This window comes from Haloplanus vescus, assembly GCF_900107665.1.
GTDB classification, from domain to species: Archaea; Halobacteriota; Halobacteria; order Halobacteriales; family Haloferacaceae; genus Haloplanus; species Haloplanus vescus.
The window spans coordinates 932,387-1,042,410 of the sequence record NZ_FNQT01000001.1 but is presented as its reverse complement, the minus strand read 5'-3'; the positions used below and the strand labels follow the sequence as shown (position 1 = coordinate 1,042,410).

Sequence of the window (110,024 nt, the reverse complement as noted above, 5' to 3'; positions counted from 1 at the left end):
TCACTTCGCGGACCGTCGACTGCAGCTTCGAGAGCAGCCATCGGTCGACGGGTTCGAGGTCCGGCACCTCGTCGTCGAACGTCGACGCCGGTTCGTCGGGGACGAGTTCGGTCGCGCGGTTCCAGAAGCGGTCGAGTTGGTCGCGAACGCTCTCGACCTGTCCGGCGCGCCAGTCGTAGTCCTGCCACGGCTCGGCGGAGTTGAGCAGGAAGAAGCGCACGGTGTCGGCACCGTAGCGCTCGATGGCCTTGCCCGGCAGGACGACGTGGCCCTTCGAGGAGGACATCTTCTCGCCCTCCAGCAGGCCCATGCCCATGATGACGATGCCCTCGGGCCACTGGGCTTCGTCGAACAGCTCCGCGTGGTGGAACAGGTAGAACGTCAGGTGGTTCGAGATGAGGTCGTTCGCGGAGAAGCGGTAGTCGACGGGGTACCAGTAGAGCCACTCCTCGCGCAGGTCGAGGGCGCGCGGGTCGGGGTCCTCCACGGCGTCAGCGCCGTAGAAGAGGGCGTCGAAGAACTCGCGGTCGAGGTCCTCGACCGGAATCTCGCGCAGGCGCGGCGCGAGCGTGTAGTACGCCATGTAGATGGTCGAGTCAGAGAGGGGTTCGATGACGAAGTCGTCGTCCCACGGCAGGTGCGTCCCCAGCCCGTAGTTGCGGATGCAGGGCCACTCGTTGAGCCACCCGATGGTGTGGTCGTACTCGTCACGCGTGTTTGCGGGGATGCACTCCATATTCTCGACGAGCTGCCGAGTCATCTCCTTCCAGTCCTCGTCGTTGTATCGGAGGAACCACGTGTCCTGTTTGGACACCTCGACGTCGCCGCCGCACCGACAGACCACCTCCTCCGAGAACTCGTACATCGTCCCGAAGCGGCCGGCGTCGACGCCCTCGTCGCGGTAGCGCTCACGGACCTCCTCGATGACCTCGCCCGCGAACTCACCGTACTCGTCGTGGAGACGGCCGGCGTGGAACTCGCGGTTGTACAACTCTTGGGTGACCTCTTCGAGTTCGGGGTCGTCCGAGGACTCGACACCCGAGGATTCGACGGCGTCGCGCGCCGGAATCTCGCCGTAGCCCTCCACGTCGAGGATGGGAATTGGCTCGATTCCCTCGACCGTCTCGGGGTCGACGCCGTAGCGTTCCATGCGCTCGTCGTCGGCTTTCGCCTCCTGCAGGGCGAGGTAGTCGTCCGGCGAGTGCGCCGGGACGGACATGACGACGCCCGTCGCGTTGTCGGGGTCGACAAACGTCGCCGGCAGAATCGGCACCTCGTCGCCCGTCACGGGGTTGGTGACGTGTTCGCCCACCAGGTCGGCACCCGAGAACGTCTCCTCAACGGTCACGTCGTGCGCTTGTAGGCGGAGTTTTTCGGTCGCCTGCTCGGAGACCAGCCACGTTTCGCCGTCGACGGTGGCGCGGGCGTAGGTGCCCTCCGGGTTGACGTAGGCGTTGGTCACGCCGCGGACCGTCTCGGGGCGGAGCGTCGCCATCGGCACCACCGCGTCGTCGAGGCCGAAGCGAACCAGCGTGTACTCCTGATACTCCGCGTCTTCGCCCTCCAGCAGGTCGTGGGTCGTGACCGGCTGTGCCTCGTTCGTGCAGTATTTGACCGGGTGGAGGCCCTTCTCCAGTCGGTCACGGTCGCGGAGCGTCTCGTACTGCCACGTGATGAACTTGGAGTAGCGGTCGTCGTTGGTGGTGAACTCGCGGCGCCAGTCGATAGAGAGCCCCAGCGACTTCATCCCCTTCTTGTAATGTTCCTCGATGAAGTGGTGGGCGTAGCCCATCGGCGTTTCGAGGTCCTGCAGGGTGTCTTCGGGTACGTCGTAGGTGTCGCGGAGGACGGAGAGCTGCTCTTCTTCGCCTTTCTTCAGGCGCTCGACGGCGCCGATGATGGGCGTCCCGGTGACGTGCCACGCGATGGGAAAGAGCACGTTGTCGCCCTGCTGGCGGCGATAGCGGGCGTAGACGTCCGGCACCGTGTAGGTCCGGGCGTGGCCGATGTGCATCCCACCGCTCGGGTAGGGATAGGGGACGGTGATGAAGGTCACGTCCTCGTCGTCGGCTCCGTCCGGGTCGGCTTCGTACCGGCCCGTCTCGGCCCAGCGCTCCCGCCAGCGCTCCTCGAGTTCCTGCGGGTCGTAGTCCATATCCCGGCTCAAGGCCCCACGGCCTAAAATAACTCCTATCCGGCCGGCGCGCCGACGCCTCTCGATTATCCGGCGTCTTCGCCGGCGAGAGCGTTCCCGCCGGACGCTCACTCGATGTCGATTACACTACCGCTCTCAGACGACGTGTCGCGTATCGTACGACCCGAGACGCCGGACCCATCCCTCGTCGACGATGCCCTCGACCTCGTCGACCGCTTCGCGGGCGTGACGCTCGTAGAGGCCCGCCTCGAAGTCGATGTGGAAGAGGTAGTCGCCAAGGCGGTCACCCGTGGGTCGGGACTCCACTCGCGAGAGGTTGATGTCGCGGTCCGCGAACGCCTCCAGCAGTTCGAGGAGGAGGCCGGGATAGTTCGCGTTCGGGTTGACGATAATCGTCGACTTCCCGCCGGCGTCGGTTCCCTCGCCGGCGGGCGCGACGACGAAAAACCGGGTGGCGTTGGAGTCGCGGTCCTGGATGTCCTCTGCAAGCACCTGCAGGTCGTCGCCGGCGTTGTCGGGGTGGGCGATGGCGGCGACGGAGGCGTCCTCGCGGGCGTGTTCGACGCCGCGGGCCGTGCTGGCGACGGCCTCCAGCGTCACGTCGGGGTACTCGGCTTCGAGGAAGGACCGACACTGTGCGAGCGCCTGTGAGTGGCTGGCGACAACGTCGAACGTCTCCGACTGCGCGAGGAGGGCGTGGCGGATGGGAGTGACGACTTCCTCGACGACGCCCACGTCGTAGTTCGAGAGCGCATCCAGCGTCTCGGTGACGCTGCCCTCGATGCTGTTCTCGATGGGGACGACGCCGCGGTGGTACTCGCCTTTCGCGACAGCCTCGACGATGGCGGTCACGGACTCGCTGAAGGTCACGTCGTCGGCGACGGCCCGCGCCGCGCGGTGCGAGTACGTCCCCGCGGGGCCGAGCGTGATGGCTTCCATGCGCCCCGATTGTGCGGAGTCGGGGAAAAGCGCGTCGGGTTACGCGAGGTGGAGACGGACGTTGAAAACGCTCCCTCGCGGGTCGTTGTCGTCTATCCAGACCGAGCCACCGTAGTGGTCGACGAGCGTGTACACCAGATAGAGTCCGAGTCCCGTCCCCTCGCTGTCGACGCCCTTCTCGCCTTTGCCGAAGATTACGTCGCGGCGCTCGGGGTCAATTCCCGGACCGTCGTCTGCCACCTTCACCAGCACCCAATCGTCCTCGAGTTCGGCGGACACTTCGACGGTCGGTTCGTCGCCGTCGTGGTGTCGGACGGCGTTGCTGAGCAGATTTCGGAACACGGAGCGCAGCATGTCGTTCGCCAGCACCTCGACCAATGGGACGTTCCCGCGGGTGCGTATCGTCGCCTCGGGGTAGCTCGACCGGGCCGCCCGTATCTCCCGTTCGAGGACGAACGACAGGTTCGTCGGCTCGCGTTCGCTCCCCGATTCGGTGACGAGGGCGTCCATCAGCTCCCCCATCAGGTCGGTGAGTTCGATGACGTGCTCGGTCCGCGAGCGAATCGTCTCCAAATGTGGTGTGTCGCCCTTCTCGACGTCGTCGAGCAGGTCGGACATCCCCTGGACGAGTTGCATGTCGTTCCGGATGTCGTGGCGAACGATTCGGTTCAACAGTTGGAGGCGTTCGTTTTGCTCTTCGAGGCCCTGCCGATGCTCTCGGAATTCGGTCACGTCTTTGACCGCGCCGTCGACGTACGTCTCGCCCTCGGCATCGGTGAATCGACAGGCGGTGACCTGCCCCCAGAACGGCTCGTCGTTCAGCGTCCGCAGTTCGACTCGCTCGCTCACCACTCGCTCTTCGGCCACCTGCTCGAAGAACTCCTGACAGTCGTCGCCGTCGGCGAAGATGTCGCCCACTGGCGTCGAAAGGAGGTCGGTCCGGGAAGTTACGTCGAATAGTTCGACTATCGTCGGATTACCTTCGAGGAACGGTTCGTCGGGGTCGGGTCGCGCCCGGAAGATGCCCGTCGGAACGTGTTCCACCAACTCCTCGAACCATCCCTTCTCTCGGTGTCGCCGCTCACTCGCGTCACGAACCGTCGTCACCACGCAGCGCTGACCGCCAACGTCACCGACCGACGCCGACAGTTCCGCCCAGAACGTCTCTCCGTCACGTCGTTGGAGACACCATTCGACGTCTTCGTCGGCATCCAACAGGGCTCGAACTGGGTCTCGGTCCGGTTCGCCGACGAGTACGTCGACGAGTCGTCGCCCCACGAGCGTCTCACACGCGAATCCACTCATGGACGTGAAACACTCGTTCACGTCTCTGATTCGGCCACTGTCTGGCGCGACCAGTAACAGCCCGTCGGAGACGTGTTCGAACAGGGCTTGGTACCCGGATTCGATGCCGGTGCTCGTCGCTTCGTCCACAGCGACCGTGAGATACACCTCGATAAAAGGATGTCCGCCCGATTATCAGGCCGAATAACAGACGTCGACGAAGTTGCGCAGAATCGTCAGCCCCGTCTCGCCGCTCTTCTCGGGGTGGAACTGCGTCCCGAACACCGTTCCGTCCTCGTTGGCGACGACAGCGGGGAAGGACCGCCCGTGGTCCGCCGTCGCGACGACTGCCTCGTCGTCGTCCGGGACGGCGTAGTAGGAGTGGACGAAGTAGGCGTATTCGCCGTCGACGGAGCCACCGCCCGGCCCGTCACGCGCCGGCGCGTCGGCGGGGTCGACGCCCGAGACGATGGGGTGGTCGCGCTCCACCGACAGCTGATTCCAGCCCATGTGGGGAACCGTCTGTCCCTCGTCGAACCGGACGTTGCGCCCGGGGACGAAATCGAGGCCGACGACATCGCCCTCGCCCGCGTGGTCTGCCTCCTCGCTCGACGTGAGGAGCATCTGCATCCCGAGACAGATGCCGAAGACGGGTTGGCCGCGGTCGACGGCGTCCGCGAGGGCGTCGCGGTACGGCCCGGCGTTCTCCATCCCTTCGCGGAAGGCGCCGACGCCCGGGAGGACGATGCCGTCCGCATCGGCGAAGTCCGCGGGGTCGTCGGTAATCGTCACGGCGGCGCCCGCACGCTCTAGCCCACGCGTGGCCGACCGGAGGTTGCCGAGGCCGTAGTCGACGATGACCACGTCCGCGAGTGCCTCCGCCGGCGGTTCGGACAGGCTCATGTCTCTCCGTCGGGCGGCGGGGTGCAAGTCACTTTCCGTTAGGCGTCGGCTGTGGCCGGGCACACCTTCAGTAGTCGCCGAGGCGGGCTTGGTCACTCTCGCTCGCGCCGACGAGCGCCGACGCCTTCCCGATGGCGTCCGCGAACGACTCGCGTTGACTCCGGTCGTACAGTGTCGCCGCGGGATGGAGACAGAGCAGGACGCGCCGGCTCTCGCCGCCGAGGCGAGCGTCGACTACCGACCCGGCCTCCTTCGTGATGGCAACGTCGCGGTCCAGCACTCGCTGGGCCGGCACCTTGCCCAGCGTGACGATTAGGTCGGGGTCGACGTGTTCGATTTCGCGGTCCAGGAAGTCGGCGCAACTGTCCAGCTCCTCGGCTCGCGGGTCGCGGTTCTCCGGGGGGCGACAGCGCACGCAGTTGGTGATGCGAACGTCGGCGCGCGCGAGGCCCGCGTCGCGGAGGGCGTCGTCGAGCACCGACCCCGACCGGCCCACGAAGGGTTCGCCCTCCTCGTCCTCGTTGGCGCCGGGCGCCTCGCCGACGAAACAGAGCGCGGCGTCCGCGGGGCCGACGCCGTTGACGATGCGACTCCGCGACTCCACGAGGGCCGGGCAGCGCTCGCAGGCGCAGACGTCCGGCCCGTCGGTTTCGACCATGCCGGAAGGCCGACGGCCGACGGCTTAAACGTCCGCGTCCGTGCCCGCCCGGAACTCGCGGGCGGCCCGCGCGGCCAACCGAGCCACCCGGACCGGCTCTGGACGCCCGCCCTCGGCGGTGTGTGCCCTGACGACGGCGTCGGCTCGGTCGTCGTCGATACCGACCGCGCGGACGTACACCTCGTCGCCGTTCACCGAACAGCGGTGACGCGGTGGCTGAGCGCGGTAGGTTCGGAGCCGACGGTCGAGTTCGTCGCCACTGAACTGCTCGCGAAGCGCCGGTTCGAGTCCCGGACTCGATTCGAAGGAGACGGAGACGACGGGGCGGTCGACGGCCGCCGACAGCGCACGGATGTCGACGACGTTGAACCACGCCGGCGCGATGCCGGCGAGGAGGAGGTGCTGGATGTCGTCGCGACCCAGGTCGAAAAACAGCGACTCGATGGCGTCGGTGGCGTCGGTGCCACCGACCGTACACGAGTCGAAGACGAACCCGTCTGCGGTCCGGTCGGCCCGGACGACAGCGCCGCAGAGGACGCTTCGCTCGTCGGCGTCGGCGACGGATTCGGCGACGCCGAGCGCTCGCGCACCCGATTTCATCGCGGTCCAGAGGGTTCGAGCGTCCCTCTTACTCTTCTTTGATGTCCTCGAGGCGGTCGAGGAGTTCGTCGTTCGACGCGCCGATCTCGAATTCGACCGACCCCCGGTGATCGGTTTCGGACGTCTCGATGCCCTCGTTGTCGTCGAGGTCGGCGTCTAACTCCTGGTTCTCCTGTTCGGATTCGTCATAGCTCCCAAAGCCCATACAGGATAATATTGCAGGTGCACACCAAAAAAGATTTGCCGGGGGACCACCGCTTATACCTCTTGGACAGCCGACGTATTGTACATGGACGTACACCACGTCACTGCGACTGCGGAGGAGTTCACGTGCAACGCCTATCTGGTCACGGGCGAGTCGCCGACGCTGGTCGACGCGGGGGCAATGCCGGGCGTCGAAACGGTCGTCGCGGAGTACGTCGACGACGTGGACCGCGTGGTGCTCACCCACCAGCACAGCGACCACGTCGCCGAACTCGATGCCGTTCTCGACGCGTTCGACGCCGACGTCTACGCCTACGGCGAGCATCCGCGCCGAACGCACGAACTCGCCGACGGCGACACGGTCCAGATGGGGGACGAGACGTTCGAGGCGGTGTACACGCCCGGACACGCCGACGACCACGTCTCACTCGTGAGCGAAACGACGCTCTTCAGCGGTGACGTGGTGGTCTACAACGACGGCGCGTTCGACGACGGCAGCTTCGGACGGACGGACATGCCCGGACAGTCGCGCAACCGACTCATCGAGAGTCTGGAGACGGTACTGGAGCGACTGCCGGCATCGGTCGACGCGCTGTACGCGGGCCACGGCGACCCCTTCTACGCGGACGAGGAGAGCGTCCGGGACGTAATCGAACGCGCGCTCTCGCGAGCGAAACGTCGAGAACCGAAGTATTAGGCGCTGCGGGGCTCTTTGGCCTTGGGTCGGAGCTTCTTGTAGCCGCACTTGCGGCAGCTCTCGGCCCGTGGGGAGTTGCGCGCGTTACATCGCATGCAAATCTGTTTCTCGAGCATCCGGTCTTCCGCTGCCTCGAACTTAGCCATACGACCCGATTTCCGGTCGACGGTCATAACGCTTGCGAGTGTCCGTGGCCACATCGCGCACAACACAAGCGTTTAGACGGGTCGCGGAGTAGGCGAAGACATGGCGGACTGTCCACTCGCCGACGACTGCCCCAGTTTCTCGGAGCGAATCCAGGGCATGGGGTGTCAGCACTACGGCGACCGCGGGGGCGCCGAGTGGTGTCAGCACTACGACATGCCCATCTCCGACCTGAAACAGCAACCGGTGAAACCCGGCGAGGAAGTCGTCGTCGACATCACCGACATCCACGAGAGCGGCGCGGGCGTCGGCCGCACCGACGACGGCTTCATCGTCCTCGTCGACGGCACGCTCCCGCCGTCCCGGGCACGCGTCCGCATCGACCGCGTGAAGGCGAATCACGCGACGGCCGCGGAAGTCGAGCGTCTCCCCATGGAGGACGAGGAAAGCGAGGGTGAGGACGAAGACGCGGACGCGACGGCAGACGAGTCGGACTCCAGCGACGACTCGGGCCGTCCCGAGCAGCTGGGCAGTCGCGACAACTTCTGGGGCGGATAGCCCCTACGAACGTGGACAGTTCGACGCGAACGAAGTGGAGTTTTTAGGTAGCGGGAGCGTAGTCCGATGTATGGAAGACGACCCGGACGCGCAGGCACTGCTCGAACGCGCCGGTTTCGACCCCGAGAAGAGCGTCCTGACGCGTCGGCAGGCCGAAGTGCTCGCCCTGCGCGAGCGAGACGTTCGCCAGTCGACCATCGCCGACATTCTCGGCACGTCGCGCGCGAACGTTTCGAGCATCGAATCGAGCGCCCGAGACAACGTGGCGAAAGCCCGCGAAACCGTCGCCTTCGCCGAAGCGCTGACGGCGCCGGTTCGGGTCGAAGTCGACCAGGACACCGACCTCTACAACGTCCCGAAACTCGTCTACGACGCCTGTGACTCCGCTGGCGTCAAGGTGAACCACACCGCCCCCGACCTGATGAAACTCGTCAGCGACGAGGCCGGTGACGCGGTGCAGGGGCGCGAGATTCAGGCGCCGCTTCTCGTCGGCGTGACCACCGACGGCACCGTCCGCGTCCGCCAGTCCCAAGAGAATCGGGCCGGCGCCGACTAAGCCTCGCCGCGACGCTCCAGTTCCGTCACCAGCTCTTTCACTCGCTGTGCGTCCTCGGTCGGGACCACCAGCACCCGGTCGTCCCACGCGACGACTGCGAGTCCGTCGACGCCAACCAGCGACACGTGGACGCCGTCCCCCGCCACCACGTTGTCGTGTGCGTCGAGACTCGTCACCTCGGCGTCGCCCGCGACGACCGTGCCGTCCTCGTCAGCCGGGAGGAGGCGTCGGAGGGCGTCCCACGTCCCGATGTCGTCCCACTCGACGCCCAGCGGCACGGTCACCACGTCGTCGGCGCGTTCGAACACCGCGTGGTCGACGCTCACGGGGTCGACGGCGTCGAAGGCGGCGTCTGGGTCCCCGGCGTCGAGCGTCTGGAGCATAGGCCCGAGCGGCGTGTCCCGCGCCGCGCGCCGGAATGCCGTCGGCGTCCACGCGAAGATGCCAGCGTTCCAGTAGTGGCCCGCCTCGACGTACCGTTTCGCCGTCTCGGCGTCCGGCTTCTCGTGAAAGGTCGTTACCTCGGCGTAGTCGCCGTGGTTCGCTCCGGGTTCGATGTATCCGTACCCCGTGTCGGGGCGCGTGGGTTCGACGCCGAAGGTGACGAGGGCGTCGGTGTCGCTCGCGACGCGGGCGCCGCGGCGCGCGGCCGCTTCGAACTCGCCGACGACGTGGTGGTCGCTCGGCAGGGCGAGAACCACGGGGTCGTCGACGGTGTCGGCCGCGTAGTGGGTGGCGTACGCCAGCGCCGGACCGGTGTCCTTGCCCGCGGGTTCGACGAGGACAGTCGCCTCGGGCACGGCGTCCCGGACGGCGTCGGCGAAGTCGGGACGGGTCGAGACGACCACCTCGTCGGCGAAGTCGACCCGGTCCACGGTGCGTTCGAGTAAGGTCTCGGTCCCGCCGAGTGAGAGCAACTGCTTCGGGCGGTGGCGGCGACTCGCGGGGTAGAGACGTGAGCCGACGCCGCCCGCGAGTACGACTGCGACGAGCGGTCGGTCCATGCGCCGAGTGGGCGACGCCCGGGCAAAAACGCCCCGGCTACCACGTCTCGACGACGCCCTCGCGGACGTCTTCGAGACAGCCCTCGCAGTCGGGATGGCCGCCCTCAAAACACTCCGGGCGCCCGGCGTCGTCGAGAGCGACAGCGCGACGCTCGGCCTCGCGGCGACAGACGATGCGGACCTTCCCCTCGTCGTCCCGTGGCAAGTCGGCGCTCGCCTCGCCGGTTCGATACGCGCGCCGCGCCTCGGCGTAGCGCCGGCCGGCCGTCCGGAACGTCGTCCGCACGAACTGTTCCAGTCGGTCGTCCATACCTCCCCTCCGCTCGGCAGGGCCAAAGGTTCGTCGGCCCGCGGCCTCGGGGCCCGTTCCCGCCGCAAGCCCGCGATTTCACTTCCACCCCGGTCGCGGAAGTTTTTATATCGTTGCGCACCAACCGTCGTGTGCCTCCCCACGAGAACAACACGGAGGCGATTGAGACCATGACAGATTTAGATACCCACGCAGAGGATATCGTCGAGCAGTTTTCCGACCATCTGGACCTGACGGTCGACGAGGTTGAAGAGCGCCTCGACAACCTCGTCAACGAGTACCGGGTTCCGGTGGACGAGGCGCGCCGTAGCGTCGTGAACAGTTACCTCGACGAGGCTGGCTTGGAGCGCGAAGCGCTCGGCGGCGGCGGCAACGCCTCCGTCGGCCTCGCCGAAATCGAACAGGACGAGCAGTGGCTCGACGTGACCGCGAAAGTCGTCGAGCTCTGGGAGGCCCGCAGCGACTCCGTCGCGCAGGTGGGTCTCCTCGGCGACGAGTCGGGCACGACCAAGTTCGTCGCGTTCGAGAGTTCGGACCTCCCCGAACTGGAGGAGGGGACGGTGTACCGCCTCGAAAACCTCGTTACCGACGAGTATCAGGGCAACTTCTCGGTGAAGCTCAACCGGACGACGACCATTACCGAAGTCGACGAGGAGATAGAGGTCGGCGACGACGCCGAAACCGTCGAAGGCGCGCTGGTGGACATCCAGAGCGGGAGCGGCCTCATCAAGCGCTGCCCCGAAGACGACTGCACGCGCGTCCTCCAGAACGGTCGGTGTTCCGAACACGGGAGCGTCGAGGGCGAGTTCGACCTCCGAATCAAGGCCGTCCTCGACGACGGCGAGTCGGTGCACGAGGTCATCTTCGACCGCGAGCAGACCGAAGCCCTCACCGGCATGTCGCTGGAGGAGGCGAAGGACATGGCGATGGACGCGCTCGATACGACCGTCGTCGCCGACGAGATGCAGTCGGGGACGCTCGGTCGATACTACCGAGTGAGCGGCCCGCAGTTCGGCCGGTACGTGCTGGTCGACGAGTTCGAACAGCTCTCCGACCCAGTCGACGCCGAAGCGGCCCTCATCGAAGCGAGGTCGATCTAACATGAGCCAGGCACCCACCCGCGAAGTCGCGCGTCGCGTCTTCGCCCGCGAGTTCAACGACGCCAGTCACACGTTCAAAGAGTCCGACGACGAACGCGCACCCGTCTACCTCCTCCTCCCCACGGGGGAGCGAGCAAACCGCGTGTTCCTCGTCGGCACCCTCACCGAGAAAGAGGACGTGGGCGAGGGCGACGAGTACTGGCGCGGCCGCATCGTCGACCCGACGGGGACGTTTTTCGTCTACGCCGGGCAGTACCAACCAGACGCCGCGTCGGCGCTCCGGGACCTCGAACCCCCGGCCTACGTCGCCGTCGTCGGCAAACCCCGAACCTACGAAACTGATGACGGCTCGGTCAACGTCTCGGTCCGCCCCGAGTCCATCACGGCCGTCGACGCCGCTACCCGCGACCGCTGGGTGGTCGAGACGGCCCAGCGAACCCTCGAACGCGTCACCGCCTTCGAGGACGAGGGCAACGAGTACGCCCGCATGGCCCGCGAGGAGTACGACCTGTCGGTCGACGACTACCGACAGACGGCACTCTCGGCGCTCGAAGGCCTCGACGAAACGGACGAGTTAGACGCCGACACGACGCTCGACGCCCCCGCCGAGTAGTCGTGGCCGGTCGTCTGACGAACCGTTAAGTGAATCGAGGTTCCATTTCCCCATCACCCATGGGCAACAAGAACAAGACCGTCTCCTTCCGCGTCAACGAGGACGCGTTCGAGACGCTGCGCGAAATCGCCGAGGAGCGTGACATCTCGCTCTCGGCGGTGTTCCGTGACTACGTCGATATGCTCGTTGCCCACGACGGCCAAGTCGAAGTCGTCCCCGAACACGAACTCCCCGCGGAGTCGGACGACGAGCCCAGTTTCCCGCCCACAGTCGAAGTACCGAAGAGTTTCGTCCGCGAGCACGAACGCCTCGAACTCGAAGCCGAACACCTGCGGGAACAGCTCGACGAGCACAAACGCTACGTCGACCAGCTCCGCGAGCAGCTCGAACAGGACGAGGAGGTCATCCACCTCGAGGACTTGGACGGCGAACGCGACGAACCGTATCACCTAGGCTGACAGCGCGCGCCGCGCTTCGGCCGCCCGCTGTTCCATTTCTGTGTCACCCTCCACAGCTGCCAGCGATTCGACCGCTTCCAGCCGTCGCACCGCCTGGTCGAGGAAGGAGAGCACGTCGCCGGGGTAGGCGTACAGCATGTAGTCGTCGGTCATCACGTCGACGATGGCGTCCGGGCCGAGGCCCTCCGCCCGCAGTTCCAAGAGATAGCGGATGAACTGCCGTTCGGGGTAGCCGGTGTAGAGGTCGTCGGGGTCCTCACAGTCGAGGAAGTCGGTCGCGAAATCCAGCAGTCGGTCGCGGGTGGCGTCGTCGAGTTTGGAGAGGCCGTCGCCGCTGTAGAGCACCTCCATCGTCGCTCCCTTGAACGCGCCCTTGGGGATGGACGTGTCTAACTGAGAGACGATCTGCCGGTGGTTCTTCAGATAGACTTTGTCGGTGATAGCCACTGGTGGTGTGTAGACTGCGGCCGAACTAAAGCGCCTCGGCTTCGCCGTGGGGCGGCGACACACGCCGACTCTGAGTCGTAACCTACTTGACTTACAGCCAAGTATCGTAGGATGTGTCCGGGTTAGGGTAGTGGTTATCCTTCAGCCTTGTGGAGGCTGAGACGCGGGTTCGATTCTCGCACCCGGACTTTCTGCGGAACGAAGTGACGAAGAACGCCGGAAGGCGAAATCGAACCACGCGAGACGAGCGCTAGCGAGTCTCGCAATCGGGTTCGATTCTCGCACCTGGACCCTCCTTTCGTAACACCTCCTCACCGTCGCACGCTTGGCGTTTCCACACCCGGTTTTTTCACCCTGCCGCGAGCACACTCGCCCGCAATGGACGAACGCCGTGCGGTCGTCGCCCTCTTCGGATTGGTCGTCGCCTTGGTCACTGGCTATATCGCGTATCGGTTCATCGCCGCCCTCACCGTCGCTATCTTCCTCTACTACTCGACGCGTCGGTTCTACAAGGCGCTCGGACGCCTCAAGCTCCCGGCTCGCGTCCGGGCGGTGACGGTGTTATCACTCCTCGCCATCCCCTTGCTCCTCTTGCTCAGTTACACGCTCGTGTTGGTGGTGACGGAGACACAGACCTTCCTCGAGACGTATCCCGTCCTCGAGACGGCGGCGACGAACGTGCCGTGGCTTCAGGGGGTCGACGAACTCCCGGAGCTCTCCTTCGAGGGCATCGTTGAGGCGTATCGCGCCGGGCGGTTCGACGCCATCCTCGATTTCCTCGTCGAGAACGCGGCGGTGTTGACCAGCGCCATCACGGGCTTCTTCCTCAACCTCTTCATCGTCGTCGTCGTCACCTACTACCTCCTCATCGACGGCTGGCGGTTCCACGACTGGCTCCTCCGCTTCGACGATGACGCCGTCGTCCGCGAGTATCTGGAGGCCGCGGACGACGAACTCGAAGCCATCCTCTTCGGCAACCTCCTGAACGTCATCGCCATCGCACTCATCGGCGTCGGCGCGTTCAAAGGATACAACGCCCTCGTGCCCGCGGCCGTCGAAGTCCCGTACCCCGCCCTCGCGGGCGTCCTGACCGGCGTCGCGAGCCTCGTCCCCGTCGTCGGGATGAAAATCGTCTACCTCCCAATTACCGCGGCGATGGCTGCTCCCCTCGCCATCAGCGGCGACTACTCGCTGCTCGGCTATCTCGTCGCCTTCCTGTTCGTCGCCGTCGTCGTCGTCGACACGATTCCGGACATCGTCCTCCGGCCCTATCTCAGCGGCGAGCGAACCCACGTCGGCCTCCTGATGCTGGCGTACATCTTCGGTCCGGTCGTGTTCGGCTTCTACGGCCTGTTTTTCGCGCCAATCGTCCTCGCGCTCGGCATCACGTTCGCCCACACGGCGCTGCCGCGACTCCTCGGCGGCGAGAGCGTGGACACCGACGCGGGCATCGCTCCGGACCAGCGACGCCTCGACGACTTCTGACCGGAATTACTGGGCGTCGACGCCCGTGATTTCGAACCGGGCGCCGCCCGCCTCGCTGGCGGTACACGCAATCTGCCAGCCGTGGGCTTCGACGATGTCTCGGACGATGCGAAGACCGAAGCCGGTCCCCGCGTCGTCCGTCGAGTAGCCGGCTTCGAACACCCGGTCGCGGATGTTGGCCGGAATCCCGACTCCGTCGTCTTCGACGTAGAATCCGCGGGGGTCGCCGTCTCCGTCTCGGATGGCGCCGACGGTGATGGTGAGGTGGTCGCCATCGGCGGGCTGACCGTCGGTGGAGCCGTGTTCCACGGCGTTCCGAAAGAGGTTCTCGAACACCTGTGAGAGTCGACTCTGGTCGGCGACGACCGTCACGTCGTCGGCGAGGCGGTACTCGGCGTCGCCGGTGCCGACGTTCTCCCAGCTCTGTGAGGCGACCGTCGAGAGAGCGACCGACTCCGCGGTGTCGACAGACTCGCCTTCGCGAGCGAGCGTCAGCACGTCGTCTATCAACGTCCCCATACGGTCTATCGCTCGTCGTGCGGTCTCGATGTGGGACGTGTCGCACTCCTCGCTCGCGAGTTCGAGGTGGCCGTCGGCGACGCTCAGCGGGTTTCTGAGGTCGTGGCTGACGAGGCTGGCGAACTCGTCGAGGCGTTCGTTCTCCCGCTGGAGTTCGGATTCACGCTGGCGGAGCATCGCCTCGCGCTCGACGCGTTCGATGGCGGCGGTGACGTTCTCGCAGAGCAGCTGGGCCAGTTGGCGGTCGTTCGCGTCGAACGCGCTCGCGTCCGTCGACGCGACGAGGACGACCCCGTGGTCGCCCAGCGGGACGATGAGTTCGCTCCGGAAGACCGTCGATTCGTTGTGCAGCGTCTCGGCTCGCTGGAGGTCGTCGTACTGCTCGAACTCGCCGCGCTCGTACGCCTTCCACGCGAGGCTATCGGTCCCGAGCGTCGGCGGTGTGCCGAGCACGTCCTCGATGTTGCTGGTCCACGCGATGGGTTCGAGCGCCGATTCCCCCTCGATTCGTTGGTGGACGGCGGCCTGCGTGAGCGTCAGGATGTCCGAGAGTGCGTCGACGGTAATCGCCGCGATTTCGTCCGTCGAGTCCGCGCGCATCAGGTCCTGTGTCGTCTGATGGAGGTCGTTCAGCGCCAGCTCGCGGTCCTTGCGCTCCGACACGTCGCGTCCGATGCCGACGACGTGCCGTGACTCGTCGTCGGCGCCGTCGAGGGTCCAAGTCCGGAACTCGTGGGTGCAGTACTCGTCACCGTCTTGGAACCGGAGTTCGCGCGTGTCGTGGCCCGTATCGAGTGCGTGCTGGATGCCGGCCTCGATCTGTTCCCGGTCGTCGGGATGGAACAGCGACGCCGGGTCCAGCGAATCGAGGTTCGCCCGCGTGAGCTCCCCGCCCCGCGGCTCGTTCACGTAGACGAGCGCTCCGTCCTCATCGAGGACGTAGAACACGTCTTCGAGGGAGTCGAGGGCGTCTTCGAGGACGTGACTCTCCGTGGGCGTAGCCGTATCGAGGACGCCGCCCCGGACGAGTTCGACGAAGCCCCGGCCGTCCCCGACAGCCGAGACGACGGTGTGAGCCCGGAACTGCTCGCCGTCCTCGCCGACGCGGTAGCTGTCGTCCGCCGCCGTCCCCCGTTCACGCGCCGTCGCGCGCAACGCCGCCGACCGCTCCTCGTCGGTGTAGAGCTCGGCGACGTCGGTGCCGAGTATCTCTCGTTCGGTGTAGCCGAAGAGCCGTTCGGCGCCGTCGTTCCAGCCCGTGACGTGCCCCTCTTCGCCGACGGTCACGACGGCGTACGCGTCTATGTCGTCGACGGCCGTCCAGAACGGCTGCTGGCCGAGTCCACCCGAGTGTCTCGCATCTTCGGCCGTGGCCTGCCTGACCAGGCAGATGAGCGTCCCGTCGTCGGCGTACGCGAGCGCGTGGTCCGTCACCAACTGCTCGCCGTCTTTGCGCTCGTACACCGTCCGCCCGGTCCACCTGCCGTCTCGGGGAACGGCGGGCAGAATCTCCTCGTAAACGTGTCCCACATGCCCCTCGGGGTAGAGCAGCTCCCAGTGTTTGCCGACCAGTTCGTCCCGGTCGTAGCCGGTGATTGCCGTGTACGCCTGGTTGACGTACTGAAACTCGCCGTCCTCGTCGAGGAGGGCGATACCCTCGCGGGCGGTGTCCATCGCCTGGTACGCGCGGGTGACCATGCGCTCGGCGTCGTGTTTCCGGACGGCGTTCGCAACGCGATTGGCGAGGACCGCGTACTGGTCCGTGCCCGGTCCTTTCTGGAGGTAGTCGGTAACGCCCGCGGAGATGGCTTCGCTCGCTATCTCTTCGCTCCCCTTGCCGGTGAAGAGGACGAAGGGCAGGTCGCCGTACCGGTCGCGGACGAGTCGGAGGAATTCGAGCCCGTTCCGGTCGGGCATGTCGTAGTCGCTGACGACACAATCCACGTCGCCGCCTTCCAGTCGGTCGAGCGCCGCCTCGATGGTCGTCGCCGTCTCGACGGTGAGCGAGTCGTTCACGCGTTCGAGAAACGTCGACGAGAGGTCGAGGAAATCCGGATTGTCGTCGACGTGTAGGACGGTGACCGGCTCCCGGCTCCGAGAGACGTCTGGCACTTCAGCCGGGTCGTCGATACGCATACGCCATCTGAGTCGCGGCTGGTAGAAGAACCCTTGGACAGGGCCGGTTCCGGGGCGCTCGCGGCCGCTTACCGCCGAACGAGGTCTGGGTCGGCTGAGAGCCGGTCGAGTCCGGTGTCCACGCTCGCTTCGGGGCCCCGCGTCTGGATGATGTTGAACGCCGTCACCAAGTCGGAGCGCGAGATGAGGCCGACGAGGGCCCCCGACTCGTCGACGACCGGGAGGCGGCCGACGCTCTCCTTTTGCATCAGGGAAATGGCGTCCATCGCGTCCGCGTCCGGCGAAATCGTCACCAGCTCCGTCTCCATCACGTCCTCGACGCGGTAGGCGTCGCGCTCGACTTCGCGCACCTCTCGGGTGTCGTCGAGGGTCACCATCCCGGCGAGATTCCCCTGTCGAAGGACGGGGTAGCCGGTGTGGCGTTCGCGGAACATCCGGTCGGTCAGTTCCGCGAGCGACGTGTCGGCGGTGACCGTCTTCAGGTCCGCGGCGGGCGTCATGACGTCGCCGACGGTGACGTCCTGGAACGCCGCTTTCAGCACCGTCTGCTGGGCCTCGCCCGAGGCACCGATGTAGATGAAGAAGGCGAGCGCAACTAGGAACAGGTTGGCGAAGAGGCCGACGATGGCGAGGAGGACGGCGAACACCTTCCCCACCTCGGCGGCAATCTGTGTCGCGCGGGCGTGCGGTCGCCGACGCGCCAGCAACGCTCGGAGGACGCGCCCCCCGTCCATCGGGAAGCCCGGGAGCATGTTGAACACCGCGAGGACGACGTTCGTCATCGCGAGGTAGGCGAGGACGAACTGCACCGTCGGGACGCTCCCGCCGCCGAGAGCGAGAAAGCCGACGTAGGAGAGGATGCCGAGGCCGACGCTGACGAGGGGGCCGGCGACGGCGATGGTGAATTCCTGTTTCCAGTCCTCGGGCATCTCGGCGAACTGCGCGACACCGCCGAACAGCCAGAGGGTGATGGAGTCGATTTCGTAGCCGTACTGCATCGCGACCAGCGAGTGGCCGAACTCGTGGATGAGGACGCAGACGAACAGCCCGATTGCCGCCGCGGCACCCAGAATCCACGGCGTCGACCCGGCCGTGAGCGTATCGACCGGCATCGACACGCTGAACGTCCGGTTGAGAACGGTGACGAGATTTGCAACGTCCGACCCGATGAGCCACGCGAATAGCGGGAGGACGAGCAAGAACGTGAGGTCGAGTTTGATCGGAATGCCGAACGCACTTCCGATGCGGATGCCGCGCATACCGAACCTAGTGTCGGCGCCGACTTAACTTTGTGAGCCTAATGTCGGGCGACGGCACAGTACGACTCTTGTTCACACACGAACGCTGTGACGGTTACATTTCAATCATATAAACGTTCAATCGGCCAGCGTCACCCGATTCGCTCGATGTTCGACGATATGGACGAACTGCCACCGTCGGCGTCGCGTCGGTCGTTCCTGCTCGGAGCCGGTTCGGTTGCCGGTCTCGCGGTTTCCGGGCAGGTGTCCGCGGCGGACTCCGACGCGCAGCGTACAGCACAAATCGACGCGACGAACGGAGACCCCATGAACTACATCACTGATCTCGACCAGAGCGACGACTTCCCCGAGCGAATCACCGCGGTTTCGGTCGCACAGATGAACAGCCGCGAGAAGTACGAATACCGGGCGGACCCGCATCGCATCATCCTCGACCGCATGCTCCACAGCGAGGTCCGCTACCCCGGTGACTACGGGTTCATCCCCCAGACGGCCATGGGCGACGGCGACCCCCTCGACGTACTCGTCATGCTCGAATCGTCGCTGTTCCCCGGGTGTGTCCTCGACGTGCGGCCGGTCGCCGTGGTCCGCATGACCGACGCGGGCGAGAACGACGACAAGATCATCGGCGTCCCCGCCGACGACCCGCGCTGGGACCACGTCTCCGAGGTCGACGACCTCCCCCAGCACACCCGTGACGAGATTGCGGAGTTCTTCCGGACCTACAAGAACCTCGAACCCGACGGCAACATCGTCGTCGACGGCTTCGACGACAGCCAAGCCGCCCAGAGCATCATCTCCGAGGCCAACACTCGGTACCACACCGACGGCTGAGCGCGGTCGTCCCCGACTGTTTCCCGCGACGCCAAACGCTTAGTCGGCGGCCCGCCTACCGGGTCGCATGAGCGAGCAGTCACCGACGCCGGTCGTCAAATCCGCCGACCAAATCGAGTACGCACCCGTCGACGCCGCCGACGGGTTGTCGAAGGGCGTGTTGCTCGACGAATCCGACGGCGCGCCGACGTTCGCGATGCGGCGGTTCACCCTCGACCCCGGCGCCGAGGTGCCGAAACACACCAACGCGGTCGAACACCAGCAGTACGTACTGGAAGGGGAGTACGTCGTCGGCGTCGACGACGAGGAACACGTCGTCTCCGCGGGCGACTCCCTACTCATCCCCGCGGGCGTCGTCCACTGGTATCGAAACGAGAGCGACCAGCAAGGGGCGTTCATCTGTGCCGTCCCCAACGGCGACGACACCATCGAACTCGCCGACTGATACTGTTGGCTGTAAGTCAATACGGCCGACAGTATGACCCGGAGTCGAACGGCTGAAATACTCGGTTCCCGTACTCGGAATCGTGTCACGGCAGGTCGGACGCGTCGAGACGCTCTTCCTCCACGAACGCGACGACGACGACTTCCTCGCAACCGTCGTTCGCGACGGCGAGCGAGTGTTCACGGCCGTCCTCGAACTGAAGGAGACGGACGCCGGCCCGCGCCCCGCCCGCTTTCGGGTCCAGCGCGGGTCCAGCGAGGAGCCACGCGACCCGAGTCAGTTCGTCGAACTCGCGCGTCGCGCCGAGCGCATCCGCATCTCCCAGCAGACCTCTCCCGACGGCCGCGAGCGCCTGCAATCGATGCTCGACGGCTACCAACTCGACGCCCTCACCGTCCGCACCTGTCGCTACTGTGCCTCCGAGGGACGCTACTCACCCATCACGGAGGACACCGCCATCAAGTCCGATCGCGACTACATCTGCCCCGATTGTGCGAAGCGCGAACTCGACACGGAACTCGCGTACGCCGGCGGGTTGACCGGCGCCGCCGAGGACCGTCTCGAAGACCTCCTGTTGGAGGTGCAGGACCTCGACCGCATCACCAACCTCCTGCAGGGGGAACTCGACCCCGACCTGACGAAGTTCGACGAAATCGGGGCGACCGTCGAGGACGTGGACCCGGTGCCGACCGACAGCCTCGACCTGCATCCGAAGCTGAAACGACAGCTCACCGACCGCTTCGACTCGCTCCTTCCCGTCCAGAGCCTCTCAGTCCGGAACGGACTGCTCGATGGCGACGACCAACTCGTCGTGAGTGCGACGGCGACGGGGAAGACGCTCGTGGGCGAACTCGCCGGTATCGACCGCGCGCTGAAGGGGAAGGGCAAACTCCTCTTTCTCGTTCCGCTGGTCGCGCTGGCCAACCAGAAACAGGAGAACTTCGAGGAGCGGTACGGTGACCTCGTCGACGTGACCATCCGCGTCGGCGGGAGTCGCGTCAGCGACAGCGGGGCCCGCTTCGACCCCTCCGCCGATGTCGTCGTCGGCACTTACGAGGGCATCGACCACGCGCTCCGGACGGGCAAGGACCTCGGCGACGTGGGGACCGTCGTCATCGACGAGGTGCACACCCTCAAGGAGGGCGAACGCGGCCACCGCCTCGACGGGATGATATCCCGGCTCAAACACTACTGCGAGCGCCGGGCGGGGCAGTCCAGCGGCTACGACGGCGCTCAGTGGGTCTACCTCTCCGCGACGGTTGGCAATCCCGAGTGGTTAGCCAAGCGCCTGCGCGCGACCCTCATCGAGTTCGAGGAGCGCCCCATCCCCATCGAGCGCCACCTCACGTTCGCGGACGCCCAGAAGAAGACCCGCATCGAGAACCGCCTCGTCCGCCGGGAGTTCGACAGCAAGTCCTCGAAGGGGTACCGGGGCCAGACCATCATCTTCACCAACTCCCGGCGGCGCTGTCACGAAATCTCGCGGAAACTGGAGTACGACTCCGCGCCCTACCACGCCGGATTGGACTACGGCCGGCGCAAGCGCGTCGAGCGCCAGTTCGGGGATCAGGACCTCGCGGCCGTCGTCACCACCGCCGCCCTCGCGGCCGGCGTCGACTTCCCCGCCTCGCAGGTCATCTTCGACACGCTCGCGATGGGCATCGAGTGGCTCTCGGTCCAAGAGTTCGAACAGATGCTCGGCCGCGCGGGTCGCCCCGACTACCACGACCAAGGGACCGTCTACCTGCTGGTCGAACCCGACACCGCCTACCACAACAGCATGGAGATGACCGAGGACGAGGTGGCGTTCAAGCTGCTGAAAGGCGAGATGGAAGACGTCCGCACCATCTACGACCTCTCGGCGGCGGCGGAGGAGACACTCGCTAACATCACCGTCGCGGGCAAGTCAGCCAAGCGCCTCAACGACCGGATGCTCGGGGACGTGCCGACGACACAGGCCATCGGCAAACTCCTCGAGTGGGACTTCATCGACGGCCTCGAACCGACGCCGCTCGGCCGCGCGGTGACGCGGCACTTCCTCTCGCCCGACGACGCCTTCGCGATGCTCGACCGCATCCGGCAGGGCATGGACCCCTACGACCTCGTGGCGGAGCTCGAACTCCGCGACGAAGAGGAGTAGTTCTCTTACTGTGAGCCGTTACTGACCAGTCGCCGAGACGCCGACGAATCTCCGGAAACAGGTACAGTAATCCGTCTCACTCGTCGCGCCGCGCTTCCATCTTCTCGACCCACGTCTCCGGGAGCGGTCGGGACGCCCCCTCGTCGGGGTCGACGTACACTTGCGTCGTCTCCGCCGTCGCGGCCACGTGGTCGCCCGCCCGAACCTCGTAGTCGACGGTGACGCTCGATTCGCCAATCGAGGTAACGCCCATCGCCACCGTCACCGTCTCGTCGTCGAGCGTAATCTCGTGTCGGTAGTCGATTTGGAGGTTCACGAGGACGGTGTCGATGTCGTCCAGCCCCACACCGAGTACGTCGGCGTAGTAGTCGACCCGCGCCTGTTCGAGGTAGGTGGCGTAGGTGGCGTTGTTGACGTGGCCCATCGCGTCGATGTCGGCGAAGCGGACCTGCAGCTCCGTCTCGTACTCGAAGTCGTCGCTCATACCCGTCCGTGCGCCGCCGGAGTGTTGTGCCTACCGGAGGTGGCAATGCCCACGCGGCCGTCGCGGCGTTTAAGCACCCGACCGACGACGCTGTGGCCGATGACGACCGAGACACCGACCGCCGTCGCCGTCGTCGGCGCCGGGACGATGGGGCACGGACTCGCCCTCCAGTTCGCGCGCCACGGCGCGGGCGTGACGCTCGTCGACCACCGCGAGTCGAACCTCGCCGACGCCCGCGCCGGCGTCGACGACGCCCTCGACTTCCTCGACGCGAACGGCTGGCTGGACACCGACCCCGACGCCATTCGCGCTCGCATCGACGACACGCTCGATACCGCGGCCGCAGTCGCGGGCGCCGAGTTCGTCGTCGAATCCGTCTCCGAGTCGTTGGACGTGAAGGCCGACGTGTTCCAGACGCTCGTCGATGCCGCGCCCGAGAATGCCGTCCTCGCGAGCAACACGTCCGGGATTCCGATTACGGACATCGCGGCGACGGTGCCAGACGCCGCGGACCGCGTCATCGGCTGTCACTGGTGGAATCCGCCCTACCTCATGCCGACGGTCGAGGTGGTTCGGGGCGCGGAGACGAGCGACGAGACGGTGGCGCGGACGGCGGCGTTCGTCGAGGCGGTCGACCGCGACCCGATTCGGGTCGAGCGAGACGTGCCCGGCTTCGTCTGGAATCGCATCCAGTTCGCCGTCCTCCGAGAGTGTACGCATCTCGTGCAGGAGGGCGTGGCCTCGCTCGAAGACGTGGAGCGAGCGGTCAGGGACGGCTACGCGCTCCGCACCGCGGCCATCGGCCCCTTCGAGACGGCGGACCTCGCGGGGCTGGACCTGTTCGAGACCATCGCGGCGGACCTCTACCCGCACCTGAGCGACGCGGACGCGCCCGGGTCGCTGTTCGCGGACCGCCTCGACGCCGGGCGGGGCGGCGTCGCCGACGGTGCCGGATTTCACGAGTACGACGTCGCTCCCGAGGACGTGATTCGGACGCGGAACGAACGAGTGGCGGCGGTTCGGCGGGCGCTCGAAGATTAGCGCATCTCGTCGAGGTGGCGGAAGGCGTCGGCGTCGGCGGTCAACCAATGGGTGAGTCGCTCGGTTTCGCCCGCGTCGGACGGGTAGAGCGTCTGTCGGTCCGGCGTTCCCTCGTACGTGACGACGACGGAGTGGAGGCAGCGGGGGTCGCCTCCATCGTCGATGTCGACGTTCACGTCGGAACTGGCCGGGGCGTCGTCGGGCGTGGAGGTGTTCGACATGACCCATCGACGACTCGGGCGTGAAGACGTTTAGTGCCTGCTATGTGGGGTACGTGACCGACCGAACTGCCGGTGGTGGTCCCCGCGAGAACGGTCCTCTATATAGACGTCCCGATGGCTTCGACTGGAGATCCGTCGCTCGCGGCGTGTCCCGTCAGGACAACGTTCGCCACGCGAGGGAGACGAGGGCGATGCCCGCGCCGAGCGCAGCGGTGGCGAAGACGGCGTGGACGCCGAACGCGCCCGCAACGGGGCCGAACGCCACGGGCGCGAGGAACTGGCCGACGTAGCCGACGATGGCGACGTACGAACTGAACTGCCCCTGTCGGTCCGCGGGCACCAGTTCCTCGACCCAGAGGAGGACGGTCGGAAAGACGAGTCCCTGCCCGAGTCCGAACAGGACGACGGGGGCGACGGCGACGGTTCGCGTCGGTGCCGTCGCCGCGACGGCGAAGCCGACGGTCCACAGCGCACACGCCGCGAGGACGAGCTGTCGGTAGTCGACCCGGCGTCGGATTCGGTCGTAGTAGTACGCGCTGACGCCGCCAGCGGCGCCCATCGCAGCCAGATAGAGGCTGATAGAGAGCGACGAGTCGACTCCCACCGTCGCCAGCGCCCGGGGATAGTAGACGACGATGGCGTAGAGTAACAGGTTCGTCGCGAAGTAGAGCGCGTAGACGAGTGCAAGGAGTGGGTGCGTTCGGAGCGTGCGGCGCAGGGCGGCGATGTCGCCCTCGTTGCTCTCCCGCGGCGAACGCGCCGGATCCGGCACCGTCACCGCGGCGACGATGCCCAACGGGAGCGCGAGGAGGTAAACGCCGAACGGGCCGTGCCACGAGAGTGTACCCAGGGCCCCGCCGACCAGCGGCCACAGCGCGGCACCGAAGCTGTTGGCGCTCCCCCGAAGCCCCATCACGCGGTCCTTGCGCTCGGACTCGTAGAGCGAGTAGATGAGGACCGTAATCGACGTGTAGACGAACGCGACGGCGACGCCGAGGAGCGCGCGCGTGACGAGGAGTGCCGGAAACGACTCGACGACCAAGCCCGCGCCGCCGGCGACGCCGTAGAGGGCGAGGCCGAGGACGTACGGCCGACGGGGGCCGTAGCGGTCGATGAGTCGCCCGGCGACGGGGCTGGTGAGGACGATGAAGAGGCCGTGTGTCGTGATGACGAGGCCGGCGAGCGACTGCGAGACGCCCAGACTCGTCCCGATTTGGTTGACGACGGGGCCGAGAATCGCCCCGGCCATCACGGTCAGCGTGCCGGACGCGACGAGCACCCAGAGGGCGTTCTCCGGCGTCTGCCACCACCCGGACGACGCTCGCGCACCCATGGAGTCGTCGGGCGTTCGGCGTGCGCCCGGAAGAGGATTCGCGTTACGGCACTGACCGCCGTCAGCTCTCCACCTCGACCGTGCCCGTGTCGTCGACTTCGCCGTTGACGGTGACGGTGGCGCTGTGGTTGCCGGCGCTCGGATTCGTCACCGCCGTGTATTTGACTCTGAGGGCGTCGCCGGCCGCCAGATTGTAGTTCCCCGTCAGCTCGATGCGGAGGGTGTTCCCGCCGTCGGCGACGATGACGCCGTCGCCGGGCGGACAGCACTCCACGTCGCTCGTCGCGTCGTCCTCGACGCTTCCGTCGCGGTCGCCGTCGATACCGACCAACGTAACGTCGGAGCGTTCGTCCACGTCGCTCACGTCCACGGACCCGTCCGCGTATTCTATCGTGACCGAGTTCAGGGAGTTGCCCGCGGTGTCCGAGTCCGAGGCGATGGTGTAGTTGACGACGTGTGTGGTGGTCGCCCCCGACCCGTCGTCGACCGGCCAGATGAGTTCGCCCGCGTGCGACTCGGTGCCGCCCGCGTCGGCGCCCTCATTTTTGTCGGTCAGGTCTGCCACCGCCTCTCGCTCCGTCCCGAAGTCGGCGAGATTGAGAGCGCTGACGGCGAACATCGACGCCAGTAGGAGCGTGATGACCACCATGAGGGCGACGCCGACGATGGGAGAGATGGCCCGCTCGTCCATAGCCCCGCTTCGGCCGGGACCGATAATAGCGCTCGGCCTAATCCCGTGCCCGCCGCTTTTGACGCTGGCGGCTGTCGTCTCGGGCATGGCCGACGATTCCGGGGACGGAGGAGCTAGCCCCAGTGACCAGTTGCGGACCCGCGCCGCGGGCAGTCGGGCGAAACTCTGGCTCCTCCTCGAAGCCGATAGGCGACTCGTCGTCGCGGGACTGGTCGTGGTCGTCGGCCTCGCACTCCTCGGGATTGGAATGGCCCTCCCCGCGGCGGCCGCGACGCTCCAGCAGAGTGACTCGGTCGATACGCTGTTTCAGGGGCTGCTCACCGCTACCATCACCGGCGTGACGCTGGTCTTGACTCTCAATCAGCTCGTCCTCTCGCAGGAACTCGGTGCCGTCGGCGACCAGCGCGAGCGGATGACCGGTGCGCTGTCGTTCCGGGCAGACGTCGCCGACCGTCTGGGAACCCCCGTCAGTCCCGCACGCCCCTCGCAGTTCCTTCGAGCGCTCGTGCAGGTGTCTGGCGAGCGAGCGCGGCAACTCCAGGATGCCGTCGACGAGACTGAGGACGGCTACGCGGCTGTCCGCGACCTCACCGAGAGCCTGAGCGAGAACGCCGACCGCGTCGCCACTGACCTCGACGGCGCACAGTTCGGCAAGTTCACGGTAGTGTCGGCGGCGCTCGATTTCAACTACTCGTGGAAGATATTCGCGGCGCGGCGTATCCGTGAGCGGTACGCCCTCTCGTCGGACGCGAACGAGGTGCTCGACGACCTGCTCGACACGCTCGAACTGTTCGGGCCCGCGCGAGAACACGTCAAGACGCTCTACTTCCAGTGGGAACTCATCGACCTCTCGCGGGCCATCCTCGCCGCCGCGCTCCCGGCGCTTCTCGTCGCCGTCTGCATGGTCGCGTTCTTCGACCCGACTCGTTACGCCGCCGTCGTGCCCATCGTCGCCGTCGCGGCCACGGTGTCGCTGCTCCCGTTTCTGGTCTTGATAGCCTACGTCCTACGAATCGCGACGGTGACGAAACACACGCTCTCTATCGGGCCGTTCATCCTCCGTGAGACCGACCAAGTGGAGCAGGTGTCGTGGCAGGCGGACGGGGACGAGTCCCGTTAGCCTTTAGCCACCGGCGGTGTAAGCCCGCGCAATGACTGCGCAGGCGCTCCAGCAACGAGATTTGGCGGTCGTCATCGGGCTGGAGGTTCACGTCCAGCTCGAGACCGACACGAAGATCTTCTGTGGCTGTTCGATCGAGGCGGCGGACGACGAGGAGCCGAACACCCGGACCTGCCCCGTCTGTCTGGGCTTGCCCGGTGCCCTCCCTGTCCTCAACGAGGCGGCGGTCGAGTCCGCGGTGAAGATTGGGAAGGCTATCGACGCCGACGTGGCCGAGGAGACTCGGTTCCACCGCAAGAACTACTACTACCCCGACCTCCCGAAGAACTTCCAGATTACGCAGTACGACGCGCCGATCTGTTCCGACGGCAGTCTCGAAGTGAGCGTCGAGGGCGAGCGCCGCGAAATCGGCATCGGCCGCGCCCACCTCGAAGAGGACCCGGGAAGCCTCCAACACGAGGGCGGCAACATCGAGACGGCCGACTACTCGCTGGTCAACTACAACCGCGCGGGGACGCCGCTGATGGAAATCGTCACCGAACCGGACTTCCGCGGGCCGGGCGAGGTGCGTGCCTTCCTCGCCAAACTGGAGGAGGTCCTCGAATACCTCGGTGTCTTCGATGCCTCCCGCGACGGCAGTCTCCGCATCGACGCCAATATCTCGCTCGTCCCCGCCGACGAGGTGGGCGAGGACGGCGACGTCGACGAGGACGTCCTCGCCGACGCCAACCGGACCGAGGTGAAGAACATCTCGAGCCACAAGGGCGCGGAGCAGGCACTCGCCTACGAGGTGACGCGGCAGAAAAACGCCGTCAAGCGGGGCCGTGAGGTAGAACAGGAGACGCGCCACTGGGACGAGAGCCGCGGCATCACCGTCTCGATGCGCTCGAAAGAGGAGGAGAAGGACTACCGCTACTTCCGCGAGGCCGATCTCCCGCCGCTTCGAGTTTCCGACTGGAAAGAGCAGATTTCCATCCCCGAACTCCCGGACGCGCGCCGCGAACGCTTCCGCGAGGAGTACGCCCTTGACGCGGAGGCGGCGTCGAAACTCACCTCCACCAAGTCGGTGGCCGATTTCTTCGAGGACGTGGCCGACCGCTTCGACGCCGACCTCGCGGCGACGTGGGTGGCTGACGACCTCCTCGGCGAACTCAACTACCGCGACATGGGGATTGCGGACGTCGAGGACCGACTGGACGAGTTCGCCCGCCTCATCGAGCTCGTCGCCGCCGACGAAATCACGGAAAAGAACGCTCGTGAGGTCGTCTTGCGCACGATGCTCGACGAGGGCCTCGACCCCGACGCGGTGGTCGACCGCGAGGACCTCGGTAAGGCGGGCGACGAGGCGGTCGTCGCCGCCGTTGAGGAAGCCATCGACGAGAATCCCGACGCGGTGGAAGATTACCACGCCGGTGAGGGCGGTGCGCTCAACTTCCTCGTCGGACAGGTGATGAGTAAGACGGGCGGGAGCGCTGACCCCGGAACCGTCAACGGACTGCTTCGCGAGCGACTCGAAGCGTAGTTACTGGCCGAGAACCGGCGCTTTGAGGCCGACGACTTCGGCCATGATCGCCTCGACGTTGTCCTCGGGGACGCCGTTCTCTTCGAGGGCCTGCGTGAGGTATTTCCCCACGAGGTCGAAGTCTTCCTCTGCGATGTCGAGGTGGTCGTGGGCCGCGCGCATGTCGTCGCCCGTGTACTCGACGGGGCCGCCCGTGACGGCGCTGATGAACTGTATCTGGTGGGCGCGGAGTTCGGCCGTGTCCGTGTCTTCGAAGTAGGGAATCAGCTGTTCGTCGTTGAGAACCTTGTCGTAGAAGTCGTCGACGACTGCTTCGACTGCGTCTCGGCCACCGATTTCGTTGTAGATGGTCTGCGACATTGCGTCACCCCTCTGTCGACGCCGCGGTCGGATACACCCTTTCTCTAGCCTGTTCGGGTTTATTTAAGTATATGGGAAATGACAACAAGCGCCTCAGCTGGAGATAAGTTGGTCGAAAAGTTTGGTCTGTGCGACCGACAGGTGTTCGACGAACGTGGAGACGGAGACGCCGAGTTCCTCGGCGACAGTCCGGGAGTTGGCCTCCTTCGGCGAGTCGAAGTAGCCCATCTGGTGGGCCGTCTTCAGCACCTCGTACTGGCGGTCGGTGAACGCGTTGCGGTCGGCGACGAGGAGCGACTGGTCGCCGTCGGTGGCGCCGGAGCGAACCAACCGCTGGACCGTCACGTCCGCACAGCAGGACTGGAGGTCGGTCACGATAGCGCGGAGGGTGTCGAGGTCCGGCGCGACGAAGGTGAGACAGAGGCGGCCGCCATCCGTGCGCACGTCGCGAACCGGACAGCCCTGTTCCGGGACCCGCGAACACGGGCAGTCCTGTTCATGGGCGTAGCGGTACACCGACTGCGACCCGTCTTCGAACACCGCTTCGGCGTCGTCGATGGTGGGTGCGTCGCCGTCGTGGTCGACGGTCACCTCGCCGACGACGTTCGTCGCCTCCGCGCTCCCGTGTCGGTCGACGGTCACCGAGTCGAGCGTGACTTCCTCGCTCAGCGACGCCGCAGGACAGTCGGCCACGCCGCGGAGTTCGAGTTGGACGTGGATGCCTGACGACATACGTGCGTGGAACGGGTCCTGCCGTATAAGCGACGCCGTTTCCGCAGACCGTGCCGGGACCGCATGTCACCCGTTCACAACGGCCACGTCTGGCGATTAGGGCCACGAAAGGTTTAGGCGGCTGGTCGGCGTACGACTGGGCGATGAAACGGGGCCCCGAACTGATTATCACGGAGAAAGACAACGCGGCCCGCCGCATCGCAGACATCCTGAGCGACGGGAGCGCGGACGCCGACCGGGTCAACGGGGTCAACGTCTACAAGTGGGGTGGCAAGCGCTGTATCGGCCTGTCCGGCCACGTCGTGGGCGTCGATTTCCCGCCGGAGTACGACGACTGGCGCGACGTGGAGCCAGTCGAACTCATCAGCGCCGAGGTGGAGAAGCGCCCGACACAGGAGAACATCGTCGCGGCGCTTCGTCGCCTCGCCCGCAACGCCTCGCGAATCGTCATCGCCACCGACTACGACCGCGAGGGCGAACTCATCGGGAAGGAGGCGTACGAACTCGTCCGCGACGTGAACGACGAGGCACCCGTCGACCGGGTGCGCTTCTCCTCGATTACCGACCGCGAAGTGACGGAGGCTTTCGCCGACCCGGACGACTTGGACTTCGACCTCGCGGCGGCGGGCGAGGCGCGCCAAATCGTCGACCTGATGTGGGGCGCGTCACTCACGCGATTTCTCTCCCTCTCCGCCCGACAGCTCGGCGACGACTTCATCTCCGTCGGGCGGGTGCAGGGGCCGACGCTGAAGCTCATCGTCGACCGCGAGCGCGAAATCGACGCCTTCGACCCCGAGGACTACTGGGAGCTGTTCGCCGACCTGACCAAAGCGGACGAGACGTTCGAGGCCCAGTACTTCTACCTCGACGAGGACGACACCGAGGCCGAACGCGTCTGGGACGAGGACCGCGCCGACGCGGTCCACGACGTTCTCGCGGCGGCCGAGGCGGCGACGGTCGACGAGGTGCGCCGTCGCACCCGGACCGACGACCCGCCGGCGCCGTTCAACACCACGCAGTTCATCCGCGCCGCGAGCGGCATCGGCTACTCCGCCCAGCGGGCGATGAGCATCGCGGAGGACCTCTACACGGCGGGCTACATCACGTACCCGCGCACGGACAACACGGTCTATCCCGACGACTTGGAGCCGCGAGACCTGCTCGACGCGCTCTCCTCGGGGCCGCGCTTCGGCGACGACGCCGCCTCCCTCCTCGACGCCGACGACATCGAACCGACCGCTGGCGACGAGGAGACGACCGACCACCCGCCGATTCACCCGACCGACGAACTCCCCTCGCCCTCGGACCTCTCGGAGGACGAGTGGGAGGTGTACGAACTCGTCGTCCGGCGCTTCCTCGCCACCGTCGCCGACGCGGCGACGTGGGAGCACCTGCGCGTGGTGGCGACCGTCGACGATGCGATGGACCCGTCGCTGAAGGCAAACGGCAAGCGCCTGGTCAACCCCGGCTACCACGCGGTCTACCCCTACCGCTCGACGAGCGAGAACTACGTCCCCGACGTGACGGAGGGCGAGACGCTCGCACTAGCCGACGCCCAGATGGCGGCCAAGCAGACCCAGCCACCGCGGCGGTACGGCCAGTCCCGCCTCATCGAGACGATGGAGAAGATGGGTATCGGGACGAAGGCGACCCGGCACGACGTGATTCAGAAGCTGTACGACCGCGGGTACATCGAGGGTGACCCGCCGCGGCCGACGCGTCTCGCCCGCGGCGTCGTCGAGGCGTCCGAGGAGTTCGCCGACCGCATCGTCAGCGAGGAGATGACTGCCCAGTTGGAGGAAGATATGGAGGCCATCGCCCGCGGCGAGGCGACCCTCGACGAGGTCACCGACGAGTCCCGCGAGATGCTTGAACGCGTCTTCGATGGGCTGATGGAGTCACGAGAGGCGCTCGGCGACCACCTTCGCAAGTCGCTGAAAGCCGACAAGACCGTCGGCCCGTGTCCCGAATGCGACGAGGACCTCGTCATCCGACGGAGTCGGAACGGTTCCTACTTCGTCGGCTGTGACGGCTACCCCGACTGCGAGTACACGCTCCCGCTCCCCTCGACGGGCAAGCCCATCCTCCTCGACGAGACGTGCCCCGACCACGGCCTCAGCGACGTGAAGATGCTCGCCGGGCGCAAGACGTTCGTCCACGGCTGTCCGCTCTGTGCGGCGGAGGCGGCCGACGAGGAACCCGACCTCGTCGTCGGTCCGTGTCCCGAGTGCGGCGACGAGGAGGGTGGCGAACTCGCCATCAAGCGCCTCCGTTCGGGTGGCCGACTCGTGGGCTGTACGCGCTACCCCGACTGCGAGTACTCCCTGCCCATGCCCCGTCGGGGCGAGGCCGAACTCACCGACGAGACGTGCGAGGAACACGACCTGCCGGGCATCCGCATCACCTACGAGGACGCGGACCGAGAGCCGTGGGAACTGGGCTGTCCCATCTGTAACTACCGCGAGTATCAGGCCCGGCAAGCGGGCGACGAACTCGAAACCGTCGACGGCATCGGCGAGAAGACGGCCGAGAAACTGAAAGACGCGGGCGTCGACGACGTGGCCAGCCTGAAGGACGCGGAACCCGACACGCTGGCGGACCAAATCGACGGCGTCGGCCCCGATACGGTGCGGAACTGGCAGGCCGACGCCGACTGACGGTCCTCCATCGACGCCGAGTCGGACCCTTTTTAATAGTTCCGTGGAGTAGACTGTCGCTATGAGTACGCCGTGGGACGAGTGGGACCACGTCCTGAAGGTGGACCCCGACAAGGACCTCGTGGAGGGGGAGACCTTCGAGGACGTCTGTGCAACCGGAACCGACGCCATCGAAATCGGCGGGACGACGGGTATGACCACAGAGAAGATGGAGACGGTCGTCGACGCCTGTGGCAAGTACGGCGTCCCCCTGTATCAGGAACCGTCGAACCCGGCGGTCGTCATCGACGACGACGCCCTCGACGGCTATCTGATTCCGACGGTGTTCAACGCCGGCGACAGTTTCTGGGTGACGGGCGCGCACAAGGAGTGGGTCCGCATCGAGAACGGCCTCGACTGGAGTCGAACCCACACCGAGGCTTACATCGTCCTCAATCCCGACTCGTCGGTCGCGGAGTACACCGACGCCGACTGCGACCAGTCTCCGGACGACGTGGCGGCGTACGCCGCCGTCGCCGAGAAACTGTTCGGGCAGGACATCGTCTACATCGAGTATTCGGGGACGCTCGGCGACACCGAGACGGTGCAGGCCGCCGCCGACGCCCTCGACGACGCGACGCTGTTCTACGGCGGCGGCGTCCACGACTACGACACCGCCCACCAGATGGGCGAACACGCCGACGTGGTGGTCGTCGGTGACCTCCTCCACGACGAGGGGTGTGACGCGGTCCGCGAGACGGTCGAGGGCGTCAAGGACGCCCACGAGTGATCAGGTCGACGGCGTTGCCGCGTTCTCTCCGACTTCCATATCGCTCGCGCTCGCCCCGTCGCACTCCCTCGTGGGCCGTGTGACGGTCCAGACAGCGAGTCCGACGACGAGACCGTAGAAGCGGACGGCAGCGGTGGCGATACGCCCGACGCCCGGTATCGGTGTCGCGGCGGTGGCGACGAGGAACGCACCGACACCAGAACCGAGTACGGCCAGCGACGCGAGGAGCCACGCCCGGAGCGTGGCGGCCGAGAACACCCGGCGGCGAATCCGTCCGAGGGCGAACGCGTCGGCAAGGGTGTCGGTGTCGGCGTACGCAGTCACTGCGACGGTCGAGACGTATCCACAGAGCGGGAGTAACGCCGCGCCGAGAAGCCCGACGCCGACGGCGCCAGCGAGTGCGGCGAGACCGGGGAGTCGACCGACTGCACTCGGCCCGAAGCGGACGAGTGTCTCCCACTGGAGGAACACCGACGCGGACGCCGCGCCGCGTGTGCCGATGGCGACGAGTGCCACCGCCGGGAGGTGGTACGCCGCGACGATTCCCGTGGCCCGAACGCCCGTCTCGGCCAGCGCCCGGATATCAGTGAACCGTGGCAGTGGGTCGTCGCCGACGTCCACTCGCAGGACGCGGACGGCATACCCTGCGAGCAGGACGCCGGGAACGACGAACGGGAGCGTCGCAACGAGCAGTGCGCCGACGAGGACGGTCCGTGGCCAATCCTCGGTGTCGAGCGGCCATCGTGCCAACGTGTCGATAGCAGGTGTCACGTCTGCGCTGGGGTGGCCGCGGGATTGGATATAAACCCTCGCCGACATCGGGATTTTCGTCGTCGCCGGCCTGCGAGTGGATAGAGTTCGACCCCACCGACTTCCCGGTGTCCGAGGCGCTGTTCGAGACGCCGCCGACGCTGGACGACGGTCGAATCGCACTTCCCGAGGAGCCTGGCTTGGGAATCAGCCTCGACGACGGCGTACTGGACGAATACCGGGTCTGACCGAGCGGAAACGGTCGCGTTTAAGGCGCGGGGTCCGATACGAGGCGTATGGACAACCGAACTCACGCGGCCGACGTCGACGCCGGCGAGACGGCCACGGTTGCCGGCTGGGTCCACGAGATTCGTGACCTCGGCGGTATCGCCTTCCTCATCCTCCGAGACAAGACTGGCAAGCTACAGGTCAAGTTCGAGAAAGACGAGATGGACGACGACCTCGTCGACACGGGCCTGGGCGTCCACCGCGAGAGCGTCGTCGCGGTCACCGGCGCCGTCGAGGAGGAACCGCGCGCGCCGACGGGCCTCGAACTCGTCCCGGACTCGGTCGAGGTGCTTGCCGAGGCCGACCCCGAACTCCCCCTCGACCCCTCGGGGAAGGTCGACGCCGAACTCCCGACCCGACTCAACAACCGGACGCTCGACCTCCGCAAGCCCGAAGTGAAGGCCATCTTCGAGATTCGGAGCGAGATTCTGCGCTCCGTCCGTGACTACTTCCGCTCGGTCGGGAGCACGGAGATCAACACGCCGAAAATCGTCGCCACGGGGACGGAGGGCGGCACGGAACTGTTCCCGATAACCTACTTCGGGCAGGAGGCGTTCATGAACCAGTCGCCGCAGCTGTTCAAGCAGCTGATGGTCGGCAGCGGACTGGAACGCGTCTTCGAAATCGGCCCCATCTTCCGCGCGGAGGAGCACAACACGCCCCGCCACCTCAACGAGGCGACGATGATCGACTTCGAGTCGGCCTTCGTCGACCACCACGAGGCGATGGACGTGTGTGAGGGGACGCTCAAGGCCGCCTACGAGGGCGTCGCCGAGAACTGTCAGGAGGAGCTCGAACTCCTCGGCTACGACGACTTCTCGGCGCCGGAGGACGACTTCCCCCGTCTCACCTATGAGGAGGCCATCGAGCGCATCAACGCCACGGGCGAACTTGACGAGCAGTTGGTCTGGGGCGACGACCTGCCGACCGAGGCCGAGAAGGCCCTCGGCGACGACGTGGGCGGGCACTACTTCATCACCGACTGGCCCTCCGAAATCAAGCCGTTCTACATCCAGGACTACGACGACGACCCGCAGCTGTCGAAGGGCTTCGACCTGATGCACCCGCGGATGGAGCTCGTCTCGGGCGGCCAGCGCGAACACCGCCACGACGAACTCGTCGCGGGCTTCGAACAGCAGGGTCTTGACCCGTCGCAGTTCGACTACTACACCCGGATGTTCAAGTACGGGATGCCGCCCCACGCGGGATGGGCCTACGGCGTCGAGCGTCTCGTGATGACGATGCTCGACCTAGACAACATCCGCGAAGCGGTGCTGTTCCCACGTGACCGTCAGCGTCTGAGTCCGTAGACGAAGGCGTTCGGGAACGTGGGTGCAGGGAGTGGTCGAACGACCGCGTTCCCACGTGACCGTCAGCGTCTGATACTGTCCGCTGTAAGTCAATACAGAAATTCGGCACCTTCGGGTGCCGAATTTCTTGAATCAGTTACAGCTAACAGTATGAGTCCGTAGACGACGGTCTAGTTCCCCTGAATCGCGTCGATGACCATCGCCGCGGCGACGACGGCGTCTTTGGGGACCGTGCTCGCGTCGTCGATGGTGATTGCGTACTTATCCCGCAGCGACAACTGGCCGCTTATCGACCCGACGTGTGCGCCCTGCGTGTCGGTTATCTCGTACTTGTGCGGGATGAGCTCGCCGATGGGAAGGAGGTTGCGCGCGAGTGTGACGAGCGCGCCCCGTGACGTAATCTTCGCGAGGGCCGCCTCCGTCTGCCCGTCTCGGATGGTCCACATGTCCTGAAAGACCGAGAAGTCGTTGTCGAGGATGGCGACGCGTTCGCCCGTCTGGGCGTCGAAGATGGCGTAGCTGCCCGCCACGTCGAGAATCCCGCCGGCCTTGACGGTGAACACCTCGTTGCCGTCGGCGTCGACGAAGGGAAACTCCTCTTTCAGCTTGAACAGTTTCTGCTTGGCGCGGAGGACGAGGTCCCCGTGTTCGTCGTACGCGGCGTACTTGTTGCGGACGAGCGACTGTTCGACGGTGTACTCCGTCCCCGAGAGGTCGATAGTCGAGAAGCCCGTGGCGGTCGACATACGCCACCTGTCGGCGGCATCGGTTATGAATCATGGGCGGCGCGTTCCGACAGGGCTTAACGACTCCCGACCCCTCGTCGGAACATGCGCGAGGAGTCGCCGGCCGACCCCCCGACGGCGTTCGTCCCCGGTCACGTCACCGGATTCTTCAGTCCGTGCCCCGACGACGACCCCGAACGCGCCGGGTCCCGCGGCGCCGGCGTGACGCTCACCGACGGCGTCCGGGTGACGGTCCGGGCCGCCGAGTCGAGCGCCGACCCGACGCTCACCCTCGACGGCGACTCGCTCTCGATGCCGCCGGTCGAGACAGTGCTGGAGGGGTTGGGCGTGGCCGACCGCGCCCGCGTCGTCGCGGAGAGCGACCTCCCACTCGGGACCGGGTTCGGCGTCTCGGGCGCGATGGCGTTGGGGACGGCACTGGCGGCCAACGCTCGCTTCGACTGCGAGCGCTCGGCCAACGACCTCGTGACCCTCGCCCACCGGGCGGAAGTGGAGGCCGGCACGGGTCTCGGCGACGTGGTGGCGCAGGCTCGGGGCGGCGTCCCGATTCGACTCGCACCCGGCGCGCCCGGTCACGGCCGTCTCGACGGCGTGGCGACCACGCGCCGAATCGAGTACATTTCTTTCGGCGACCTCTCGACGGCGGACGTGCTCGCCGGCGACACCGCACCGCTCGTCGAGGCGGGCGACGCAGCCCTCGACTCGCTCCGCGAGCGGCCGACCCTGTCGGAGCTGGTCGCGGCGTCGCGGCAGTTCTCCCGGCGCGTCGGCCTGCGGACTGACCGCGTTCACGAGACGGTCGAGGCCGTCACCGCCGCGGGCGGCGAGGCGTCGATGGTGATGCTGGGCGAGACGGTGTTCGCGCTGGACCGCGGCCTCAGCGACGCTGGCTACGACGCCAGCGCGTGCCGGACCTGCGCCGCGGGCGCTCACCTCGCCGACTGATTCGAGTCGCTCATCGCGGCGTTTTTACTCCGCCCACGCCTCCGGCGTAGCATGGTCGAGGGCGACGACGTTCCGGCGGATCACCCCCGTCACGACTCGCTGGTGACGCGCCACCGCATCGAGGCCGGCGTCGACGCCGGCATCACCAGCAAGCAGGGCCTCATCGCCGAGGGCCGAGGGGAAGCGTTCGACTACCTGCTCGGCGAGCGGACGCTCCCGTCGGCGGACGACGCGGCCCGCGCCGCCGCCGCCCACCTGTTGCTCGCGCGCCACCCCGTCATCTCCGTCAACGGCAACGCCGCGGCGCTGGTTCCGGACGAACTCGTCGCCCTCGCGGATGCCGTCGGCGCCGACTTGGAGGTGAACCTGTTCAACCGGACCGACGAGCGGATGCAGGCCATCGCCGACCACCTCCGCGAACACGGTGCGAGCGAGGTGAAGGGACTGGCGGCCGACGCGCGCATCCCCGGCCTCTCGCACGACCGCGCGACGGTGGACGCCGACGGCATCGCCGACGCTGACGTGGTGCTCGTCCCCTTGGAGGACGGCGACCGGGCGGCGGCGCTCGCCGATATGGGGAAGGTGGAACTCGTCGTCGACCTGAACCCGCTCTCACGGTCGGCGCAAGTCGCTGACGTGCCCATCGTCGACAACATCCTGCGGGCGATTCCGAACGTCACCGACCACGCTCGCGAGTTGGCGGACGCGGACCGCGAGACGCTCGAACGTATCGTCGCCGACTTCGACGCCGAGGCGGCCCTCGCGGACGCCGAGCGAGCGATTCGCTCGGGCGAGTTGGCGTAGGCGGTATCTACATACGCTCGGGCGCCGACGCCAACGGCATGAATCCGTTCGACCGGCGCCCGACGTACTTCTTCGGCGTCTATCACTGGCGCGAGCGACTGCGACGAATCGGCGCCTCGCTCTCGCTGTTCGGTGCGGCGGTCGTCGTCGGGCGACGCGGCGGGCGACTGCGACGACTGCTCGCCGCGCTCGTCGGCGTCACAGCGCTCGTCCGCGCCGGGACGACGGCTCGGCGACTCCTATCGCCCGTGCCGTGGGCGCTCGACCGCCCGAAATACGACGCGCTCGCGTCGCTTCTCCCACTCGGGGACGTGGACCGCGCGCTCGACGTGGGCTGTGGCTCCGGGCGGTCGCTGGTGGGTCTCGCACCCCACCTGCCGTCGTCGACCCACGTCGTCGGCCTCGACGTGTTCGACGACCGCGTCATCCTCGGTAACGGGCCGCAGTTGGCGCGGCGGAACGGCGCCCGCGCTGGAATCGACGTCTCCCCCGCCGCGGGCGACGCCTCTCGGCTCCCCTTTTCGGACGACGCCTTCGACGTCGTCACCGCCTGCCGGGTCGCCCACGACGTGCCCGAGACGCGCCGGGATGCCCTCTTCGACGAACTCCGGCGGGTGTGTGCCGAGGACGGAACGGTTGGCCTGCTCGAACTCCCGATTACGCCGGAGGGCGTGAGCGATCACGAGGCGTACTGGCGGCGATGTCTGGGCGACGCCGGACTGTCGGTCGAGCGCGTGGCGACCGTCGAGCGCCCCGGGTTCTCCGACGAGCCCTACGTCGCCATCGCGGCGACGCCGACGGCCTGACCCGTCGCCCGTCCGCGCCCTCTCGGTGCGACGGTCCCGCCGGAATCGGCGGGCTTTAGGGTCGCATCCTCCAGTGAGTACGTATGAGCCACGAGGAGTTCCCCACGGACCAGCCGGCGGTGGTGACGTGCGGGTTGCCCTACGCCAACGGCGACCTCCACATCGGCCACCTGCGAACGTACGTCGGCGGCGACGTGTACGCCCGCGCGCTCCGAACGCTCGGTCAGGAGACGGCCTTCGTCTCCGGGTCGGACATGCACGGGACGCCGGTCGCAGTCAACGCCGAACAGGAGGGCGTCTCCCCCGAGGAGTTCGCCCTCGAGTGGCACGAGACCTACAAGTCGACGTTCCCGAAGTTCGGCGTCGAGTTCGACAACTACGGCCACACCCACGACGAGACGAACGTCGAACTGACGACCGACATCGTCCGCACGCTGGAAGAGGAGGGCCACGTCTACGAGAAGGAGATTATGGTGGCCTACGACCCCGAGGAAGAGCAGTCGCTCCCGGACCGCTACGTCGAGGGCACCTGCCCCTACTGCGGCGAACGCGCCCGCGGCGACGAGTGTGACGAGGGGTGTGGTCGCCACCTCGAACCCGGCGAAATCGAGGACCCCGAGAGCACCATCACGGGTAATCCCGCGGAGTACCGCGAGCAGACCCACAAGTTCTTCCGCGTCTCGGAGTTCCAAGAGTATCTCTCCGACTTCCTCGACCGACTGGAGGGGACGCCCAACGCCCGCAACCAACCCCGAGAGTGGATCGAGGGCGAACTCCGCGACTGGTGTATCACGCGCGACATGGACTGGGGTATCGACTATCCCGAGGGCGAGGGCGCGGACGACCTCGTGCTCTACGTCTGGGTGGACGCCCCCATCGAGTACGTCTCCTCGACGAAGCAGTACTCCGAGCGCGTCGGCCCGGACACCTTCGACTGGGCGGACGCGTGGCAGCAGAGCGGCGACATCGTCCACGTCATCGGTCGCGACATCATCCAGCACCACACGGTGTTCTGGCCGGCGATGCTCCACGGCGTCGACTACACCGAACCCCGTGCGGTGATGGCGAGCGGGTTCATCACGCTCAACGGCAAGGGCTTCTCCACGTCGCGAAATCGTGCGGTGTGGGCCGACGAGTATCTCGACGAGGGCTTCCACCCCGACCTCCTGCGGTACTATCTCGCCACCAACGGCGGGTTCCAGCAGGACGTGGACTTCTCGTGGGAACGGTTCCGCGAGCGCGTCAACAACGAACTCGTCGGCACCGTCGGCAACTTCGCGTACCGCGCGCTCCTCTTCGCGCATCGCGAGTTCGGCGGGGCGCCCGACGCCGACCTCTCCGAGGAGGTCCGGGAGCGCATCGAGACGGCGATAGACGACTTCGCCGCCGCCGTCAACGACTACTCGGTGCGCGAGGCAGGCGACGCGGCCGTCGCCCTCGCTGGCTTCGGCAACGAGTACATCCAGCGCAACGAACCGTGGAACCTCGTGGACGACGACCCCGAGCGTGCGGCGCAGGTGATTCGCGACTGCGTCCAGATTGCGAAGGCCGTCGCCGTCCTCTTCGCCCCCGTCGCGCCCGGCACCTGCGAGGACCTGTGGTCGCAGGTCGGCGGCGAGGGCTCGGTCCACGACGCCGAAATCGACGCCGCGCTCGAACCGCCGGCGGCCGACCTGCCGGAGCCGACCGAACTGTACGAGAAGATTCCGGAAGAGCGCGTCGAGGAACTGAACGCGAAGCTGGAAGAGCGAGTGGCAGCAGCGAGCGACGACGACGACGAAGACGACGACACCACCGACATGACCGACTTCGACCCCATCGAATCCGACCGCATCGACTTCGACACGTTCGAGGATCTCGACATCCGCGTCGGCGAGATTCTGGAGGCCGAGGGCATCGAGGGCGCGGACAAACTCGCGCGCCTCGTCGTCGACATCGGCGTCGAGGAGCGCCAAATCGTCGCGGGCATCAAGCAGCTCCACGACCTCTCGGATCTGCCGGGGACGCGCGTCATCGTCCTCGCGAACTTGGAGAAGGCGGAACTGTTCGGCGTCGAGTCGAACGGGATGATCCTCGCGGCGGGCGACGAGGCCGACCTGCTGACGACGGTCGGCGACGCGGTGCCGGGCGAACGAGTGCAGTAGCAACCGCCTTTTTCCTCCGTCCCGGTGAAGGGCGGGTATGCGCCGAGCCAAGATAGTCTGTACCTTGGGCCCCGCCTCCGACGACCGGCAGACCATCCGCGAACTCGCGGACGCCGGGATGGCGGTCGCCCGCCTCAACGCGAGTCACGGCACCCACGAGGACCGCGCGGAACTCATCCAGCGAATCCACGAGGTAGACACCGCCATCGACGACCCCCTCGCGTCGATGCTCGACCTGCAGGGGCCGGAGATTCGAACCGCCGAACTCGACGAGCCGATCGACCTGCCGAGCGACGCGACCGTTCGGTTCGTCGAGGGCGACACTGCGACGCCGGAGAAGGTCGGCCTCTCCTACGCCCTGACGGAGGTTGAACCCGGCGACCGTATCCTCCTCGACGACGGGCGCATCGAGACGGAGGTGGAGTCGGTCGACAGCGACGCCGTCACCGCACACATCGTCTCTGGCGGGGAGTTGGGGAGTCGAAAGGGAGTGAACGTCCCCGGCGTCGACCTCGACCTCGAAGTGGTGACCGAGAGCGACCGCCGCGACATCGAGGTGGCCGTCGAGGAGGACGCGGACTTCGTCGCGGCGAGTTTCGTCCGCGACGCCGACGACGTGTATGCGGTCACCGACGCCATCGAGAGCGCGGGCGGCGACATCCCCGTCATCTCGAAGATAGAGCGAGCGGGCGCCGTCGACCACATCGACGACATCGTAGAGGCGTCCTACGGCGTGATGGTCGCGCGCGGTGACCTCGGCGTGGAGTGTCCGCTGGAACACGTCCCGATGGTGCAAAAGCAGATCATTCACAGCGCCCAGGACGCGGGCGTGCCCGTCATCACGGCGACGGAGATGCTGGACTCGATGGTCCACTCCCGGCGCCCGACGCGCGCGGAGGCGTCGGACGTGGCTAACGCCGTCCTCGACGGGACGGACGCGGTGATGCTCTCGGGTGAGACGGCCATCGGCGACCACCCCGTTCGCGTCGTCGAGACGATGGACCGCATCGTACGCGAAGTGGAGCGAAGCGACGAGTACGTCGAGACGCGCGAGGACCGCGTCCCGCAGGCCGCGGCCGAGTCACAGACGGAGGCGCTGGCGCGGGCGGCCCGGTATCTGGCGCGTGACCTCGGCGCCGCGGCCATCGTCGCCGTCTCGGAGTCGGGCTACACCGCGCGGACGACGGCGAAGTTCCGCCCGGGCGTCCCCATCGTGGCGACGACGCCACAGGACCGCGTGCGCCGTCAACTCGCGCTCTCGTGGGGTATCGACGCCCAGTACGCCGCCTACCGCGAGGACATCGAGGGGATGGTCGACGCCGCCGTCGACGCTGCTATCGAGGCCGGCGTCGCCGAGAGCGGCGACACCGTGGTCGTCCTCTCGGGGATGATGACCGAACTGGAAGGGACGAACACCACCAACACGCTGAAAGTCCACGTCGCCTCGGAGACGGTGGCGACGGGGCGAAGCGTCGCCCGCGGGCGCGCCGCCGGGCCGGTGTTCCGGTGTTCCGACGGTGACCTCTCGGACGCCCCCGCGGGCGCCATCGTCGCGCTCCCGGCGACGTTCGATGGCGAGTTCGAGGGCGACACGGGGCGCATCGGCGGCATCGTCGACGCCCGGCCGGGCATGACGAGTTACGCGGCGCTCGTCGCCCGCGAGCAGGGCATTCCGATGATAAGCGGGGCGCCCCTGCCGGACGAGGTGGCCGACGGCACGACGGTCACGCTCCACGCCGACCGCGGCGTCGTCTACGAGGGCGACGTGACCCCGCGCGAACGGCCGCGATAGCAGCCGCGGTCGGTATCCCTTTCACTTGGCGCCCGATAGCACCTGTATGAGCGCGCTTTCGGATGACGACCGCGACGACGACGAGTCGCCGTGGCGGTTCGCCCTCGACGAGGTCGGTGAGGACGCCGACGACCCCGCGGCAATCGAACCCGAATCGCCGGAACTGGAGAACGTCGTGTTCGTCTTGCTCGGCGTGGCGCTCTCGGTCGGTATCTTCGCCGCCGCACTCGGTGGGCTCTAACGGCCGGTAGTATAAGCGCCCGCAGGCCAAACGGTCGGTATGGTCACACCCACGGTCGCGCTCCAGTCCGGGGTCGAACTCGGGCCGGAGATGCTCCCGCTACTGTTGGTCGTCGCCGGGTTGGGCCTCTCGATAGCGGAGGCGATGGCGCCGGGCGCTCACTTCGCCGTCCTCGGCGTGGCGTTGCTCGGGGCGGGTATCGTCGGCCTCTTGCTCGGCCCGGTGGCCGGTCCGCTCGTCCTCGCGGCGCTCGTGCTCGTGTTCGGCGTGCTGGCGCTGGTCGGCTATCGACGGTTCGACCTCTACGGTGACAGCGGGAGTGGACAGACGACTGACTCGGATTCGCTTCGGGGGCGGACCGGACACGTGACCGAACGCGTCACGTCCCAGCAGGGGTCGGTCAAGCTCGACCGCGGTGGCTTCGACCCGAACTACGCCGCGCGCTCGATGGACGGCGAAATCCCCGTCGGGACCGAAATCCTGGTCGTCGACCCCGGCGGCGGCAACGTCCTCACGGTCACCTCGATGGCCGACATCGAGGACGACATCGACGCCGAACTCGAACGGGGGCGGACGACGGAGGCGGACGACGACCGAGAGGACGAACCGGAGCACGCCTGAACTGTTGGCGCCGCTGGCTCGGCGACCGCACCGTGGCGTTTAAATCGCCACCGCTCCGAACGGAACACAATGGCTTTTGAGGAGCTGCTGAGCGATCCGGTGATCCAGAAGTACCTCCACGAGCTCGTCGGGCCGACGGGGATGCCGGTCGCCGCCGCGCCGCCGGACGGGGAGGTGACGGACGAGGAACTCGCCGAGGAACTCGGACTCGAACTCAACGACGTTCGCCGAGCCCTGTTCATCCTCTACGAGAACGACCTCGCCAGCTACCGCCGCGTCCGCGACGAGGACTCTGGGTGGCTCACGTATCTGTGGACCTTCGAGTACGAGAACATTCCGGAGAACCTCGAAGAGGAGATGTACCGCCTGCTCGACGCGTTGGAGGAGCGACTGGAGTACGAACGGACCCACGAGTTCTACCTCTCGGAACCCGCGGGCATCCGCTTCGAGTTCAGCGAGGCGATGGAGTTCGACTTCCAGTGTCCGGAGACGGGCGCGCCGCTCGAACCCATGGACAACGACGACATGATAGAGGCGACCGAACGCCGCATCGAGGAGCTCCGAAACGAGCTTAACGTGGAAGTCACCCGCTGATGGTCGTTCTCGCAACCAAGTGTTACGTGGACGGCTCGGCACGCAAACGCGCACTCGACGGCATGGAATCACTCGTCGACAACGCCATCGGCGACTTGGACGTGACGTGGACCATCGGCGTCCGCCACGACGACTTCGTGTCGGTGACTGTCGAGGGCGACGACGAAGTGGTGGCCCGGAACGCGCTCCGCGAGGAGTGGGGCGAAATCGGCACCGGCTTCGAGGACGGCGAGACGTACGTCGGAACGCTCGAATCGTGGGACGAGGACGGCATCGTCCTCGATGCGGGCGAGCGAGTCCGCATCCCCAGCGACCAGTTGGGGCTCGGCCGGGGGTCGCCGTCCCAGATTCGGGACCGCTTCGGCCTCGTCCAACATCTCCCGCTCCGGTTCGTGGCGGGCGACCCGCCGCGACTCGCTGACGCGGAGCGTGACCGCCTCTACGACTGGACCCGTGGCGAGAACGGCCGCCTGAACGTCAACAGCGCCACGCGTGGCGAGGTGCGCGCGACGCTGAACCGCGCGGGACACGCCCGCGACGTGGTCACCGTCGAGCGACTCGGTCTGCTCGAACAGAGCGTCGTCTGTACGCCCGGCACCGACCCGCCGGGACTGCTCGCCAGCGTCGGCGAGTACCTGCCGGCGGAGCTCAAATGTGTCATCCCCTGATCGATGAACCGTCGGTATCTGATTCCGCTGGCGCTCGCGGCGTTGGCGCTCACCGCCGGGTGTGCGGGCCTGCTCGGTTCCCAACCCATCTCTGACGAGCAACTGGACGAGGACCCGCCGTCGCCCTACGTGTGGGACAACGCCGTGAACGCCCACATCACCATCACGGAGAACGCCCGCTTCCAGGCCGTCTACCGTGTCGAGGGCGAGTCGATGGAGCTGTTCCGGCGTGACGGCTTCGGCGGGCGCAACGCCATCCCCGTCTCGGCGGTCCGGTACCGGTACCCCAACGGGACGGTTATCACGGGGACGGAACTCCGCGAGCGCGGCGGCGACATCGACCGCTCGCGGTCACGCGTAGCGGTGTCGATGCCGAACGGGACCGACGGCGGCCAACTCGCCTTCACCTCGTCGAGCACGCCCAAGCGCTTCTCGCTCCCGACGTTCGTCAACGGGTCGTACGAAGTCGTCTTGCCGCCGAACCGCCGGGTCGAGGTGTTCCCGTTCGGCACGGTCGACCCGAGTGGCTACGAGGTGACCGCCGACGGGTCGCAGCGGGTCATCGAGTGGGAGAACGTCGAGGCCGACGCCGTCTCGGTGCAGTTCTACCTGCAGCGAGACCTGACGCTCTTCGGTGGCGCCGCGGCGGTGCTCGTGGTGGTCGGCCTCGCCGGCGCCTTCTACTACAAGCGTCGCATCGAGGCGCTTCGCCGGCAACGCGAGGCACTCGGCCTCGACGTCGACACCGAGGACGACGAGTTCGGCGACGACCCGCCGCCCGGAATGGGCTGACACGGCGGGTCGCCGTGACGGCGGCCGACGACGCTCGGTCGTCGGCCGCGGTCGTTTTCAATCCCGACCGCCTACCGCTGCGTATGCGAGTCGCGGTCGTCACCGTCGGCGACGAACTGCTCTCTGGCGATACGGTCAACACGAACGCCTCGTGGCTGTGTGACCGCCTCGACGAGCGCGGCGTCTCGGTCGAGCGCGTCACGACCGTTCCGGATCGAATCGCCGATATCGCCCGCGTAGTCAACGAGTACCGCGCGGAGTACGACGCGGTCATCGTCACCGGCGGTGTCGGGCCGACACACGACGACGTGACGATGGACGGCGTCGCGGCGGCGTTCGGGCGCGACGTGGTCCCGAACGCGGACGCGGCGGCGTGGCTCGACGACCACACTGACTACGCCGCCGCGGACCGGACGGAGGGGACGACGCATCTCCCGGACGGGGCACAACACATTCCGAACCCGGAGGGCGTCGCGCCGGGCGCCGTAATCGACGGCGTCTACGTGCTTCCGGGCGTCCCGAGCGAGATGAAGGCGATGTTCGAGTCGGTGGCGTCGGAGTTCGAAGGCGAGCGCCGCCACGTCGAAACGGTGCGGACGAGCGAACCGGAGAGCGCCCTCCTCGACCGTCTCGACGCTGTCCGCGAGGAGTTCGACGTGACCGTCGGCAGCTACCCCGGGGACGACGTGCGGTTGAAGGTGACGGCGGCGGACGCGGAGACGGCGGCCGCGGCGGCGGCGTGGCTTCGCGAGCGCGTCGACTAGCGCGTCAGATATCGGAGCCAGAGCCCGGTGACAAGGAGGCTGACGAGCAACACGGCCGCGGCCGTCACGCCGATGGGGAGCGGTTCCCCAGCCTGAAGGAGGAACATAGCGGCCCTTCCGCCGGCAGTCGCTTAATAGTGAGTGTTGTGAGCCGCGGCCCTTTTGCCCTCGCTCCCATAGACCCGACAATGCGACTCGGGTTCGTGGTCAATCCCATTGCCGGCATGGGCGGGCGCGTCGGCCTGAAAGGGACAGACGACAAGGTCGAGGAGGCGCGCGCCCGCGGCGCGGAGCCGCGGTCACCGGACCGAGCACGCCGCGCACTCGACGCCATCAGCGAGCGCCTGCCGGACGTGACGCTGGTGACGTGGGGGGCGCCGATGGGCGCCGACCTGGCCCGCGACGCGGGCTTCGACCCCGAGGTTCCCGGCGGGCCGTCGGGGTCCGAGACGACAGCGGCGGACACCCGCGAGGCCGTCGCGGCGCTTCTGGAGGCTGGGGTCGACCTGCTCTGTTTCGTCGGCGGCGACGGCACCGCCGCGGACGTGGCCGAAGCGCTGTCCGATTCCGACGTGCCGATGCTCGGGATTCCCGGCGGCGTGAAGGTGTACTCCTCCGTGTTCGCCGTCTCGCCGGAGGACGCGGCCGACGTACTCGCCACCTTCGAGCGGACCGAACGCCGGGAGGTCCTCGACATCGACGAGGACGCCTATCGCGAGGGATCGGTCGACCCCGAACTCCGCGCCGTTGCACGCGTCCCCGTCGGAGAGAACGTGCAGTCGTCGAAGCAGACGGGGAGCGGGAACGTCGAAGCGATGGCCGCGGGGTTCGTCGCGGAGGCAGAAGCGGGCGTCACCTACGTCCTCGGCCCGGGGAGTACGGTCGGTGAGATAAAGGACGCACTCGGATTCGAGGGGTCACCCCTCGGCGTCGACGTGTGGCGCGACGGCGAGGTGCTGGTTCGGGACGCGACCGAATCCGAGATTCTCGACGCCCTCGGTGAGCGAAACGTCGTCGTCGTCTCGCCCATCGGCGGACAGGGGTTCGTCTTCGGGCGGGGGAACCCCCAGCTCTCACCCGACGTGATTCGACGCTGTGACGTGGCAGTGGTCGCCTCGCGGGCGAAACTCGACGATATCGGGACGCTTCGCGTCGACACCGACGACCCGGAACTCGACGCGGAGCTCCGTGGCTGGACCCGCGTTCGAGTCGGTCGCTTCGAGTCGCGACTGATGGAGGTGCGCTAATCGCATCACTTCAACATCATTCATGAGGTATAATGGTGCATAGTGAAGATTAAGGTCTCTGGAGTAGATACATATGGTATGGAAACACGGAAGGTTCAGCGGTTAGGACCCTCGACGCTCGCCATGACACTTCCGGCGGAGTGGGCCAAAGAGAACAACGTCGAGAAGGGGGACGAGGTGTCGCTGCGGATGGGCGGCAAGGGGACGATTACGGTGCTGCCGGAGTCGGCGAGTACCGAGGGGTCGACGGCGACCATTCACGCCGACAACCTCGACGCACGAGCGCTCGAACGCGCCATCGTCGCCCAGTACGTCCTCGGGCGACGCGTCATCCACATCCAGAAGTCGGAGGGCGCACTCGACAGCGAACACATCAACGCCGTCTACCGCGCCGAGACGCAGCTGATGGGCCTCGGTGTCATCGAGGAGACGCCTGAGCGAATCGCCATCCGGTGTTCGGTCGACCCGGAGGACTTCACGCTCGACAACCTCCTCGAACGCCTCGAGAACACGGGGAGTACGATGCGCGGCGAGTCCATCAAGGCCATCGCGCACGGCAACGCCGACCTGGCCGAACGGGCGCTGAACCGGGAGCGACAGGCGAACAAGATTTTCGTCCTCCTGCTTCGCCTCATCTTCATGGCGTACCAGAACCCGAACCTCGCGCGAGCGGTCGGCCTCGAATCCGGCTTCCCGCTCATCGGCTACCGCTCGGTGGCGAAGAACCTCGAACTGACCGCGGACAACGCCGAGGACATCGGCAACATCGCTCTCGACGCCACGGACAACACGCTTGACGTCGACGGGTCGACGATGCGTCGCATCCGCGAGTTCACCGACCAAGTGGACGAAATCACCGCCACCGCCGTCGAGGCTGTCGTCGAACGCGACTACGACAAGGCCATCGCCGTCGGACGGATGTACGAGGACATCACCGACCGCGAGATGGAGCTCATCCGGAGTCTGCCTGACATGCCGAAAGTCGAACTCCTCCGCACTCGCGAGGTGCTGGTCAGCCTCCAGCAGACCGCACAGTACGCCATGCGAAACGCCGAAATCGCGGCCAACCTCGCGCTCAACGAAGAGTCCGAACACGTCACCATCGAGTGACGCGCTGAGAAGACTTCTCGACTATCCGCTTTTGCTTGCCTACGCCACCGAGAGTCGCTGCTGACTGCCGAGACACGGAGCGACCGGCCGCGCGCCGACCGAGAGGAGGCCGTCGTCGGTGGGCGTGGGCGTCGGGGTCGCCGTCTCCGTCTGTTCGTCGTCGGTGGGTGTCGGCGTCGCGGTACCGTCGTCGAGGAGGCCGTCGTCGGTGGGTGTGGGCGTCGGGGTCGCCGTCTCCGTCTGTTCGTCGTCGGTGGGCGTCGGCGTCGCGGTGCCGTCGTCGAGGAGGCCGTCGTCGGTCGGCGTCGACTCGCCCGACGACCCGTCGTCACCACTCGGCGTCGGCGTCGCGGTGCTGTTCGTCGCCGACTCGTTCGCGGCGTCGTCGGCCTTGTTCCCGAAGATGTCCGTCTCGATGGTTCGGGTGTAGGTGATGGGGTCGAGCGGAATCTCGACGGTTCCGGTCGGCAGTTCGACGCGGGCCGCGAAGTCGATGCGGAGGTCGGTCGTCTGCTCGTTCTGGAGGTGGCTCACCCACCACTCGTCGATTCGGCCGTTGTTGAGCGTGGTCGTCGCTTCGATGGTCCGGGTTTCGCCCGGCGGAATCACGCCCTTGTCCTCGGTGGCGCCGTTCCCCATCTCGATGCCGTTCATCTCCGCCCGGTAACTGAGTTCGGAGATGGGGACGGGGTAGGAGTTGGGGTTGTGGACGACAAAGCGCATGTCGATGCGGGTGGCCTCGGTGTCGACGGTCCCCCACTGGGCGCTGGTCTCCCGAATCACGAGGATGGGGCCACCGCTCGGCGATTCGCCGACTGGGCGATTCTCCGTCGAGTTGAACGCAGAGATGATGTCCGTGTTTATCTCACGCGTCACCTTCGGGGCGCCGAAGGAGGCGCCGAGCGTCGAGGAGTGCACGTCGGCGTTGACCGCGAGTGTCGTCCGTTCGTCGTTGCGGATGTGGCTCACCCACCACGGCGGGATGCGCTCGTTCGACAGCTGGGTCGTCATGGGGACGGTCGACTCCCCTTTCGGAATCGAGACGCCGTCTTTCGTCCCGTTCGCCATCCGAATGCCGTTCATGTCGATGGCGTAGTCGACGGTGATGCCGCCGAGTTGGGCGCCGACGGGATTGGGGTTCTGCACGGTAAGCTCGCTCTCGATGGCGGTCGTCTCGTCGGTGACGTTGCCGAACTGGTTGTTGACGGCGGTGACCGAGGGCTGACTGAAGACGAAGAAGGCGAGGCCGCCGAGTACGAGTACCGCGACGACGGCCACCACGACGAGTCGCCGCGTCGTCGACAGGGTCCGTCGGAGCCAGGCAAACATACCGAGTCGACGCACCGCCGAGGACATACCACTTGCGGCTCTCGGACGAGTGTGCCGCCGAAACCGCCCACGAGCCTTTTTATCCCCGCGGTCGTAACGCGCAATCGCTCCGAATGTCTCGACACGCAGCCAGACCTCCCGGTGACCAAGCCGACCTCGAGTGGTGTCACGAGGCGGTGCAGGGCGTCTCTCGAACGTTCGCGTTGACCGTCGACGTGCTCGACGAACCGATGGCGTCGTACATCTGTATCGGCTACCTCCTCTGTCGCGTGCCAGACACCGTCGAGGACGCAGACCACATCCCGCCGGCCGAACAGGCGCGCCTCCTGCGCGAGTACGACCGCGTGCTGGACCCCGACGACGACACCGACGCCGAGACGTTCCGCGCGTCCGTCGACGAGTGGCTCCCCGCCCCCGAGGACCGAACCGACGACTGGGAGGTCGTCGCGAGTACCCCGCGGATCGTCGGCACCTTCCGCGGACTCCCCGACGACGTGTGCGAGGCCGTGACACCGCCGGCGCGCGAACTCGTACAGGGGATGGCGATGTTCGTCGAGCGCTACGCCGACGAGGGTGGACTCCGCATCCAGTCCCGCGAGGAACTGGAGGAGTACTGCTACTACGCCGCCGGCACCGTCGGGAACCTGGTCACCAACCTGCTGGCGCGTGGCGACCTGAACAGCGACCGCCGCGCCCGCCTCTACGACACCGCCGAGGAGTTCGGACTCCTCTTGCAACTGGTCAACGTCGCCAAGGACGTCTACGACGACTACACCGAGGAGGACAACGTCTACCTCCCCGCCGAGTGGCTGGCTGCCGAGGGCGTCCCCCAAGACGAGGTACTCGCCCCCGAACACACCGCTGGCGCGGCCGCGGTGGTCCGCCGGACCGCCACCCACGCCCGCTCGTTTCTCGACGACGCCCAGACGTACCTCGAAGCGGTGCCCACCACGGACGGCAACACCGTCGCCGCGTGGGCGATTCCCTTCCTGCTCGCCGTCGGGACGCTTCGCGAACTCCTCGAACGTCCGGAAGACGCCCTCTCGTCGACCGGCGTGAAGATTTCGCGCCAAGAGGTGTTCGCCGTCGTCACGGAGATGACGGGCGCCCCGTCGGACTCGCTGGCCAGCCTCCGGGAGGACATCGCCGGCCAGCCCTATCACCGCACGAGCGGGCAGGCGGATTAGGTCACGACTGCGTACGTCATCAGGAAGGCGAAGTAGAGACCGACGACCCCCGCGAGCGCCAAGAGTCGGAACCGACGCAGGTCGGCCACTTCTTCTTCGCGTGCCGATTCGAACGCTTCGCGCTCGGCGGCCGACAGCGTTTCTCGATGCGTCAGTCCCCGATGGAGCGCGAGGTATGACTCGCGAGTGAAGGGACGACCGCACCGGTCGCAGACGTGCGCCGTCGCGTCGGACGGAACCTCGGTGTCGTGGTCGGGGTCTATCATGTTGCGATGAAGGGAGGTGCGACGTACGGTTCGGCGACTATCCAGAGGCTGAGCATGGTGTAGACGACCATGACGGCGGTGACGCCGTACTGACTCCGCACCGCCTGCAAGCGCGAGGGGAAGACGTCGTACGCGGTGGCGTGCGCGACCCAGACGGCCACGAGGTGGCCGACGAGGACGCAGGCGAGTTCGAGGCCGCCGAACCACGCTGGCAACCCGGCGAGTTGCGGCGGCGACGCCGGCGGCGACAGGGGCGCGGTGGCGACGGCGGCGAGCGTCGGCCCCAACGTCAGCACCGTGCCGAGGTTGTGCGCGAGGTGGTAGCCGGCGGCGATAGGGAGGAGCGCGGGCGCGAACCGCCGCGCGAGATACGTCGTCGTGAGGTACGTGTCGGCGCGGTGGCGACCGAGACGGGCCGACGCGCGATAGGCCAGATAGAACAGCGCGGCGCCGACGAGATAGGCGCCCAGATAGAGCGCAGTCGAGGGGACGCCCGCGCCGACGACGGTGCGCGCGACTCCGGCCCACGGGCCGGTAGCGACGAAGCCGTCGTAGGTCGTGACAAAGAGAATCGTCACGACGAACGCCACGTCGTCGCGGCCGTCGAGGACCGTATCGGGCAGGTCGGCTCCCGGCAGTCGGAGGCGGAGTCGGCCGTCAGCGACGTGGAGAGGCGCGAGGCGGCCGTAGAGTCTGAGCGCACGCGAAATCGGGTCGACGCGGTCGAACCACTGGTCCGGGCCGAAGACGACGGCGCCGCCGACCGTGACGAGCGTGTATGCCACGAGCACCGTCGCGAGCAGTCGCGGGTCGTCCGCGAGCGGCGTCGTCACCTCGACCCAGACGAGGAGGAGGAGGCCGGCGACGCTCGGCCACGCGCCGAGTCGGTCGGGGTAGGCACGCTCCAGCGACGGCAGTGGGTCGACGAGCATCCGAACGGGATTGAGCGTCGACCACGTGTTCCCGAGGAGGTACGTCGAGGCAACGTAGCCGCCCCACCAGCCCACCCAGACGACGAGGACGGTGAGGCTACGGACGCCGGTCGACGGGCCGAGATAGCCCGTGACGAGGACGGCGACGAAGAGGGCGAGGGCGCCGACGCGGGCGACGAGGCGGACGAGTCGGCCGGGTGTAGGGAGCGGTCGCCCCCAGTCGTGAATGGCGTCGACGAGGTTGCGGTCGGTGACGAAACTGGCGAGGAGGAAGGAGACGCCGACGACGCCGCCCCCGGTGAGCAGGAAGAGCCACGTCGGAACGGCGATGGGGTCTCGTGCCGACCCGCCGAGGCCGCCGCTGTGAGCGGTGGCAACGCCGGTTCCGGTCACCAACCAGAGGAGGGTGGCGAGCACGACCCGACGCCGTCGACGCCAGCGCGTCGTGACCATCGTCGCAGACGTTGGACCGACCCGGTGGAGTAGTTTCCGGAAGCGATTCGTCGCGACGGTTGGGAGGATTTTTGGTAGTTGAATCGCAACGGGGGGGTATGAGTACAGATCACGGTGACGAGCACGAGCATCACCTCCCGGCGGTCGAGGACTGGCCGCGGGGGTTCGGCGAGGCAAGTTGGTGGCCGTTCATCACGGCGCTGGGTGCCGGTGGCATCTACATCGCCGCCGCGCTGTACATCGTCGCGGGCGGCGAGGAATCGACTATCAATCCGCTGTTCGCGCCCCTCCTCGGGGCGGCGAGCGTCGGGTCGTTCCTCTTCGGCCTCTACGGATGGCTCTACCACGCGTTCGTCGTCGAATTCTGGTCGCGCGGTAGCAACGAGACGAGCGCGAAGGCGCTCCGCTGGGGGATGATCTCCTTCCTCGGGTCCGAACTCGCGACGTTCGGCGCCGTGTTCGCCTACTACTTCTTCATCCGGGCCGGCACGTGGCCGCCGGGCGAACTCCCACACCTGCTGGGCTCGCTCGTCCTCATCAACACCGCGCTCTTGGTGGCGTCCAGTCTGACGCTGCACTGGGCACACGTCGCCATCCGGAACAACGACAACCGGAAGTTCGTCATCGGACTGCTCGCGACGCTCCTCCTCGGTGTGGTGTTCATCGGGGGGCAGATTTACGAGTACTACGAGTTCATCGTCCACTCGAACTTCACCTTCGAGACTGGCTTCTTCGGGTCGGCCTTCTTCGGGCTGACCGGCCTCCACGGGCTCCACGTCTCGCTCGGGGGTGCGCTCCTCGCTATCGTCACCGTCCGGGCCCTCGCGGGTCAGTACTCCGCCGACCGTCACGTCTCGGTCAGCACCGTCTCGATGTACTGGCACTTCGTCGACGTGGTCTGGATTTTCCTCGTCGTCGTCCTCTACGCGGGCGCCGAACTCGGCGCCTGACGACGGAACGTCCCGTCTCACGGCGACTCTCGCCGTGGATTTATATGGGCTCACCCGACAGAGAGTGGTATGGACGACCTCGAACAACTCGTGTCGTCGCTGACGCCCCGCGAAGAGAACGACGAGATCAAGCTCTACCAGAACACCGTCTCCGTCGCGTGTCCGGTCTGTGAAGAGCCGTTCGACGACCTCGTGGTGTGCAAGAATCAGGCGACGAGTCTGGAACAGATAGAACCGCTCGACATCTGCGTCACCGTCCACGACGACAGCCCCCTCCTCTTCACCCACAAGCACTGATAGCGTTCATCGTGACTGTTCACCGGCCCGTTACCGACTCGGGCGGCACCGGGCCGGTACTGACTCACGATATTCACGCTGACCCAGCACGTAAGAGGCTCCGCGCCGACGCCGTGGTATGGCACGCGAAGTCACGCACACGGAAACCGGGCCGAAGATAATCACGCCCGACGACATCGACGACGAGAAGGGCGATATTGCCATCTGTCTCTGCGGACTGAGTGAATCGTACCCGTTCTGTGACGGGTCCCACGAGCGCGCCGAGGGCGAAGACCCCGACGAGCGCTACAAGTACGTCGACGGCGAGCGCCGACGGGTGTCGCTGACGTTCGAGGAGTCGGACTCCGACTGACCGCTGTCGCACACCCGAACCGGAAGGCGGCCATCCCGTCGCCGCCGGAAAGTATATGGCTCGCTTTCGTACATATCGCACCAATGGACGCCGAGATTCTCGATGTCGTGACGGAGTGGGAGACCCGTTCCGTCGGGGACGGTGTCGGCGGGCTGTACGAGCTGGCTGACGGCGAGTTCTCCGGCGCCGTCACCGACGACGCGACGTGGGCGTTCGTCCTCAACGGTCGCTTCGTCGGCGTGTTCGACGGCGACGTGCACGACTTCGAGGACGCGTCGCTGACGGCCTACGTCGCCCCCGACGTGTCGCTCCCGCTACTCTACGCCATGCAGGCCGGCGACACCGAGGTCCGGGGGCAGTACTACTCCAACGACACGCCCCTCACGGACATCCACGACACGCTCTCTGCGGGCAGTTTCGTCGGCTACGTCGAACTCTCTGAGAACGTCCTCTCCGGCGATTACTACGTCGTCTACTACGGCGAGCGCTCGCTCCCCGTCGCGTACGTCGGCAACAGCCGTCGGCTGGTCACGGGCGACGAGGCGTTCGACCTCGCCGCGGACGAAGTCGGCATCTACAGCGTCGTCGACGCCTCCATCGAGGTGGTCGACCTCCCCGAGCGACCGGACGACGCCACCGAACCCGTGGGTGGCGCCGTCGCCGCCTCGGCGGACGACTCCGACGACCCGAGCGACGACGAGGACGTGACGGTCGCGTCGTCGGCCGTGTCCGAGACGGCCGAAGACGAGACGCCCGAATCGTCGAGCGAGGACCAGCCCGCAGAGTCGTCAAGCGAGGACGCGCCGTCCACTGCCGACGCCCAGAGCGATACGGCGTCCGAATTCGAGGCGCTCGGTGCGATGAGCGGCGTCGAAGCCGAGTCGGCGCCGACCGAGGACGAGTCGGCCGAAGACGAGGCGGTCGATGCCGACGCGTCCGTCGACGACATGACGGACGACGCGAGCGTGGAATCGGTTGAGACTGACGAGGGCGAAGCCGAAACGGTCGATACCGAGCCGACACCAGATGTCGCCTTCGGCGCGAGCGAGACGAGTGACGAGTCGGCGACCGACGAGGCTGACGCCGCGGACGCCGAAACAGAGGCGGAAACCACCGAGACCGAGGAGACAGTCACCGAGACGGCCGACGACGCAGAGCTCCAACGCCTCCGCGACGAACTTGACGCCGCCCGCGACGCGAAGGCGGACCTCGAAGCGGAGCGCGACCGTCTCGCGGGGGAGCGCGACGAGTTGCGCGCGGAGGTCGACCGCCTGCAGGCCCGAGTCACCGAACTGGAGGCGGAAATCGAGCGCCTGGAAACCGACGAGGAACCGGCCCGGACGCTCGACTCAGCGGAGGCGCTCGCCGGCACCAATCTCTTCGTCCGCTACGAGGACCGGGCCGACGGGACGCTCGAAGACGCCGTCTCGGGGTCGCTCGCACCGGACGACCTCCGACAGAACCTCCGCCTCGACTACCACACGGAGTTCGAGACGGAGAGCGCCCACGTCGACGACCAGCCCTTCGAGACGTTCCTCCGAGCGACGCCGGAGCACCGCTTTACGCAGTGGCTCTTGCTGTCGCTGGCGTCCGAGATTCGGCGCGCCGACGCCCGCACCGAACTGACGAAACTCTACGACGCCATCGAGGACGTGGACCGAATCGACTTCCACGGCACCGTCGACGTGACGCCCGACGACGCGGAAGAATCCGAGGCGGCGCCGACCGAGACGTTCGATGTCGTGTTCCGGGACAAGATGGGAAATTCGGTGTTCGTCGCCGCCTTCGACGACTCACGCGACCCCACGCGGGCGTCACCGATACAGTCGCTGGTCGAGAACGCGAAGCCAGTGAGTGATGCTTTGCCGTCGTTCGCGGCGGCCTTCGCGGTGACGACGAGTTTCTTCGAGGCCGACGCGATGGAGGCCGCCGTCGACGCCACGCGTGGTGGACTGTTCAGTCGAAGTTCGCGCAGAAGCTACGTCAAACGGTCGCGGAAAACCGGCTTCCACCTCTGTCTCGTCGAGGCACGAGACGGGGACTTCTTCCTGACAGTTCCGGAACTCTAACTCTCGATTTTGGACGTCTCTTCGATCTTCATCGAATCGAGTTTCTCGACGATGGAGTCGATTTTCTCGTCGAGTTCGTCGACGAAGTCTGCCGTGTCTTCCGTGGTGATTGCGCCCTGACTCGACGGTTCGATGAGGTTCTCCTCTTCGAGGACGCGAAGCGAGTACCGCACCTTGTGATGCGGGTATCCCGTCTCGTTGGACATCTTCACGATGCCGATGGGTTCGTTACCGATGACCATCTTCAACACCTGGAGGTGTCGTTCGAGCATGTCGACTTCTTTCTCGAGCCTGTCTATCATGACACTTGTTAACTTGTCTTTGCGGGTTTTAAAAGTTGCTGTGCAGCGCCGCGGAGAGGGACCGATGTATTAGAAATGCGGGGGTGAGAGTAGTTAACGCTTCGGGTCGCGGCGGGTTAGACTGGGTTCATGGCCCGTTACGCTGGGGTTTTGGGCCGCGAACGGACTCGGGCACTCTGTGTCGTGCGCGTGACGGTATCGTAATCGGTTTAGCGAGTGGGACGAAATGGGCGGTCGGATATGACTGTCACCATCGTCGGGTCCCAGCTCGGCGACGAGGGCAAGGGTGCCCTCGTCGACCTGTGGGGTGGGAACGCCGACATCGTGGTCCGATATCAGGGCGGGGACAACGCCGGCCACACCGTCGTCGAAGGGGGCGAGGAGTACAAGCTGTCGCTCGTACCCAGCGGCGCCGTCAGAGGCAAGGTCGGTGTCCTCGGCAACGGCTGTGTCGTCAACCCGCGCACGTTGTTCGACGAACTCGACACGCTCCGCGAACGGGGTCTCGACCCCGACGTACGCGTCGCGCGTCGCGCCCACGTCATCATGCCGTACCACCGCGTCCTCGACGGTATCGAGGAGGAAGCGAAGAGCGACGACGACCTCGAAGCCGGGACGACGGGTCGCGGCATCGGCCCCACCTACGAGGACAAGGTCGGTCGGCGCGGCATCCGCGTCGGTGACCTCCTCGACCCCGAGGTCCTGCGCGACCGACTCGAATACGTCGTCCCGCAGAAGCGCGCGGTCGTCGAGGACGTCTTCGGTCTGGAAGCAGGCGAAGAGTTCGACGTTGACGCGCTCCACGAGGAGTTCGCAGAGGTGGGCCGTCGCCTCGACGCGGAGGACATGACTGTGAACGCGGGCGATTTCCTCGGCACCGAACTCGACGACGGGGCGAACCTCCTGTTCGAGGGCGCGCAGGGCACCTCCATCGACATCGACCACGGCATCTACCCCTACGTCACCTCCTCGAACCCGACCGCTGGCGGCGCGTCCACGGGGACCGGCGTCGGCCCGACCGTCGTCGGCCGCGGCGAAGTCGTTGGCATCGTGAAGGCCTACCTCTCCCGGGTGGGGACCGGCCCGCTCCCGACGGAACTCGACGGCGACGACGAGGACCTCGCCGACTACATCCGCGAGAAGGGTGGCGAGTTCGGCACTGTCACCGGCCGCCCGCGCCGCATCGGGTGGCTCGACGTGCCGATGCTCCGACACGCGGCCCGCGTCAGCGGCTTCACCGGTATCGCCGTCAACCACGTCGACGTGCTCGCCGGTCTGGACGAGGTGAAGGTGGGCGACGCCTACGAACTCGACGGCGAGCGACTGGAGACGATGCCCGCGACGACCGAGCGCTGGGCCGAGTGCGACCCGATTCTCAAGGAGTTCGAGCCGTGGCCGGAGGTCGACTGGGCCGCCGTCGCCGACGACGGGTACGACGCCCTCCCGGACGCCGCGCAGACGTATCTCGACTACCTGAGCGACGAAGTCGACGCCCCAATCTACGCCGTCGGCGTCGGTCCCGACCGCGCCGAAACCATCGAACTCGCCGACCCGTTCGAGCGCGACGGATAGCTCGCGACGGACCACGCTTTTACGCTGGCCGCCGAACCGGAGCGCATGCGTCGCCTCACCCGCTACCCCGTCGCCCTCCTCGTCGGTATCGGACTCGCCGCCCTCGCGGCCCGCGTCTCTGGCGCCCACGCTCTTCCAGTGACCGCCGTCGCCATCGTCTACAGTGCCACCACCGCACTCGTCCTCGCTCACTGGGACGACTGGGCTCACCTATCGAGTCGGTCTAGGTCGTCGTCGCGGACGCTCGGGGCCCTCGGGGGCGGCGTCGGCGCCTTCGCGGGGTCGACGTTGCTACAGGTCTCCGTCCCCGTCGGGATGACCGGACTCGGGTTGTACATCTTCGGCATGGCCGTCACCGTCGCGGACGTCTCGCCCATCGCCGACGGCTGAGAAACGGCGCCGACGGCTCTGGTTCGTCGCCGGGATACTCTTTTACCCTCTGCTCGTGGACGTACAGACATGGTGACCACGACTGAGCGAGACGGCATGACGTGGTACGAGTGCGAGACCTGTGGCATGCTGTTCGACGACCGCGACGACGCGAGCCAGCACGAAGAGCACTGTGACGACGACAGCGCCGACCCGTCGTATCTCCAGTAAGCGTCGCTACTTCTCGTCGACCAGTTCGTAGGACTGCTCGCCCCAGTCGTCCTCGACGAAGACGAACACGCGCCCGCGGGCGACCGACAGGTCGGCGTCGACGCGACACCGCATCCCGTCGGGCGTGGCGACGGTCACGCCCGGGAAGACTTCCTCCGCCTCCCCGCTGTCGAGGACGATTCGGCCCACGCCCGTCGACTCCAGAATGTCGTCGTGGGTCTTGCGGTCGTTGACGTACATCATCACGCCCTCGGTCCCCTCGGGGTCCGTGACGAGGACGTGAACTTCCTTGCCCGGGCCGGTGGTGAGCGTCTCCTCGACTTTCTGGGGGGCGCCGCGATACAGCGTCGTCCGCCCGTCGAGATATTCGACCTGTACCCCCGCCTCGAGTAACTCGACCGGGAGCGTACTCGGCGCCACGTCGCTGCGAATGGTCATACGCTACGTATCCGCCGCCGCGGCAAAAGCGTCGCGTCACGCGACCGGTTCGGATGGATACCGTTATCAGGGCGAGGTGTGACGTGCCGGTCGTGTCAGTCTCTCAGCCCACGTGGCGTACCGCGGCGGCGACGGGTCTCGCGTACCTCGTCGCCCTCGGCGCGCTCTTCGTTCTGCTGTTTCTCGGTCCGTCGCTGCTCTCGTAGGCCGCTAAAATTAGACGTCGAAGGTGGACTTACGCGAACGCCCGGGAGGCGGTGTCGGTGTCCGTCTCGGTGGTGATCTTCTCCCACGCGTCCACGAAGTCCTGCATGTAGATTTCGGTGCGCTCGTCGCGGATGGCGAACATCCCCGCTTCGGTGCAGATGGCCTTGATGTCGGCACCGGAGGCGTCGTCGGCCATCTCCGCCAGCTCTTCGAAGTCAACGTCGTCGTCGACGTTCATGTTGCGGGTGTGGATCTTGAAGATGATCTCACGCCCCGCGTGGTCGGGCTTGGGTACCTCGATGAGACGGTCGAATCGGCCGGGGCGCAGGATGGCCGAGTCGAGCATGTCGAAGCGGTTCGTCGCCGCGATGATACGGACGTCGCCGCGCTCCTCGAAGCCGTCCATCTCGGAGAGCAGCTGCATCATCGTCCGCTGGACCTCGGCGTCGCCGGACGTCTTCGAGTCCGTCCGCTTCGAGGCGATGGCGTCGATTTCGTCAATGAACAGGACCGCGGGTTCGTTCTCGCGAGCCACCTCGAAGAGGTCGCGGACGAGTTTCGCCCCCTCGCCGATGAACTTGTGGACGAGCTCGGAGCCGGCCATCTTGATGAAGGTGGCGTCGGTCTGGTTGGCCACCGCCTTGGCGAGCATCGTCTTCCCCGTCCCCGGCGGGCCGTGGAGCAGGACGCCCGACGGCGGGTCGATGCCGACCTCTTGGAACATCTCCGGGCGGTCGAGCGGCATCTCGACCGTCTCGCGGACTTCCTGCATCTGCGCTTCGAGGCCGCCGATGTCCTCGTAGGTCACGTCCGGACTGTGGTCGACCTGCATCACGCGGGCCCGCACGTCCGTCTCCTTGTCGAGGCGTTGGACCACCGACAGCGAGTTGTTGACGGCGACGCGAGCGTCGGGTTCGAGGTCCTCCCGCATCTCATCGGTGACCTCGGTCAGGGCTTCCTGGTTGTTCCCGTGTTGCTTGATGACGACCCCTTCGTCCGTGAGCTCCTGGACCGTCGCGACGAACAGCGGCGACTGCTTGAGCTTCTTGTTCTCATGCGTGAGTCGCTCGAGTTTCTGCTGGTACTTGTTGTTCTCGGCGTTCGCGTCCAGCAGTTCGTCGCGCATCTCGTCGTTCTGGCCCTCGAGCACGTCGAGACGCTCGCGGAGGGCTTCGATTTTTTCCTGCTGCGACGCCGCCTCCTCGTCGTAGGGGAGGTCGACATCGTCCACAGTATCAGTCATTGCTTGCTTTAAGGCGCTGATTCATAAGAGGCTTCGGGTGAACGTGGTGTTCGCCGTCTCTCACCGGCGAAGTATAACTGCAAAACATCAAATTTGATAACAAATATTATTATGCTGTATGCCTCACTAGGAGACAAGATGAGTACGACCGAAACGCTCTCGCGTGACGAGGCGTCGGACCGATGGGCAGACGTGCGTGACCTGCCTCCGAGTGCGAAACTCGTCGCGAAGGTGCTCGACTACAACGACACGCTCAGCCAGAGCCAGTTGGCCGAGGAGACGCTCCTGCCCCCGCGGACCGTTCGCTACGCCCTCACGCGACTGGAAGAGGAAGACGTGGTCGAATCTCGGTTCTCCTTCTCCGACGCGCGCAAGCGCCTCTACTCGCTGAAGATTTAAGGCCGGTCGGGCGGCCTCCCCGTGACGTGTCCGACGACGTTCGCTCCGCGCTCCACGCCCTCGCGACGCCCGACGCGACCGACCCCAGCGACGCCGTTGCCGAGGCCACCGCCGCTCTCGACGACGTTCGCGACGCCGCGGCGTTCGTCGACGACGACGGCCTCGCCCGACTGCGCCGCGCTATCGAGACGGCGGAGCGTCGCGGTGACGACGCTCTCGCACGCCGGGGACGGCAAGCGCTCGAACCACTCGCACGCTGTCGACGCGCGGCCCGTGACCACTTTCGCCCCGGTCACGGAACGGTTTTGGGTGGTGACACGCTACGGTCGGGACGATGACACGGGTGATACACACCGGCGACACCCACGTCGGGTACCGACAGTACCACTCGCCGGAGCGCCGGCAGGATTTCCTTGACGCCTTCGAGTCGGTCGTCGACGACAGCATCGACCACGACGTCGACGCCGTCGTCCACGCCGGCGACCTCTTTCACGACCGCCGCCCCGACCTCCCGGACCTGCTCGGCGTGCTCTCTGCGCTCCGCCGTCTCGACGCTGCCGACATCCCCTTTCTCGCCATCGTCGGCAACCACGAGGCGACCCGCGGCAGCCAGTGGCTCGACCTCTTCTCCGACCTCGGCTTGGCGACGCGTCTCGATTCCGAACCGACGCTCGTCGGTGACACCGCCTTCTACGGCCTCGACCACGTCCCCCAGTCGCGCCGTGACGACCTCGAGTACGATTTCGAGTCGCCGCCGGCCGACGCCGAGGCGACGGCGCTCGTCGGTCACGGCCTGTTCACGCCCTTCGCACACGCAGACTGGGACACCGAGGCGATGCTCGACGCCGCGAGCGTCGACTTCGACGCCGTGTTGCTCGGCGACAACCACGTCCCCGACCGGGCGGAGGTCGACGGCACGTGGGTCACGTACTGCGGGTCGACCGAGCGCGCGAGCGCCGACGAACGCGACCCGCGCGGCTACAACATCGTCGAGTTCGATGCCGCGACCGTCGACATCCGCCGCCGCTCGCTCGACACGCGCCCCTTCGAGTTCATCGACGTCGAACTCTCGGAGGGTGAGGGCGTCGAACGCGTCCTCGACCGCGTTCGCGAGTACGACCTCGCTGACGCCGTCGCGGTGGTGTCGATTACGGGCGACGGCGACCCGGTCACGCCCGCCGCGATAGAGGACGCCGCGCTCGACGAGGGGGCGTTGCTCGCCCGCGTCACCGACCACCGCGCGGTCGGAGGCGACGCCGCCGAACCCGTCGCCGACGTGGACTTCGCCGACCCGGACGCCGCCGTTCGCGAGCGAGTCGGCGAGATGGGCCTCTCATCGCTGGGTCGCCGCCTCGACGAGACGGTTCGGGACGACGCCGTCGCGGACTCGAACGTCCGGGGCCGCGTCGCGTCCGCGGTCAGAGACGCGTTCGACGAGGAAAGTGAGGCCGCCGAGCAGAGCGACGACCGAGACCAGGTGTCGATGGAGGACTTCCTGTGAAGTTCGAGCGCATCCGCCTGCGGAACTTCCGCCCCTACGCCGACGCGGACCTCGAACTGCGCGACGGCGTGACGGTCATCCACGGACTCAACGGGAGTGGGAAGTCGTCGCTCTTGGAGGCGTGTTTCTTCGCGCTCTACGGGTCGACGGCCCTCGAAGGGACACTGGACGACGTGATTTCGAACGGCGAGACGGAGGCCGAAATCGACCTCGACTTCACCCACGCCGGCGCGTCCTATCACGTCCACCGACGCCTCCGTTCCTCGGGCGAGCGGACGACCACCGCCGACTGCGTGCTGGAGGGCCCGGACGTGACCGTCGAGGGCGCGCGAGATGTGCGGGCGTTCGTCGTCGACCTACTCCGGATGGACGCCGAGGCGTTCGTCAACTGCGCGTACGTCCGGCAGGGCGAGGTAAACCAACTCATCAACGCCTCGCCGGCCCAGCGTCAGGACGTCATCGACGATCTCCTGCAGCTCGGCCGACTGGAGGAGTACCGCGACCGGGCGGGCGAGGCGCGACTCGGCATCGAGGACGTGCGCTCGGAGAAGCGGGGCGAGCTCCAGAAGGTGGAGGCACAGATCGAACGGAAAGCGGAGCAGGATCTCTACGCCACGCTCGACGAGTTGGAGTCGTCGCTGACCGAGATCGACGACCAGATAGAGCATTACGAGGCCCAGCGCGAGAAAGCCGAGCAGACGAAAACGGAGGCGGAGTCGGTGCTCGAGGAGTTCGAGCAGAAGCGGGCCGACTTGGAGGCCGTCGAGTCGGACATCGCGGAGTTGGAGGAGGCGATTCGCGAGGCCGAGTCGGAGCGCGAGGAGGTCCGCGAGCGCATCGGTGACGCGCGCGACCAGATGTCCGAGTTGGAGGCCGACATCGACACTCGTCTCGACGCGGCGGGACTGGAGGCCGCGACCGACGACGCCATCGAGACGCGGCGTCGCGACATCGACGACCACGAGGAGCGTCTCCGCGAGGAGCGTTCCGACGCGAAGGCGTCGGCGACGGGCCTGCGGAATCAGGCGACGAACCTCGCCGAGAAGGCCGACGAGTTGGCCGAGCGCGCCGACGAGGCGGAATCGCGGGCTGCGGACCTCCGCGAGGCGGCGATGGCGGCCGAGGACGCCGTGACCGAGTGCGAGGAACGCATCGCGGAAATCGACTCGGAGCGGGAGGACCTGACCGCCCGCCTCGACGCCGCGCCGGTCGACCGCGGCGAGGCGGCGGACCACTTGGCCGACTGTCGCGAGCGCCGCGCGGAGGCACGCGAGCGCGTGACCGAACTGGAGACGCGACTGGAGTCGGCGCGTGACCGGGTCGCCGAGGCGGAAGCCCTCCTCGACGCCGGGAAGTGCCCCGAGTGCGGCCAGCCAGTCGACGGCGCGCCCCACGCCGACCCCGAAGACGACCGCGAGCGGGTGGCCGAGTTAGAGAGCGAACTGTCGGCGGCACGGGAGCGCGTGACCGAACTGGACGAGCGAGTCGAGACGCTCGACGACCTCGTCGAGGCCGAGCGCCGACTGGACGAACTCGACGCCGAGCGTGAGCGACTCGCCGAGCGAGCGGCGGAGAAACGCGCCGACGCCGAGGAGAACCTCGAAGAGGCCGACGAGTACGACGCCGAGGCGGACTCGCTCCGCGAGCAGGCGGCCGAAACCCGCGAGGTCGCCGAGAAGAAACGCGCGGAGGCCGAGGAGTGTGAGGCACGCGTCGACGAGTTGACCGAGGAGCTGTCGACCGTCGAGACGGCGCGCGAACGCCTCGACGCCATCGAGAAACGTCTGGCGCAGGTCGACGACCTCGAAGCCGACATCGAGCGCTTGAGCGAGCGAGCGGAGCGCATCGAGGAGACGAACGACGAACGCCGCGAGCGCCTGTCGGAGAAACGCGAGCGCCGCGACGACCTCGCGGCGGCGGTCGACGAGGACGCCATCGAGGCGGCCCGGACGAACAAGTCCGAGGCCGACGAGTACCTGTCGAATGTCGCTGATGAACTCGACTCGCTGGCCGAACGGCGGGACGAGCTACAGACACGAATTGGGGGTGTCCGAAGCGAAATCGAGGCGCTCGAATCGCTGCACGACGAGCGTGATGCCCTCGCGGAGCGTGTCGAGGCACTCGACGACCTCCACGACGAGGCGACGCGACTGGAGGCCATGTACGGCGACCTGCGCGCGGACCTCCGCCAGCGCAACGTCGAGACGCTCGAACGGCTCCTGAACGAGACCTTCGACCTCGTCTACGGCAACGACGCGTACGCACACCTCCGACTGAATGGGGAGTACGAGCTCTCGGTCGTACAGAAAGACGGGAGCGAACTCGACCCCACGCAGCTGTCGGGCGGGGAGCGTGCCCTGTTCAACCTCAGTCTGCGGTGTGCCATCTATCGCTTGCTGGCCGAGGGCATCGACGGCGCGGCGCCCATGCCGCCGCTCATCCTCGACGAACCGACCGTCTTCCTCGACTCGGGGCACGTCTCTCGGCTCGTCGACTTGGTCACGGAGATGCGTGACCTCGGTGTCGCCCAAATCGTCATCGTCAGCCACGACGAGGAACTCGTCGGCGCGGCCGACGACCTCGTCAGCGTCGAGAAAGACTCCCGGACCAACCGGTCGACGGTGTCACGGTCGGACCCGGCCGCACTCGGCGCGGTCGACCTCGAATCCGAGGCCGACGACTAGTCGTCGGCCCGCAGATGGGTCACGGCGTCGCGGGTCGTCGCCGTCGCGTCGTAGCCGCGTTCGCCGGCGATGCGCGCTTCTTCGACCAACCCTGCGGCTCGAAACTCCGCGAGCAGGCCGTGCAAGTCGCTCTCACAGAGGTCGTAGGAATCGATGAGCGTTCGCACGGCCAGCGGGCCGCGGTCGGCGAGTTCGATGAGGAGACCGAGCGCCCGGTCGTTCGGCGCCGCGGTGAGGACGCGCCGGACCGAGGCCGGAACGGCGCTCGCGGCCGTTTCGAGCGCCGCCGTCTCGTCATCCACCGTGAGGTCGGCGTTCGGCAGGTAGCGCTCCTCTCCGGTGTCGGGGTCGCGGACGAGACTCGACTCCGACGAGCGTTTCACGAGCAGGTAGCGGTCTCCCGCCTCGTCGCGGACGGTTCGCATGCCTGCTCGAAGCCGGGCCGAGCGGTTAGGCGTTCCGTTCGTCGTCTTGGTGTCGCTCGAAGGCACGGTAGTGTTGGTAGACACGGAACAGCATGATGGCGCCGAGTACGGCAGCGGCGGCGCCGACGGTCCACCACCCACGAAAGTACGCGACCATCGGCCCGACGGTGAGCGCGAAGATGGCCACGTTCGTGAGGAAGACGCTCCGCCAGAACGTCTCCTTCACCTCGGGGTCGGCGTCCGACTCGTCGACGTCGACGGAGGGGGTCTTGGGCAGGTCGTGTTCGGGGTTGCCCAACTGCGGCGTCGCGTCGGTGTCGTCGGGCTCGTCGAACGGGTCGAGCACGCTCGGGGAGAGCCGACGCGACGGCAAAAGGATTCGTGTTGCGCCGCTACTACGCCAAGTCGCGAATCGACACGGCGGCGGACGACTCCACCCACGCGAGCGGGTTCTCCGCGTCGTACAGTACCGTCCCGTCCTCGACTTCGTACGCCTCGACGGTGTCGATACCGTCGTGCTCCGGACGCTCGGCGTCCGTACTGTCCCACCGGCTTGCGTCGACGTGGTCGGACATCGTCAGAAATGTGGTAGTAGGTCACACGGTATATGTCTTGCCGTCGGGGCAGCGCTTCGCGGTCGGAGTGGCGGGGTTTTTACCGGGGTGCGCCGAAGGAAGCGCCATGACTCAGGCGGACCTCTCGCAGTTCTCGGGGGCGGCGGACGACCGCCCCGAGGCGGAGGCGGTCGCCGTCGCGGGCGACGCGTCACAGGCGGTCAGTGAGGTTATCGACGCCTCGGAGCTGAAGTTCCCCGACCCCGATGGGACGGTCGACCTCACGGTCACGCAGGTCGACTACACCGTCGAAGGGCAGGGTTCCGAGGAGTACCCCGTCGTCCACCTGTTCGGTCGGACTCCGGACGGGACGGCGGAACACGTCCGCGTTCTCGGGTTCGAACCGTACTTCTACGCGCCGACAGCGAGTCTCGACGACGACGACCTCGACCGGGACGTAATCACGCGCACGGAGACGGGCTACGAGAGCATCCGCGGCGAGGAGCTGACGAAAATCTGTACCCAGACGCCACGCGACGTGGGGCAGATTCGCGACGAGTTCGACCACTTCGAGGCGGACATCCTCTTCCCGAACCGCCTCCTCATCGACAAGGACATTGGGAGTGGCGTTCGCGTCCCCGTCCGGCGACTGGAGAGTGGGTCGATTCAGATTCCACACGACGAGATTCAGGCCGTCGAGGCGACGGCAGACCTCCGCGTGAACACGTTCGACATCGAAGTCGACGACCGCTCCGGTTTCCCCGAGGACGGCGAGGAGCCAATCGTCTGTCTCACCAGTCACGACTCCGGGAGCGACGAGTACATCACGTGGCTCTACGAGGCGCCCGAGGGCGAGGGCGTCACCCCCGACGACCTCGCGGCGTACGAGGGACTCGAAGGCGATGTCGACGCCGAAGTCCGCGCCTTCGACTCCGAGGCCGCCATGCTCGATGCCTTCCTCACCTACATCGAGGACACCGACCCCGACGTGCTCACGGGGTGGAACTTCGAGGACTTCGACGCGCCCTACTTCATCGACCGACTCGAGGTGCTCGGCAAGCGCCCGGACGTGGACCGCGACCTGAATCCCAACCGCCTCTCACGCATCGGTGAGGTGTGGCGGAGCGACTGGGGTGGCCCGACTATCAAGGGCCGCGTCGTCTTCGACCTGCTTTACGCCTACAAGCGCACCCAGTTCACTGAACTTGAATCGTACCGGCTCGACGCCGTCGGCGAACAGGAACTCGGCGCGGGCAAGGAGCGCTACACGGGCGACATCGGCGACCTGTGGGAGGACGACCCCCAGCGTCTGCTGGAGTACAACCTCCGCGACGTGGAACTCTGTGTCGAACTCGACCGCAAGCGCGACATCATCTCCTTCTGGGACGAGGTGCGGACGTTCGTCGGGTGTAAACTGGAGGACGCCCCGACGCCCGGTGACGCCGTTGACGTGTACGTCCTGCACAAGGTCCACGGGAACTTCGCCCTGCCCTCGAAGGGGCGGGCCGACGCCGAGGACTACGAGGGCGGTGCGGTGTTCGACCCCATCACGGGCATCAAGGAGAACGTGAGCGTCCTCGACCTGAAGTCGCTGTATCCGATGTGCATGGTGACCATCAACGCGTCGCCGGAGACGAAAGTCGACCCCGAGGCGTACGACGGCGACACCTACCGCGCGCCCAACGGCACCCACTTCCAGAAGGAACCGGACGGCGTCATCCGGGAGATGGTCGACGAGTTGCTGAAAGAGCGCGAACAGAAGAAGGCCGAGCGCAACGACAACGAACCCGGGAGTCAGGCCTACGAGCAGTACGACCGAGAACAGCAGGCGGTGAAGGTCATCATGAACTCGCTCTACGGCGTCCTGGGCTGGGACCGCTTCCGCCTCTACGACCGGGAGATGGGCGCCGCCGTCACCGCGACGGGGCGGGACGTCATCGAACACACCCAGACCGCCGCCAACGACGTGGGTTACGAGGTGGCCTACGGCGACACCGACAGCGTCATGCTCGAACTCGGGGATGACGTGGCTGTCGACGAGGTACCCGACGAGGTTCGCGAATCCCACCCCGAGATGAGCGAGTCGGGGCTTCGACAGATTGCGGGTGCCATCGAGACGGGCTACGAACTCGAGGAATCCATCAACGACTCCTACGACGAGTTCGCGTTGGAGGAACTCAACGCCCACGACCACCGCTTCCAAATCGAGTTCGAGAAGCTCTACCGGCGGTTCTTCCAGGCGGGCAAGAAGAAACGCTACGCGGGCCACATCGTCTGGAAGGAGGGCAAACACGTCGACGATATCGACATCACGGGCTTCGAGTACAAGCGCTCGGACATCGCGCCGATAACGAAGGAGGTCCAGCGACAGGTCATCGAGATGATCGTGAAGGAGGATGCTGTTGATGAGGTTGAAAAGTACTTGGAAGGCATCATCAACCGATTTCAGGAACAGAAAATAGATGCGGAACGGATCGGCATTCCCGGTGGTATCGGCCAGCGATTGGATGAATATGATAGTCCTTCTGCTCACATCCGTGGGGCGAAATACGCAAATGCTGTTCTCAATACGAATTTTGACCGTGGATCGAAACCGCGACACCTCTATTTGGAGCGTGTTCTTCCCCAATTCTTCGAAATAGTTGAGCGGGAGAATTCATCCATAGTTTCAGATGCTGATTATCGCGAATTCAAGCGAAATCCCGATATTATCTGTTTTGAATATCCTGATCAAGTCCCTGAATCGTTCGAAATTGACTATCAGAAGATGCTCGAAAAGACACTTGAGGGGCCGATATCCCGAATCACAGAGAGTCTCGGCATTTCGTGGGAACATCTGGTTGACGGAGAGCAGCAGACTGGCTTAGGCCATTATATGTGAATTAGGCAGATTCGTCCATATCTGCAGATTCTAGTATCTCATGCATCCATTCCTGTGGGAGCTTATCGCTGTGCCTTCGCACATACTCTATCCATATTTCTCGATCTGTGTCGTTTAATTTGTTGTAGTATTCCGGTCTAACTTTCTCGTAGTCGGGAGGTTCTTCGCTGGGAAGATTTGTTTCCATGATCTCCAAACCGTATAGTGCCATAGCTCTCCGCATATATCCCTTGACGGTTGATTCGGAGACGTTCAATTTCTTAGAAATACCGTTTGAAGAGAAACCTTTTTCTGCATATGCGACTGCTTTTGCCTCGGGTTTTCGAAGTTCGGTAGTTTTGGCCAAATAGCGGCCTCTCTGTGTCGCATATCTGTCATCACTTAGACTCGACATCATTATCGTATTTGTGTGCCGGAGTTAATAAATCAAGTAGTGTAATGCCCGGAACAGGCTTATAAACACGGCAGGGTTGTATTCAATATGGAACCTGATGACTGGGTGATTGGTGTCATTAGAAGTGATGACGAATATAGTGTACTAACCCAAAGTGGGCACGTTGATCCCTCTTCCATTTCTGAGGTTGTTTTCCCGCTCAGCTTTCCATGGGATGACGAGCCACAGTTGATCCCGGTACCGCTTGAGGTAGTTGAAGTCAACGAACGGAATATGGGCCCAGAACGACATTATAGTGCGAGAGCTGAAGGAACAGTTCCAAATAGCAATGATTTTTGGGAAATTGAAATTGAATTATGGGAATATCCCTCGAATACATTTAACATGTCGAGTTTGACTCACACCGACAATATCCGTAGTGCTCTATGGGATGAAGATGATCTACTAAATGCTATCAGAACTCGCTTTTAGTCGACTAAAACCAGACACATTCGAAATCGACTGGGACAAGATGCTCGAAAAGACGCTCAAAGGCCCTATCGAGCGCATTATCGAGGCCCTCGGGCTGTCGTGGGACGAAGTGAAAAGCGGACAGCGACAGACCGGTCTCGGCCAGTTCTGAAACAGAAGTTTCCCTATAGAGAAATATAGTTTTCTCTCGAAAAACTCGAAGGGGGATAATGCGTAAGCATTATGCGTCTTACAGCCCAGTCTCACAGTAGGGATATGGCAACACTACAGATCAACAATCTTCACGCCAAAGTCGCAGAAGAGGACGGCGAGAGTATTCTTCGCGGCGTCGACTTGGAGGTCAAATCGGGCGAGATTCACGCCCTCATGGGCCCGAACGGCTCCGGGAAGTCGACGACAGCGAAGGTCATCGCCGGCCATCCGGCCTACGAGGTCACCGACGGTGAGATTACGCTCATCCTCGACGACGAGGACCTGAGCGACATCGACGAGGAGGTACCCCCCGAGAAGCGCGAGTGGGACTTGCTCGACCTCGAACCGAACGAGCGTGCGGCCCTCGGCATCTTCCTCGGCTTCCAGTATCCGGCCGAAATCGAGGGCGTTACGATGACGAACTTCCTCCGACAGGCGCTCAACGCCAAGACGGAGGAGCGCGAGGAGCTCTTCGAAGACGAGGACGAGGCCGACGCCGACGAAGAGGACGCGGGCTACGACACCTCCCCGATGGAGGGCGAGGCCGACGACGGTGAAATCGGCGTCGCCGAGTTCCAGCAGCTGTTGAAGGAGAAGATGGAGCTGCTGGACATGGACGAGAAGTTCGCACAGCGCTACCTCAACGCCGGCTTCTCCGGCGGCGAGAAGAAGCAAAACGAGGTACTGCAGGCAGCCATCCTCGAGCCGTGCGTCGCGGTGCTCGACGAAATCGACTCCGGGCTGGACATCGACCGCCTGCAGGACGTCTCTGAGGGTATCAACGCGCTCCGTGACCAGCAGGGCACGGGCGTCCTCCAGATCACGCACTATCAGCGCATCCTCGACTACGTCGAGCCCGATCACGTCCACGTGATGCTCGACGGCCAGATCGCTGAGAGCGGCGGCGCGGAGCTGGCTCAGAAGCTCGAGGACGAAGGGTACGACTGGGTCCGCGAGCAGGCCTACGAGACAGCGTAATACGGCTGCAGCCACAACACCATACTATGAGTTCAGATCAAGATCACCTCAAAGAGACAGATACCGAAGCCCGCTTCGAATTCAAGAAGGAAGAGCGGTCTTCCTTCCAGGCCGAGAAGGGCCTCACCGAGGAGACGATTCGCGTCATCTCGGAAGACAAGGGCGAACCCGAGTGGATGCTGAAGCGGCGGCTTCGGGCGCTGGAACAGTTCCAGGAGATGCCGATGCCGACGGACTGGCCCGGCCAGCCCGACCTCTCCGAAGTCGACGTCGACGAAATCGTTCCGTACATCCGACCTGACGTCGAGACGCGCGAGAGCGTCGACGACTGGACGGACCTTCCCGACAACATCAAAGACACCTTCGACAAACTGGGTATTCCGGAAGCCGAGAAGAACGCCCTCTCGGGCGTCGGCGCCCAGTACGAGTCGGAAGTCGTCTACCAGAACATGCAGGAGCGCTGGGAGGACAAAGGCGTCATCTTCTGCAACATGGACGAGGCCCTTCGCGAGCACGAGGACATCGTCCGCGAGCACTTCATGACGAAGTGCGTGCCCCCGAGCGACAACAAGTTCGCGGCGCTCCACGGTGCCATCTGGTCTGGCGGGTCGTTCGTCTACGTCCCCGAGGACACCACCGTCGATATGCCCGTGCAGGCCTACTTCCGGATGAACTCCGAGGGGATGGGCCAGTTCGAGCATACGCTCATCATCGCCGAGGAGAACTCCGAGGTACACTACATCGAGGGCTGTTCCGCCCCGAAGTACTCGGCGTTCAACCTCCACTCCGGCGGCGTCGAAGTGTTCGTCGACGAGGGCGCACACGTCCAGTACTCCACCGTGCAGAACTGGTCGAAGAACACCTACAACCTCAACACGAAGCGCGCACTCGTCGAATCCGACGGGCGCATGGAGTGGATTTCGGGGTCGATGGGGTCGAAGGCGACGATGCTCTACCCCGCGACGATTCTCAAGGGTCGCGGCGCGAGCGACAACCACATCACCATCGCCTTCGCTGGCGAGGGTCAGGACATCGACACCGGCGCGAAGGTCTATCACAACGCACCGGACACGAAGTCCACCATCGAGTCCAAGTCTGTCGCCAAAGACGGCGGCCGCACCAATTACAGAGGACTGGTCCACATCGCGGACGGTGCGTCCAACTCCTCGACCTCCGTCGAGTGTGACGCGCTGATGTTCGACAACGAGAGTACGTCGGACACCATGCCGTACATGGAGATCAACGAGTCCACGGTCGACGTGGCTCACGAGGCGACCGTCGGCAAGATCGGCGACGAGGACGTCTTCTACCTCCAGTCGCGTGGTCTCGACGACGACGACGCCAAGCAGATGATCGTCTCCGGCTTCATCGAGCCGATCACGGAGGAACTGCCCATCGAGTACGCGGTCGAACTCAACCGTCTCGTCGAACTCGAGATGGAGGGGAGTCTCGGATAATCATGAGCGCGCAGATACCTGCCGACCTGTCGGAAGCGACGGTCCACGAGATTGCCAACAGCCGCGACGAACCGGATTGGCTCCGTGAGACGCGGCTCAAGGCGCTCAAGGCGATGGACCGTCTGGAGATGCCGGACGTCATCCAGACGCCCGGCCGCCGGTGGACGGATCTCGACCAGCTCGATTTCGACGAACTGGCCGACCCGCTCACGCAGTCCGACTCGACCGAACGCGTCACGGACGAGGGCGTCGAAGTGCTCTCCTTCGCGGAAGCGGTCGAGGAGCATCCGAAGCTGATGGAGGCCAAGTTCGGCTCCGTCATCGACCCGGAGACGAACTACCTGACCGCGCTGTCGGTCGCGCTGTTCACGACGGGCACGTTCATCTACGTCCCCGAGGGTGTCGACGCCGAGGACGTGACCGTCCGGACGGACATGAACTCCCGGTCGCTGTTCAGTCACACGCTCGTCGTCACCGAGGACTCGTCGTCGGTGACGATTCTCGAGCGCATCGACTCGGGCGACGCCGACGTCGAGGGCGAGCGCTACTACAGCAACCTCGTCGAAGTCGACGCCGGCGAGAACAGCTACGTCCAGTACGGCTCGCTCCAGACGCTCGACGAGGAGACGTACAACGTCACGCTGAAACGCGGTGACGCGGGCGTCTACTCGACCATCAACTGGATCGAGGGGAACATTGGGTCCCGACTGACTCGCTCGGACATCGAGACGGAACTCAACGGCGACAGCTCCGAGAGTCAGATCGTCGGTGCCTTCTTCGGGCACAACGACCAGCACTTCGACCTGAACGCTCGCGTCTGGCACAAGGCCGAACACACGACGGCCGACCTCGTCACCCGCGGCGTCCTCGACGACACGGCCCGCTCGGTGTACGAGGGGGTTCAGGACGTGGGACGCGACGCGTGGGACACCAACTCCTACCAGCGCGAGAACACGCTGATGCTGAGCGACGACAGCGAGGCTGACGCGTCGCCGAAGCTCATCATCAACAACCACGACACCGAAGCGTCACACTCGGCGACGGTCGGGCAGGTCGACCAGGAAGACCTGTTCTACCTGACTTCCCGAACCATCTCCGAGCGCGACGCCCGCAACATGCTCGTCGAGGGCTTCTTCGTCCCCGTCCTCGAGGAGATAGAGGTCGACGAACTGCGCGAGGACCTCGAATCGCTGATCGCGGCACGACTCCGCGAATAGCTCGCTCGCCCCGCTTTCGGGTGCGAGACCGCCAGTTGGAGCGGCCACAGGGAACGGCTTAAGTTCCCCTCGCTCCGATTGCAGAGTATGACTGTCTCGGCCACACGTCTCGGACGGAGGTGTCAATCACCGTGAGCGTCAGCCAACGGGTTGGGACCGACCACCAACTCGCGCGCCTCCTCCAGATCGGCATCGTCCTCGAAGAGGTCGTCGAGGCGCGAGCCCATCACCACTACCAATCACTCGAACCGGAGTCGGCGAGCGACCCCGACATCGAGGACTTGCTTGCCGACGCCGCCGAGGAGTCGGCGACACACCGTGAGCGACTGGAGGCACTCATCGACGACCTCGACGCGGAGAGCATCCCGTTCGAGGACATCGAAACGCTCGTCGAGGCGCAGTACGCCCAGACGAAACCCGAGGACTTCGACGGCGTCCTCTACGACCAGCTCTGTAACGAAGAGACGGCGTACAAGTTCTACGACGACCTCGTGGCGGCAATCGAGGCCAGCGACGCGCGCTTCTCGGTCGACCGCGAGCGCCTCCTCGAGACGCTGCGGTCGATTCGCGAGGAGGAAGCAGCGGGCGTCGAAGAAGTGACGAAGGTTATGGAGACCCGGGAATGAACACGGCAGACCAGTACCTCAAGGCGATCTACCTGATTCAGGAGATGGAAGACGGTCCGGCAGCGACCGGGGCACTCGCAGATATGCTCGACGTGAGTCCAGCGAGCGCCAACGAAATGATCGGCAAACTCGAAGACCGCGGGTTCGCGGAACACGAGAAGTACAAGGGCGTCACGCTCACCGACGAGGGCATCGTCCGCGCCCGCGACGCCATCCAGACGTACTGCATCATCGAGCGCTTCCTCGCCAACGTCCTCGACGTCGACGACTTCCGCGGCGAGGCGCGCGAACTCGAAGCCGTCATCGACGACACCGTGGCCGAGCGTCTCGACACCATCATCAACCGCAATCCGAACTGCCCGGACTGCTTCGACGCCGAATCCGATGCCTGCCGAGAACTCGAAGTCGAGTGCGAAAACCCGGCCGACTAATCGGAACGACTGGATTTATACGCCGCCACCGCCGAAGACAATCTGTCCCCACGAGGGGCGACCGACGCGTAGTCCCGTGGTGTAGTGGCCAATCATCTGGGCCTTTGGAGCCCAGGACGGCGGTTCGAATCCGCCCGGGACTATTTAATATCTCTGACACTTCTAGCTGTCGCAGCCAACCCCCGCCACCTGCTTCGCTCGACCGACTAGTCTCCCGACCCGTCCCGCGCCGGTGGCGTCTTCGAGACGATTTGTCCGAACGTCCCTCGCCGGTCGGCGACCCAGCGGTACGCCTCCTCGCGAAGACGCTCGTAATCCTCGAACGCGCGGAGGAACGTCACGACGGGGCGGGCGTCGCTTCCGATGTCGGTTCGGAGGAACGCCTGTTCGGCGGCGGCGCCACAGGAGTACACGTCGTCGTCGGTCACGAGGTGTGCGCAGTCCTCGTACTCGTCGGGCAGTCGCTCCCGAAGCGTCGGCGTGAGTTCGGAGAAGCCGACGAGACGGAGGTCGGTCCGGCGTTCGAGTTGGTCTGCCCACCACGTACAGAACCCGCAGTCGTCGTCGAAGACTAACGTCGGTTCCATGGCGGCCGTACGGACTCGGTCCCTATTGGTCTCTCGCTTCGCTCACAGCGACCGTTCGATGTACCGATTGACCGCCTTGACGCGCTCCGGTCGGAACGTCCAGAGCGCGTCCCATTCGTTCTCGGCGACGCGTTCGGCGACGAGTGCGGCGGGACGGGCGTCGTCGTCTTCGGGGTCGTGGACGACGAACCACGACGACCGGAACTCGCCGTCGTAGCCCGCGTGGATGACGCCGGGGAACGACTGTGGCGGAATCCAGTCCGGGACACCGTAGACGTGGACGTTGACCGCCGTCTCGCCGAGCTGTCGATATACGTTCCGCGTGCCGCGTTCGTCGTTGAGTCTGGAGAGTCGCTGGAACGACGACCGGAGACGGCCCGATTTGTGGTTCCACGCCAACTGTTCGATGTACCGCGAGATGAGGATGAGCGGCAGCTTTTCGGAATTCGATACGGGGTACCCGCGCACGCGAAAGCGCGTCTCCTCCAGCTCCGCAAGCACGTCGGGGAGAGATACGTCGCCGAGCGATTTCGTCCCCGTGATGTAGAGGTCGGAGTTGACCATCAGCACCTCGTTTTCGAGCGCCGACAGCGGCGAGGAGGCGACGACGTCGTCGTCCTCCAGCAGTACCACGGCGTCGTCCTCGGCATCCGGAACGTCAAGTTCGGTGATGCCGACCGACGCGTGGCCGAACGTCTCTTCGAGCATGTCCTGAATCGGCTGGGGGCGCGTCCGGTTGACGACGGCGAGCGACCGGTCGCGCACCTCCCCACGCTCGATGAACGCAGCCAACGAGTCGGGCGGCTCGGGCATCTGACCGTCGTAGGGCTAGCAACCAGTTAAACTCCATCATCGATGGCGTTCCCCTCTCGCCCGGTCGATAGCGGCGTTCTCAGTCCGCCGTCGCGCCCCGTGACTGGCCGGTCTCGACGCCGCCCAGCATGTGGAGATAGTCGTCGAGGGCGAGGGCGAAGGGGGTGTCCGCCGGCACGTCGAGCCACGAGAACTCGAACTCGGCACCGCGTTCGGCACCCGTCCCTGTGACGACGTGGGTCCACGCGTCGCGCGGTTCGTGGACGCGGACGTGATAGAAATTTCTGACGTACCGTTTCGGCGGCGACTCACGGCGTGTCCACACGTCGGTGACGAGGTGGTCGACGCCCTCGAACGTCGTCAATCCGCTCTCCTCGACGACTTCGCGATAGAGGGCGTCCCGCGGGTTCTCGCCCGTCTCGACGGTCCCTTTCGGAATCTGGACCGCCTCGTGTCCCGGTCCGTCGAACACCAACACCGACCCGTCGCCTCTGGTGATGTAGGCGCACGCTTTCTCGACGTACGTCACGTTGTTCGTTACCACGGCACACGGACAACTCGCCGCGTACGTATAAGTCCACGGCCGGACGCTCGGTTCGGCCGGGACGTTATCTATCCGGAGTGCGTTCGAGGCGCATGGACGACACCCCCGCTGACCTGTCGCCCGCTGTCGCCCGACCTGCGGTCAGGCGGATGCGATTCGTGGCGCACGTCCTCGACGAGAGCGTCCGGATTCCGGGGACGTCCTTCCGCGTCGGCCTCGACCCCATTCTCGGCCTCCTCCCCGTCGTCGGCGACGTGGCGAGTGGGTGCCTCTCGCTGTACATCGTCCTCGAATCGGCGCGTCTCGGCGTCTCGAACCGCACACTGGTGCGGATGCTCGCGAACATCGCCCTCGACGTCGTCGCGGGGTCGGTTCCGCTCGTCGGCGACCTCTTCGACGCCGCGTGGCGGGCCAACACGCGGAACGTCGCCCTCGCTCTCGCGGACCTCGGGCTTGACGGCGGCGACTGAACTGCGCGGACCCCGCACGTTTTCTCCGCGGGCGTCGTGGCCGACGTATGACCGAGCTTCGCGTCTCGTCGGGCACCGTCCGCTGGGCGCTCGTCGTCGCGGTGGCGGCACTCGTCTTCGCCGCGTCGGTCGTCCGCCCGTCTGGGGCGGCGAGCACGCTCCCGGGGGCTTCCGGCCTCGTCTCTGCGACGGGCTGGCTTCACGCCGTCGCGTACGCCACGCTCGCGGTTCTCGTCGCGAACGCGCTCCGAGGTGACGGTCGCCCGGATTGGGTGGCCCTCGGCGCGGGGTTCGCGCTCGCGACGGCGTACGGGGCGGGCATCGAACTCGTCCAGTCGACGCTCGCCTACCGCGCGTTCGAGACGGCCGACCTCCTCGTCAACACCGTCGCTGCGGCGCTCTCGGTGGTCCTGTGGCGAATCCTCGGGGCCTGACTCACCAGTTATTTCATCGTCCACCACACATCACGCACGATGGCATCCTACGAGGCCTTCGACGAGAGCGTCGAGGTCCATGGCCGGACGATACTCGCCGTCGCCGACGACGCACTCTCGCGTTTCTCGGCGTCGTATCGCGAGACGGCGGCCGACGCGCTCGCGGCCAACGGCATCGACGAGCCGTCTGCCGACAGATGGTACTCCCAGCAGGCGTGGTTGGACTCCTTCGCGGTCATCGCCGACGAACTGGAGCCACACATTCTGGACCGTCTCGGCGAGCAGATTCCGGACGTGGCCGAGTGGCCGACGGGCATCGAGTCCGTCGAAGCGGGCCTGCGGTCCATCGACGAGGCGTACCAGCGCAACCACCGCGGCGGCGACATCGGCCACTACCGCTTCGAGTCGACCGGCGAGCAGACGGGGACCGTGACGTGTCGAACGCCGTACCCCTGTCCGTTCGACCGGGGCCTGATTCGCGCCGTCGCGCGACGGTACGCGCCGGTCGAATCGTTCGTCTTCGTCGAGGAACGCGGCGACCGGTGTCGACGCGACGGCGACGACGCCTGCGTCTACACCGTCTCGTGGTGACGACCGTTACGACTCGTAGGCTTCGATGGCGTCGATGAGTTCGCCGATAGTGTGGTCGGTCGCGAGGTCGAGTAACGTCTCCAACTCCTCGTAGGTGGTTGCGAGCTCTGCGATTCGCTCGTACGCCTCGTCGTCCTCGTCGAGACGTGTCAGCGCCCGGTCGAGCGTTCGCCGCGTCGACCCGACTTCTCGGGCGACGTGCTGTTGGCACACGTCTTGGACGACGAACCAGAGGTTCGGTTCGGGTTCGAACTGGACGCGCCGACCGCCGCCGCCGGATGAGCGCCGCCGGAGGAGGCCGATTCGCGTGAGGCGCCGCGTCACGTTGCTGATGGTCGATTTCGCGTAGCCCGTCCGCTCGACCAGCTCCGGAATGGACAGCGGTTCCGCCGCGAAGTAGAGGACGCCGTACACGCGCCCGGCGCTCCGACTCAGTCCGTACATCTCCGCCGACTGCTCCATCGATTCGATGACGGTCTCTCTGACTGCCGCCGCGTCAGCGTCAGTCATCGTCTCCTCCTGTGTCGATCCGCCGTGCGTTCACGTCTGACTCCGATGGACCGTAATCATTAAATTGTTTGGTATGTTTGTTCGGTACGAGCCGAACAAACGAAACGAACGGCTCGCCCGACGACCCGCTTCGGCCCTCCACCCGTCTCGTCGGTGCCCTGATTCCCGTCCCCAGCCATGTGTTCCCTCGTCCGTCCGTCGACGCCCGTCACTCGCCCGCGGTGTGAGCGCCTCGCGACTCGCCTTGAGCGTGGGCCGTTCGCGCTCGTCCTGTCGACCGTGCCGCTCGCGGCCCTCGTTCACCCCATCGCAGCGCTCGTCCCGTGTGTGGCGCTCGCGGCGCTCGTCGTTCACGACCGGTAGTCGGCGACGCGTCGTCTGTCGACGGCCCGATTCCGGTCGTCTGACTGTCGTAACGCCTAATAGTCGAACACTCCTTTTTTCGACAATGAAAGCAACCCGAACGCAACGGAGGTGGGAGCGTGGGCGTTGAAATAAAGGAATCTGCCGTCTCCGACGAGGCGTTCGAGGCGATGAAGGACTTCGTCGCGGATTATCTCGCAGCGAGCGTCGAGAACGAAGACGACGGCGGGCGGATGCGCTGGTACCCCTGGCACAGCGCCGAATACCGCTTCAACCACACCCTGAACGTCGTCGAGCTGGCGGCCGACATCGCGCGACGCGAGGGCGCCGATGTGGACGTGGTTCGCGTCGCGGCGCTGTTTCACGACATCGCCAAACTCGAAGCCGAACAGGAGCGCCACGCCGACGAGGGCGCCCGCGTCGCCCGCGAGTATCTCACCACCCGCGGCGACTACCCCCAGTCGTTCGTCGACCAGGTGACGCAGTCGGTCCGCGAGCACTCCTACCAAGGACCGCTCGCCGACGTGTCGCTGGAGACGCAGTGTCTCATCGAGGCCGACATCCTCGACAAGGTGGGCGCCAACGGCGCCGTGTTGATGCTACTCCGGATGGGCTACGAGTCCCGGACCCACATGGACGCCGGCGAGATGATTGACCGCGTCCTCGAACGCGGACGCGACGCCGCGAGTCGCGTGGAGAGCGACGCCGCCGAGAGCGTCGCACACCAACGAGTCAAGCGCGTGAAGTGGTTTCGCGAGTGGCTCACGGACGAAGTGCCGGGCATCGACGCCCGAGACGACGCGTAACGCCGCCGGTCGCCCCGATTTTTCGAGAGCGTAGAGAATATCGTGACCGCTTGGTGTGTCGCCAGATGAGCGGCGACACGAGGGCCTACCCGCTCAGTCGTCGCTGGTCTGGACCGTGCCCGTGTCGGCCTCGCTACCGCCCGCGGGCGTGGCCGGTTCGGGGAGTTCGTCGCGCACGTCTTCGCGACTCTCCTCGGCGATGACCGACGCGTAGGCGTCGGGCATGACCTTCGTGAAGTTCCGCACTTCGGAGCCCCAGTCTTCGAGGAGCGCTGCCGCGCGGTCGCTGTCGGTGTACTCCGCGTGGTTCTCGACGAGTCGGCGGAGCATCGCCTCGTCCGAGTCTTCGAGGTCGTGGTGGATGGTCACCATGCCCTTGTTGACGCGGGACTCGAAGTCGCCGTCGGGGTCGTAGACGTACGCCACGCCGCCGGACATCCCGGCCGCGAAGTTCCGTCCCGTCTCGCCGAGGACGGCGACGACGCCGCCGGTCATGTACTCACAGCCGTGGTCGCCGACGCCCTCGACGACGGCTTTCACGCCACTGTTGCGGACGCCGAAGCGCTCGCCGGCCAGTCCGTTGACGTACAGTTCGCCTCGCGTGGCGCCGTACAGACAGACGTTGCCGACGAGGATGTTCTCCTCGGGTTCGTAGGCCGCCGACTCGGGCGTTCGGACGATGACTTTCCCACCGGACAGCCCCTTGCCGACGTAGTCGTTGGCGGCGCCGACGAGTTCCATCCGGACGCCGTTGGCGAGGAAGGCGCCGAAGCTCTGCCCCGCGATGCCGTCGAAGGAACAGGAGATGGTGTCCTCCGGCAGGCCGCTCTCGCCGTAGCGACGGGAGATGCGGTTCGAGAGCATGGCGCCGACGGCGCGGTCCTGATTCGAGATGTCGTAGCGCAGGTGGGTCGGTTCGCCCTCCTCGATGGCGTCCGACGCGTCGGCGATGAGGTCGTGGTCGATGTGCTCGCCGATGTCCGCGTGCTTCTGGTCACGGACCTTGTAGCGCTCGCCACCCTCGGGTTCCGCGATGATGGCCGACAGGTCGAGGTGTTTGGCCTTCGGATGGTCGGTCTCGGCCTGTTCGAGGACGCCCGGACGACCGATCATCTCGTCGACGGAGCGGAAGCCGAGGTCGGCCATGATCTCGCGCAGTTCCTGCGCGAGGAACACCATGTAGTTGATGACGTGTTCGGGCTGACCCGAGAAGCGGTCGCGCAGTTCCTCGTCCTGCGTCGCGACCCCAGTCGGGCAGTTGTTGGTGTGACAGATGCGGGCCATCACACAGCCAGAGGTGATGAGGCTGGAGGTGCCGAAGATGTACTCCTCGGCGCCGAGCAGCGCCGCGACGGCCACGTCGCGACCCGTCATCAGGCCGCCGTCGGCGGAGATGCGGATGCGGTCACGCAGCCCCGTCGCGCGGAGCATCTGGTTGGCCTCGGCGACGCCGAGCTCCCACGGCAGTCCCGCGTTCTTGATGGACGTCTTGGGCGAGGCGCCGGTCCCGCCGGAGTGACCCGAGATGTGGACCACGTCGGCGTTCGCCTTCGCGACGCCGGCCGCGATGGTCCCGATGCCCGCCTCGGCGACGAGCTTCACGTTGATGTCGGCCTCGGGGTTGGCCGTCTTCAGGTCGTGGATGAGCTGCTTGAGGTCCTCGATGGAGTAGATGTCGTGGAGCGGCGGCGGCGAGATGAGGCCGACGCCCGGCGTGGAGTACCGGACGTGGGCGATCATCTCGTTGACCTTCTTGCCCGGGAGGTGTCCGCCTTCGCCGGGCTTGGACCCCTGTGCCATCTTGATTTGAATCTCCTCGGCGGAGGAGAGGTAGTTCGACGTGACGCCGAAGCGACCGGAGGCGACCTGCTTGACGGTGCACTCCTTCTCGGTGTCGAAGCGCTCCGGCGGTTCGCCGCCTTCGCCGGTGTTTGACTTGCCGCCGATGCGGTTCATCGCGATGGAGTTAGTCTCGTGTGCCTCCGGCGAGAGCGACCCGAGCGACATGGCCGCCGTCGAGAATCGCTCGACGATTTCGTGGACCGGCTCAACCTCGTCCAGCGGGACGGAATCGCGGTCGCTGTCGAACTCCAGTAGGCCGCGGAGCGTCTGCAGGTTCCCTTCGCCCTGCTGGTTGTTGATGAGTTCCGCGAACTCGGTATACTTGTCGTAACTCCCGGAGCGGACCGCCTGCTGTAGCGTGCCGACCGTCTTCGGGTTCCACTGGTGGTGCATCCCGTTCGAACGGTGTTCGTACTCGCCCTGCCGTTCGAGTTCGGGGTCGGCGCCGTAGGCGACGGCGTGGCGCGTCAGCAGGTCGTCTTCGAGCTGCGGGATGCCGATACCTTCCGTCCGAATCTCCGTCCCTTCGAAGTATTCCGCGACGAAGTCAGAGGAGAGGCCGACCGCCTCGAAGATTTGGGCGCCTTGGTAGCTCTCCACGGTGGAGATTCCCATCTTCGCCATCGTCTTCAGGAGGCCGTCTTCGAGGGCCTTCTTGTAGTTCGAGATGGCCTTGTCCTCGTCGGCGCCGTCCGGTCCGGCGACGACATCGCTGATGCTCTGGTACGCGAGGTAGGGGTTGACCGCGTCGGCGCCGTAGCCGACGAGCGTCGCGAGGTGGTGTACCTCGCGCGGGTCGCCCGATTCGATGACCAGTCCGGCGTGGTTGCGGAGGCCGTTTCGGACCAGCGCGTGGTGGACGCCACCCATCGCCAGCAGACTCGGGATGGGAACTCGCTCCGGGCTGGTGTTGCGGTCCGAGAGAACGACGATGTCCGCGCCGGCCTCGATGGCCTCACGGGCGTCGCGTCGCAGGTGTTCGACGGCGGTGTCGAGGTCCGTCCCCTTCTCGTAGGTCATGTCGACGACGGCCGACTCGAACTCGCCGTCGAGGTCTTTGATGTCCGCCATCTGCCCGTCGGTCAGGACGGGCGAGTCGACGACGAGCTGCCGGGCGTGTTCCGGCGTCTCGTCGAGGAGGTTGCGCTGAGGGCCAAGCCGCGATTCCAGACTCGTCACCAGCTCTTCGCGGATGTAGTCGATTGGCGGGTTCGACACCTGCGCGAACAGCTGCTTGAAGTAGGTGAACAGCGGTCGGTTGAAGTCGGAGAGGACCGACAGCGGCGCGTCGTCACCCATCGAGCCGACGGGGTCTTTCCCGTCTTCGGCCATCGGTTCGACGAGGTGTTCGAGCTGGTCGTAGGTGTAGCCGAAGGCGGCCTGCTGGGCGCGCAGCGACTCCACCTCGCCGCGTGGCTCGTAGTCCGTCTCGGCCTCGTCGTCGAGGTGGCGTTGCTCTTGCTCGATCCACTCGCCGTACTTCTCGTCGGTGAGGTCGGCGAACACTTCCTCGTCGGGGACGACTTCGCCGCGTTCGGGGTCCGCGACGAGCAACTGACCGGGCTGGAGGCGGTGGCGCTCCTCGATGTTCGAGGGGTCGACGTCGAGCGCGCCGGCCTCGCTGGCCATGATGAAGCGGCCGTCGTCGGTCACGTCGTACCGGCAGGGGCGGAGTCCGTTGCGGTCGAGGGCGGCGGCGACGCGGTCACCGTCGGTGCCGACGACGAGCGCCGGCCCGTCCCACGGTTCGACGAGGCTCGCGTGGTAGTCGTAGAAGTCCTTGCGCTCCTGGCTCATCTCGTCGTCCTTGCGGAACGCCTCGGGGATGAGCATGCGGAGTGCGTGCGGCAGGTCGCGCCCGCCCTGCATCAGCAGTTCGAGCGCGTTGTCGACGGACGCGGTGTCGCTCTGGTTCGGGTCGTTGATGATGGGCTTCAGCGTGTCGATGTCGTCGCCGAAGTCCGGGTGTTCGAGGTCCGTCTCCCGGGCGCGCATCCAGTTGATGTTGCCCCGGATGGTGTTGAACTCGCCGTTGTGGATGATGTTCCGATAGGGGTGTGCGAGATGCCACGCGCCGAGCGTGTTCGTCGAGAAGCGGGCGTGGACGAGCACGAGCGTCGACTTCACGCGTTCGTCGACGAGGTCAGGGTAGTACGTCCGCAGCTGCGTCGCCTTGAGGAGACCCTTGTAGACGAGCGTCTCGCGGTCGAGCGAGCAGATGTAGAACCGTTCGGCGCCCGCCGATTCCATCTCCTCGATGGCGTTTTCGACGGCGCGGCGTGCGACGTAGAGCGCGCGGTCGAACGCCTCGTCGTCCATGTCGGTCGCCGGGCGAACGAACGGCTGGTAGACGTCCGGTTCGGAGTCCAGCGCCGTCTGCCCGAGTTCGTGGTTGTCGGTCGGTACGTCCCGCCAGTGGAACACGTCAAGGTCGTGTTCCGCCAGCGTCCGCTCGAAGATGGTCATCAGACCCTGTCGGGCAGCCCCGTCCTGGGGCATGAACACCGAGCCGACCGCGTACGTCTCGGGGAGGTCGGCGTCGACAGCGGCCTCGAAGAACTCGTCCGGCCGCTGAATCATGATGCCGGCGCCGTCACCGGTCGCCTCTTCGGCGCCCGTCGTGCCCCGATGTTCGAGGTTGATGAGCAGTTCGATGCCGTCGGCGACCGTCTCGTGGGAGTCGCCGCCGTCGAGGTCGAGAACGACGCCTACACCGCAGTTCGATCGGTCGTCTGTGGGGTCAGCCAGCCCCTCCTGATCGGCGTGGGCGTCTCTCCGCGGCTTGGTCATACCCCCCCTTCTATGTTCCCACTTATCAGCCTGTCCCTGTTACCGTATGGCTTCCCTAACCACATACAAGGTAATATATATCATACTAATACACTGCATCACCTTAGCGAACTTGTATAATGATTAATTCCGCCGGTTTGCGGGGTCAGTACGACTGGGCGAAGAAGGCCGTCTCGACCGCCTCGTCGTCACAGAGGGCGCACGTCTCGCCCTCGTGAATCGGTTCGGTGTCGCTCTCGGACCCCTCGAAGGGAACGAGGACGATTTCGGCGGCCATCTGGTCTTTGATCTCCGCTTCGCAGTCTTCGTCGCCACACCACGGTGCCTTCACGTAGCCGCCGTGTTGGCCGATGGTGCCGAGGATGTCCGCGCGGTCCGTCGCCTCGCGGACGCTCCCCGACAGCGTCTCTTCGGCCGACGCGTAGAGTTTCGCGTAGACGGTGTCGAGGTGGTCCTGCACGGTGTCGACCAGGCCCTCGCGGTCGGCGCTCAACGATTCGCCGTCGGGTCGGTGAACGAGCGTCGCCGACTCCTCTTCGACTTCGTTCGGCCCGACTTCGATTCGGAGAGGGACACCCTTCAGCTCCCACTCGTTGAACTTGAAGCCGGGATTGCGCTCGTCTCGGTCGTCGAGTTCGACGCGGACGCCCGCCCCGCGCAGGTCGTCGGCCATCTCTTCGGCATACTCCAGGACGTCCTCTTTGGTCTCCTCCTGCCAGATGGGGACGATGACGACCTGTTCGGGAGCGACCGTCGGCGGGAGGACGAGTCCCTGGTCGTCGCTGTGAGTCATGATGAGCGCACCGAGCGCCCGCCACGACAGCCCCCACGAGGTGGTGTGGGCCACGCGCTCTTCCTCGTCTTCGTCCGTGTAGGTGATGTCGAAGGCGTCCGCGAAGCTCTGCCCGAGGTAGTGACTCGTCGCTCCCTGAACCGACTTGCCGTCGGGCATCAGCGCTTCGACGGTCGTCGTCGTATCGGCGCCGGGGAACTTGTCGTGTTCGGGCTTCTTGCCCCGCAGGACGGGGATGGCGAGGACGTCCTCGTACACCTCCTCGTACTGGTCGAGACGGGTCGTCGTCTCCGACCACGCTTCCTCCTCGCTCGCGTGCGCGGTGTGACCCTCCTGCCACAGGAACTCCTTGGTTCGGAAGAAGGGCTTCGTCTCCGTCGCTTCCCACCGGACCACGCTACACCACTGGTTGACGCGCAGGGGCAGGTCGCGGTGGCTCCGCACCCACTGGCTCATGTAGGGCGCGATGATACTCTCGCTGGTCGGGCGGACAGCGAGTCGCTCCTCCAGCTCCTCGTAGCCGCCGTGGGTGACCCACGCCACCTCGGGGTCGAACCCCTCGACCACGTCCTTCTCGCGTTCGAGATACGACTCGGGGATGAGCATCGGGAAGTACGCGTTCTGGACGCCCGTCGCCTTGAATCGGCTGTCGAGGGCGTTCTGGACGGCTTCCCAGAGCGCGTAGCCACGCGGGCGCGTGACGATGAATCCACTCATGCCGTCGGGCCCGTAGTTCGCGAGGCCGGCCTTCTGGACGACTTCGGCGTACCACTCGCCCGTGCTGTGTTCTTTCGACTCGGTGATGCCGAGTTCTTGGTCGTCGCTCATTACCGGGTGCTACGAGCGAGATACGGCTTAAAACGTCCGAAGCCCCCTCACACCTCGGCCTTCCGCTCGTCGGCGTCGGAATCGGCCAGCCGCGTCGGCTCCGGCAGCTTGTAGCCCGCACACAGGTTCGACACGAGTTCGACCGTCGTCTCGGCGCTCACGCGGTGCCCCGGGCTGATATACAGCGGATTGATGACTGGATTCGACTCGTACTGCCGGGACTGGTAGGCGTGGCCGAGGACCGTCCCCTCGGGCGCGTCGACCCGGTCGTCGGCGCGGACGGGTGCGCGCCAACCCTCGGGGCGGCCGTCCACTTCTGCCTCGATTCGGCCACAGAGGAGGTTCTTCGCCACGCCGACGCTCGGCACGTCGAGGACGACGCCCATGTGCGTCGCCAGTCCTGCCTGTCGGAAGTGAATCCGACCGCTCCCGTCGAAGACGACCAAATCGGGGTCGGTCTCCAGCGACGCGAACGCGTCGAGGATGGGCCCGCCCTCCCGGAAGGAGAGCAGGCCGGGAATATATGGTATCGAGAGGTCGGTCACGGCGCTCGCCCGTTCGACCACCTCGCCGCCGCGAAGGCAGACGATGGCGCTGACTGCTCGGTCGTCGAGAAACGCTTGGTCGACGCCCGCGACGACCGGGCGCTCGCCGGTGAGCGACGCCTCGCCGGAGACGGTCACGTCGGCCGGACGGAAGGGAACCTCGTCCGCGAACGTCGCGGCCGCGGCCACCTCTCGCTGGAGCGCTTTCATCTCCTCGCGGGACTGCTCGGGGTCGGGGACGAATGCGGGGCGAACGGGGTCCACGGGACTCACCGCCGACCGGGGCCGCCCGGGCCACCTGGGCCGCCGGGCCCACCCGGACCACCTGGACCGCCGCCACCGAACGACAACCGGTCCGGTACCCTGCGGGGTTGCTTGATTCGCTTCCCGTAGGCCAGTCCGATCACCAGTCCGATGAGGTGTGCGAGGTGGGCCACGTTCCCCTGCCCGACAGACGACGCGGTCTGGGGCTGGAGGAAGAAGAGCACGGAGATGAGCGCGAACCCGGCGGTGAACAGCCACAGCGGGATGGGGATGATGAAGTAGAGGTAGATGCGGAGCTTGGGGTTAAGGACGGTCAGGACGCCGAGGACGGCGAAGATGGCGCCGCTGGCGCCGACGACCGAGACGGCACCGGTTCCGAGGGCGATGCTCGCGAAGGCGAACCCGAGACCCGCGAGGACGCCGCTAATCAGGAAGAGCGCGGCGAAGCGCTTCGAATCCGTGTACTGCTCCACGAGCGGTCCGAAGAAGTACAGCACGATACTGTTGCCGGCGATGTGGACGAGGCTCCCGTGGGCGAACACGGAGGTGACCCACGTCCAGACGTAGGTGAGGTGGTCGGAGCGCAGGACGAACAGCGTCTGCATCGCCTCCGGTCCGGCCAGTCCCCGGACGAGGTACTGGAGGGCGAAGGTGACCCACATGAGGCCGAGAAACAGGTAGGCGACGTTGCCTCGGACGTAGGCGAAGGCGCCGCCGAGGTCGGTCGCCGACTTCACCCGGTCGGCGACGCCGCCACTCCCGCCCGTGGTCTCTACGCTGTCGTCGAACCCGCTATCGAACACGCCCTCGGGGTCGTCCCACTCGTTCAACCCGGGGCAGTCGTGGTTCTCCGGCAATCGGTGTTCGGAACAGAACGTCCCGCCGCAGCGCCGACACTGATACGGCAGATTCTCGTGTCTGCCGCACTCGTCGCACTGAGCCATTATCGGCCACTAACGGTGGGGGCGACAAAAAGGGGTGCGTTCGTCGGGTGTGGGCGACGCCTCAGGCGAACTGCTCGTCGTAGAGGTCGAGGGCGTGTTCGATGGCGTCTTTCGCCGCGGCCTTGTCCTCCCAGCCCTGCGTCTCGACTTCCTTGCCTTCCTCGAGGTTCTTGTAGGTCGCGAAGAACTCGTCGATTTCGTCGAGGGTCTGCTGGGGGATGTCTTCGAGGTCCTCGATGTGGTCGAAGCGCGGGTCCTCGGTCGGCACCGCGATGACTTTGTCGTCCTGCTCGCCGTCGTCGTCCATCTTCATCAGGGCGACGGGGCGGGCCTCGACGATGCATCCCGGGAACGTCTGGTCTTCGACGAGCACCATCACGTCGAAGGGGTCCTCGTCGTCGTAGTACGACTGCGGGATGAACCCGTAGTCGTACGGGTAGTGGACGTTGCTGTGGAGGACGCGGTCGAGGACGACACCGGGCACGTCTTTGTCGTACTCGTACTTGTTGCGCTCGCCTTTCAGACACTCGACGACCGCGTTAATCGTCTCGGGCGGGTTCGGGCCGGGTTCGAGGTCTCGCCACAGGTTCACCATACGAACACGACGGCAGAAGCGGACAATAGTCCTTTCGGGTTCGGAGCAACACGAATGAAAAGGTACATGAACAGCCACGGCCGAGAATATGTGACTACTTCGAGCGGCCGGCACCCCGTATCGGCCGCCCCGTTCCGGGCACGCGCCGAGTCACGTTGACGACCGGGCAGTCGTCGACCTGCGTGACGAACGATTGGTACGATGAGCGATATGTCTTCAATTGATAACGTCGAATTCTCCATTCAGGGGCATTGAGACGCTCGCAGACGGTAGAGTTGAGAAGGGTTAAATATCCCCGTGACATGTTTCTCTGTATGTCAGAGGCACAAGCAGTAACCAACGAGCCCGGCATCGTTCGCGACCTCACCGCGTTCCAGCACAACATCCTCGTCATCCTCTCGGAGGAGGCGATGTACGGACTGGCGATCAAACGACAGCTCGAATCGTACTACGACACCGAAGTCAACCACGGGCGTCTGTACCCCAACCTCGACGACCTCGTCGAGATGGGACTGGTCGAGAAGAGCGAACTCGACAAGCGAACCAACCAGTACGCCCTGACCGAGGACGGCCGCGACGCCGTTCTCAACCGTCTGAACTGGGAGCTCTCGAAGTTCGTCACCGACGACGACCGGGCCGAGTCGGTTCGCGAACTTATCGACGCACAGCAGTAACTTCGGGCATCGCCGTTTCTGTCACGTCGAACACGTATTCGAGCGACTGCGTCACCACCGCTTGTTGTTCGTCGCTCGGCCACGCGTTCCGCGGATAGTACTCGCGAAGGAACTCCTCCAGTTCCTCTGCCGTCGCCGTCTCCATCTGGCGCGCGTAGTGGTTGCCCATGAAGTCGGCGAACACGCGGGCGTTCTCGGCGTGAATCTCGCCGGCCCGCTCCTCGACGCGGTCGACTACCGCGGCGTTGTGTTCCTCGACCGTGTCCCACGATTCGGGGTCACCGCTCCCCGAGAGCGACACCTCGACCGCGCGGTCGGTATCCTCGATCCGGTCCATCTGGACCGTCCCGTCTTCCAGCCACGACGACGGGTGGAGGACGAGCGTGTCGTCGCTCTCGCGAATGCGCGCGGTGAAACCGTATTCGGCGAGTCGTTCGTCGCGGTCGCGTTCGTACGCCGCCGCTTCCTGTTCGTCCACCGCACGGCGGGCGAGCCGTGTCAGGCGCTCCGCAGTCGTCACGACTTCGCGTGGCAGGTCAGACATCGTCGAGTGCCTCGTTTGCCAGTTCGTCGGCGCGGTCGTTTATCTCTCGCGGTACGTGCTCCAGCGACCAGCGGTCGAACGCTTCGAGTAACTCCCGAACGCGGACTCGACGCTCTCGGAGGTCGGGGTCGTTCGTGTTCCACTCGCCGCGCACCTGCCGGACGATCAACTCCGAGTCGCCGCGGACGTCTATCTCGTCGAAGCCGTGGTCCCGAGCGGCCTCGACCGCTTGAATCAGGGCCTCGTACTCCGCGCGGTTGTTCGTCGTCCGGCCGATGGTGTCGTTGCCCTCGTCGACGATGCCGTCGCCGGAGACGATGACCCACCCGACGGCGCCCGGGCCGGGATTGCCGCGGCTCGCGCCGTCGAAGTAGACGTGGGCACGGCCGCCCGCGTCGGACAGCAGCGCCGTCAGGTCCGTCGGGCGCGCACCCTGAACGACCACTTTGTCGTCGTAGGCCACCGCGACGGCGTCGCCCCGTTCCGCCCGCCAGCGTTCGTGGTCCGTGTTGCCCGTTTCGACGTCGACGCCGGCGTCTTCCAACCGTCGTCTCGCCGTCGCGGGATCACTCTCGATAGTCGGCATTGCCGGGGCTTCGCGGTACCGACTAAAGGGGTATTCGTTCCGCACGCGTGCGGGCCCGGCCGAGGTTTTAAGTGACAGCGAAATACGACTATAAAAACGCGATGACACGGCCCACCCGCCAGCGAGACGACCGGACGCGATGGCAGGGCGAGGACGAGCAGGAAACCGACGACGACGTTGATCTCGACGATCTCGACCCAGAAGACCTCGTCAGAACGGCCGACGGCGAACTGATTCACGAAGAAACCGGACTCATCATCGAAGAGGAGCAAATCGACCCAGGTCCGGAGTGGCGGGCGTTCAACCACAAGGAACGACAGGAGAAATCGCGGGTGGGGGCCCCGACCACCCAGACGATGCACGACAAGGGGCTGACGACGACCATCGACTGGAAGGACAAGGACGCCTACGGGCGCTCGATTTCTTCGCGCAAGCGCTCGCAGATGCACCGCCTGCGCAAGTGGCAGGAGCGGATTCGAACCAAGGACGCGGGCGAGCGCAACCTACAGTTCGCACTCTCCGAAATCGACCGGATGGCCTCCGCGCTGGGCGTGCCGCGCTCCGTCCGGGAGGTGGCTTCCGTCATCTATCGGCGCGCGCTCAACGAGGACCTGATTCGCGGGCGCTCCATCGAGGGCGTCGCCACCGCCGCGCTCTACGCGGCCTGTCGGAAGGAGGGCATTCCCCGCTCGCTCGAAGAGATTTCCGAGGTATCTCGGGTCGAACGCAAGGAAATCGGTCGCACCTACCGCTACATCTCACAGGAACTCGGCCTGGAGATGAAGCCGGTCGACCCCAAGAAGTACGTCCCCCGCTTCTGTTCGGAACTCGAGCTGAGCGAGGAGGTGCAGTCGAAGGCCAACGAAATCATCGAGGAGACGGCGGAGAAGGGCCTGCTCTCGGGGAAGTCGCCGACCGGCTACGCCGCCGCGGCCATCTACGCGGCCTCGCTGCTCTGTAACGAGAAGAAGACCCAGCGCGAGGTGGCCGACGTGGCGCAGGTGACCGAAGTCACCATCCGCAATCGGTATCAGGAACAAATCGAGGCGATGGGCATCCACAGTTAGGTTCAAGCCGCCTCGTCCGGTAGCCCCGGTATGCGCCTCGACGAGTTCGTCGATATCGAGGCCAACGAACGCGCCGAGCGACGGCGCCTCGCACAGGAGAAATCCTACGAAATCCTCGACCACGTCGAATCGGTCGCCGACCGCGTCGAACAGACTGTCTCCGGCAACTCCGTCGTCGGCAGCGTCTCGCCCTCCATCTTCGTCGGTCGCTCGAACTACCCCAACGTCTCCACGGGCATCCTCTCGCCCGTCGGCAACGAGGGCGACGCCGCCCGCTTCGCCACCAGCGGCGAGTGGTACGAGGAGGGCGTCGATTTGGACGAGGTGTTCCGCCGCCGGACCAGTCTCCTCAACTCCCGGCGCTCCTCGCCAGTCGACGTCCACGACACGTGGGACGGCTTCGTCGGGGTCGGGCGGGAAGTCGCCATCGCGGACCGCCCGGTCGACGTGGAAATCGGCCTCGACGGCGACCCGACGGTCGAGTTCGACGCCGACGGCGTTTCGACGCCCACCGGCCCCAGCGCCAGCGCTCGGTCGGCGACGCTCGGCGAGAACCCGCACGTCCCGCGCCCGGTGAAGAAGACGCTCGAAGACGACGACTGGAACGCCGAGGGCGCCATCAACTACCTCTATCGGCGAGGCTTCGACGTCTACGACGTGAACACCATCCTCTCGGCGGGGGCGCTGGGTCAGCGCGAAAACCGCCGGCTCGTCCCCACGCGGTGGTCCATCACCGCCGTCGACGACACCGTGGGCCAGTACCTCCGTGGCTCGCTCCGTGACGCCCAGAGCGTGAACGAGGTGGAGATACACCGCAACGAGTTCCTCGGCAACGCCTACTGGGTGATTCTCGCCCCCGGTCAGTGGGAGTACGAACTCGTCGAACTGAAAGCGCCTGGCAGCGTCTGGAACCCCGACCCCGAGGCGGGGATGTGGCTCGCCGCCGACCGCGAGGGCTACGAGGGGCGGACGGGCTACGTCGAGGAGACGGCCGGCGCCTATCACGCCGCCCGCCTCGCCGTCCTCGAACACCTCGAAGACAGGGGGCGGCAAGCGAAGTGTCTCGTCCTCCGGCACGTCTCGGACGACTACTGGGGGCCGGCCGGCGTCTGGCAGGTCCGCGAGGGAATCAGACACGCCTTCGAGGGCGAACACGCCACGGCCGAGACGCTCGCCGACGCCGTCCGGGGCGTCGTCGACTACCTCCCCACGTCGATGGGGGCGCTCCGCCGCAAGTCCGCGATGGTCGCCGGCCTCCAGACCACCCTCTCGGACTTCTAGAGTGCCTCGTAGGCGGCGTCGACCATCGTCCCCGTCTCGGCGATGATGGCCGCCATCTCGTCGTCGTCGGGCGCGAGTCCCAGCAGTCGCCCGATGCGCATGATGCTGACGTGATAGACGGTCTGGACGCCCGGCTCTTCCTCCCAGATGACGACGTTACAGGGCATGAGCGCGCCGAGTCGGCCGCCGCTGGCGTCGAGGACGCGGTCGGCCATCTCGGGGTTGCACGCCCCGAGCACGTAGTAGGGGTCGCGGCCCGCGTCGAGTTTCTCGTTGAGCAGGTCGGACGGCGAGAACTCGACGGGGACGCCGAAGCCGGCGGCTTCGAACGTCTCGCGGACGTGTTCGACGGCCGCCTCGTGGTCCATCTCCAGCGTCGCGCGCTGTTCACCGATGTCCGTGCTCTCGACGACTGTCGGGTTGATGGGGAGTGCCATACCCCGACTACGTGACGCTCCCGGATAACTCGTCGTGAGTCACGACTCTCAGACCGTGTGGACGGGGACCGACGACTCTTGGACGACGCGGCGGGCCGTGTTGCCGACGAGTGGTTTGTCCGGGTCGCGCTTGCCGTGTTTGCCCATCGCGATGAGGTCCACGTCGTTGTCTTCGGCGTACGCGACGATGGCCTCGTCGGCGATGCCCGTGACGACGGCCGTCTCGCAGTCGACGCCCTCGGCGGCCGCCAGCTCCTCGATTTCGGCCGTGAGCTCTTCGCCTTTCTTTCGGATGCGCTTTTTCGTCTCGGCGATGTCGCTCGGCACCGCCACGTAGTCGGCGTCGCCCATATCGATGACGTACAGCGCCGTCACGCGCCCGCCGGTATCGGACACGAGGTCGATTGCGTGTTCTGCCGCCCGCCGCGCCGCCTCGCTCCCGTCGACCGGTACCAGGACGTGTTCGAAGGTTGCCATATGTCGACAGACGCCGCTCACCGACATAAACCCACAGCGAAATTACAGCGGAATGGGGAGCCACGAGAGCGCCCGCATCACCGTCGCCGTCGGGACGAGAGGCGGATGTAACACCAGCCAGTCGAGGAGGGCGAGGCCGATACCGTGGGCGACGACCGAGGGAAGCACCGACTCGCTCCGGTAGTCGACGGCGCCGAAGAGGACGTCCGTCGGCGCCGCCAACAGGAGTTCGACCGGCGGCTTGTGGACGTGATGGAGTGCGTAGACGACGGGGCTGATGAAGACGCTCTTGAAGCCCATCTCGCGCACGCCCACGCAGAGCAACCCCCGGTAGTACGTCTCGGCGGCGGCCGCGACGACGAACTGCGCGACTGCGTGCGGGAGGAAGGCGGCGAGCGCCGTCCCCGTCTCCCACATCGGGTAGTACGCCCGAATCGTGGGCAACGACGACCCGACGACGTAGAAGGGGACGACGAACGCGGCGAGAGCGACGGTGTTGCGGAGGGTGCGCCGGTCGACTCGCCAGCCCAGACCCCGGCCGTAGGCGAACGCGAGCAGGCTCGGCGCCGCGATGAAGACCACCACGTCGCGGACGAGGCGGGCGTCGAGACGCGCTGGCGGGACGGTCCAGAGCGACCACACGACGGCGAGGCCGGCGCCGAGAAGGAGCGACGCCCGGACCCACGAGGGTCGCACGACGCGCACCTCGTAGGAGTCCTCGCGTGTCATTCCCGGTGTATCGTCGTCCGTCCTGTACGATGCCCGGTCACGACGGGCACGTCTACTCGTCGGCGACGGGGACGGGGCCGGTTCCGATTACCGACCGGACCGTCGACAGGAACGTCTGTCGCGTATCGAAGTACGTCTCGTCGACGTCGTCGAGAATCGAGTCGAGCGTGCGGGGGCCGTCGGGCGTCCGCACCGTCGCGTCGCCTTCCTTGTCCCGGACTCGACTCGCCTCTTGGGGCCAGGTGAGTCGCGACGCCACCCGCGCGAGGGGCGCCCCCTCGACGGGTTCGCCCTCGCCGAGTTCGACCGCGGGTTCCGCCTCTTCGTCCGTATCCTCACTCATGCGCGTCGCTACTGTGCCCCGCGAGTTAATGGCTTCGGACCCGTCGAATCGTCGATTCCGGTCGCGAGCCGTCACACGCCCGTCTGACGTAGGGTTTTGTGTCGGGCTGCTGTATCACCGACTATGACCAGTCTCGGGGAGGTCTACCACGGAGACGACAGGAACGGTCCGAGTCTCCGGCAGATCTACGCAGGCGCGGCGCTGTTCGTCGTGGGTATCGTCCTCGTCGTCGCCGGCATCGTCGTCGCGACGACCGACGTACTGCTCGGGGGTGGCACCACGCTGTTTGAGGTGCGCGAGTACGGCGGCATCCTCGCCGGACTCGGCGTGCCCGCTGTCTTCCTCGGCATCTCGGCCGTCTTGCCCGCCGAGCGTTCGACGCGTGCCGCCGCGGGCATCGGCGCCAGCGTCGCCGTCCTCGGCGTCGCCCTCTTCGCGCACGCCTACCCGTGCCGGTGGTCGGGCGCCAACTGTGCTCCCGGCATGGTCGACCTGACCCTCCCCACCGTCAGCGTCTACTTCCTCGGCGCGCTCACCACCTTCTGGTGTCTGTTCGTCGGCATCGCCAACTTCAAGACGCGAAACGACCCGGGCGGCACCGTCACGATGGAAGTGACACGACAGGGTGAGACGAAGGTGGTCGAAGTCGACCGCTCGAAGTCCATGGGGAGCGTCGGCCTCGGCGGCACCACGTCCGGGCCGACCGGCACCGTCAGCACGCAGGTCAGCGACGGCGGCTCCAACGACGAAATCGTTCACGAAGTCGCGTCCGTCTCGTCGTCTCAATCCTCCGCTGGTGGCGACACCACGACGCCCCCCTCGCCTTCGACCGACTCCGACGACGAAGTGTGGAAATCCACGTCGGCGACGAGTGCGTCCACCGACGCCGCGGACCGCTACTGCGGCAACTGCGAGCACTTCGAATACGTCCGCACCGAACGCGGCATCCAGCCCTACTGTGGTCACCACGACGGCGTCATGGCCGACATGGACGCCTGCGAGGACTGGAACGGGCGCTAACGCGCGACGATGCGGATGTGGTCGCCTTCTTGCAGGATGTACGTCGAGGGTTCGACCGGTGACCCGTTCACCTCGACGATGGCCGTCTCGTCCGGGTCGTCGCCGTAGGTTTCGCCGTCGGCAGTCACCGTCTCGTCGGTCACTTCCAGTCCGATAGTCGCCATCGCCCACTGGAGCGTGACGCTTCGGGCGTGGACGTGCCACTCCGACCCGTCACCGCCTTCGAAGTGGAAGGCGTCGACGTTCGTAGATTCGTACTGGAACCGCTGCTGGCTGAAGTCGACGGACTGGTTCCCGATGGTCACGTTGATCGTTCCGTGGTAGTGGACCGCCCCGACGTCGGTCGGTTCGATCGGCCGACTCGCTCCCTCGCTCCCCATGAGCGTCGCGTACACCACCACGACGCCCGCGAGGAGGACGACGACGCCGAGTGCGACCATGCGGAGACTGACCCTGCCCTCGTCGTCGTCGACGGAGAGCCGTCGCCGGTCTATCGGGCCCAGTTCGTCGGCGTGTTCCGCCTTGAGGTGGTCGTCGTGGGCTCCCTCGTCGTCGAACGTCTCGCCGCAGTATCGACACTCGCGCATCGACCGAGTCGTCGCACTCCTGACGCTCAACCCTTGCGGTCGCCGGTCACCCCGCGGAGACGCGCCCGCACGTCGTCCCAGTGACTCCCCCGCCAGAAGTGCTGGCCGCACCGCTCGCACCGCCAGACGGCCGCCGCCGCCGGGTCGGGCACGTCGTTCGGCGTCGACGCCTCCTCGCTCACTGCTGCTAGCGCCCCGTTACACCGACCGCACCGACGCGGCGTCTCGGGGAGCGAGAGTCGAACCCCCGCGACATCGAGTTCGCACAACTGCCCCTCGATGTCTGTCGCCGAGAGTCGAATCGCATCCTCCGTCCGCGCCGCGAGGTCGGCGTCGCGCGTGACGAGTCGGCGGTCCTCCTCGCGTGCGAGCCGTGCGAGTGCGTCGTCGGCCTCGATGTCTCGGTCGAGGGCGTACGCCGTGTCGTGGCCGCACATCCTGAGGTAGCGCGCCAGCTTGCCGAGCATCGCGTCGCAGAGAAAGCGAGCCATCAGCTCAGCCACGCGGCTAGGTCGTCGGGCGACCGCGTGTTGAGTACGTCCTCCGCTTCGGCCCACCCACGCCGCGCCGTGTGGACGCCGTAGCGCCGTAGCGCCAGTTCCTCGCCGCTGTGGGCGTCGGTGTTGATGGTAATCGTCGCCCCCGCTTCCACGGCGGTCCGCACCCCCTCGTCGTTCAGGTCGAGTCGGTGCGGGTTGGCGTTCACTTCCAGCGCCGTGCCGGCCTCGGCGGCGGCCGTCGCGAGTCGGTCCAGGTCGGGCGCGAGTCCCGGCCGGTCGTTGATGAGTCGGCCCGTGGGATGGCCGAGAACGTCCGTCTCGGGGTGTTCCACCGCGGCCACGAGGCGGTCGGTCGCGGCGTCGCGGTCCGCCCCGAGGCCGCTGTGGGGCGACGCGATGACCACGTCCAACTCCGCGAGTACGTCGTCCCCGACCGAGAGGTCGCCGTCGGCATCGATGTTGGCCTCGACGCCGTGGAAGACGGTGAGGTCCGTGTCCGCCGCCGCTTCCGCCACGGCGTCCATCTGCTCGCGGAGTTCGTCGTCGTCGAGGCCGACGCCGCCGACCATCCCCGGGCCGGTGGCGTGGTCGGAGACACAGAGGAAGTCGTCGCCCCGGTCGGCCGCTGCCGCTATCATCGACTCGATGGACTGGCTCCCGTCCGACCACTCGGTGTGCGTGTGAAGGTCGCCCCGGAGCGACCCGGGTTCGAGGAGGTCGGGCAGCTCCCCCGCCGCCGCGGCCTCGATTTCGCCGCGGTCCTCGCGGAGTTCTGGGGGAATCAGCGGTAGGTCGAGGGCGTCGTACATCTCCGCTTCCGTCTCGCCGCCGACCCGGCGCCCGGCGCGTTGGCCCTCCGTCTCCTCGGCCACGTCGCTCACGTCGAACACGCCGTACTCGTTCATCTTCAGGTCGCGGTCGATGGCGAGGTTGCGGAGGTGGACGTTGTGGTCCTTGCTCCCGGTGAAATACTGGAGCGCTGCCCCGAACTCGGCGGGGTCGACGACGCGCAAATCTACGCGCATGCCACGCGCGCGGACGCTGGCTTTCGTCGGCCCCGACTCGATGAGCTCTGCTCCCGCGTCCCAGTCGAGGAAGGCGTCGACGGCCCCCTCCGCCTCCGCGCTCGCGACGAGGACGTCCACGTCGCCGATGGTTTCGCGCCACCGCCGATTCGACCCCGCGATGGCTACCTCCGCCACCGGGTCGGCGTCTCGCAGGTAGTTACGCACCGCTTCGGCGATGGGGCGTGCGTCGCCGAGGAGTTCGCGCTCCTGTGCCTGTCGGGCGAAGGGGATGTTCTCGAGGATGTTCGACTCCGTCTTGGGGCCGAAGCCCGACACCGCCTGAATCTCGCCGTCGCGCGCCGCGGCTTCGAGTTCGTCGAGCGTCGTGATTCCGAGCGCCTCGTAGAGCGTGCCGACCGTCTTCGGGCCGACGCCCTCGACGCTCGTGAGCGCCGCCATGTCGACGGGGAGGTCCGCGCGCAGTTCGTCGAGTTCTTCGATTTCTCCCGTCTCGACGTACTCGACGGCCTTCGACGCGATGGCGTCGCCGACGCCCTCGATGTCTTTCACCGCCGACTCGCCCTCCGTCGCCAAGTCCTCTATCGGCGTCGGATGCTCGCGAATGCTTTCTGCGGCGCGGCGGTAGCTCCGCGGTTTGAACTCCACGTCTTGGGCTTCGAGGAGGTCCGCCATCTCCTCGAAGCGGTCGGCGAGTTCGGCGTTGCGGCTCACAGCCGCCCCCGCGTGTTGTGGCTGGCGTCCTCGTGGCCGAGCGCCTTCTTCAGGAAGCTCATCCAGCGCTTGCGGTCCGCCGCTTCCTTGGCTTTCGCCTCGCGTTCGAGGTCCGCGGGACCGAGCTGTTCGAGGGCGTTGAGCGCCCGGTCGATACCGATGATGCTCTCGACCAGACGCTCGCCCTCGGCGTAGCTCACCTCGTCGTCTTCGATTTTCTGGAGGCGCTGGAGGCGCTCGCGCCGGAGGTTCTTTTTCGCTTGGTCGACCCGTTCGCGCTCGCCCGCGGGTACCGTATCGCGGCGCTTGATTTCGAAGACGAACTGCTGGAGGTCCACCTCATCGCCCTGCACCGTGATTCGCTCCGGGATGTCGGCGCCGACCGTGGCCCCCTCACGGTTGACGCGTTCGAGGAGTTGCTTGCGCTCGAACTCTTTCACGGCTCGGCGTTGGCGCGCCGCTCACTTCGCTCCTTCGCCACCCGCCGTGTCCGTGTACGGCTCCTCGATGTCCGGGTCGCCGCCGACGACGCTCCCCACCCGCCGCGTCACGAAGTCGAAGACGATGACGACCGGAAAGAGGAGGCGTTCGACGACCCACACCGGGCGCGCCGTCGTGAGCGACCACTCCTCGGCGTTGCCGAGGCCGTAGGCCTTGGGCAGTATCTCGCCGAATACGAGGACGACGCTGCTGGCGACGACGGTGGTGAGGACGACGGCGACTTCGCCGGTGAATCGCTCGGCCAGCAACACCGCGAGGATGCTGGAGATGGCGACGTTGACGACGTTGTTGCCGACCAGCAGCGTCACGAGGAGGCGATGCGGGTCCGCGCGGAGCTCCGCGAGTATCGACGCTCGCGGGTCCTTCGCGGCGGTGCGCTCCTCGAGCCACGCCTCCGACAGCGAGAAGACGGCGATTTCCGTACTGGAGAAGAAGGCACTCGCCATCAGTAGGCCGACCACTGCGACCAGACTCAGTATCGTGGCGTCTACCATGCCTCCTGTCGGGTCGTGTGCGGCAAAAAACGGGCGGTCAGACAGAAAGTTCTTGAACGCGGCCCGACCATCCTCGGCAAATGGATTCGTCCGGCGGTGTCGAGGTGAGCGTCGTCCTCCCCGCGTACAACGAGGAGGCCACCATCGAGGAGACGGTGCGGACGACGCTCCAGACGCTCGATACCTTCCTCCCGTCGGACGCGTACGAAGTCATCGTCGCGGAGGACGGCTGTGACGACCGAACGCCCGACATCGCCGACCGACTCGCTGCCGACGACAACCGGATTCGACACTACCACAGCGACGAACGCCTCGGCCGGGGCGGCGCACTCGAACGCGCGTTCGACGCCGCCCGCGGCGACACCCTCGTCTACTTCGACACCGACCGCGCGACCGACATGCGTCACCTGGAGGAACTCGTCGAGCGCGTCCGCTCCGGCGACGCTGACGTGGCCACGGGGTCGCGCTGGATGCCCGGGCGCGTCGCCGACCGCCCCGCCAAGCGCGGAGTCCCGTCCCGGGCGTACAACGGCCTCGTCCGCCTGTTCCTGCGCTCGTCGCTCTGTGACCACCAGTGCGGGTTCAAAGCGATGAGCCGCGAGGCCTTCGTCCGCCTCCACCGCGACATCGAGGACGACCACTGGTTCTGGGACACCGAACTGCTGGTTCGCGCCCAGCGCGCCGGCCTGACCGTCGAGGAGTTCCCCGTCGACTGGGAGCCGAAAGGCGACACGAAAGTCGACCTGGTCCGGGACGTGTTCGGGATGGGGAGTCAGATTCTCCGGCTGTGGTGGCAGCTCTCCGTCAGCCCGCGCATCACCCGCCGGGTGAGCATCGCGGCGAGCGTCCTCCTGACGGTGGTCGCGCTCGCGCTCATGACGGTGTATCTCGACCCGCAAGCGGTGCTGCGAGAGCTCGAGGGCGCCGACCCCGCGTTCGTCGCGCTCGCGGCCGTCGTCTACCTCCTCTCGTGGCCCCTGCGCGGCGCGCGCTACCGCGATATCTTGGGCGAACTCGGCTACGACGAACGCCTCGGCTTCCTCACCGGCGTCGTGTTCATCAGTCAGACGGGCAACCTCGTCGTCCCCGCGCGACTCGGCGACGGCGTCCGCGCGTACGTGGTCAAGGCCCGCCGCGGCATTCCGTACCCGACTGGCTTTGCCTCGCTCGCCGTCGAGCGCGTCTTCGACCTGCTGACCATCACGGTCCTCGGCGGGACGGTGTTCATCGGGTTCGTACTCACGGGCGCCACCGACCAAGTCGTCGACGCCGTCTCGGCCGGCGTCCCCGGCGTCGACCCGCGGAGCGCCCGCGTCGCACTCACCGTCGCCGTCGGCGTCGCGATGGCGGCGCTTCTCGCCGTCGCCGCCATCGTGGTGAGCGCCCGCCGCGACGACAACCTGATTCGGCGGGTCGTCACGCGTGTGAGTTCGGACTCCTACGCCGACTACGTGGCGGGCGTTCTGGAGGGCTTTGTCTCCGGCGTCCAGACGGTCGCCGCCGACCGCGGCGCCTTCGTCCGCGTGGGCGCGAGCAGTCTCGCCATCTGGACGCTCGACGTGGTGACAGCGGCGCTCGTCCTCGCCGCGTTCGACGTCCCACTCGCGCCGTCGACGCTCGTTGCGGTCAGTTTCTTCGCGGTGAGCGTCGGGAACCTCGCCAAGGTGCTCCCGCTCTCGCCGGGCGGCATCGGCCTGTACGAGGCGGCCTTTACCCTCCTCGTCGCGGGCCTGACCCCCGTGAGCGGCGTGACCGCCTTCGGCGCCGCGGTGCTCGACCACGCCGTCAAGAATCTCGTCACCGTGGCTGGCGGCGGTATCTCGATGCTCGCGCTCAACGTCTCCCTGACGAGTGCGGTGGACGAGGCGTCGGGGTCGACGCCCGCCGCCGACGCGGACACCGCGGACCCGGACGTGGATTAAAACAGGTCGGCGAGGCGCTCGGCCCCGTCGAGCAGGTTCGGACTCGGCTGGTTCAGGAGGGCGTCGTCGACGACGTGGACGCTGGCGTCGACCTCCCACCCGCGCTCGGCGAGTTGGCTCGGGTCCACGTCCGTGCCGCGCCCGCAGAGGTGGAACACGACGTGGTCAGGGTCGGCCGCCTCCACCGCCGCCTGACTCACTGCCCGCGAGCGCTCGCCGGCGTCGACGAACGGGTAGTGGCCGCCCGCCGCCTCGACCACGTCTGGAACCCAGTTGCCGGCCGCCATCGGCGGGTCGGCCCACTCCTCGCAGTAGACGGTCGGGCGGTCGTCGGTCGCGCGTTCTCGAACTCGCTCCAGTCGCTCGTGACTCCGGGCGGCGAGTCGGTCGCCCGCTGCCGGGCGTCCCACGGCGGCGCCGAGTTCGGCGAAGCCGTCGAGCACTTCGGAGAGGGTCACGGCATCGACGTGGTGGACGCGGACGCCGCGTTCGCGGAGGGCGTCGCGCACGTCGGCTTGGAGGGCGTCGCTGGTGCAGACGAGGTCGGGGTCGAGGTCCGTGAGGCGGTCGAGGTCGGGGTCGAGCCACCCCCCGAGGACGGCCGCATCGAGGTCCGCCCGACAGTGGCTCGTGACGCCCACGAGGCGGTCCGCGGCGCCCAACGCTTGGAGCGTTACGGTGGCGGCGGGCGCGAGCGAGACGATGCGGTCCGGAGTCTCCATACCGACCCCACGCGGCGGACGGTCAAGAACGCGGTGGCCGGCGCCGGAACCGACACCGATACCTGCCGGGGCCGGGGAACTGCAGGCGATGCGGACCCAGCACGTCCTGCACGTCGGCGACGCCGCGGCCATGGACGCCGTCGACGACGAATCGGTACATCTCGTCGTCACGTCGCCCCCGTACCCCATGATAGACCTCTGGGACGACCTCTTCGCGGCCCAAGACTCCGACGTGCGGGCGGCACTCGACGCCGGCGACGGCGACGCGGCCTTCGAACTCATGCACGCGCAGTTGGACGCCGTCTGGGACGAAGTGGAACGCACCCTCGCCCCCGGTGGTATCGCCTGTATCAACGTCGGCGACGCCACCCGCTCCATCGGCGGCGAGTTCCAGCAGTTCCCGAATCACGCCCGAATCGTCGACGCCCTCCGCTCGCGCGGCCTGACGCCGCTCCCGGACGTGCTCTGGCGCAAGCCGACCAACAGCCTCACCAAGTTCCTGGGGTCGGGCACGCTCCCGCCGAACGCCTACGTCACGCTCGAACACGAGTACGTCCTCCTGTTCCGGAAGGGCGGCACCCGGTCGTTCCCGCCGGGCGACGACCGGCGCTACGAGAGCGCCTTCTTCTGGGAGGAGCGCAACCGCTGGTTCTCCGACCTCTGGGAGGTGCGCGGCGAGGGACAGGCTCTCGAGGACGACGCGCGTCGGGAGCGCTCCGGCGCCTTTCCGCTGGAGATTCCGCTTCGCCTCGTGCGGATGTTCTCGGTGCGCGGTGACCGCGTCCTCGACCCCTTCACGGGGACGGGGACGACGGCGCTGGCGGCGATGCACGCCGCCCGGAACTCGGTGGGGTACGACCTCGACGCCGACCTGTTCGGCGCCCTCGACGACCGACTGGACGACCTCCCCGCAGACTCGCGGCGACGGGTCGCCGACCGCCTCGACCGGCACCGCGAGGCGATGGCCGACCGCGACGGCGGCTACGACGCCGAGTACTACGACTTCTCGGTCGTGACGAAAAACGAGCGCCGGATTCGCCCGTACGTGGTCGCGGGCGTCGAATCCGAGACGGTCGACGCGGGCAGACGCTACGCGCTCACGCACCGCCCGGCCGACGGCGAGGAGTTTAGTGGCCGCCCCTCCGAGTGACGGCATGGAGTTGGAGTTCGACGAGTTCGTCCTCGCGGCGGCGACGGCCGACCTCACCGACGAACCGGCGGCGCGCGACCACGCCGACGCCGTCGAGTTTCGGCTGGACCTCGCGGCCGACCCTCTCGTGGCCCTCGACGACTACGACGGCGAGTTACCGCTCATCGCCACGAACCGCGACCCCGCGGAGGGCGGCGAGGCCGAGGGGTCGGAGGCCGAGCGACTGGAGGCGTTGGCGACGGCGAGCGACTACGACGCGGTCGGTGCCGTGGATATCGAACTCGCGAGCCTGCGGACCTCGGTCGGCGCGTCGGTCGCGGAGACGGTCCGCGAGAACGGCGTCTCCGTCATCGCGTCAGCCCACGACTTCGAGGAGACGCCTCACGCCTCTCGGCTGGACGACCTGCTCGCGGCTGCCGCGGACCACGGCGACGTTGGGAAGGCGGCGGTGACGGCGACGGACCGCGACGACGCACTTCGCGTGCTGTCCGCGACGCACGCGGCGACGGAGCGCGGCGACCGCGTGGCGACGATGGCGATGGGCGAAGCGGGCCAGCACACCCGTGCCGTTGCGCCGCTCTACGGGTCGAAAATCGGCTACGCTCCGGTCGACCCTGACGAGGCGACCGCTCCTGGGCAGTACGACTTGGCGACGCTCGCGGACTTGGTCGAGCGTCTCGGCGGGCGATGAGTGACGTACGAGAGCCGAGCGTATAACCGACTGGCGCTCCCAGCGGTCGACGATGACAAACCGACGCGTCGTCGTCGCGGTGTTCGTGAGCCTCGTGGGGGCCGTCTTCGGCATCGCTGGCGTGGGCCACGCCTACCTCCGACGGTGGAAGCGGGCAGTCGCGTGGTTCTCGCTCGTCCTCGGTGCTGGGCTCGTGTTGGTCACGTCCTTCGCGAACCCGGCGACGGCGACGGTGAGTACGCTGCCGCTTCGCGTGACCGTCCCGGTTGGCGTCCTCCTCGCGTTGAACACGGTGGACGCGCATCGCGTCGCTCGGGGGATGGACACCCCCGAGGGCGAGTCGTGTCCGTCGTGTGGCCGGACTCTCGACTCGGAACTCGAGTTCTGTCCGTGGTGTGCGGGCTCACCCGAGGGTGAGCGGCGCGAAGACGACGGCTAAAAAACTGCGCCGTTCAGGTTCGCAGGAAGTAGACCTGCTTGCGTGCGTCCTTGAAGCTGTACCGCGAACCGACGATGTCGGCGTCCTCCAGACGGTTCAGCGCGTAGCGGACCGTCCGGTCGGGAAGCAGCGATTCTTCGGCGAGTTGACCCTGCGACAGCGGCGAGTCACTTTCGAGCACCTTCGCGACGAGTTTCGCGCTCGGCGGCAGCTCGCGGAGTCGCTCTCGGTATTCGCTGGTCGTGAGTCGGTCGTCGCCAACTGAGTCTGCTGCGGTGGTGCTCATACATGGTCGTCCATGTCGTTAGTGGTAAAGGTTATCTCCATATGCGTGAAAACACACGAAACACCTTATATGGCATTAATTACAAAATGAGGTTGGCGTCCCAATCGCCGCCATCCAGTACGGTTTTAGTCTTCGGCCCGAGAGACGCGTAGCGTGAAAGGAGCGGAGTGGTACCAGGCGGACGAGATTGCCCAAGAGTACGACGTCAAGCGATTCTCGCGCGGTGGGCGTCTCATCGACCGCCGCGAAAAGCGGGCGGTATTGGAAGCGCTCGGTCCACTCGAAGACCGGAACGTCCTCGAAATCGCCTGTGGCACGGGCCGATTCACCGTCATGCTGGCCGAACGCGGCGCCGACATCGTCGGACTGGACATCTCCTCCGCGATGTTGGAGGAGGGCCGGAAGAAGGCGCGGTCGGCGGGGGTCGCCGACCACATCGAGTTCCTCCGCGGCGACGCCGCGCGCCTGCCCTTCCCGGACGACCACTTCGACACCGTCTTCGCGATGCGGTTTTTCCACCTCGCGGACACGCCGGCGAAGTTCCTCTCGGAGATGTGTCGCGTCTCCAAAGACCAGGTCTTCTTCGATACGTTCAACGACCGGAGCACGCGCGTGCTCTACAACTGGCTCCTACCCATGGGGTCGCGGCTCTACGGGCGCGACGAAGTCCACCGCCTCGTCGACGGCGCCGGCCTGACGCTGGCCGACTCCAAGCACGACTTCGTCCTCCCGTACGGTTTCTACCGAAAGATTCCGAATCGGCTGGCCGACGCGTTCCGAACAGTCGACACCGCCATCGGCGACACGCCCCTCGGGACACAGCTCGCGTCGGTGTCGTACTGGGACACCCGCGTCTGATAGTGGCCCGACTGGGGCGGCGACGCCCCCGACGACAGTTCTCGCGGCCGCGCTGATGTGTCGAGAGGGAACCGTTATACGCCCCGAGTCGGTGTAGACGGATATGTCGCTCTCGGTAGTGATACCGACGCTCAACGGGCGTGACCGACTCGCGGCCGCGCTCGACGCGTTGGCGGCCCACGCCCCGGACGCGGAGGTGGTGGTCGTCAACGGGCCGTCGACGGACGGCACTACCGGGATGGTTCGCGACCGAGACGACGTCGACGTGTTGGTCGAGGTGTCGACCCGCACTGAGAACGTCGCGCGCAACGCCGGGCTGTCGGTCGCGACCGGTGACGTGGTGGCGATGCTGCGTCACGACCTCGTGGTCGAATCCTCGTGGCTCGACGGCTTGACCGACGGCCTCACGGATGCCCCCGTCGTCACCGGCCCGACCCACCGCACGCTCGAAGGCGGGATGACGACCGAGGAGTCCGAGCACCGCCGCGTCGGCTCTCGCCACGTGACGCACTTCAACGGCGGCAACGTCGCCTTCCGCGACACCGTTCTCGACGCCCTCGACGGCTTCGACGAGTATCTGGAGACCGGCGGTGACCGCGACGTCGCCCACCGCCTCGCCGGCCTCGACTACGAGGTGGCGTGGCGCCCCGAGATGTGCGTCCGCCGCGAGTACTCCGCTGACGGTGGCGACGCGTCCGCCGACTACGGCACCGAGTTTCGAGCCCTCACCTATCGGCTCGTGAAGAACTACGGCCTCCGTCCCGCGGCGGCGACGGGGCCGAGTCGGCGGGCGCTTCGCGACGCCGTCAGCGCCGCGGGCGACGTGGTCCGCGGGGACTTGAACCCGACCGAGTGGCTCGGCATCGGCCGTTCCGTCGTCAGCGGCATCGCGCGCGGCGCCGCCGACGGACTGATCGCTCGCGTGAAAGACCGCTCGGCGGCCCGGAATCCGCACGGCGTCTCCGACCGCTCCGACCGTGCCGTCGCGCGGTACGACTGGCGATGAGACTCAATCGGTGGCGATGTGAACGTCGTTGCCCGGCGAGAGACCGAACCACTCGTCGCCGCGGCCGTCGTTGACGTCGCACTCGACGTAGCCGTGACTGCCGACGACGGCCAGCGGACTGCCGGGGTCGACGGCGCCGAACGTCTCGCCGACGGGCACGCGTTCGCCGTTGACGCGGACCGCCGCTTTCTCTTCGAGGAAGTCGCCGGGAACGTTCGTGACGACGTTGCCGAAGTCGTCGACGGCGAGCACCCAGCCGCGGGCGTGACCGTCTTCGACGGTCGCCTCCGGGAGCCGGCAGTCGACCGGTTCGTCGATGCGGGTCAACCGCTCGTGGGCCTCGAAGGGGGTGTCCGTCTCGTGGACCGTCGCCGCGAGCGGTGCGAACACGTCGCGGCCGTGGAAGGTGCTCGAACTGGGGTCGTCGGTTTCGGCGTGGAACCAGTCCACGTCGTCGGCCAACCGCCGCGCCGCCGGGACGAGTAGGCCGTTGTCCGGCCCGACCAAGACGTGTTCGCCCGCGCGGGCGACGAGGACACCCCGGTCGGTGCCCACGCCGGGGTCGACGACGGCGAGGTGTGTCGCCGGGGGAAAGGCCGGGAGGAGTTCGCGGAGCCAGAACGCCGATTCGCGGACCGCGCCGCGGGGCAGGTCGTGGCTCACGTCGACCAGTCGGGCGTCGCTCTGCTGGAGGATGACGCCTTTCATCGCGGCCGGATAGGGGCTTCCGAAGTCGGAGGCGAGAGTTATCATTCGCCGTTGGTGTCGGTTTCGCTCACGCGCTGGATGCGTTCGATGCCGTTTATCTCCTCGATAACCTCGACGACGGATTCGGGGACCAGCGACTTCCACTCGCCGCCCTCGACCATGCGCTCGCGAAGCTCGGTCCCTTCGAGGACGTCGCGGTTGAACATGGGTGACTGGCGCACTTCGACGCCCGCTTCCTCGAACAGTTGGATGACGAGTGGGTTGTTGGAGTAGGCCATGTCGAACGCGGGCGTCATGCTCTGGACGTGGCTCACCCACACCGAATTTCGGTCGAGGTCCTCGATGGGCACGACGTACGTCGTCACGTCGAACTCGTCGACAGATTTGGTGACCATCATCACGCGTTCGCCGGCGGTGAACGGGTTCCGTCGTCCGTGAGAGTGGCCAGCGCTCCCGATGCCGAGGACGAGTTCGTCCACCTCGGAGACGATTTCGCTGACCATCTGGTGGTGGCCGTCGTGGTACGGCTGAAAGCGGCCAATGTAAAACCCCCGCATGGTATAGATGTGCGTGCGGTCATTTATAAATTCGACGAGACACCTCGACGCTCGAATTCGGGCCGAAAACGCCCCCAAAACGTCGAATCTGGGCCTCACTACTGATTCTGTGTGGGAGAAAGTATATCAAGCGCGCCCCCTTCAGGTCTACCAACGATACCGTTCTATGAACGACGACACGAACACGGACGAGCGCCCGCCCGACGGTGCGGAGCGAGTCGACGGTGACTCGCCTCGTGACGAACGTGGTGGGGCCGACGAATGGGAAGACGACGTCTCTGTCCCGTCTGACCCGGAACCCGAGCCTGACGCCGGTGACGGTGCGGACGAGGGGTCCATCGAGGACCTCGGCAGCGACGTCCAGATAGATGCCGAAATCGACGAGGACGCGGAGGACGGCCTCCTCGGTGGCCTGCAGATAGACTCGACTGCGGAGATTCAGGTCCCCGACCGACTCGTCGACCAGGTCATCGGACAGGAACACGCCCGCGACGTGGTCATGAAGGCGGCCAAACAGCGCCGGCACGTCATGATGATCGGCTCCCCCGGGACGGGGAAGTCGATGCTCGCGAAGGCGATGAGCGAACTCCTCCCGAAGGAGGAACTTCAGGACGTGCTGGTCTATCACAACCCCGACGACGGCAACGAACCCAAGGTTCGGACTGTCCCCTCGGGGAAGGGCGACCAAATCGTCGAGGCCCACAAGGAGGAGGCCCGCAAGCGCAACCAGATGCGCTCCTTCTTGATGTGGATCATCATCGCCATCGTGCTGGGCTACTCCCTCATCATCGCGGGGAACATCCTGCTCGGCATCCTCGCGGCGGGGATCATCTACCTCGCCTTCCGCTACGGCTCTCGCGGTTCGGACGCGATGATTCCGAACCTCATCGTGAACACGGCGGACCAGCAGACGGCACCGTTCGAGGACGCTACGGGCGCGCACGCTGGTGCGCTCCTCGGCGACGTGCGACACGACCCGTTCCAGTCCGGTGGCATGGAGACGCCGTCGCACGACCGGGTCGAACCCGGTGCCATCCACAAGGCCAACAAGGGCGTGCTGTTCGTCGACGAAATCAACACGCTCGACGTTCGCTCCCAGCAGCACCTCATGACGGCGATTCAGGAGGGCGAGTTCGGCATCACGGGCCAGTCCGAGCGCTCCTCGGGCGCGATGGTCCAGACCGAACCCGTCCCCTGTGACTTCGTCATGATTGCAGCGGGGAACCTCGACGCCATGGAGAACATGCACCCGGCGCTCCGCTCGCGTATCAAGGGCTACGGGTACGAGGTGTACATGGACGACACCATCGAGGACACGCCCGACATGCGCCGGAAGTACGCCCGCTTCATCGCCCAAGAGGTCGAGAAAGACGGTCGGCTCCCGCACTTCACCGACGACGCCATCGAGGAGGTCATCCTCGAAGCCCGTCGTCGCGCGGGACGAAAGGGCCACCTGACGCTCGAACTCCGGAACCTCGGCGGCCTCGTCCGCGTCGCGGGCGACATCGCTCGCGCCGAGGACGCCGAGTACACGACCCGAGACCACGTCCTGCAGGCGAAGGGTCGGTCCCGAAGCATCGAACAGCAGCTCGCGGACGACTTCATCCAGCGCCGCAAGGACTACGAACTGCAGGTCAGCGAGGGCTACGTCCCCGGCCGTGTCAATGGCCTCGCGGTCATGGGCGAGGACTCCGGTATCGTCCTCCCCGTGATGGCCGAAGTGACGCCCTCGCAGGGGCCGGGCGAAGTCATCGCCACCGGCCAGCTCAAGGAGATGGCACAGGAAGCCGTCTCCAACGTCTCGGCGATTATCAAGAAGTTCTCCGACGAGGACATCACCCAGAAGGACATCCACATCCAGTTCGTCCAGGCGGGTGAGGGCGGCGTCGACGGCGACTCCGCCTCCATCACCGTCGCGACGGCGGTCATCAGCGCCCTCGAAGACGTGGGCGTCGACCAGTCGCTCGCGATGACCGGGTCGCTCTCCGTCCGCGGCGACGTGCTCCCAGTCGGCGGCGTCACGCACAAGATAGAGGCCGCCGCCAAGACGGGATGTGACCGCGTCATCATCCCTGAGGCCAACATGCAGGACGTGATGATCGAGGACGAGTACGAGGAGATGATCGAGATCATCCCGGTCAGCCACATCAGCGAAGTCCTCGACGTCGCCCTCGAAGGCGAGGCCGAGAAGGATTCGCTGGTCAACCGGCTCAAGACCATCACTGGCTCGGCACTCGAGAACCAGAGCGTCCAGCAGGGCCCGAGCAGCCCCAGCCCGCAGTAAGGGGGCACTCGGCGTGCACGCTCGACTCGTGGACGCCGACCGTCGATAATGCCCGCGTGGACGGCCTTCGCCGGCTTCGTCGGCGTCGTCCTCGCCGGGTTACTTCTCTTATCCCGTCTCTCCGCGGACGCGCTCACGCCCACGGAATCGACGGCCGACTACCCACCCACGCTGAGCGACCGCGTCGTCGATTCGCCGCCGAGCGACCGCGCTCCCTCCACCGCAGCGCTGCTCGCGAACGTCGTCGTCTCGCAGGGGCTGTTCGCCACGGTGCTCGTCACGGGGCTGTGGGTCGC

General features: G+C 66.4%; 120 protein-coding genes, 2 tRNA genes and 1 pseudogene (2 of these 123 running past the window's edge). 68 read left to right on the top strand and 55 right to left on the bottom strand.

The window, feature by feature from the left end; all coding sequences use genetic code 11:
* From leuS to BLU18_RS05520, 7 genes are all read right to left on the bottom strand, one after another.
* Positions 1-2,155: the 5' portion of a leucine--tRNA ligase gene (leuS, locus tag BLU18_RS05550; protein WP_092632731.1), read on the bottom strand. It extends 710 nt beyond the left edge of the window; only the first 2,155 of its 2,865 coding nucleotides appear in the window; it begins with the start codon at positions 2,153-2,155; its stop codon lies beyond the left edge, outside the window.
* A gap of 135 nt (positions 2,156-2,290) precedes the next feature.
* Positions 2,291-3,094 carry a prephenate dehydratase gene (gene pheA / locus BLU18_RS05545; protein WP_092632728.1) on the bottom strand — a complete coding sequence of 268 codons (804 nt, stop codon included), beginning with the start codon at positions 3,092-3,094 and terminating at the stop codon, positions 2,291-2,293.
* A gap of 39 nt (positions 3,095-3,133) precedes the next feature.
* The gene (locus tag BLU18_RS05540) at positions 3,134-4,528 is read right to left on the bottom strand and encodes a sensor histidine kinase (protein ID WP_143025231.1); all 1,395 of its coding nucleotides are present in this window, start codon (positions 4,526-4,528) and stop codon (positions 3,134-3,136) included.
* A gap of 45 nt (positions 4,529-4,573) precedes the next feature.
* Complete coding sequence (gene hisH / locus BLU18_RS05535; protein ID WP_092632722.1) at positions 4,574-5,281, bottom strand: imidazole glycerol phosphate synthase subunit HisH; 708 nt, start codon at positions 5,279-5,281, stop codon at positions 4,574-4,576.
* A gap of 67 nt (positions 5,282-5,348) precedes the next feature.
* On the bottom strand, positions 5,349-5,939 hold the full coding sequence (locus tag BLU18_RS05530; protein ID WP_092632719.1) for a uracil-DNA glycosylase: 591 nt from the start codon (positions 5,937-5,939) through the stop codon (positions 5,349-5,351).
* A 24-nt stretch (positions 5,940-5,963) separates the two neighbouring features.
* Positions 5,964-6,539 carry an endonuclease dU gene (locus tag BLU18_RS05525; protein ID WP_092632716.1) on the bottom strand — a complete coding sequence of 192 codons (576 nt, stop codon included), beginning with the start codon at positions 6,537-6,539 and terminating at the stop codon, positions 5,964-5,966.
* A gap of 28 nt (positions 6,540-6,567) precedes the next feature.
* Complete coding sequence (locus tag BLU18_RS05520; protein ID WP_092632713.1) at positions 6,568-6,744, bottom strand: DUF5786 family protein; 177 nt, start codon at positions 6,742-6,744, stop codon at positions 6,568-6,570.
* Positions 6,745-6,828: 84 nt separating this feature from the next.
* Between BLU18_RS05520 and BLU18_RS05515 the strand changes: the two genes are divergently transcribed.
* Complete coding sequence (locus tag BLU18_RS05515; protein WP_092632710.1) at positions 6,829-7,440, top strand: MBL fold metallo-hydrolase; 612 nt, start codon at positions 6,829-6,831, stop codon at positions 7,438-7,440.
* On the opposite strand, the gene BLU18_RS05510 is transcribed toward BLU18_RS05515, so the two are convergent.
* Complete coding sequence (locus tag BLU18_RS05510) at positions 7,437-7,586, bottom strand: 50S ribosomal protein L40e (protein ID WP_092632707.1); 150 nt, start codon at positions 7,584-7,586, stop codon at positions 7,437-7,439. The genes BLU18_RS05515 and BLU18_RS05510 overlap by 4 nt on opposite strands.
* 100 nt (positions 7,587-7,686) lie before the next feature.
* Between BLU18_RS05510 and BLU18_RS05505 the strand changes: the two genes are divergently transcribed.
* Both BLU18_RS05505 and BLU18_RS05500 read left to right on the top strand, forming a co-directional pair.
* On the top strand, positions 7,687-8,142 hold the full coding sequence (locus BLU18_RS05505) for a TRAM domain-containing protein (RefSeq protein ID WP_092632704.1): 456 nt from the start codon (positions 7,687-7,689) through the stop codon (positions 8,140-8,142).
* 70 nt (positions 8,143-8,212) lie between these two features.
* A complete protein-coding gene (locus BLU18_RS05500; protein ID WP_092632701.1) occupies positions 8,213-8,698 on the top strand; it encodes a Tfx family DNA-binding protein in 486 nt (161 codons plus the stop codon).
* Here BLU18_RS05500 and BLU18_RS05495 read toward each other — a convergent pair.
* Together BLU18_RS05495 and BLU18_RS05490 are read right to left on the bottom strand one after the other, a co-directional pair.
* Positions 8,695-9,702 (bottom strand): mannose-1-phosphate guanylyltransferase, encoded by a 1,008-nt coding sequence (locus tag BLU18_RS05495; RefSeq protein ID WP_092632698.1) that lies wholly within the window; start codon positions 9,700-9,702, stop codon positions 8,695-8,697. The genes BLU18_RS05500 and BLU18_RS05495 overlap by 4 nt on opposite strands.
* A 37-nt stretch (positions 9,703-9,739) precedes the next feature.
* Positions 9,740-10,012, bottom strand: coding sequence for a DUF7091 family protein (locus tag BLU18_RS05490; RefSeq protein WP_092632695.1), 273 nt, complete (start codon positions 10,010-10,012; stop codon positions 9,740-9,742).
* Between the two features lie 170 nt (positions 10,013-10,182).
* On the opposite strand from BLU18_RS05490, the gene BLU18_RS05485 reads away from it, so the two are divergent.
* From BLU18_RS05485 to BLU18_RS05475, 3 genes are read left to right on the top strand one after another with little or no spacing between them, the layout of a single operon-like run.
* On the top strand, positions 10,183-11,112 hold the full coding sequence (locus BLU18_RS05485) for a replication factor A (RefSeq protein WP_092633630.1): 930 nt from the start codon (positions 10,183-10,185) through the stop codon (positions 11,110-11,112).
* Between the two features lies 1 nt (position 11,113).
* A complete protein-coding gene (locus BLU18_RS05480) occupies positions 11,114-11,725 on the top strand; it encodes an RPA family protein (protein WP_092632692.1) in 612 nt (203 codons plus the stop codon).
* A gap of 59 nt (positions 11,726-11,784) precedes the next feature.
* A complete protein-coding gene (locus tag BLU18_RS05475) occupies positions 11,785-12,183 on the top strand; it encodes a DUF8146 domain-containing protein (protein ID WP_092632689.1) in 399 nt (132 codons plus the stop codon).
* Here the strand turns inward: BLU18_RS05475 and BLU18_RS05470 are convergent.
* Entirely contained in the window at positions 12,175-12,630 is a 456-nt protein-coding gene (locus tag BLU18_RS05470) for a DUF5814 domain-containing protein (RefSeq protein WP_092632686.1), read from the bottom strand. The two genes, BLU18_RS05475 and BLU18_RS05470, sit on opposite strands and share 9 nt — an antisense overlap.
* 116 nt (positions 12,631-12,746) lie before the next feature.
* Between BLU18_RS05470 and BLU18_RS05465 the strand changes: the two genes are divergently transcribed.
* Together BLU18_RS05465 and BLU18_RS05460 are read left to right on the top strand one after the other, a co-directional pair.
* A tRNA-His gene (locus BLU18_RS05465) sits at positions 12,747-12,818 on the top strand.
* Between the two features lie 190 nt (positions 12,819-13,008).
* Entirely contained in the window at positions 13,009-14,115 is a 1,107-nt protein-coding gene (locus BLU18_RS05460; protein ID WP_092632683.1) for an AI-2E family transporter, read from the top strand.
* Positions 14,116-14,121: 6 nt separating this feature from the next.
* On the opposite strand, the gene BLU18_RS05455 is transcribed toward BLU18_RS05460, so the two are convergent.
* Positions 14,122-16,770: a hybrid sensor histidine kinase/response regulator gene (locus tag BLU18_RS05455; protein ID WP_092632680.1), complete on the bottom strand. Its 2,649-nt coding sequence runs from the start codon at positions 16,768-16,770 to the stop codon at positions 14,122-14,124.
* A gap of 68 nt (positions 16,771-16,838) precedes the next feature.
* Positions 16,839-18,029 carry a CBS domain-containing protein gene (locus BLU18_RS05450; RefSeq protein WP_092632677.1) on the bottom strand — a complete coding sequence of 397 codons (1,191 nt, stop codon included), beginning with the start codon at positions 18,027-18,029 and terminating at the stop codon, positions 16,839-16,841.
* A 147-nt stretch (positions 18,030-18,176) separates the two neighbouring features.
* Between BLU18_RS05450 and BLU18_RS05445 the strand changes: the two genes are divergently transcribed.
* From BLU18_RS05445 to BLU18_RS05435, 3 genes are all read left to right on the top strand, one after another.
* Entirely contained in the window at positions 18,177-18,863 is a 687-nt protein-coding gene (locus BLU18_RS05445; RefSeq protein ID WP_394327328.1) for an inorganic diphosphatase, read from the top strand.
* Positions 18,864-18,930: 67 nt separating this feature from the next.
* Positions 18,931-19,308 (top strand): cupin domain-containing protein, encoded by a 378-nt coding sequence (locus BLU18_RS05440; RefSeq protein ID WP_092632674.1) that lies wholly within the window; start codon positions 18,931-18,933, stop codon positions 19,306-19,308.
* 82 nt (positions 19,309-19,390) lie between these two features.
* Positions 19,391-21,448: a DEAD/DEAH box helicase gene (locus BLU18_RS05435; RefSeq protein ID WP_092632671.1), complete on the top strand. Its 2,058-nt coding sequence runs from the start codon at positions 19,391-19,393 to the stop codon at positions 21,446-21,448.
* A gap of 76 nt (positions 21,449-21,524) precedes the next feature.
* Here the strand turns inward: BLU18_RS05435 and BLU18_RS05430 are convergent, their stop codons facing one another.
* Positions 21,525-21,932 carry an acyl-CoA thioesterase gene (locus BLU18_RS05430; protein ID WP_092632668.1) on the bottom strand — a complete coding sequence of 136 codons (408 nt, stop codon included), beginning with the start codon at positions 21,930-21,932 and terminating at the stop codon, positions 21,525-21,527.
* A gap of 99 nt (positions 21,933-22,031) precedes the next feature.
* Between BLU18_RS05430 and BLU18_RS05425 the strand changes: the two genes are divergently transcribed.
* Complete coding sequence (locus tag BLU18_RS05425) at positions 22,032-22,973, top strand: 3-hydroxyacyl-CoA dehydrogenase family protein (protein WP_092632665.1); 942 nt, start codon at positions 22,032-22,034, stop codon at positions 22,971-22,973.
* On the opposite strand, the gene BLU18_RS05420 is transcribed toward BLU18_RS05425, so the two are convergent.
* The 3 genes from BLU18_RS05420 to BLU18_RS05410 form a co-directional block, all read right to left on the bottom strand.
* On the bottom strand, positions 22,970-23,194 hold the full coding sequence (locus BLU18_RS05420; RefSeq protein ID WP_092632662.1) for a DUF7511 domain-containing protein: 225 nt from the start codon (positions 23,192-23,194) through the stop codon (positions 22,970-22,972). The genes BLU18_RS05425 and BLU18_RS05420 overlap by 4 nt on opposite strands.
* A 154-nt stretch (positions 23,195-23,348) precedes the next feature.
* Complete coding sequence (locus BLU18_RS05415) at positions 23,349-24,527, bottom strand: MFS transporter (protein ID WP_143025230.1); 1,179 nt, start codon at positions 24,525-24,527, stop codon at positions 23,349-23,351.
* 61 nt (positions 24,528-24,588) lie between these two features.
* The gene (locus BLU18_RS05410) at positions 24,589-25,218 is read right to left on the bottom strand and encodes a type IV pilin N-terminal domain-containing protein (protein ID WP_176791182.1); all 630 of its coding nucleotides are present in this window, start codon (positions 25,216-25,218) and stop codon (positions 24,589-24,591) included.
* 85 nt (positions 25,219-25,303) lie between these two features.
* Between BLU18_RS05410 and BLU18_RS05405 the strand changes: the two genes are divergently transcribed.
* On the top strand, positions 25,304-26,338 hold the full coding sequence (locus tag BLU18_RS05405) for a DUF7972 family membrane protein (RefSeq protein ID WP_092632657.1): 1,035 nt from the start codon (positions 25,304-25,306) through the stop codon (positions 26,336-26,338).
* A gap of 31 nt (positions 26,339-26,369) precedes the next feature.
* Positions 26,370-27,860, top strand: a complete 1,491-nt coding sequence (gatB, locus tag BLU18_RS05400; protein WP_092632654.1) for an Asp-tRNA(Asn)/Glu-tRNA(Gln) amidotransferase subunit GatB — start codon at positions 26,370-26,372, stop codon at positions 27,858-27,860.
* Here gatB and BLU18_RS05395 read toward each other — a convergent pair whose 3' ends face one another.
* Positions 27,861-28,220: a group I truncated hemoglobin gene (locus BLU18_RS05395; RefSeq protein ID WP_092632651.1), complete on the bottom strand. Its 360-nt coding sequence runs from the start codon at positions 28,218-28,220 to the stop codon at positions 27,861-27,863. It lies immediately after the preceding gene.
* 93 nt (positions 28,221-28,313) lie between these two features.
* Positions 28,314-28,952 carry a helix-turn-helix domain-containing protein gene (locus BLU18_RS05390; protein ID WP_092632647.1) on the bottom strand — a complete coding sequence of 213 codons (639 nt, stop codon included), beginning with the start codon at positions 28,950-28,952 and terminating at the stop codon, positions 28,314-28,316.
* A gap of 143 nt (positions 28,953-29,095) precedes the next feature.
* On the opposite strand from BLU18_RS05390, the gene BLU18_RS05385 reads away from it, so the two are divergent.
* Together BLU18_RS05385 and BLU18_RS05380 are read left to right on the top strand one after the other, a co-directional pair.
* On the top strand, positions 29,096-31,609 hold the full coding sequence (locus BLU18_RS05385; RefSeq protein WP_092632644.1) for a DNA topoisomerase I: 2,514 nt from the start codon (positions 29,096-29,098) through the stop codon (positions 31,607-31,609).
* A 61-nt stretch (positions 31,610-31,670) separates the two neighbouring features.
* The gene (locus tag BLU18_RS05380) at positions 31,671-32,378 is read left to right on the top strand and encodes a phosphoglycerol geranylgeranyltransferase (protein ID WP_092632641.1); all 708 of its coding nucleotides are present in this window, start codon (positions 31,671-31,673) and stop codon (positions 32,376-32,378) included.
* Here BLU18_RS05380 and BLU18_RS05375 read toward each other — a convergent pair whose 3' ends face one another.
* Positions 32,379-33,149 carry a DUF4013 domain-containing protein gene (locus tag BLU18_RS05375; protein WP_176791181.1) on the bottom strand — a complete coding sequence of 257 codons (771 nt, stop codon included), beginning with the start codon at positions 33,147-33,149 and terminating at the stop codon, positions 32,379-32,381.
* On the opposite strand from BLU18_RS05375, the gene BLU18_RS14775 reads away from it, so the two are divergent.
* Positions 33,143-33,376, top strand: coding sequence for an enolase C-terminal domain-like protein (locus tag BLU18_RS14775; protein WP_176791180.1), 234 nt, complete (start codon positions 33,143-33,145; stop codon positions 33,374-33,376). The two genes, BLU18_RS05375 and BLU18_RS14775, sit on opposite strands and share 7 nt — an antisense overlap.
* 48 nt (positions 33,377-33,424) lie before the next feature.
* Positions 33,425-34,726 carry an aspartate--tRNA(Asn) ligase gene (aspS, locus tag BLU18_RS05370; RefSeq protein ID WP_092632635.1) on the top strand — a complete coding sequence of 434 codons (1,302 nt, stop codon included), beginning with the start codon at positions 33,425-33,427 and terminating at the stop codon, positions 34,724-34,726.
* Between the two features lie 170 nt (positions 34,727-34,896).
* Here aspS and BLU18_RS05365 read toward each other — a convergent pair whose 3' ends face one another.
* Positions 34,897-35,472 (bottom strand): LURP-one-related/scramblase family protein, encoded by a 576-nt coding sequence (locus tag BLU18_RS05365; protein ID WP_092632632.1) that lies wholly within the window; start codon positions 35,470-35,472, stop codon positions 34,897-34,899.
* Between the two features lie 84 nt (positions 35,473-35,556).
* Here BLU18_RS05365 and BLU18_RS05360 point away from each other — a divergent pair, with 84 nt between their 5' ends.
* The 13 genes from BLU18_RS05360 to BLU18_RS05300 all read left to right on the top strand — a co-directional run bounded on the left by BLU18_RS05360 (position 35,557) and on the right by BLU18_RS05300 (position 48,000).
* Positions 35,557-36,417, top strand: coding sequence for a pantoate kinase (locus tag BLU18_RS05360; protein WP_092632629.1), 861 nt, complete (start codon positions 35,557-35,559; stop codon positions 36,415-36,417).
* 51 nt (positions 36,418-36,468) lie between these two features.
* A complete protein-coding gene (locus BLU18_RS05355) occupies positions 36,469-37,221 on the top strand; it encodes a 4-phosphopantoate--beta-alanine ligase (RefSeq protein ID WP_092632626.1) in 753 nt (250 codons plus the stop codon).
* Between the two features lie 38 nt (positions 37,222-37,259).
* On the top strand, positions 37,260-38,027 hold the full coding sequence (locus BLU18_RS05350; RefSeq protein WP_092632623.1) for a class I SAM-dependent methyltransferase: 768 nt from the start codon (positions 37,260-37,262) through the stop codon (positions 38,025-38,027).
* A gap of 83 nt (positions 38,028-38,110) precedes the next feature.
* On the top strand, positions 38,111-40,171 hold the full coding sequence (metG, locus tag BLU18_RS05345) for a methionine--tRNA ligase (RefSeq protein WP_092632620.1): 2,061 nt from the start codon (positions 38,111-38,113) through the stop codon (positions 40,169-40,171).
* 37 nt (positions 40,172-40,208) lie between these two features.
* Positions 40,209-41,963 (top strand): pyruvate kinase, encoded by a 1,755-nt coding sequence (gene pyk, locus BLU18_RS05340; protein WP_092632617.1) that lies wholly within the window; start codon positions 40,209-40,211, stop codon positions 41,961-41,963.
* A gap of 46 nt (positions 41,964-42,009) precedes the next feature.
* Complete coding sequence (locus BLU18_RS05335) at positions 42,010-42,204, top strand: DUF7312 domain-containing protein (RefSeq protein WP_092632614.1); 195 nt, start codon at positions 42,010-42,012, stop codon at positions 42,202-42,204.
* Between the two features lie 39 nt (positions 42,205-42,243).
* Positions 42,244-42,825: an NfeD family protein gene (locus tag BLU18_RS05330; RefSeq protein ID WP_092632611.1), complete on the top strand. Its 582-nt coding sequence runs from the start codon at positions 42,244-42,246 to the stop codon at positions 42,823-42,825.
* A 69-nt stretch (positions 42,826-42,894) separates the two neighbouring features.
* Positions 42,895-43,419 carry a transcription factor gene (locus BLU18_RS05325; protein ID WP_092632608.1) on the top strand — a complete coding sequence of 175 codons (525 nt, stop codon included), beginning with the start codon at positions 42,895-42,897 and terminating at the stop codon, positions 43,417-43,419.
* On the top strand, positions 43,419-44,087 hold the full coding sequence (locus tag BLU18_RS05320) for a DUF2110 family protein (RefSeq protein WP_092632605.1): 669 nt from the start codon (positions 43,419-43,421) through the stop codon (positions 44,085-44,087). The genes BLU18_RS05325 and BLU18_RS05320 overlap by 1 nt, the downstream gene beginning before the upstream one ends.
* Positions 44,088-44,090: 3 nt before the next feature.
* Positions 44,091-44,879 (top strand): DUF5803 family protein, encoded by a 789-nt coding sequence (locus BLU18_RS05315; protein ID WP_092632602.1) that lies wholly within the window; start codon positions 44,091-44,093, stop codon positions 44,877-44,879.
* Between the two features lie 83 nt (positions 44,880-44,962).
* The gene (locus BLU18_RS05310; protein ID WP_092632599.1) at positions 44,963-45,643 is read left to right on the top strand and encodes a competence/damage-inducible protein A; all 681 of its coding nucleotides are present in this window, start codon (positions 44,963-44,965) and stop codon (positions 45,641-45,643) included.
* A gap of 188 nt (positions 45,644-45,831) precedes the next feature.
* Positions 45,832-46,890 (top strand): ATP-NAD kinase family protein, encoded by a 1,059-nt coding sequence (locus tag BLU18_RS05305; protein WP_092632596.1) that lies wholly within the window; start codon positions 45,832-45,834, stop codon positions 46,888-46,890.
* 78 nt (positions 46,891-46,968) lie between these two features.
* Positions 46,969-48,000: a phosphate signaling complex PhoU family protein gene (locus BLU18_RS05300; RefSeq protein ID WP_092632593.1), complete on the top strand. Its 1,032-nt coding sequence runs from the start codon at positions 46,969-46,971 to the stop codon at positions 47,998-48,000.
* A gap of 39 nt (positions 48,001-48,039) precedes the next feature.
* Here the strand turns inward: BLU18_RS05300 and BLU18_RS05295 are convergent, their stop codons facing one another.
* Entirely contained in the window at positions 48,040-49,329 is a 1,290-nt protein-coding gene (locus BLU18_RS05295) for an LEA/WHy family protein (protein WP_092633627.1), read from the bottom strand.
* 113 nt (positions 49,330-49,442) lie between these two features.
* Here BLU18_RS05295 and BLU18_RS05290 point away from each other — a divergent pair, with 113 nt between their 5' ends.
* Positions 49,443-50,516: a phytoene/squalene synthase family protein gene (locus BLU18_RS05290; RefSeq protein WP_092632590.1), complete on the top strand. Its 1,074-nt coding sequence runs from the start codon at positions 49,443-49,445 to the stop codon at positions 50,514-50,516.
* On the opposite strand, the gene BLU18_RS05285 is transcribed toward BLU18_RS05290, so the two are convergent.
* Positions 50,513-50,782 carry a hypothetical protein gene (locus BLU18_RS05285; protein WP_092632587.1) on the bottom strand — a complete coding sequence of 90 codons (270 nt, stop codon included), beginning with the start codon at positions 50,780-50,782 and terminating at the stop codon, positions 50,513-50,515. The genes BLU18_RS05290 and BLU18_RS05285 overlap by 4 nt on opposite strands.
* A complete protein-coding gene (locus BLU18_RS05280; protein ID WP_092632583.1) occupies positions 50,779-52,167 on the bottom strand; it encodes a hypothetical protein in 1,389 nt (462 codons plus the stop codon). The genes BLU18_RS05285 and BLU18_RS05280 overlap by 4 nt, the downstream gene beginning before the upstream one ends.
* Before the next feature lie 98 nt (positions 52,168-52,265).
* Between BLU18_RS05280 and BLU18_RS05275 the strand changes: the two genes are divergently transcribed.
* From BLU18_RS05275 to BLU18_RS05260, 4 genes are all read left to right on the top strand, one after another.
* On the top strand, positions 52,266-53,117 hold the full coding sequence (locus tag BLU18_RS05275) for a cytochrome c oxidase subunit 3 (RefSeq protein ID WP_092632580.1): 852 nt from the start codon (positions 52,266-52,268) through the stop codon (positions 53,115-53,117).
* 69 nt (positions 53,118-53,186) lie between these two features.
* Complete coding sequence (locus BLU18_RS05270; protein WP_092632577.1) at positions 53,187-53,414, top strand: DUF7385 family protein; 228 nt, start codon at positions 53,187-53,189, stop codon at positions 53,412-53,414.
* Between the two features lie 118 nt (positions 53,415-53,532).
* Positions 53,533-53,766 (top strand): CDGSH iron-sulfur domain-containing protein, encoded by a 234-nt coding sequence (locus BLU18_RS05265; RefSeq protein WP_092632574.1) that lies wholly within the window; start codon positions 53,533-53,535, stop codon positions 53,764-53,766.
* Positions 53,767-53,849: 83 nt separating this feature from the next.
* On the top strand, positions 53,850-55,835 hold the full coding sequence (locus tag BLU18_RS05260) for a DUF7527 domain-containing protein (RefSeq protein WP_092632570.1): 1,986 nt from the start codon (positions 53,850-53,852) through the stop codon (positions 55,833-55,835).
* Here the strand turns inward: BLU18_RS05260 and BLU18_RS05255 are convergent.
* Positions 55,832-56,137: a hypothetical protein gene (locus tag BLU18_RS05255; protein WP_092632567.1), complete on the bottom strand. Its 306-nt coding sequence runs from the start codon at positions 56,135-56,137 to the stop codon at positions 55,832-55,834. The genes BLU18_RS05260 and BLU18_RS05255 overlap by 4 nt on opposite strands.
* Before the next feature lie 240 nt (positions 56,138-56,377).
* Here BLU18_RS05255 and BLU18_RS05250 point away from each other — a divergent pair, with 240 nt between their 5' ends.
* From BLU18_RS05250 to BLU18_RS14770, 3 genes are all read left to right on the top strand, one after another.
* The gene (locus tag BLU18_RS05250; RefSeq protein ID WP_092632564.1) at positions 56,378-57,709 is read left to right on the top strand and encodes an adenylosuccinate synthase; all 1,332 of its coding nucleotides are present in this window, start codon (positions 56,378-56,380) and stop codon (positions 57,707-57,709) included.
* 45 nt (positions 57,710-57,754) lie between these two features.
* On the top strand, positions 57,755-58,099 hold the full coding sequence (locus BLU18_RS05245; protein WP_092632559.1) for a DUF8153 family protein: 345 nt from the start codon (positions 57,755-57,757) through the stop codon (positions 58,097-58,099).
* Between the two features lie 69 nt (positions 58,100-58,168).
* Positions 58,169-58,309, top strand: coding sequence for a DUF7128 family protein (locus BLU18_RS14770; protein ID WP_176791179.1), 141 nt, complete (start codon positions 58,169-58,171; stop codon positions 58,307-58,309).
* Between the two features lie 6 nt (positions 58,310-58,315).
* Here the strand turns inward: BLU18_RS14770 and BLU18_RS05240 are convergent, their stop codons facing one another.
* Together BLU18_RS05240 and pan1 are read right to left on the bottom strand one after the other, a co-directional pair.
* Entirely contained in the window at positions 58,316-58,747 is a 432-nt protein-coding gene (locus BLU18_RS05240) for a DUF5796 family protein (protein WP_092632556.1), read from the bottom strand.
* A 235-nt stretch (positions 58,748-58,982) separates the two neighbouring features.
* Positions 58,983-60,197: a proteasome-activating nucleotidase Pan1 gene (pan1, locus tag BLU18_RS05235; protein ID WP_092632552.1), complete on the bottom strand. Its 1,215-nt coding sequence runs from the start codon at positions 60,195-60,197 to the stop codon at positions 58,983-58,985.
* 138 nt (positions 60,198-60,335) lie between these two features.
* Here pan1 and BLU18_RS05230 point away from each other — a divergent pair, with 138 nt between their 5' ends.
* The 4 genes and pseudogenes from BLU18_RS05230 (at position 60,336) to rad50 (ending at position 64,781) form a co-directional block, all read left to right on the top strand.
* Positions 60,336-60,596 (top strand): MarR family transcriptional regulator, encoded by a 261-nt coding sequence (locus BLU18_RS05230; protein WP_092632549.1) that lies wholly within the window; start codon positions 60,336-60,338, stop codon positions 60,594-60,596.
* Between the two features lie 26 nt (positions 60,597-60,622).
* Positions 60,623-60,934 carry a DUF7966 family protein gene (locus BLU18_RS14765; RefSeq protein WP_092632546.1) on the top strand — a complete coding sequence of 104 codons (312 nt, stop codon included), beginning with the start codon at positions 60,623-60,625 and terminating at the stop codon, positions 60,932-60,934.
* Positions 60,931-62,088 (top strand): annotated as a pseudogene (gene mre11 / locus BLU18_RS05220) (DNA double-strand break repair protein Mre11); the annotation flags it as partial. The gene BLU18_RS14765 and the pseudogene mre11, both read left to right, overlap by 4 nt.
* Before the next feature lie 5 nt (positions 62,089-62,093).
* The gene (rad50, locus tag BLU18_RS05215; protein WP_092632540.1) at positions 62,094-64,781 is read left to right on the top strand and encodes a DNA double-strand break repair ATPase Rad50; all 2,688 of its coding nucleotides are present in this window, start codon (positions 62,094-62,096) and stop codon (positions 64,779-64,781) included.
* Here rad50 and BLU18_RS05210 read toward each other — a convergent pair.
* From BLU18_RS05210 to BLU18_RS05200, 3 genes are read right to left on the bottom strand one after another with little or no spacing between them, the layout of a single operon-like run.
* A complete protein-coding gene (locus tag BLU18_RS05210) occupies positions 64,778-65,206 on the bottom strand; it encodes a DUF7346 family protein (protein ID WP_092632537.1) in 429 nt (142 codons plus the stop codon). The two genes, rad50 and BLU18_RS05210, sit on opposite strands and share 4 nt — an antisense overlap.
* Before the next feature lie 25 nt (positions 65,207-65,231).
* Positions 65,232-65,552 carry a DUF7322 domain-containing protein gene (locus tag BLU18_RS05205; protein ID WP_092632534.1) on the bottom strand — a complete coding sequence of 107 codons (321 nt, stop codon included), beginning with the start codon at positions 65,550-65,552 and terminating at the stop codon, positions 65,232-65,234.
* Positions 65,553-65,601: 49 nt separating this feature from the next.
* Positions 65,602-65,781, bottom strand: coding sequence for a DUF7331 family protein (locus tag BLU18_RS05200; protein ID WP_092632531.1), 180 nt, complete (start codon positions 65,779-65,781; stop codon positions 65,602-65,604).
* 106 nt (positions 65,782-65,887) lie between these two features.
* On the opposite strand from BLU18_RS05200, the gene BLU18_RS05195 reads away from it, so the two are divergent.
* Entirely contained in the window at positions 65,888-68,641 is a 2,754-nt protein-coding gene (locus tag BLU18_RS05195; RefSeq protein WP_092632528.1) for a DNA-directed DNA polymerase, read from the top strand.
* A gap of 1 nt (position 68,642) precedes the next feature.
* Here BLU18_RS05195 and BLU18_RS05190 read toward each other — a convergent pair whose 3' ends face one another.
* Positions 68,643-69,038, bottom strand: coding sequence for a helix-turn-helix transcriptional regulator (locus BLU18_RS05190; protein WP_092632525.1), 396 nt, complete (start codon positions 69,036-69,038; stop codon positions 68,643-68,645).
* A gap of 84 nt (positions 69,039-69,122) precedes the next feature.
* On the opposite strand from BLU18_RS05190, the gene BLU18_RS14505 reads away from it, so the two are divergent.
* The 7 genes from BLU18_RS14505 (at position 69,123) to BLU18_RS05160 (ending at position 74,550) form a co-directional block, all read left to right on the top strand.
* Positions 69,123-69,506: a hypothetical protein gene (locus BLU18_RS14505; RefSeq protein ID WP_143025229.1), complete on the top strand. Its 384-nt coding sequence runs from the start codon at positions 69,123-69,125 to the stop codon at positions 69,504-69,506.
* A gap of 255 nt (positions 69,507-69,761) precedes the next feature.
* A complete protein-coding gene (locus BLU18_RS05185; protein ID WP_092632522.1) occupies positions 69,762-70,676 on the top strand; it encodes an ABC transporter ATP-binding protein in 915 nt (304 codons plus the stop codon).
* Positions 70,677-70,702: 26 nt separating this feature from the next.
* Entirely contained in the window at positions 70,703-72,133 is a 1,431-nt protein-coding gene (gene sufB / locus BLU18_RS05180) for a Fe-S cluster assembly protein SufB (protein WP_092632518.1), read from the top strand.
* A gap of 2 nt (positions 72,134-72,135) precedes the next feature.
* Positions 72,136-73,350 (top strand): Fe-S cluster assembly protein SufD, encoded by a 1,215-nt coding sequence (gene sufD / locus BLU18_RS05175; RefSeq protein WP_092632515.1) that lies wholly within the window; start codon positions 72,136-72,138, stop codon positions 73,348-73,350.
* Positions 73,351-73,481: 131 nt separating this feature from the next.
* Positions 73,482-73,976, top strand: coding sequence for a rubrerythrin (locus BLU18_RS05170; RefSeq protein WP_092633626.1), 495 nt, complete (start codon positions 73,482-73,484; stop codon positions 73,974-73,976).
* Positions 73,973-74,407: a metal-dependent transcriptional regulator gene (locus BLU18_RS05165; protein WP_092632512.1), complete on the top strand. Its 435-nt coding sequence runs from the start codon at positions 73,973-73,975 to the stop codon at positions 74,405-74,407. Before BLU18_RS05170 ends, BLU18_RS05165 begins: the two co-directional genes overlap by 4 nt.
* Before the next feature lie 70 nt (positions 74,408-74,477).
* Positions 74,478-74,550: transfer RNA gene (locus BLU18_RS05160), tRNA-Gln, on the top strand.
* 63 nt (positions 74,551-74,613) lie between these two features.
* Here BLU18_RS05160 and BLU18_RS05155 read toward each other — a convergent pair.
* The 3 genes from BLU18_RS05155 to BLU18_RS05145 all read right to left on the bottom strand — a co-directional run bounded on the left by BLU18_RS05155 (position 74,614) and on the right by BLU18_RS05145 (position 76,351).
* Positions 74,614-74,994 (bottom strand): DCC1-like thiol-disulfide oxidoreductase family protein, encoded by a 381-nt coding sequence (locus BLU18_RS05155; protein WP_092632509.1) that lies wholly within the window; start codon positions 74,992-74,994, stop codon positions 74,614-74,616.
* A 42-nt stretch (positions 74,995-75,036) separates the two neighbouring features.
* On the bottom strand, positions 75,037-75,807 hold the full coding sequence (locus tag BLU18_RS05150) for a DICT sensory domain-containing protein (RefSeq protein ID WP_092632506.1): 771 nt from the start codon (positions 75,805-75,807) through the stop codon (positions 75,037-75,039).
* 79 nt (positions 75,808-75,886) lie between these two features.
* A complete protein-coding gene (locus tag BLU18_RS05145) occupies positions 75,887-76,351 on the bottom strand; it encodes an NUDIX hydrolase (RefSeq protein WP_092632503.1) in 465 nt (154 codons plus the stop codon).
* Positions 76,352-76,443: 92 nt separating this feature from the next.
* Here BLU18_RS05145 and BLU18_RS05140 point away from each other — a divergent pair, with 92 nt between their 5' ends.
* From BLU18_RS05140 to BLU18_RS05130, 3 genes are read left to right on the top strand one after another with little or no spacing between them, the layout of a single operon-like run.
* Positions 76,444-76,821: a DUF4112 domain-containing protein gene (locus BLU18_RS05140; protein ID WP_092632500.1), complete on the top strand. Its 378-nt coding sequence runs from the start codon at positions 76,444-76,446 to the stop codon at positions 76,819-76,821.
* Between the two features lie 47 nt (positions 76,822-76,868).
* Positions 76,869-77,255 (top strand): VanZ family protein, encoded by a 387-nt coding sequence (locus BLU18_RS05135; protein WP_092632497.1) that lies wholly within the window; start codon positions 76,869-76,871, stop codon positions 77,253-77,255.
* Positions 77,256-77,294: 39 nt separating this feature from the next.
* Positions 77,295-77,846, top strand: a complete 552-nt coding sequence (locus BLU18_RS05130; RefSeq protein ID WP_092632494.1) for a hypothetical protein — start codon at positions 77,295-77,297, stop codon at positions 77,844-77,846.
* Positions 77,847-77,852: 6 nt separating this feature from the next.
* Here BLU18_RS05130 and BLU18_RS05125 read toward each other — a convergent pair whose 3' ends face one another.
* Entirely contained in the window at positions 77,853-78,356 is a 504-nt protein-coding gene (locus tag BLU18_RS05125; protein ID WP_092632490.1) for a GbsR/MarR family transcriptional regulator, read from the bottom strand.
* Between the two features lie 177 nt (positions 78,357-78,533).
* Between BLU18_RS05125 and BLU18_RS05120 the strand changes: the two genes are divergently transcribed.
* Both BLU18_RS05120 and BLU18_RS05115 read left to right on the top strand, forming a co-directional pair.
* On the top strand, positions 78,534-78,719 hold the full coding sequence (locus BLU18_RS05120) for a hypothetical protein (RefSeq protein ID WP_092632487.1): 186 nt from the start codon (positions 78,534-78,536) through the stop codon (positions 78,717-78,719).
* A gap of 119 nt (positions 78,720-78,838) precedes the next feature.
* Entirely contained in the window at positions 78,839-79,525 is a 687-nt protein-coding gene (locus tag BLU18_RS05115; RefSeq protein ID WP_092632484.1) for an HD domain-containing protein, read from the top strand.
* 93 nt (positions 79,526-79,618) lie between these two features.
* Here the strand turns inward: BLU18_RS05115 and gltB are convergent, their stop codons facing one another.
* The 5 genes from gltB to BLU18_RS05090 all read right to left on the bottom strand — a co-directional run bounded on the left by gltB (position 79,619) and on the right by BLU18_RS05090 (position 88,126).
* Complete coding sequence (gene gltB, locus BLU18_RS05110) at positions 79,619-84,157, bottom strand: glutamate synthase large subunit (protein WP_092632481.1); 4,539 nt, start codon at positions 84,155-84,157, stop codon at positions 79,619-79,621.
* Between the two features lie 145 nt (positions 84,158-84,302).
* Positions 84,303-85,778: a proline--tRNA ligase gene (gene proS, locus BLU18_RS05105; protein WP_092632478.1), complete on the bottom strand. Its 1,476-nt coding sequence runs from the start codon at positions 85,776-85,778 to the stop codon at positions 84,303-84,305.
* Positions 85,779-85,825: 47 nt separating this feature from the next.
* Positions 85,826-86,587 (bottom strand): endonuclease V, encoded by a 762-nt coding sequence (locus tag BLU18_RS05100; protein ID WP_394327334.1) that lies wholly within the window; start codon positions 86,585-86,587, stop codon positions 85,826-85,828.
* Between the two features lie 5 nt (positions 86,588-86,592).
* Positions 86,593-87,531, bottom strand: coding sequence for a rhomboid family intramembrane serine protease (locus BLU18_RS05095; RefSeq protein WP_092632472.1), 939 nt, complete (start codon positions 87,529-87,531; stop codon positions 86,593-86,595).
* 61 nt (positions 87,532-87,592) lie between these two features.
* The gene (locus BLU18_RS05090) at positions 87,593-88,126 is read right to left on the bottom strand and encodes an inorganic diphosphatase (protein WP_092632469.1); all 534 of its coding nucleotides are present in this window, start codon (positions 88,124-88,126) and stop codon (positions 87,593-87,595) included.
* 314 nt (positions 88,127-88,440) lie between these two features.
* Between BLU18_RS05090 and BLU18_RS05085 the strand changes: the two genes are divergently transcribed.
* A complete protein-coding gene (locus BLU18_RS05085; RefSeq protein ID WP_092632466.1) occupies positions 88,441-88,800 on the top strand; it encodes a PadR family transcriptional regulator in 360 nt (119 codons plus the stop codon).
* Here BLU18_RS05085 and BLU18_RS05080 read toward each other — a convergent pair.
* Both BLU18_RS05080 and rnhA read right to left on the bottom strand, forming a co-directional pair.
* Positions 88,781-89,344 carry a DUF7108 family protein gene (locus tag BLU18_RS05080; protein WP_092632463.1) on the bottom strand — a complete coding sequence of 188 codons (564 nt, stop codon included), beginning with the start codon at positions 89,342-89,344 and terminating at the stop codon, positions 88,781-88,783. The two genes, BLU18_RS05085 and BLU18_RS05080, sit on opposite strands and share 20 nt — an antisense overlap.
* Positions 89,337-89,930: a ribonuclease HI gene (gene rnhA, locus BLU18_RS05075; protein WP_092632460.1), complete on the bottom strand. Its 594-nt coding sequence runs from the start codon at positions 89,928-89,930 to the stop codon at positions 89,337-89,339. The genes BLU18_RS05080 and rnhA overlap by 8 nt, the downstream gene beginning before the upstream one ends.
* Before the next feature lie 101 nt (positions 89,931-90,031).
* On the opposite strand from rnhA, the gene BLU18_RS05070 reads away from it, so the two are divergent.
* Both BLU18_RS05070 and nreA read left to right on the top strand, forming a co-directional pair.
* Complete coding sequence (locus BLU18_RS05070; RefSeq protein WP_092632457.1) at positions 90,032-90,997, top strand: transcription initiation factor IIB; 966 nt, start codon at positions 90,032-90,034, stop codon at positions 90,995-90,997.
* Positions 90,998-91,027: 30 nt separating this feature from the next.
* Entirely contained in the window at positions 91,028-92,278 is a 1,251-nt protein-coding gene (nreA, locus tag BLU18_RS05065) for a DNA repair protein NreA (RefSeq protein ID WP_092632454.1), read from the top strand.
* Here nreA and BLU18_RS05060 read toward each other — a convergent pair.
* The 4 genes from BLU18_RS05060 to BLU18_RS05045 are packed head-to-tail and all read right to left on the bottom strand — an operon-like array spanning position 92,275 to position 94,264.
* The gene (locus BLU18_RS05060; RefSeq protein ID WP_092632451.1) at positions 92,275-92,715 is read right to left on the bottom strand and encodes a DUF302 domain-containing protein; all 441 of its coding nucleotides are present in this window, start codon (positions 92,713-92,715) and stop codon (positions 92,275-92,277) included. The two genes, nreA and BLU18_RS05060, sit on opposite strands and share 4 nt — an antisense overlap.
* Before the next feature lie 48 nt (positions 92,716-92,763).
* Positions 92,764-93,192, bottom strand: coding sequence for a universal stress protein (locus tag BLU18_RS05055; RefSeq protein ID WP_092632448.1), 429 nt, complete (start codon positions 93,190-93,192; stop codon positions 92,764-92,766).
* Positions 93,193-93,234: 42 nt separating this feature from the next.
* The gene (locus BLU18_RS05050) at positions 93,235-93,921 is read right to left on the bottom strand and encodes a CPBP family intramembrane glutamic endopeptidase (protein WP_092632445.1); all 687 of its coding nucleotides are present in this window, start codon (positions 93,919-93,921) and stop codon (positions 93,235-93,237) included.
* 52 nt (positions 93,922-93,973) lie between these two features.
* Complete coding sequence (locus BLU18_RS05045; RefSeq protein ID WP_092632442.1) at positions 93,974-94,264, bottom strand: DUF5789 family protein; 291 nt, start codon at positions 94,262-94,264, stop codon at positions 93,974-93,976.
* Between the two features lie 123 nt (positions 94,265-94,387).
* On the opposite strand from BLU18_RS05045, the gene BLU18_RS05040 reads away from it, so the two are divergent.
* A complete protein-coding gene (locus BLU18_RS05040; protein WP_092632438.1) occupies positions 94,388-95,284 on the top strand; it encodes a cell division protein CdpA domain-containing protein in 897 nt (298 codons plus the stop codon).
* Here the strand turns inward: BLU18_RS05040 and BLU18_RS05035 are convergent.
* Genes BLU18_RS05035 through BLU18_RS05015 form a run of 5 tightly spaced genes read right to left on the bottom strand, consistent with a single transcriptional unit; the run spans position 95,281 to position 99,105 of the window.
* Positions 95,281-95,871, bottom strand: a complete 591-nt coding sequence (locus BLU18_RS05035) for a hypothetical protein (protein WP_092632435.1) — start codon at positions 95,869-95,871, stop codon at positions 95,281-95,283. The two genes, BLU18_RS05040 and BLU18_RS05035, sit on opposite strands and share 4 nt — an antisense overlap.
* A 26-nt stretch (positions 95,872-95,897) precedes the next feature.
* Entirely contained in the window at positions 95,898-96,374 is a 477-nt protein-coding gene (locus tag BLU18_RS05030) for a Mut7-C RNAse domain-containing protein (RefSeq protein WP_245697882.1), read from the bottom strand.
* Positions 96,362-98,110, bottom strand: a complete 1,749-nt coding sequence (gene polX, locus BLU18_RS05025; protein ID WP_092632429.1) for a DNA polymerase/3'-5' exonuclease PolX — start codon at positions 98,108-98,110, stop codon at positions 96,362-96,364. The genes BLU18_RS05030 and polX overlap by 13 nt, the downstream gene beginning before the upstream one ends.
* A complete protein-coding gene (locus BLU18_RS05020; RefSeq protein WP_092632426.1) occupies positions 98,107-98,550 on the bottom strand; it encodes a DUF5788 family protein in 444 nt (147 codons plus the stop codon). The genes polX and BLU18_RS05020 overlap by 4 nt, the downstream gene beginning before the upstream one ends.
* 21 nt (positions 98,551-98,571) lie before the next feature.
* On the bottom strand, positions 98,572-99,105 hold the full coding sequence (locus BLU18_RS05015) for a CNNM domain-containing protein (RefSeq protein ID WP_092632423.1): 534 nt from the start codon (positions 99,103-99,105) through the stop codon (positions 98,572-98,574).
* 80 nt (positions 99,106-99,185) lie between these two features.
* Between BLU18_RS05015 and BLU18_RS05010 the strand changes: the two genes are divergently transcribed.
* A complete protein-coding gene (locus tag BLU18_RS05010; RefSeq protein ID WP_092632420.1) occupies positions 99,186-101,027 on the top strand; it encodes a flippase-like domain-containing protein in 1,842 nt (613 codons plus the stop codon).
* Here BLU18_RS05010 and BLU18_RS05005 read toward each other — a convergent pair.
* The gene (locus BLU18_RS05005) at positions 101,024-101,749 is read right to left on the bottom strand and encodes a cobalamin-binding protein (RefSeq protein ID WP_092632417.1); all 726 of its coding nucleotides are present in this window, start codon (positions 101,747-101,749) and stop codon (positions 101,024-101,026) included. The genes BLU18_RS05010 and BLU18_RS05005 overlap by 4 nt on opposite strands.
* An 88-nt stretch (positions 101,750-101,837) precedes the next feature.
* On the opposite strand from BLU18_RS05005, the gene BLU18_RS05000 reads away from it, so the two are divergent.
* Genes BLU18_RS05000 through BLU18_RS04990 form a run of 3 tightly spaced genes read left to right on the top strand, consistent with a single transcriptional unit; the run spans position 101,838 to position 104,029 of the window.
* Complete coding sequence (locus tag BLU18_RS05000; RefSeq protein ID WP_092632414.1) at positions 101,838-102,899, top strand: DNA-methyltransferase; 1,062 nt, start codon at positions 101,838-101,840, stop codon at positions 102,897-102,899.
* A gap of 4 nt (positions 102,900-102,903) precedes the next feature.
* Positions 102,904-103,590, top strand: a complete 687-nt coding sequence (locus BLU18_RS04995) for a type I 3-dehydroquinate dehydratase (protein WP_092632410.1) — start codon at positions 102,904-102,906, stop codon at positions 103,588-103,590.
* A 52-nt stretch (positions 103,591-103,642) separates the two neighbouring features.
* Entirely contained in the window at positions 103,643-104,029 is a 387-nt protein-coding gene (locus tag BLU18_RS04990) for a DUF7575 domain-containing protein (protein WP_092632407.1), read from the top strand.
* A 13-nt stretch (positions 104,030-104,042) separates the two neighbouring features.
* On the opposite strand, the gene BLU18_RS04985 is transcribed toward BLU18_RS04990, so the two are convergent.
* The gene (locus BLU18_RS04985) at positions 104,043-104,315 is read right to left on the bottom strand and encodes a winged helix-turn-helix domain-containing protein (protein WP_092632404.1); all 273 of its coding nucleotides are present in this window, start codon (positions 104,313-104,315) and stop codon (positions 104,043-104,045) included.
* A gap of 153 nt (positions 104,316-104,468) precedes the next feature.
* Between BLU18_RS04985 and BLU18_RS04980 the strand changes: the two genes are divergently transcribed.
* Together BLU18_RS04980 and BLU18_RS04975 are read left to right on the top strand one after the other, a co-directional pair.
* Complete coding sequence (locus BLU18_RS04980) at positions 104,469-105,173, top strand: class I SAM-dependent methyltransferase (protein ID WP_092632401.1); 705 nt, start codon at positions 104,469-104,471, stop codon at positions 105,171-105,173.
* 103 nt (positions 105,174-105,276) lie between these two features.
* Positions 105,277-106,179 (top strand): glycosyltransferase family 2 protein, encoded by a 903-nt coding sequence (locus BLU18_RS04975; protein ID WP_092632398.1) that lies wholly within the window; start codon positions 105,277-105,279, stop codon positions 106,177-106,179.
* A 3-nt stretch (positions 106,180-106,182) separates the two neighbouring features.
* On the opposite strand, the gene BLU18_RS04970 is transcribed toward BLU18_RS04975, so the two are convergent.
* The gene (locus BLU18_RS04970) at positions 106,183-106,932 is read right to left on the bottom strand and encodes an SAM hydrolase/SAM-dependent halogenase family protein (RefSeq protein ID WP_092632395.1); all 750 of its coding nucleotides are present in this window, start codon (positions 106,930-106,932) and stop codon (positions 106,183-106,185) included.
* Entirely contained in the window at positions 106,929-107,444 is a 516-nt protein-coding gene (locus BLU18_RS04965; RefSeq protein ID WP_092632392.1) for a nicotinamide-nucleotide adenylyltransferase, read from the bottom strand. Before BLU18_RS04965 ends, BLU18_RS04970 begins: the two co-directional genes overlap by 4 nt.
* Positions 107,445-107,610: 166 nt before the next feature.
* Here BLU18_RS04965 and lonB point away from each other — a divergent pair, with 166 nt between their 5' ends.
* Both lonB and BLU18_RS04955 read left to right on the top strand, forming a co-directional pair.
* Positions 107,611-109,728 (top strand): ATP-dependent protease LonB, encoded by a 2,118-nt coding sequence (gene lonB / locus BLU18_RS04960; RefSeq protein ID WP_092632389.1) that lies wholly within the window; start codon positions 107,611-107,613, stop codon positions 109,726-109,728.
* Positions 109,729-109,776: 48 nt separating this feature from the next.
* A protein-coding gene (locus BLU18_RS04955) for a CPBP family intramembrane glutamic endopeptidase (RefSeq protein WP_092632386.1) crosses the window boundary here: on the top strand, positions 109,777-110,024 show its beginning. 493 nt of this gene lie beyond the right edge of the window; only the first 248 of its 741 coding nucleotides appear in the window; its start codon is at positions 109,777-109,779; its stop codon lies beyond the right edge, outside the window.

Coding starts and splice junctions, on each gene's coding strand:
- pheA (WP_092632728.1), bottom strand. CDS start 3,094: ATGGAAGCCATCACGCTCGGCCCCGCGGGGACGTACTCGCACCGCGCG.
- hisH (WP_092632722.1), bottom strand. CDS start 5,281: ATGAGCCTGTCCGAACCGCCGGCGGAGGCACTCGCGGACGTGGTCATC.
- BLU18_RS05530 (WP_092632719.1), bottom strand. CDS start 5,939: ATGGTCGAAACCGACGGGCCGGACGTCTGCGCCTGCGAGCGCTGCCCG.
- BLU18_RS05525 (WP_092632716.1), bottom strand. CDS start 6,539: ATGAAATCGGGTGCGCGAGCGCTCGGCGTCGCCGAATCCGTCGCCGAC.
- BLU18_RS05520 (WP_092632713.1), bottom strand. CDS start 6,744: ATGGGCTTTGGGAGCTATGACGAATCCGAACAGGAGAACCAGGAGTTA.
- BLU18_RS05515 (WP_092632710.1), top strand. CDS start 6,829: ATGGACGTACACCACGTCACTGCGACTGCGGAGGAGTTCACGTGCAAC.
- BLU18_RS05510 (WP_092632707.1), bottom strand. CDS start 7,586: ATGGCTAAGTTCGAGGCAGCGGAAGACCGGATGCTCGAGAAACAGATT.
- BLU18_RS05505 (WP_092632704.1), top strand. CDS start 7,687: ATGGCGGACTGTCCACTCGCCGACGACTGCCCCAGTTTCTCGGAGCGA.
- BLU18_RS05500 (WP_092632701.1), top strand. CDS start 8,213: ATGGAAGACGACCCGGACGCGCAGGCACTGCTCGAACGCGCCGGTTTC.
- BLU18_RS05495 (WP_092632698.1), bottom strand. CDS start 9,702: ATGGACCGACCGCTCGTCGCAGTCGTACTCGCGGGCGGCGTCGGCTCA.
- BLU18_RS05490 (WP_092632695.1), bottom strand. CDS start 10,012: ATGGACGACCGACTGGAACAGTTCGTGCGGACGACGTTCCGGACGGCC.
- BLU18_RS05485 (WP_092633630.1), top strand. CDS start 10,183: ATGACAGATTTAGATACCCACGCAGAGGATATCGTCGAGCAGTTTTCC.
- BLU18_RS05480 (WP_092632692.1), top strand. CDS start 11,114: ATGAGCCAGGCACCCACCCGCGAAGTCGCGCGTCGCGTCTTCGCCCGC.
- BLU18_RS05475 (WP_092632689.1), top strand. CDS start 11,785: ATGGGCAACAAGAACAAGACCGTCTCCTTCCGCGTCAACGAGGACGCG.
- BLU18_RS05460 (WP_092632683.1), top strand. CDS start 13,009: ATGGACGAACGCCGTGCGGTCGTCGCCCTCTTCGGATTGGTCGTCGCC.
- BLU18_RS05455 (WP_092632680.1), bottom strand. CDS start 16,770: ATGCGTATCGACGACCCGGCTGAAGTGCCAGACGTCTCTCGGAGCCGG.
- BLU18_RS05450 (WP_092632677.1), bottom strand. CDS start 18,029: ATGCGCGGCATCCGCATCGGAAGTGCGTTCGGCATTCCGATCAAACTC.
- BLU18_RS05445 (WP_394327328.1), top strand. CDS start 18,177: ATGTTCGACGATATGGACGAACTGCCACCGTCGGCGTCGCGTCGGTCG.
- BLU18_RS05440 (WP_092632674.1), top strand. CDS start 18,931: ATGAGCGAGCAGTCACCGACGCCGGTCGTCAAATCCGCCGACCAAATC.
- BLU18_RS05430 (WP_092632668.1), bottom strand. CDS start 21,932: ATGAGCGACGACTTCGAGTACGAGACGGAGCTGCAGGTCCGCTTCGCC.
- BLU18_RS05425 (WP_092632665.1), top strand. CDS start 22,032: ATGACGACCGAGACACCGACCGCCGTCGCCGTCGTCGGCGCCGGGACG.
- BLU18_RS05420 (WP_092632662.1), bottom strand. CDS start 23,194: ATGTCGAACACCTCCACGCCCGACGACGCCCCGGCCAGTTCCGACGTG.
- BLU18_RS05415 (WP_143025230.1), bottom strand. CDS start 24,527: ATGGGTGCGCGAGCGTCGTCCGGGTGGTGGCAGACGCCGGAGAACGCC.
- BLU18_RS05410 (WP_176791182.1), bottom strand. CDS start 25,218: ATGGACGAGCGGGCCATCTCTCCCATCGTCGGCGTCGCCCTCATGGTG.
- BLU18_RS05405 (WP_092632657.1), top strand. CDS start 25,304: ATGGCCGACGATTCCGGGGACGGAGGAGCTAGCCCCAGTGACCAGTTG.
- gatB (WP_092632654.1), top strand. CDS start 26,370: ATGACTGCGCAGGCGCTCCAGCAACGAGATTTGGCGGTCGTCATCGGG.
- BLU18_RS05395 (WP_092632651.1), bottom strand. CDS start 28,220: ATGTCGCAGACCATCTACAACGAAATCGGTGGCCGAGACGCAGTCGAA.
- BLU18_RS05390 (WP_092632647.1), bottom strand. CDS start 28,952: ATGTCGTCAGGCATCCACGTCCAACTCGAACTCCGCGGCGTGGCCGAC.
- BLU18_RS05385 (WP_092632644.1), top strand. CDS start 29,096: ATGAAACGGGGCCCCGAACTGATTATCACGGAGAAAGACAACGCGGCC.
- BLU18_RS05380 (WP_092632641.1), top strand. CDS start 31,671: ATGAGTACGCCGTGGGACGAGTGGGACCACGTCCTGAAGGTGGACCCC.
- aspS (WP_092632635.1), top strand. CDS start 33,425: ATGGACAACCGAACTCACGCGGCCGACGTCGACGCCGGCGAGACGGCC.
- BLU18_RS05365 (WP_092632632.1), bottom strand. CDS start 35,472: ATGTCGACCGCCACGGGCTTCTCGACTATCGACCTCTCGGGGACGGAG.
- BLU18_RS05360 (WP_092632629.1), top strand. CDS start 35,557: ATGCGCGAGGAGTCGCCGGCCGACCCCCCGACGGCGTTCGTCCCCGGT.
- BLU18_RS05355 (WP_092632626.1), top strand. CDS start 36,469: ATGGTCGAGGGCGACGACGTTCCGGCGGATCACCCCCGTCACGACTCG.
- BLU18_RS05350 (WP_092632623.1), top strand. CDS start 37,260: ATGAATCCGTTCGACCGGCGCCCGACGTACTTCTTCGGCGTCTATCAC.
- metG (WP_092632620.1), top strand. CDS start 38,111: ATGAGCCACGAGGAGTTCCCCACGGACCAGCCGGCGGTGGTGACGTGC.
- pyk (WP_092632617.1), top strand. CDS start 40,209: ATGCGCCGAGCCAAGATAGTCTGTACCTTGGGCCCCGCCTCCGACGAC.
- BLU18_RS05335 (WP_092632614.1), top strand. CDS start 42,010: ATGAGCGCGCTTTCGGATGACGACCGCGACGACGACGAGTCGCCGTGG.
- BLU18_RS05330 (WP_092632611.1), top strand. CDS start 42,244: ATGGTCACACCCACGGTCGCGCTCCAGTCCGGGGTCGAACTCGGGCCG.
- BLU18_RS05325 (WP_092632608.1), top strand. CDS start 42,895: ATGGCTTTTGAGGAGCTGCTGAGCGATCCGGTGATCCAGAAGTACCTC.
- BLU18_RS05320 (WP_092632605.1), top strand. CDS start 43,419: ATGGTCGTTCTCGCAACCAAGTGTTACGTGGACGGCTCGGCACGCAAA.
- BLU18_RS05315 (WP_092632602.1), top strand. CDS start 44,091: ATGAACCGTCGGTATCTGATTCCGCTGGCGCTCGCGGCGTTGGCGCTC.
- BLU18_RS05310 (WP_092632599.1), top strand. CDS start 44,963: ATGCGAGTCGCGGTCGTCACCGTCGGCGACGAACTGCTCTCTGGCGAT.
- BLU18_RS05305 (WP_092632596.1), top strand. CDS start 45,832: ATGCGACTCGGGTTCGTGGTCAATCCCATTGCCGGCATGGGCGGGCGC.
- BLU18_RS05300 (WP_092632593.1), top strand. CDS start 46,969: ATGGAAACACGGAAGGTTCAGCGGTTAGGACCCTCGACGCTCGCCATG.
- BLU18_RS05295 (WP_092633627.1), bottom strand. CDS start 49,329: ATGTTTGCCTGGCTCCGACGGACCCTGTCGACGACGCGGCGACTCGTC.
- BLU18_RS05290 (WP_092632590.1), top strand. CDS start 49,443: ATGTCTCGACACGCAGCCAGACCTCCCGGTGACCAAGCCGACCTCGAG.
- BLU18_RS05285 (WP_092632587.1), bottom strand. CDS start 50,782: ATGATAGACCCCGACCACGACACCGAGGTTCCGTCCGACGCGACGGCG.
- BLU18_RS05280 (WP_092632583.1), bottom strand. CDS start 52,167: ATGGTCACGACGCGCTGGCGTCGACGGCGTCGGGTCGTGCTCGCCACC.
- BLU18_RS05275 (WP_092632580.1), top strand. CDS start 52,266: ATGAGTACAGATCACGGTGACGAGCACGAGCATCACCTCCCGGCGGTC.
- BLU18_RS05270 (WP_092632577.1), top strand. CDS start 53,187: ATGGACGACCTCGAACAACTCGTGTCGTCGCTGACGCCCCGCGAAGAG.
- BLU18_RS05265 (WP_092632574.1), top strand. CDS start 53,533: ATGGCACGCGAAGTCACGCACACGGAAACCGGGCCGAAGATAATCACG.
- BLU18_RS05260 (WP_092632570.1), top strand. CDS start 53,850: ATGGACGCCGAGATTCTCGATGTCGTGACGGAGTGGGAGACCCGTTCC.
- BLU18_RS05255 (WP_092632567.1), bottom strand. CDS start 56,137: ATGATAGACAGGCTCGAGAAAGAAGTCGACATGCTCGAACGACACCTC.
- BLU18_RS05250 (WP_092632564.1), top strand. CDS start 56,378: ATGACTGTCACCATCGTCGGGTCCCAGCTCGGCGACGAGGGCAAGGGT.
- BLU18_RS05245 (WP_092632559.1), top strand. CDS start 57,755: ATGCGTCGCCTCACCCGCTACCCCGTCGCCCTCCTCGTCGGTATCGGA.
- BLU18_RS14770 (WP_176791179.1), top strand. CDS start 58,169: ATGGTGACCACGACTGAGCGAGACGGCATGACGTGGTACGAGTGCGAG.
- BLU18_RS05240 (WP_092632556.1), bottom strand. CDS start 58,747: ATGACCATTCGCAGCGACGTGGCGCCGAGTACGCTCCCGGTCGAGTTA.
- pan1 (WP_092632552.1), bottom strand. CDS start 60,197: ATGACTGATACTGTGGACGATGTCGACCTCCCCTACGACGAGGAGGCG.
- BLU18_RS05230 (WP_092632549.1), top strand. CDS start 60,336: ATGAGTACGACCGAAACGCTCTCGCGTGACGAGGCGTCGGACCGATGG.
- BLU18_RS05210 (WP_092632537.1), bottom strand. CDS start 65,206: ATGCGAACCGTCCGCGACGAGGCGGGAGACCGCTACCTGCTCGTGAAA.
- BLU18_RS05200 (WP_092632531.1), bottom strand. CDS start 65,781: ATGTCCGACCACGTCGACGCAAGCCGGTGGGACAGTACGGACGCCGAG.
- BLU18_RS05195 (WP_092632528.1), top strand. CDS start 65,888: ATGACTCAGGCGGACCTCTCGCAGTTCTCGGGGGCGGCGGACGACCGC.
- BLU18_RS05190 (WP_092632525.1), bottom strand. CDS start 69,038: ATGATGTCGAGTCTAAGTGATGACAGATATGCGACACAGAGAGGCCGC.
- BLU18_RS14505 (WP_143025229.1), top strand. CDS start 69,123: ATGGAACCTGATGACTGGGTGATTGGTGTCATTAGAAGTGATGACGAA.
- BLU18_RS05185 (WP_092632522.1), top strand. CDS start 69,762: ATGGCAACACTACAGATCAACAATCTTCACGCCAAAGTCGCAGAAGAG.
- sufB (WP_092632518.1), top strand. CDS start 70,703: ATGAGTTCAGATCAAGATCACCTCAAAGAGACAGATACCGAAGCCCGC.
- sufD (WP_092632515.1), top strand. CDS start 72,136: ATGAGCGCGCAGATACCTGCCGACCTGTCGGAAGCGACGGTCCACGAG.
- BLU18_RS05165 (WP_092632512.1), top strand. CDS start 73,973: ATGAACACGGCAGACCAGTACCTCAAGGCGATCTACCTGATTCAGGAG.
- BLU18_RS05155 (WP_092632509.1), bottom strand. CDS start 74,994: ATGGAACCGACGTTAGTCTTCGACGACGACTGCGGGTTCTGTACGTGG.
- BLU18_RS05150 (WP_092632506.1), bottom strand. CDS start 75,807: ATGCCCGAGCCGCCCGACTCGTTGGCTGCGTTCATCGAGCGTGGGGAG.
- BLU18_RS05140 (WP_092632500.1), top strand. CDS start 76,444: ATGGACGACACCCCCGCTGACCTGTCGCCCGCTGTCGCCCGACCTGCG.
- BLU18_RS05135 (WP_092632497.1), top strand. CDS start 76,869: ATGACCGAGCTTCGCGTCTCGTCGGGCACCGTCCGCTGGGCGCTCGTC.
- BLU18_RS05130 (WP_092632494.1), top strand. CDS start 77,295: ATGGCATCCTACGAGGCCTTCGACGAGAGCGTCGAGGTCCATGGCCGG.
- BLU18_RS05125 (WP_092632490.1), bottom strand. CDS start 78,356: ATGACTGACGCTGACGCGGCGGCAGTCAGAGAGACCGTCATCGAATCG.
- BLU18_RS05120 (WP_092632487.1), top strand. CDS start 78,534: ATGTGTTCCCTCGTCCGTCCGTCGACGCCCGTCACTCGCCCGCGGTGT.
- gltB (WP_092632481.1), bottom strand. CDS start 84,157: ATGACCAAGCCGCGGAGAGACGCCCACGCCGATCAGGAGGGGCTGGCT.
- proS (WP_092632478.1), bottom strand. CDS start 85,778: ATGAGCGACGACCAAGAACTCGGCATCACCGAGTCGAAAGAACACAGC.
- BLU18_RS05095 (WP_092632472.1), bottom strand. CDS start 87,531: ATGGCTCAGTGCGACGAGTGCGGCAGACACGAGAATCTGCCGTATCAG.
- BLU18_RS05090 (WP_092632469.1), bottom strand. CDS start 88,126: ATGGTGAACCTGTGGCGAGACCTCGAACCCGGCCCGAACCCGCCCGAG.
- BLU18_RS05085 (WP_092632466.1), top strand. CDS start 88,441: ATGTCAGAGGCACAAGCAGTAACCAACGAGCCCGGCATCGTTCGCGAC.
- BLU18_RS05080 (WP_092632463.1), bottom strand. CDS start 89,344: ATGTCTGACCTGCCACGCGAAGTCGTGACGACTGCGGAGCGCCTGACA.
- rnhA (WP_092632460.1), bottom strand. CDS start 89,930: ATGCCGACTATCGAGAGTGATCCCGCGACGGCGAGACGACGGTTGGAA.
- BLU18_RS05070 (WP_092632457.1), top strand. CDS start 90,032: ATGACACGGCCCACCCGCCAGCGAGACGACCGGACGCGATGGCAGGGC.
- nreA (WP_092632454.1), top strand. CDS start 91,028: ATGCGCCTCGACGAGTTCGTCGATATCGAGGCCAACGAACGCGCCGAG.
- BLU18_RS05060 (WP_092632451.1), bottom strand. CDS start 92,715: ATGGCACTCCCCATCAACCCGACAGTCGTCGAGAGCACGGACATCGGT.
- BLU18_RS05055 (WP_092632448.1), bottom strand. CDS start 93,192: ATGGCAACCTTCGAACACGTCCTGGTACCGGTCGACGGGAGCGAGGCG.
- BLU18_RS05050 (WP_092632445.1), bottom strand. CDS start 93,921: ATGACACGCGAGGACTCCTACGAGGTGCGCGTCGTGCGACCCTCGTGG.
- BLU18_RS05045 (WP_092632442.1), bottom strand. CDS start 94,264: ATGAGTGAGGATACGGACGAAGAGGCGGAACCCGCGGTCGAACTCGGC.
- BLU18_RS05040 (WP_092632438.1), top strand. CDS start 94,388: ATGACCAGTCTCGGGGAGGTCTACCACGGAGACGACAGGAACGGTCCG.
- BLU18_RS05035 (WP_092632435.1), bottom strand. CDS start 95,871: ATGCGCGAGTGTCGATACTGCGGCGAGACGTTCGACGACGAGGGAGCC.
- BLU18_RS05015 (WP_092632423.1), bottom strand. CDS start 99,105: ATGGTAGACGCCACGATACTGAGTCTGGTCGCAGTGGTCGGCCTACTG.
- BLU18_RS05010 (WP_092632420.1), top strand. CDS start 99,186: ATGGATTCGTCCGGCGGTGTCGAGGTGAGCGTCGTCCTCCCCGCGTAC.
- BLU18_RS05005 (WP_092632417.1), bottom strand. CDS start 101,749: ATGGAGACTCCGGACCGCATCGTCTCGCTCGCGCCCGCCGCCACCGTA.
- BLU18_RS05000 (WP_092632414.1), top strand. CDS start 101,838: ATGCGGACCCAGCACGTCCTGCACGTCGGCGACGCCGCGGCCATGGAC.
- BLU18_RS04995 (WP_092632410.1), top strand. CDS start 102,904: ATGGAGTTGGAGTTCGACGAGTTCGTCCTCGCGGCGGCGACGGCCGAC.
- BLU18_RS04990 (WP_092632407.1), top strand. CDS start 103,643: ATGACAAACCGACGCGTCGTCGTCGCGGTGTTCGTGAGCCTCGTGGGG.
- BLU18_RS04985 (WP_092632404.1), bottom strand. CDS start 104,315: ATGAGCACCACCGCAGCAGACTCAGTTGGCGACGACCGACTCACGACC.
- BLU18_RS04975 (WP_092632398.1), top strand. CDS start 105,277: ATGTCGCTCTCGGTAGTGATACCGACGCTCAACGGGCGTGACCGACTC.
- BLU18_RS04970 (WP_092632395.1), bottom strand. CDS start 106,932: ATGATAACTCTCGCCTCCGACTTCGGAAGCCCCTATCCGGCCGCGATG.
- BLU18_RS04965 (WP_092632392.1), bottom strand. CDS start 107,444: ATGCGGGGGTTTTACATTGGCCGCTTTCAGCCGTACCACGACGGCCAC.
- lonB (WP_092632389.1), top strand. CDS start 107,611: ATGAACGACGACACGAACACGGACGAGCGCCCGCCCGACGGTGCGGAG.